Source organism: Mesorhizobium sp. WSM3859, assembly GCF_002295065.1.
Classification (GTDB): Bacteria; Pseudomonadota; Alphaproteobacteria; order Rhizobiales; family Rhizobiaceae; genus Mesorhizobium.
Genome location: NZ_NSGG01000007.1, coordinates 170,912 through 280,730, shown reverse-complemented (window position 1 = coordinate 280,730; position 109,819 = coordinate 170,912). Strand labels below are relative to the sequence as shown.

General features: G+C 63.3%; 122 protein-coding genes and 1 pseudogene (2 of these 123 cut by a window edge). 36 read left to right on the top strand and 87 right to left on the bottom strand.

Annotated elements, in window-relative coordinates:
• The 5 genes in view from ptsP to CK230_RS17670 are tightly spaced (at most 52 nt apart) and all read right to left on the bottom strand, a layout consistent with a single transcriptional unit that may run on beyond the window.
• Window positions 1-1,216, bottom strand: the 5' portion of a protein-coding gene (gene ptsP / locus CK230_RS17690; RefSeq protein WP_095818413.1) for a phosphoenolpyruvate--protein phosphotransferase. The gene continues 770 nt to the left of window position 1, outside the view; only the first 1,216 of its 1,986 coding nucleotides appear in the window; it begins with the start codon at window positions 1,214-1,216; its stop codon lies off the left edge, out of view.
• A 45-nt stretch (window positions 1,217-1,261) separates the two neighbouring features.
• The gene (locus CK230_RS17685; protein ID WP_095818412.1) at window positions 1,262-1,642 is read right to left on the bottom strand and encodes a PTS glucitol/sorbitol transporter subunit IIA; all 381 of its coding nucleotides are present in this window, start codon (window positions 1,640-1,642) and stop codon (window positions 1,262-1,264) included.
• Window positions 1,643-1,669: 27 nt separating this feature from the next.
• The gene (locus CK230_RS17680; RefSeq protein ID WP_095818411.1) at window positions 1,670-2,674 is read right to left on the bottom strand and encodes a PTS glucitol/sorbitol transporter subunit IIB; all 1,005 of its coding nucleotides are present in this window, start codon (window positions 2,672-2,674) and stop codon (window positions 1,670-1,672) included.
• 14 nt (window positions 2,675-2,688) lie between these two features.
• Window positions 2,689-3,456, bottom strand: a complete 768-nt coding sequence (locus tag CK230_RS17675) for a PTS glucitol/sorbitol transporter subunit IIC (RefSeq protein ID WP_095818410.1) — start codon at window positions 3,454-3,456, stop codon at window positions 2,689-2,691.
• 52 nt (window positions 3,457-3,508) lie between these two features.
• The gene (locus tag CK230_RS17670) at window positions 3,509-3,946 is read right to left on the bottom strand and encodes a transcriptional regulator GutM (protein ID WP_095818409.1); all 438 of its coding nucleotides are present in this window, start codon (window positions 3,944-3,946) and stop codon (window positions 3,509-3,511) included.
• Window positions 3,947-4,135: 189 nt separating this feature from the next.
• On the opposite strand from CK230_RS17670, the gene CK230_RS17665 reads away from it, so the two are divergent.
• Together CK230_RS17665 and CK230_RS17660 are read left to right on the top strand one after the other, a co-directional pair.
• Complete coding sequence (locus tag CK230_RS17665; protein WP_095818408.1) at window positions 4,136-4,777, top strand: hypothetical protein; 642 nt, start codon at window positions 4,136-4,138, stop codon at window positions 4,775-4,777.
• An 87-nt stretch (window positions 4,778-4,864) separates the two neighbouring features.
• Window positions 4,865-5,539 (top strand): HAD family phosphatase, encoded by a 675-nt coding sequence (locus CK230_RS17660; protein WP_095818407.1) that lies wholly within the window; start codon window positions 4,865-4,867, stop codon window positions 5,537-5,539.
• 63 nt (window positions 5,540-5,602) lie between these two features.
• Here CK230_RS17660 and CK230_RS17655 read toward each other — a convergent pair whose 3' ends face one another.
• From CK230_RS17655 to CK230_RS17625, 7 genes are all read right to left on the bottom strand, one after another.
• Window positions 5,603-6,721 (bottom strand): DUF930 domain-containing protein, encoded by a 1,119-nt coding sequence (locus tag CK230_RS17655; RefSeq protein ID WP_095818406.1) that lies wholly within the window; start codon window positions 6,719-6,721, stop codon window positions 5,603-5,605.
• A gap of 135 nt (window positions 6,722-6,856) precedes the next feature.
• Window positions 6,857-8,248: a pyruvate dehydrogenase complex dihydrolipoamide acetyltransferase gene (locus CK230_RS17650; RefSeq protein ID WP_095818405.1), complete on the bottom strand. Its 1,392-nt coding sequence runs from the start codon at window positions 8,246-8,248 to the stop codon at window positions 6,857-6,859.
• Window positions 8,249-8,251: 3 nt separating this feature from the next.
• On the bottom strand, window positions 8,252-9,250 hold the full coding sequence (locus tag CK230_RS17645) for an alpha-ketoacid dehydrogenase subunit beta (protein ID WP_095818404.1): 999 nt from the start codon (window positions 9,248-9,250) through the stop codon (window positions 8,252-8,254).
• On the bottom strand, window positions 9,250-10,278 hold the full coding sequence (locus CK230_RS17640) for a thiamine pyrophosphate-dependent dehydrogenase E1 component subunit alpha (RefSeq protein WP_095818403.1): 1,029 nt from the start codon (window positions 10,276-10,278) through the stop codon (window positions 9,250-9,252). The genes CK230_RS17645 and CK230_RS17640 overlap by 1 nt, the downstream gene beginning before the upstream one ends.
• 2 nt (window positions 10,279-10,280) lie before the next feature.
• Entirely contained in the window at window positions 10,281-11,609 is a 1,329-nt protein-coding gene (locus CK230_RS17635; RefSeq protein WP_095818402.1) for an NAD(P)H-dependent oxidoreductase, read from the bottom strand.
• Window positions 11,610-11,855: 246 nt separating this feature from the next.
• Window positions 11,856-12,314: a YbaK/EbsC family protein gene (locus tag CK230_RS17630; protein WP_095818401.1), complete on the bottom strand. Its 459-nt coding sequence runs from the start codon at window positions 12,312-12,314 to the stop codon at window positions 11,856-11,858.
• A gap of 152 nt (window positions 12,315-12,466) precedes the next feature.
• Window positions 12,467-12,733, bottom strand: a complete 267-nt coding sequence (locus tag CK230_RS17625) for a helix-turn-helix transcriptional regulator (protein WP_095818400.1) — start codon at window positions 12,731-12,733, stop codon at window positions 12,467-12,469.
• A gap of 292 nt (window positions 12,734-13,025) precedes the next feature.
• Between CK230_RS17625 and CK230_RS17620 the strand changes: the two genes are divergently transcribed.
• Complete coding sequence (locus tag CK230_RS17620) at window positions 13,026-13,634, top strand: hypothetical protein (protein ID WP_095818399.1); 609 nt, start codon at window positions 13,026-13,028, stop codon at window positions 13,632-13,634.
• A 139-nt stretch (window positions 13,635-13,773) separates the two neighbouring features.
• On the opposite strand, the gene CK230_RS17615 is transcribed toward CK230_RS17620, so the two are convergent.
• The 7 genes from CK230_RS17615 to CK230_RS17585 all read right to left on the bottom strand — a co-directional run bounded on the left by CK230_RS17615 (window position 13,774) and on the right by CK230_RS17585 (window position 18,548).
• Window positions 13,774-14,076, bottom strand: coding sequence for a DUF883 family protein (locus tag CK230_RS17615; RefSeq protein ID WP_095818398.1), 303 nt, complete (start codon window positions 14,074-14,076; stop codon window positions 13,774-13,776).
• An 86-nt stretch (window positions 14,077-14,162) separates the two neighbouring features.
• Window positions 14,163-14,702 carry a MerR family transcriptional regulator gene (locus CK230_RS17610; protein ID WP_042640150.1) on the bottom strand — a complete coding sequence of 180 codons (540 nt, stop codon included), beginning with the start codon at window positions 14,700-14,702 and terminating at the stop codon, window positions 14,163-14,165.
• A gap of 132 nt (window positions 14,703-14,834) precedes the next feature.
• A complete protein-coding gene (locus CK230_RS17605; RefSeq protein WP_040983242.1) occupies window positions 14,835-15,158 on the bottom strand; it encodes an integration host factor subunit alpha in 324 nt (107 codons plus the stop codon).
• 105 nt (window positions 15,159-15,263) lie between these two features.
• Window positions 15,264-16,235, bottom strand: coding sequence for a beta-ketoacyl-ACP synthase III (locus CK230_RS17600; protein ID WP_095818397.1), 972 nt, complete (start codon window positions 16,233-16,235; stop codon window positions 15,264-15,266).
• Between the two features lie 9 nt (window positions 16,236-16,244).
• Window positions 16,245-17,315, bottom strand: coding sequence for a phosphate acyltransferase PlsX (plsX, locus tag CK230_RS17595; protein ID WP_095818396.1), 1,071 nt, complete (start codon window positions 17,313-17,315; stop codon window positions 16,245-16,247).
• A gap of 130 nt (window positions 17,316-17,445) precedes the next feature.
• Entirely contained in the window at window positions 17,446-17,994 is a 549-nt protein-coding gene (locus tag CK230_RS17590) for a DUF177 domain-containing protein (protein ID WP_095818476.1), read from the bottom strand.
• Between the two features lie 11 nt (window positions 17,995-18,005).
• Window positions 18,006-18,548 carry a ubiquinol-cytochrome C chaperone family protein gene (locus tag CK230_RS17585; protein WP_095818395.1) on the bottom strand — a complete coding sequence of 181 codons (543 nt, stop codon included), beginning with the start codon at window positions 18,546-18,548 and terminating at the stop codon, window positions 18,006-18,008.
• 117 nt (window positions 18,549-18,665) lie between these two features.
• Between CK230_RS17585 and CK230_RS17580 the strand changes: the two genes are divergently transcribed.
• Window positions 18,666-19,187 (top strand): outer membrane protein assembly factor BamE, encoded by a 522-nt coding sequence (locus tag CK230_RS17580; RefSeq protein ID WP_095818394.1) that lies wholly within the window; start codon window positions 18,666-18,668, stop codon window positions 19,185-19,187.
• 139 nt (window positions 19,188-19,326) lie between these two features.
• Here CK230_RS17580 and CK230_RS17575 read toward each other — a convergent pair whose 3' ends face one another.
• Entirely contained in the window at window positions 19,327-21,468 is a 2,142-nt protein-coding gene (locus CK230_RS17575) for a sodium-translocating pyrophosphatase (protein ID WP_095818393.1), read from the bottom strand.
• Between the two features lie 331 nt (window positions 21,469-21,799).
• On the opposite strand from CK230_RS17575, the gene CK230_RS17570 reads away from it, so the two are divergent.
• Entirely contained in the window at window positions 21,800-22,003 is a 204-nt protein-coding gene (locus CK230_RS17570) for a type II toxin-antitoxin system HicB family antitoxin (protein WP_095818392.1), read from the top strand.
• Window positions 22,004-22,211: 208 nt separating this feature from the next.
• Here CK230_RS17570 and CK230_RS17560 read toward each other — a convergent pair whose 3' ends face one another.
• The 15 genes and pseudogenes from CK230_RS17560 to CK230_RS17490 form a co-directional block, all read right to left on the bottom strand.
• Entirely contained in the window at window positions 22,212-22,961 is a 750-nt protein-coding gene (locus tag CK230_RS17560) for an ABC transporter permease (protein WP_040983254.1), read from the bottom strand.
• Window positions 22,958-23,896 carry an ABC transporter ATP-binding protein gene (locus CK230_RS17555; protein ID WP_095818391.1) on the bottom strand — a complete coding sequence of 313 codons (939 nt, stop codon included), beginning with the start codon at window positions 23,894-23,896 and terminating at the stop codon, window positions 22,958-22,960. The genes CK230_RS17560 and CK230_RS17555 overlap by 4 nt, the downstream gene beginning before the upstream one ends.
• Window positions 23,893-25,059: an ABC transporter permease gene (locus CK230_RS17550; RefSeq protein WP_095818390.1), complete on the bottom strand. Its 1,167-nt coding sequence runs from the start codon at window positions 25,057-25,059 to the stop codon at window positions 23,893-23,895. The genes CK230_RS17555 and CK230_RS17550 overlap by 4 nt, the downstream gene beginning before the upstream one ends.
• A gap of 52 nt (window positions 25,060-25,111) precedes the next feature.
• Window positions 25,112-25,990 (bottom strand): ABC transporter substrate-binding protein, encoded by an 879-nt coding sequence (locus CK230_RS17545; protein ID WP_348629162.1) that lies wholly within the window; start codon window positions 25,988-25,990, stop codon window positions 25,112-25,114.
• 231 nt (window positions 25,991-26,221) lie between these two features.
• Window positions 26,222-26,866, bottom strand: a pseudogene (locus CK230_RS17540) (MFS transporter); the annotation flags it as partial.
• A 17-nt stretch (window positions 26,867-26,883) separates the two neighbouring features.
• Window positions 26,884-27,378: a transcription antitermination factor NusB gene (gene nusB / locus CK230_RS17535; protein WP_095818388.1), complete on the bottom strand. Its 495-nt coding sequence runs from the start codon at window positions 27,376-27,378 to the stop codon at window positions 26,884-26,886.
• Window positions 27,375-27,869, bottom strand: coding sequence for a 6,7-dimethyl-8-ribityllumazine synthase (gene ribH / locus CK230_RS17530; RefSeq protein WP_095818387.1), 495 nt, complete (start codon window positions 27,867-27,869; stop codon window positions 27,375-27,377). The genes nusB and ribH overlap by 4 nt, the downstream gene beginning before the upstream one ends.
• Before the next feature lie 71 nt (window positions 27,870-27,940).
• Window positions 27,941-28,120: a DUF1778 domain-containing protein gene (locus tag CK230_RS17525; protein ID WP_095818386.1), complete on the bottom strand. Its 180-nt coding sequence runs from the start codon at window positions 28,118-28,120 to the stop codon at window positions 27,941-27,943.
• Window positions 28,120-28,737: a riboflavin synthase gene (locus CK230_RS17520; RefSeq protein WP_095818385.1), complete on the bottom strand. Its 618-nt coding sequence runs from the start codon at window positions 28,735-28,737 to the stop codon at window positions 28,120-28,122. The genes CK230_RS17525 and CK230_RS17520 overlap by 1 nt, the downstream gene beginning before the upstream one ends.
• A 61-nt stretch (window positions 28,738-28,798) precedes the next feature.
• Window positions 28,799-29,926: a bifunctional diaminohydroxyphosphoribosylaminopyrimidine deaminase/5-amino-6-(5-phosphoribosylamino)uracil reductase RibD gene (ribD, locus tag CK230_RS17515; RefSeq protein ID WP_176480128.1), complete on the bottom strand. Its 1,128-nt coding sequence runs from the start codon at window positions 29,924-29,926 to the stop codon at window positions 28,799-28,801.
• A 2-nt stretch (window positions 29,927-29,928) separates the two neighbouring features.
• Window positions 29,929-30,408, bottom strand: coding sequence for a transcriptional regulator NrdR (gene nrdR / locus CK230_RS17510; RefSeq protein WP_095818383.1), 480 nt, complete (start codon window positions 30,406-30,408; stop codon window positions 29,929-29,931).
• A gap of 216 nt (window positions 30,409-30,624) precedes the next feature.
• Entirely contained in the window at window positions 30,625-31,218 is a 594-nt protein-coding gene (locus CK230_RS17505) for a hypothetical protein (protein ID WP_245429962.1), read from the bottom strand.
• Between the two features lie 108 nt (window positions 31,219-31,326).
• Window positions 31,327-32,640 carry a serine hydroxymethyltransferase gene (gene glyA, locus CK230_RS17500; protein WP_095818382.1) on the bottom strand — a complete coding sequence of 438 codons (1,314 nt, stop codon included), beginning with the start codon at window positions 32,638-32,640 and terminating at the stop codon, window positions 31,327-31,329.
• 234 nt (window positions 32,641-32,874) lie between these two features.
• Window positions 32,875-36,264: a DUF4132 domain-containing protein gene (locus tag CK230_RS17495; protein ID WP_095818381.1), complete on the bottom strand. Its 3,390-nt coding sequence runs from the start codon at window positions 36,262-36,264 to the stop codon at window positions 32,875-32,877.
• Window positions 36,265-36,268: 4 nt separating this feature from the next.
• On the bottom strand, window positions 36,269-36,640 hold the full coding sequence (locus CK230_RS17490; RefSeq protein ID WP_095818380.1) for a hypothetical protein: 372 nt from the start codon (window positions 36,638-36,640) through the stop codon (window positions 36,269-36,271).
• A gap of 619 nt (window positions 36,641-37,259) precedes the next feature.
• Here CK230_RS17490 and CK230_RS34020 point away from each other — a divergent pair.
• Window positions 37,260-37,985 (top strand): LuxR C-terminal-related transcriptional regulator, encoded by a 726-nt coding sequence (locus CK230_RS34020; RefSeq protein WP_095818378.1) that lies wholly within the window; start codon window positions 37,260-37,262, stop codon window positions 37,983-37,985.
• 62 nt (window positions 37,986-38,047) lie between these two features.
• Here CK230_RS34020 and CK230_RS17475 read toward each other — a convergent pair whose 3' ends face one another.
• Window positions 38,048-39,301 (bottom strand): L,D-transpeptidase family protein, encoded by a 1,254-nt coding sequence (locus tag CK230_RS17475; RefSeq protein ID WP_095818377.1) that lies wholly within the window; start codon window positions 39,299-39,301, stop codon window positions 38,048-38,050.
• Window positions 39,302-39,736: 435 nt separating this feature from the next.
• Between CK230_RS17475 and CK230_RS17470 the strand changes: the two genes are divergently transcribed.
• The gene (locus tag CK230_RS17470; protein ID WP_095818376.1) at window positions 39,737-40,543 is read left to right on the top strand and encodes a DUF2278 family protein; all 807 of its coding nucleotides are present in this window, start codon (window positions 39,737-39,739) and stop codon (window positions 40,541-40,543) included.
• A gap of 92 nt (window positions 40,544-40,635) precedes the next feature.
• Here the strand turns inward: CK230_RS17470 and CK230_RS17465 are convergent, their stop codons facing one another.
• The 5 genes from CK230_RS17465 to CK230_RS17445 form a co-directional block, all read right to left on the bottom strand.
• Entirely contained in the window at window positions 40,636-41,010 is a 375-nt protein-coding gene (locus CK230_RS17465; protein ID WP_245429961.1) for a hypothetical protein, read from the bottom strand.
• 177 nt (window positions 41,011-41,187) lie between these two features.
• Window positions 41,188-41,703 carry a MarR family winged helix-turn-helix transcriptional regulator gene (locus CK230_RS17460; RefSeq protein ID WP_040983294.1) on the bottom strand — a complete coding sequence of 172 codons (516 nt, stop codon included), beginning with the start codon at window positions 41,701-41,703 and terminating at the stop codon, window positions 41,188-41,190.
• A 301-nt stretch (window positions 41,704-42,004) separates the two neighbouring features.
• Window positions 42,005-42,427, bottom strand: a complete 423-nt coding sequence (locus CK230_RS17455) for a DUF6163 family protein (RefSeq protein WP_095818375.1) — start codon at window positions 42,425-42,427, stop codon at window positions 42,005-42,007.
• Complete coding sequence (locus tag CK230_RS17450) at window positions 42,424-43,467, bottom strand: enoyl-CoA hydratase/isomerase family protein (protein WP_095818374.1); 1,044 nt, start codon at window positions 43,465-43,467, stop codon at window positions 42,424-42,426. Before CK230_RS17450 ends, CK230_RS17455 begins: the two co-directional genes overlap by 4 nt.
• A 110-nt stretch (window positions 43,468-43,577) precedes the next feature.
• Window positions 43,578-44,126 carry an isoprenylcysteine carboxylmethyltransferase family protein gene (locus CK230_RS17445; protein WP_176480127.1) on the bottom strand — a complete coding sequence of 183 codons (549 nt, stop codon included), beginning with the start codon at window positions 44,124-44,126 and terminating at the stop codon, window positions 43,578-43,580.
• 85 nt (window positions 44,127-44,211) lie between these two features.
• Here CK230_RS17445 and CK230_RS17440 point away from each other — a divergent pair, with 85 nt between their 5' ends.
• Window positions 44,212-45,033 (top strand): DUF2066 domain-containing protein, encoded by an 822-nt coding sequence (locus CK230_RS17440; RefSeq protein ID WP_095818372.1) that lies wholly within the window; start codon window positions 44,212-44,214, stop codon window positions 45,031-45,033.
• Window positions 45,034-45,294: 261 nt separating this feature from the next.
• Entirely contained in the window at window positions 45,295-46,326 is a 1,032-nt protein-coding gene (gene hemB / locus CK230_RS17435; RefSeq protein WP_095818371.1) for a porphobilinogen synthase, read from the top strand.
• A 163-nt stretch (window positions 46,327-46,489) separates the two neighbouring features.
• Here the strand turns inward: hemB and CK230_RS17430 are convergent, their stop codons facing one another.
• A complete protein-coding gene (locus tag CK230_RS17430) occupies window positions 46,490-47,188 on the bottom strand; it encodes a glutathione S-transferase (RefSeq protein WP_095818370.1) in 699 nt (232 codons plus the stop codon).
• 109 nt (window positions 47,189-47,297) lie between these two features.
• Between CK230_RS17430 and phaZ the strand changes: the two genes are divergently transcribed.
• Window positions 47,298-48,506, top strand: a complete 1,209-nt coding sequence (gene phaZ / locus CK230_RS17425; protein ID WP_095818369.1) for a polyhydroxyalkanoate depolymerase — start codon at window positions 47,298-47,300, stop codon at window positions 48,504-48,506.
• Window positions 48,507-48,681: 175 nt separating this feature from the next.
• Window positions 48,682-49,326, top strand: a complete 645-nt coding sequence (locus tag CK230_RS17420; RefSeq protein ID WP_095818474.1) for a dihydrofolate reductase family protein — start codon at window positions 48,682-48,684, stop codon at window positions 49,324-49,326.
• Window positions 49,327-49,372: 46 nt separating this feature from the next.
• Here CK230_RS17420 and ppk2 read toward each other — a convergent pair whose 3' ends face one another.
• Window positions 49,373-50,293 (bottom strand): polyphosphate kinase 2, encoded by a 921-nt coding sequence (gene ppk2, locus CK230_RS17415; protein WP_095818368.1) that lies wholly within the window; start codon window positions 50,291-50,293, stop codon window positions 49,373-49,375.
• A 267-nt stretch (window positions 50,294-50,560) separates the two neighbouring features.
• Between ppk2 and CK230_RS17410 the strand changes: the two genes are divergently transcribed.
• Entirely contained in the window at window positions 50,561-51,604 is a 1,044-nt protein-coding gene (locus CK230_RS17410) for an aldo/keto reductase (protein WP_095818367.1), read from the top strand.
• A 14-nt stretch (window positions 51,605-51,618) separates the two neighbouring features.
• On the opposite strand, the gene CK230_RS17405 is transcribed toward CK230_RS17410, so the two are convergent.
• Together CK230_RS17405 and CK230_RS17400 are read right to left on the bottom strand one after the other, a co-directional pair.
• Complete coding sequence (locus CK230_RS17405) at window positions 51,619-52,590, bottom strand: glycosyl transferase family 90 (protein ID WP_095818366.1); 972 nt, start codon at window positions 52,588-52,590, stop codon at window positions 51,619-51,621.
• Window positions 52,591-52,713: 123 nt separating this feature from the next.
• Window positions 52,714-53,379, bottom strand: a complete 666-nt coding sequence (locus CK230_RS17400; protein ID WP_095818473.1) for a GntR family transcriptional regulator — start codon at window positions 53,377-53,379, stop codon at window positions 52,714-52,716.
• Window positions 53,380-53,498: 119 nt separating this feature from the next.
• Between CK230_RS17400 and CK230_RS17395 the strand changes: the two genes are divergently transcribed.
• Together CK230_RS17395 and CK230_RS17390 are read left to right on the top strand one after the other, a co-directional pair.
• Window positions 53,499-54,746, top strand: a complete 1,248-nt coding sequence (locus tag CK230_RS17395; protein WP_095818365.1) for an MFS transporter — start codon at window positions 53,499-53,501, stop codon at window positions 54,744-54,746.
• 35 nt (window positions 54,747-54,781) lie between these two features.
• A complete protein-coding gene (locus tag CK230_RS17390; protein ID WP_095818364.1) occupies window positions 54,782-55,156 on the top strand; it encodes a DUF423 domain-containing protein in 375 nt (124 codons plus the stop codon).
• 13 nt (window positions 55,157-55,169) lie between these two features.
• Here CK230_RS17390 and CK230_RS33145 read toward each other — a convergent pair whose 3' ends face one another.
• Complete coding sequence (locus CK230_RS33145; RefSeq protein WP_095818363.1) at window positions 55,170-55,307, bottom strand: hypothetical protein; 138 nt, start codon at window positions 55,305-55,307, stop codon at window positions 55,170-55,172.
• A 58-nt stretch (window positions 55,308-55,365) separates the two neighbouring features.
• On the bottom strand, window positions 55,366-55,509 hold the full coding sequence (locus CK230_RS33140) for a hypothetical protein (RefSeq protein ID WP_095818362.1): 144 nt from the start codon (window positions 55,507-55,509) through the stop codon (window positions 55,366-55,368).
• A gap of 175 nt (window positions 55,510-55,684) precedes the next feature.
• On the opposite strand from CK230_RS33140, the gene CK230_RS17375 reads away from it, so the two are divergent.
• Window positions 55,685-56,764, top strand: coding sequence for a LacI family DNA-binding transcriptional regulator (locus tag CK230_RS17375; protein WP_095818361.1), 1,080 nt, complete (start codon window positions 55,685-55,687; stop codon window positions 56,762-56,764).
• Between the two features lie 120 nt (window positions 56,765-56,884).
• On the opposite strand, the gene opgC is transcribed toward CK230_RS17375, so the two are convergent.
• Complete coding sequence (gene opgC / locus CK230_RS17370) at window positions 56,885-58,090, bottom strand: OpgC domain-containing protein (RefSeq protein WP_095818360.1); 1,206 nt, start codon at window positions 58,088-58,090, stop codon at window positions 56,885-56,887.
• A gap of 205 nt (window positions 58,091-58,295) precedes the next feature.
• Here opgC and CK230_RS17365 point away from each other — a divergent pair, with 205 nt between their 5' ends.
• From CK230_RS17365 to CK230_RS17345, 5 genes are all read left to right on the top strand, one after another.
• The gene (locus tag CK230_RS17365) at window positions 58,296-58,955 is read left to right on the top strand and encodes an alpha/beta hydrolase (protein WP_245429960.1); all 660 of its coding nucleotides are present in this window, start codon (window positions 58,296-58,298) and stop codon (window positions 58,953-58,955) included.
• Window positions 58,956-59,208: 253 nt separating this feature from the next.
• Window positions 59,209-60,288: a toxic anion resistance protein gene (locus tag CK230_RS17360; RefSeq protein ID WP_095818358.1), complete on the top strand. Its 1,080-nt coding sequence runs from the start codon at window positions 59,209-59,211 to the stop codon at window positions 60,286-60,288.
• Between the two features lie 10 nt (window positions 60,289-60,298).
• Complete coding sequence (locus tag CK230_RS17355) at window positions 60,299-61,870, top strand: substrate-binding domain-containing protein (protein ID WP_095818357.1); 1,572 nt, start codon at window positions 60,299-60,301, stop codon at window positions 61,868-61,870.
• An 8-nt stretch (window positions 61,871-61,878) separates the two neighbouring features.
• On the top strand, window positions 61,879-62,496 hold the full coding sequence (locus tag CK230_RS17350; protein WP_095818356.1) for a 5-bromo-4-chloroindolyl phosphate hydrolysis family protein: 618 nt from the start codon (window positions 61,879-61,881) through the stop codon (window positions 62,494-62,496).
• Window positions 62,496-63,602 (top strand): substrate-binding domain-containing protein, encoded by a 1,107-nt coding sequence (locus tag CK230_RS17345; RefSeq protein ID WP_095818355.1) that lies wholly within the window; start codon window positions 62,496-62,498, stop codon window positions 63,600-63,602. Before CK230_RS17350 ends, CK230_RS17345 begins: the two co-directional genes overlap by 1 nt.
• Here CK230_RS17345 and sthA read toward each other — a convergent pair.
• Window positions 63,599-64,996, bottom strand: coding sequence for a Si-specific NAD(P)(+) transhydrogenase (gene sthA, locus CK230_RS17340; RefSeq protein WP_095818354.1), 1,398 nt, complete (start codon window positions 64,994-64,996; stop codon window positions 63,599-63,601). The two genes, CK230_RS17345 and sthA, sit on opposite strands and share 4 nt — an antisense overlap.
• A gap of 191 nt (window positions 64,997-65,187) precedes the next feature.
• On the opposite strand from sthA, the gene CK230_RS17335 reads away from it, so the two are divergent.
• The 4 genes from CK230_RS17335 (at window position 65,188) to CK230_RS17320 (ending at window position 68,379) form a co-directional block, all read left to right on the top strand.
• A complete protein-coding gene (locus tag CK230_RS17335; protein WP_095818353.1) occupies window positions 65,188-65,865 on the top strand; it encodes an isoprenylcysteine carboxylmethyltransferase family protein in 678 nt (225 codons plus the stop codon).
• A gap of 106 nt (window positions 65,866-65,971) precedes the next feature.
• Complete coding sequence (locus CK230_RS17330; protein ID WP_095818352.1) at window positions 65,972-66,442, top strand: RDD family protein; 471 nt, start codon at window positions 65,972-65,974, stop codon at window positions 66,440-66,442.
• Between the two features lie 148 nt (window positions 66,443-66,590).
• On the top strand, window positions 66,591-67,355 hold the full coding sequence (locus CK230_RS17325; RefSeq protein ID WP_095818351.1) for an arginyltransferase: 765 nt from the start codon (window positions 66,591-66,593) through the stop codon (window positions 67,353-67,355).
• A 127-nt stretch (window positions 67,356-67,482) separates the two neighbouring features.
• The gene (locus tag CK230_RS17320) at window positions 67,483-68,379 is read left to right on the top strand and encodes a DMT family transporter (RefSeq protein ID WP_095818350.1); all 897 of its coding nucleotides are present in this window, start codon (window positions 67,483-67,485) and stop codon (window positions 68,377-68,379) included.
• Here the strand turns inward: CK230_RS17320 and CK230_RS17315 are convergent.
• The gene (locus CK230_RS17315; protein WP_095818349.1) at window positions 68,367-69,566 is read right to left on the bottom strand and encodes an AI-2E family transporter; all 1,200 of its coding nucleotides are present in this window, start codon (window positions 69,564-69,566) and stop codon (window positions 68,367-68,369) included. The two genes, CK230_RS17320 and CK230_RS17315, sit on opposite strands and share 13 nt — an antisense overlap.
• A 243-nt stretch (window positions 69,567-69,809) precedes the next feature.
• Window positions 69,810-72,065: a DNA topoisomerase IV subunit A gene (gene parC / locus CK230_RS17310; RefSeq protein ID WP_095818348.1), complete on the bottom strand. Its 2,256-nt coding sequence runs from the start codon at window positions 72,063-72,065 to the stop codon at window positions 69,810-69,812.
• Window positions 72,066-72,111: 46 nt separating this feature from the next.
• On the opposite strand from parC, the gene CK230_RS32525 reads away from it, so the two are divergent.
• Window positions 72,112-72,426 (top strand): hypothetical protein, encoded by a 315-nt coding sequence (locus CK230_RS32525; RefSeq protein ID WP_141246054.1) that lies wholly within the window; start codon window positions 72,112-72,114, stop codon window positions 72,424-72,426.
• Window positions 72,427-72,479: 53 nt separating this feature from the next.
• On the top strand, window positions 72,480-73,670 hold the full coding sequence (locus CK230_RS17305; protein WP_095818347.1) for a hypothetical protein: 1,191 nt from the start codon (window positions 72,480-72,482) through the stop codon (window positions 73,668-73,670).
• A 234-nt stretch (window positions 73,671-73,904) separates the two neighbouring features.
• Here the strand turns inward: CK230_RS17305 and aspS are convergent, their stop codons facing one another.
• Window positions 73,905-75,698, bottom strand: a complete 1,794-nt coding sequence (gene aspS / locus CK230_RS17300; protein ID WP_095818346.1) for an aspartate--tRNA ligase — start codon at window positions 75,696-75,698, stop codon at window positions 73,905-73,907.
• A gap of 264 nt (window positions 75,699-75,962) precedes the next feature.
• On the opposite strand from aspS, the gene rnd reads away from it, so the two are divergent.
• Window positions 75,963-77,114: a ribonuclease D gene (gene rnd / locus CK230_RS17295; RefSeq protein WP_095818345.1), complete on the top strand. Its 1,152-nt coding sequence runs from the start codon at window positions 75,963-75,965 to the stop codon at window positions 77,112-77,114.
• A gap of 1 nt (window position 77,115) precedes the next feature.
• Here the strand turns inward: rnd and CK230_RS17290 are convergent, their stop codons facing one another.
• From CK230_RS17290 to CK230_RS17270, 5 genes are all read right to left on the bottom strand, one after another.
• Entirely contained in the window at window positions 77,116-77,535 is a 420-nt protein-coding gene (locus CK230_RS17290) for an MAPEG family protein (protein ID WP_095818344.1), read from the bottom strand.
• A 68-nt stretch (window positions 77,536-77,603) separates the two neighbouring features.
• On the bottom strand, window positions 77,604-78,131 hold the full coding sequence (locus CK230_RS17285) for a hypothetical protein (protein WP_095818472.1): 528 nt from the start codon (window positions 78,129-78,131) through the stop codon (window positions 77,604-77,606).
• A gap of 67 nt (window positions 78,132-78,198) precedes the next feature.
• Window positions 78,199-79,701 (bottom strand): IMP dehydrogenase, encoded by a 1,503-nt coding sequence (gene guaB / locus CK230_RS17280; protein ID WP_095818343.1) that lies wholly within the window; start codon window positions 79,699-79,701, stop codon window positions 78,199-78,201.
• A gap of 140 nt (window positions 79,702-79,841) precedes the next feature.
• Window positions 79,842-80,291, bottom strand: a complete 450-nt coding sequence (locus CK230_RS17275; RefSeq protein ID WP_095818342.1) for a PIN domain-containing protein — start codon at window positions 80,289-80,291, stop codon at window positions 79,842-79,844.
• A complete protein-coding gene (locus CK230_RS17270) occupies window positions 80,288-80,533 on the bottom strand; it encodes a type II toxin-antitoxin system prevent-host-death family antitoxin (RefSeq protein ID WP_095818341.1) in 246 nt (81 codons plus the stop codon). Before CK230_RS17270 ends, CK230_RS17275 begins: the two co-directional genes overlap by 4 nt.
• Before the next feature lie 215 nt (window positions 80,534-80,748).
• Here CK230_RS17270 and CK230_RS17265 point away from each other — a divergent pair, with 215 nt between their 5' ends.
• On the top strand, window positions 80,749-82,170 hold the full coding sequence (locus CK230_RS17265; protein WP_095818340.1) for an MFS transporter: 1,422 nt from the start codon (window positions 80,749-80,751) through the stop codon (window positions 82,168-82,170).
• 162 nt (window positions 82,171-82,332) lie between these two features.
• Here the strand turns inward: CK230_RS17265 and CK230_RS17260 are convergent, their stop codons facing one another.
• Window positions 82,333-83,028 carry an RlmE family RNA methyltransferase gene (locus CK230_RS17260; RefSeq protein WP_095818339.1) on the bottom strand — a complete coding sequence of 232 codons (696 nt, stop codon included), beginning with the start codon at window positions 83,026-83,028 and terminating at the stop codon, window positions 82,333-82,335.
• On the bottom strand, window positions 83,025-84,383 hold the full coding sequence (locus CK230_RS17255; RefSeq protein ID WP_095818338.1) for a Ppx/GppA phosphatase family protein: 1,359 nt from the start codon (window positions 84,381-84,383) through the stop codon (window positions 83,025-83,027). The genes CK230_RS17260 and CK230_RS17255 overlap by 4 nt, the downstream gene beginning before the upstream one ends.
• Window positions 84,384-84,632: 249 nt before the next feature.
• Here CK230_RS17255 and CK230_RS17250 point away from each other — a divergent pair, with 249 nt between their 5' ends.
• Window positions 84,633-85,565, top strand: coding sequence for a YbhN family protein (locus tag CK230_RS17250; RefSeq protein ID WP_095818337.1), 933 nt, complete (start codon window positions 84,633-84,635; stop codon window positions 85,563-85,565).
• Between the two features lie 281 nt (window positions 85,566-85,846).
• Here the strand turns inward: CK230_RS17250 and CK230_RS17245 are convergent, their stop codons facing one another.
• Genes CK230_RS17245 through CK230_RS17235 form a run of 3 tightly spaced genes read right to left on the bottom strand, consistent with a single transcriptional unit; the run spans window position 85,847 to window position 86,785 of the window.
• Window positions 85,847-86,086, bottom strand: coding sequence for a hypothetical protein (locus tag CK230_RS17245; protein WP_095818336.1), 240 nt, complete (start codon window positions 86,084-86,086; stop codon window positions 85,847-85,849).
• Window positions 86,079-86,495 (bottom strand): hypothetical protein, encoded by a 417-nt coding sequence (locus CK230_RS17240; protein WP_095818335.1) that lies wholly within the window; start codon window positions 86,493-86,495, stop codon window positions 86,079-86,081. The genes CK230_RS17245 and CK230_RS17240 overlap by 8 nt, the downstream gene beginning before the upstream one ends.
• Window positions 86,492-86,785, bottom strand: coding sequence for a hypothetical protein (locus tag CK230_RS17235; RefSeq protein WP_095818334.1), 294 nt, complete (start codon window positions 86,783-86,785; stop codon window positions 86,492-86,494). Before CK230_RS17235 ends, CK230_RS17240 begins: the two co-directional genes overlap by 4 nt.
• A 59-nt stretch (window positions 86,786-86,844) precedes the next feature.
• Between CK230_RS17235 and CK230_RS32520 the strand changes: the two genes are divergently transcribed.
• Together CK230_RS32520 and CK230_RS17230 are read left to right on the top strand one after the other, a co-directional pair.
• Window positions 86,845-87,024: a hypothetical protein gene (locus tag CK230_RS32520; RefSeq protein WP_141246053.1), complete on the top strand. Its 180-nt coding sequence runs from the start codon at window positions 86,845-86,847 to the stop codon at window positions 87,022-87,024.
• Window positions 87,021-87,272 (top strand): hypothetical protein, encoded by a 252-nt coding sequence (locus CK230_RS17230; protein ID WP_095818333.1) that lies wholly within the window; start codon window positions 87,021-87,023, stop codon window positions 87,270-87,272. Before CK230_RS32520 ends, CK230_RS17230 begins: the two co-directional genes overlap by 4 nt.
• Before the next feature lie 81 nt (window positions 87,273-87,353).
• On the opposite strand, the gene CK230_RS17225 is transcribed toward CK230_RS17230, so the two are convergent.
• From CK230_RS17225 to CK230_RS17215, 3 genes are read right to left on the bottom strand one after another with little or no spacing between them, the layout of a single operon-like run.
• Complete coding sequence (locus CK230_RS17225) at window positions 87,354-87,734, bottom strand: hypothetical protein (RefSeq protein WP_141246052.1); 381 nt, start codon at window positions 87,732-87,734, stop codon at window positions 87,354-87,356.
• Complete coding sequence (locus CK230_RS17220; protein WP_095818331.1) at window positions 87,731-87,976, bottom strand: hypothetical protein; 246 nt, start codon at window positions 87,974-87,976, stop codon at window positions 87,731-87,733. Before CK230_RS17220 ends, CK230_RS17225 begins: the two co-directional genes overlap by 4 nt.
• Entirely contained in the window at window positions 87,963-88,832 is an 870-nt protein-coding gene (locus CK230_RS17215) for an ATP-dependent DNA ligase (protein ID WP_095818330.1), read from the bottom strand. Before CK230_RS17215 ends, CK230_RS17220 begins: the two co-directional genes overlap by 14 nt.
• An 87-nt stretch (window positions 88,833-88,919) precedes the next feature.
• On the opposite strand from CK230_RS17215, the gene CK230_RS17210 reads away from it, so the two are divergent.
• Window positions 88,920-89,144, top strand: coding sequence for a hypothetical protein (locus CK230_RS17210; protein WP_095818329.1), 225 nt, complete (start codon window positions 88,920-88,922; stop codon window positions 89,142-89,144).
• Between the two features lie 679 nt (window positions 89,145-89,823).
• Complete coding sequence (locus CK230_RS17200) at window positions 89,824-90,129, top strand: hypothetical protein (RefSeq protein ID WP_141246051.1); 306 nt, start codon at window positions 89,824-89,826, stop codon at window positions 90,127-90,129.
• Window positions 90,130-91,285: 1,156 nt separating this feature from the next.
• Here the strand turns inward: CK230_RS17200 and CK230_RS17190 are convergent.
• Window positions 91,286-91,552 carry a hypothetical protein gene (locus tag CK230_RS17190; protein WP_095818325.1) on the bottom strand — a complete coding sequence of 89 codons (267 nt, stop codon included), beginning with the start codon at window positions 91,550-91,552 and terminating at the stop codon, window positions 91,286-91,288.
• Window positions 91,553-91,593: 41 nt separating this feature from the next.
• Entirely contained in the window at window positions 91,594-91,977 is a 384-nt protein-coding gene (locus tag CK230_RS33630) for a hypothetical protein (protein WP_245429959.1), read from the bottom strand.
• A gap of 102 nt (window positions 91,978-92,079) precedes the next feature.
• On the opposite strand from CK230_RS33630, the gene CK230_RS32505 reads away from it, so the two are divergent.
• Together CK230_RS32505 and CK230_RS17175 are read left to right on the top strand one after the other, a co-directional pair.
• Window positions 92,080-92,403, top strand: a complete 324-nt coding sequence (locus tag CK230_RS32505) for a hypothetical protein (RefSeq protein WP_141246049.1) — start codon at window positions 92,080-92,082, stop codon at window positions 92,401-92,403.
• An 894-nt stretch (window positions 92,404-93,297) separates the two neighbouring features.
• The gene (locus CK230_RS17175) at window positions 93,298-93,522 is read left to right on the top strand and encodes a hypothetical protein (protein WP_095818470.1); all 225 of its coding nucleotides are present in this window, start codon (window positions 93,298-93,300) and stop codon (window positions 93,520-93,522) included.
• A gap of 90 nt (window positions 93,523-93,612) precedes the next feature.
• On the opposite strand, the gene CK230_RS17170 is transcribed toward CK230_RS17175, so the two are convergent.
• Complete coding sequence (locus tag CK230_RS17170; protein ID WP_095818324.1) at window positions 93,613-93,891, bottom strand: hypothetical protein; 279 nt, start codon at window positions 93,889-93,891, stop codon at window positions 93,613-93,615.
• Window positions 93,892-94,393: 502 nt separating this feature from the next.
• Here CK230_RS17170 and CK230_RS33130 point away from each other — a divergent pair.
• Window positions 94,394-94,564 carry a hypothetical protein gene (locus CK230_RS33130; protein ID WP_176480126.1) on the top strand — a complete coding sequence of 57 codons (171 nt, stop codon included), beginning with the start codon at window positions 94,394-94,396 and terminating at the stop codon, window positions 94,562-94,564.
• Window positions 94,565-95,442: 878 nt separating this feature from the next.
• Here the strand turns inward: CK230_RS33130 and CK230_RS32500 are convergent.
• The 19 genes from CK230_RS32500 to CK230_RS17075 form a co-directional block, all read right to left on the bottom strand.
• Window positions 95,443-95,685 carry a hypothetical protein gene (locus CK230_RS32500; RefSeq protein ID WP_141246048.1) on the bottom strand — a complete coding sequence of 81 codons (243 nt, stop codon included), beginning with the start codon at window positions 95,683-95,685 and terminating at the stop codon, window positions 95,443-95,445.
• 259 nt (window positions 95,686-95,944) lie between these two features.
• On the bottom strand, window positions 95,945-96,292 hold the full coding sequence (locus tag CK230_RS17160) for a hypothetical protein (protein WP_095818322.1): 348 nt from the start codon (window positions 96,290-96,292) through the stop codon (window positions 95,945-95,947).
• 44 nt (window positions 96,293-96,336) lie between these two features.
• A complete protein-coding gene (locus CK230_RS17155) occupies window positions 96,337-96,546 on the bottom strand; it encodes a hypothetical protein (protein WP_095818321.1) in 210 nt (69 codons plus the stop codon).
• Window positions 96,531-96,791, bottom strand: a complete 261-nt coding sequence (locus CK230_RS17150) for a hypothetical protein (protein ID WP_095818320.1) — start codon at window positions 96,789-96,791, stop codon at window positions 96,531-96,533. Before CK230_RS17150 ends, CK230_RS17155 begins: the two co-directional genes overlap by 16 nt.
• Before the next feature lie 109 nt (window positions 96,792-96,900).
• Entirely contained in the window at window positions 96,901-97,104 is a 204-nt protein-coding gene (locus CK230_RS17145) for a hypothetical protein (RefSeq protein WP_095818319.1), read from the bottom strand.
• A 73-nt stretch (window positions 97,105-97,177) separates the two neighbouring features.
• Entirely contained in the window at window positions 97,178-97,852 is a 675-nt protein-coding gene (locus CK230_RS17140; RefSeq protein WP_095818318.1) for a glycosyl hydrolase 108 family protein, read from the bottom strand.
• A gap of 83 nt (window positions 97,853-97,935) precedes the next feature.
• Window positions 97,936-99,009: an acyltransferase gene (locus tag CK230_RS17135; protein WP_095818317.1), complete on the bottom strand. Its 1,074-nt coding sequence runs from the start codon at window positions 99,007-99,009 to the stop codon at window positions 97,936-97,938.
• Between the two features lie 36 nt (window positions 99,010-99,045).
• The gene (locus tag CK230_RS17130) at window positions 99,046-100,524 is read right to left on the bottom strand and encodes a hypothetical protein (protein WP_095818316.1); all 1,479 of its coding nucleotides are present in this window, start codon (window positions 100,522-100,524) and stop codon (window positions 99,046-99,048) included.
• Window positions 100,525-100,535: 11 nt separating this feature from the next.
• Window positions 100,536-101,279 carry a phage tail protein gene (locus tag CK230_RS17125; RefSeq protein ID WP_095818315.1) on the bottom strand — a complete coding sequence of 248 codons (744 nt, stop codon included), beginning with the start codon at window positions 101,277-101,279 and terminating at the stop codon, window positions 100,536-100,538.
• Between the two features lie 17 nt (window positions 101,280-101,296).
• A complete protein-coding gene (locus CK230_RS17120) occupies window positions 101,297-102,025 on the bottom strand; it encodes a putative phage tail protein (RefSeq protein WP_095818314.1) in 729 nt (242 codons plus the stop codon).
• Complete coding sequence (locus CK230_RS17115) at window positions 102,018-103,094, bottom strand: baseplate J/gp47 family protein (RefSeq protein ID WP_095818313.1); 1,077 nt, start codon at window positions 103,092-103,094, stop codon at window positions 102,018-102,020. Before CK230_RS17115 ends, CK230_RS17120 begins: the two co-directional genes overlap by 8 nt.
• Window positions 103,066-103,605 (bottom strand): phage GP46 family protein, encoded by a 540-nt coding sequence (locus tag CK230_RS17110; RefSeq protein ID WP_176480125.1) that lies wholly within the window; start codon window positions 103,603-103,605, stop codon window positions 103,066-103,068. The genes CK230_RS17115 and CK230_RS17110 overlap by 29 nt, the downstream gene beginning before the upstream one ends.
• Window positions 103,605-104,054: a phage baseplate assembly protein gene (locus CK230_RS17105; RefSeq protein WP_176480124.1), complete on the bottom strand. Its 450-nt coding sequence runs from the start codon at window positions 104,052-104,054 to the stop codon at window positions 103,605-103,607. Before CK230_RS17105 ends, CK230_RS17110 begins: the two co-directional genes overlap by 1 nt.
• Window positions 104,051-105,118, bottom strand: a complete 1,068-nt coding sequence (locus CK230_RS17100) for a hypothetical protein (protein WP_095818311.1) — start codon at window positions 105,116-105,118, stop codon at window positions 104,051-104,053. Before CK230_RS17100 ends, CK230_RS17105 begins: the two co-directional genes overlap by 4 nt.
• The gene (locus CK230_RS17095) at window positions 105,115-106,251 is read right to left on the bottom strand and encodes a DNA circularization N-terminal domain-containing protein (protein ID WP_095818310.1); all 1,137 of its coding nucleotides are present in this window, start codon (window positions 106,249-106,251) and stop codon (window positions 105,115-105,117) included. Before CK230_RS17095 ends, CK230_RS17100 begins: the two co-directional genes overlap by 4 nt.
• Window positions 106,251-108,053 carry a phage tail tape measure protein gene (locus tag CK230_RS17090; protein ID WP_095818309.1) on the bottom strand — a complete coding sequence of 601 codons (1,803 nt, stop codon included), beginning with the start codon at window positions 108,051-108,053 and terminating at the stop codon, window positions 106,251-106,253. Before CK230_RS17090 ends, CK230_RS17095 begins: the two co-directional genes overlap by 1 nt.
• Window positions 108,054-108,192: 139 nt before the next feature.
• Complete coding sequence (locus tag CK230_RS17085; RefSeq protein ID WP_095818308.1) at window positions 108,193-108,498, bottom strand: hypothetical protein; 306 nt, start codon at window positions 108,496-108,498, stop codon at window positions 108,193-108,195.
• 54 nt (window positions 108,499-108,552) lie between these two features.
• Window positions 108,553-108,918 carry a phage tail tube protein gene (locus CK230_RS17080; protein ID WP_141246047.1) on the bottom strand — a complete coding sequence of 122 codons (366 nt, stop codon included), beginning with the start codon at window positions 108,916-108,918 and terminating at the stop codon, window positions 108,553-108,555.
• 51 nt (window positions 108,919-108,969) lie between these two features.
• Window positions 108,970-109,819: the 3' portion of a phage tail sheath subtilisin-like domain-containing protein gene (locus tag CK230_RS17075; RefSeq protein ID WP_095818306.1), read on the bottom strand. The gene runs 665 nt beyond the window's last position; 850 of the gene's 1,515 nt are visible here — the last part of the coding sequence; the start codon falls outside the window, past its right edge — the gene reads right to left on this strand; the stop codon is at window positions 108,970-108,972.

The following is a 109,819-nucleotide window of genomic DNA, read 5'->3' as shown; positions in this document are numbered from 1 at the left end:
CGGCTTCCTGCGCCGCCTCGATCTCTTCCAGCGAGCCGATATTGGCCGCGACCTCGATCACCGTGCCATCGGCGCGGGTAGGAGTTACTCCCTTGAATATCTTGAGGCCCGCGCGCTCCTGCGCCGCGGCTTCAACGCGCCGGGTGAAATCTGAGCGCGTCGCCTCATCCGGATCGACGATCACATGCCCGGCATTGCCGTCGATGGCGACCTCCTTGGCCGCACGCAACTGGTTGACCTTATCACCGAGACCAAGCACCGCCGGGATGCCGTGCGAGCGCGCGATGATGGCGATGTGCGAGGTGGCGCCGCCGTGGCCGCAGACCACGCCGCCGATGCGCTTCAGCGGCGCGCGCGCCAGATCCCAGGCGCCGATGTCGTCGGCAATCAGGATCGCGCCCTGGGGAATGGTCTCCAGGCTGACCTCGTCCTGGCCGAGCAGCACCAGGCATATCTGCCGGCCGACGGCATGCACATCGTCGGCTCGGGCATTAAGATAATGGTCGTCGACCGCGCTGAAATCGGCGGCGATGCTGGCTGCGGCCGCGATGACGGCGGAGACCGCATCGTCACCGCCTTTGATCAGTCTTTCCACTTCGCCGGTCAGGCTGTCGTCGGCGGCGATATCGCGTAGCGCCGCGACGATGCCACGGTCGCCGGCCGAGAGATTGTTCTCGGCGAGCGTGCGATCCATGCGGGCCTGGACGCTGGCGACAGCACTGTGGAAGCGCTCGAGTTCGCGGTCGATCTCATCGGCCTGCAGACGCCTGCCCGGTCCTTCGATTTCCGGGGGGAAGTGAGCAAAGGCCGGCCCGATGGCCACGCCCTCGCTGGCGGCGACGCCTTGAAGTTTCGGTGCTCCACCCGCCGGTGCGGCGGCAGTCGGCGCGGCCTCGGGCGCGGGTGCCGCAGCTGCGGTTTCCGAGCCGCCCTCGCCCGCTTCACCCTCGTCATCCAGGCCAGCGCGCGGATTCTCAAGATAGCCGATCAGCGCTTCGATTGCTTCGATGGCGTCGGCACCGTTGGCGCGCACGGTGACTTCCTGGTTTTCCTTGACCGCCAGCAGCATCAGCTTGACCGAGCTCTTGGCGCTGACCGCCTTGCCGTCCTTGACCAGCTCGACATCGGATTCGAAACCCTTGGCGAGTTTTACGAACCGCGTGGCGGGACGGGCGTGCAAACCTTCGTGCACTCTGACGATGGTCGAGCGTTCCATGGCAATACTCTAGGTTTGGGCGCCGTCGACAGACAGCGGATATTATCAGGCGGCGATGGTGATGACAGCGCCCGGCGTCAGAGCCGTCACCAGCGCCCCGGTGTCGATCTCGGACGCGCACAGCTCGCCCGGCCTTTCGGCCTCGGTCGCTCCGTTGAAGGAGATCACGACATGGCCCATTTCGCGGACCTTGCTCCAGGCCGTTTCGCCGACCGCGGTTATAACAGCCGAGACCGGTCCGAGCGTGATTGACGCACCTTTCGCCGGCCCGCTGTCGCTCGGACCTTCCTCCGTCTTGTGCAGAACGGAGACCTCTGCCAGTTCGGGAGGCGAGCCATCCGCGAACAGGATGACCACGCCGCCCTCGGCGAGGTCCGCCACTTCGGGTCCAATTGCCGTGACCCGTGTCTTGAGAAGAACCGACATATGGCGAACCTCGTTTTTACTGATGTTCTAGAACACGATCAGGGACACGACCCATGCGATCAGCACGGAGACCGGGCCCATGATCTGGCGGCTGATGAGCACCGCCGGCACACCGATTTCGATCGTCTTCGGCTTGGCCTCACCGAGCGCCAGACCGACGGGAACGAAATCGCAGCCCACCTGGGTGTTGTAGGCAAACAGCGCCGGCAGCGCCATCGCGGGCGAGATGGTGCCGTTGGCGATCTGCGGGCCGATGATGGCGACGCCGATCACCTGTGCGATGACCGCGCCCGGTCCCAGGATGGGCGACAGGAACGGCAGGCCGCAGATGGCCGAGATGACCAGCAGGCCGACGATGTTGTTGGCCAGCGGACCCATCGGCTGCGCCAGAACGTCACCGATGCCGGTATAGAGGATCAAGCCGATCAGCATGGTCACGAAGGCCATGAACGGCAGCACGTTGCGGACGACCTGGTCGATGGTGCGGCGGCCGGAATTGAAGAAGATGCCGACCACACGCCCCATGACGCGGCCGATCGAGCTGATCAGGCCGATAAGCCCGCCTTCGCTCGGCAGCGGCTCGGCCGCCCTGGCTGTGGTGTTGCTGCTCGAATTCATGGTTGCTGCTCCCCCCGCGGTGGTGACCGCTTCGGATCCGTCCGCCATTGTGACGTTGGCCGGCTTCACGCCCGAAACGTAGATGTCTTCCGTGATGAACTGGGCGAGCGGACCCGCCTGGCCGACCGGCGTCAGATTGACGGTCGGGATGCGCTTGCGCGGGTAGACGCCGCAGCGCGCGGTGCCGCCGCAGTCGACGACGACCACCGCCATCTCGCTTTCAATCGGCGGCGATTTGAAGCCGTCGACGGCCTGGGCGCCGGTCATGTCGGCGATGAGCTGGGCCACCGGATGGATGCCGCCGCCGGTCACCGACACGACCTTGCTGCGCTGCTCGGTCGGCTCGATGACCAGGGGGCCGCCCCAACCGGTGGAGCCTCTCGAGATCTTTACTGCCTTGTATGTATTGGCCATGGTGTCCTCCCGCCTTAGAGCTCGACGCCCTGGCGGCGTGCCATGATGGCCGTGATGCGCTCGGTCAGCATGCCTTTCAGCAGGATGACGACGAGGCCGACGATGGCGTACCAGATGGCCACCTTGACGTGATAGCCATTGGCGATGACGCCCCGCTTCTCGAGGTCGAGCAGCGCGACCAGCATGCCGCCCCAGACGAAATATTCACCGGGGTTGATGTGCGGGAAGAGGCCGAGCGGCGGATGCACATAGGACACTGCCGCGTCATAGAAGGCAGGCTTGTGCTTTTCTTCCAGGAAGGAGCCGAAGGTGTAGGCCATCGGGTTGGTGAGGAAGAACACCGAGAGCACCGGCAGCACCGTGTAGCGGGTCAGCGCGATGCGGCCGGCGCCGCGCGCCAGACCGTGGACGCGCTCCTCGCCGACCAGCTCGGTGACGGCGTAGAAGGCCGTCATCAGCACGACCAGGGTCGGGATGATGCCGGTGACGAAGCCGGCGAACACCTCGCCGCCCTTCTGGAAGATGCCGATAAAGTATTTGCCGATCGCGGTGAGCCAGCCGAGCTGCTCTTCCTGCTGCACGTTCTTCAGCTGCTCCTTCAGCTGATCGGCGGTGACCGGCGCGTTGTCGGTCGTCGCCTGCGCCAAGACCACGAGATGATCGGTGGCATGCTCGACGCCGAGCTTGCCGTGCCAGGCAGCATCCGAGACCATGGTGCCTGCGACATGCAGGTTGTGCACCGCCACGTCGGCATGCTGCGCTAATAACGAAATTACAGACATTTCTCCTCCTTATGACCCCTGCCGGTCATTCCCAGCCGGCTGCCGGCGTCGTTTAAGCCCTTGCTACGTTCAAGCCGGCCAGGCCCGGCTTCTTCCCCGGCTCCGACCGCGCGCGGTCGATCTGCTCGATCGCCCGTTTCACGGCCTCGGCCACACCGGGTTCCCCCTCCCCCATGATCGCAGGGTTGGACCGGAGTCGATCGAGGGGGATGCCCTCGAATTCTTCATGTCGCTTGAACTTGGTCAGCACCGAACGGCCGCTCATGACCATCATGCGGCGCACGATGAGATCCGGCGTCACGACGATGAGCGCGATGGTGCCCTTGGCCAGCCGGCCGCGGAAATTGCCGGCGCCGACGAAGCCGTCCTTGTATTGGCTGGTGACGCCTTTGAAGACGTCCGAATAGTGCCGCATCTGCAGCCAGACGCCGAGCGATTGCAGCGCCCAGACGACAAAAAGCAGAAGCAGCGCCCACTGCCAGATCGCCATTTCGGTTTCCTCCCGAGTCTCTTTCTCCGGCTCATATTGAACGGAGGAGAGATGACCCGAAAGTGAGAACATTTGTTTCCTCGAATGTCAACATGTATTATATTAGCCGCCATAACGCTCCACAGGCGGCAGGCCGATTTCGGCATCGGCGGTGCCTGTGCTAGCCTGTCGTCAAACGGGATATGAGACATGGATCTGCCTTTCAGGCATGAACTCGCGCTTATGCCGGACCTTCGCCACCGGCTACGGCAGCTGCGCTGGTTCCGCGCCACGTTCCGCAGCAGCGCGAAAGTCGTCTCGGAAACCTTCGGTGTGCGCTTCGAGATCGACGAGGCGAAGCTGACGCGCGCCTTTCTCGACTGGATCGAGGTCATGGAAGCGCAGAAGCGATTCGCTGACGTGGACCGCGCGGACTTCATCGTCTTCGCCGCCGGATTGGTGCTGCGCGAGTTGATCCGGCAGGCGCCGGCGCGGGAGATTTCAGGCCTCACCGAAATGATCGAGACGGAGGCCAATGCCGGCTCGGCGGAAATCGTGCGCTTCTGGCCGGAAGGTTTCCTCTATACGAACTACTGCGTGTCGGCGATCCTGGCCGTGCACGAGCAGGAGTTCGGCACGGCGCCCAGCATCGACAAATGCGCCGACGACCTGCGCACCTGGTGGTCCTACCGTGAGAACGCGACGGAAATGCCCGCCTATGCCGTGGCCTTCCTCGACCGTTTTCTCGGCGCGGAGCCCAACTGGATCACGCCCGACCGCGCCCAGTCGCGCCAGGCCATGCAGCGCGCGCTCGGATCCTCGCCGGTCAGCGAGGCGCTGCGCCAGCTTTGAGAGCTGGACACGGAATCACCCACTATTGAACATCTGACTTTTTATCGATAGCGATGTGCGCATTGGCACAGGAGCCGGGAGAGGCGCGTGGCGCAACGTAGACTGATGATTTTCGACTGCGACGGCGTTCTCGTCGACAGCGAACCGCTGGCCGCCAAGGCTTATGAGCGCGTTTACGAGAAGCACGGCATGCCAGGTGTCCATGGCGGCATCATCGCCCAATGCATCGGCATGAAGCAGTCCGACATCATCATCAAAATCAAGGAGCTGACCGGCCATCAGTTTCCACCCGCCGCCGACGGCGACATCTGGGCCGAGACCAGGTTGCTCTTTTCAGAGGAGCTGAAGCCGACGCAGGGGATCGTGCCTTTCCTCGGCGCGCTTGCCGGAGACCGCTGCGTTGCCTCATCGTCCTCGGTCGAGCGCATCAACCACAGCCTGTCCGTGACCGGCCTGTCGCCCTTCTTTGGCGAGGCGATCTTTTCCTCTTCGATGGTGAAGAACGGCAAGCCGGCGCCCGACATCTTCCTCTATGCCGCCGAGAAAATGGGCGCGAAACCGGCCGACTGCATCGTCGTCGAGGATTCGCCTTTCGGCGTTCATGGCGCGGTCGCGGCCGGCATGATCGCGATCGGTTATACCGGCGGCGGTCACACCTATCCCGAGCACGGCGCACGGCTGAAGGCCGCCGGTGCCGATTTTGTCTGCGCTGATTGGCACGAGGTTGCCAAGCAGTTGGCGGGGCTCGGTGTGCCGGCCTGATCTGACTCTTTGTTGGAGCATGATCTTCTCCGAAAACCGGTTCCCACTTTTCGGGATCATGCTCTAGCGAAGACTGGGGAAGCGACGCCGCGTCCAGTCACCGGGCGGGACCAATCCCCCCACGCGGAAGTTGAAAGACAGGACCCGCGTCGCATCGGCGTCCACCTCGCAGCGGAAGCTCAGATCGTACCATTGGGTTGTCGTGCTGAAGGCGGCCTGCGGAGGGTTGAGAACATTGCCCTGTTTCAGTGGAATCGTCGGCAGCCATTTCGGCGCGTAATCGGCACTTTGCAATTCCTGGTTTAGGACGTTGGCGCAAAGATTGGCTATGCGCTGGTCGCGCGGCACGTTCTCCATCGAGCTTGTGGCCAGCGCGTTGCCGGTCGCGCCCGGCGAGTAAAGCTTCCGGACGCCCGGCAGGCCTGAATAGATCGGCGATCCCGCGACCTCGCCGTCGGCGGGGTTTGATCTTCCCGGGTTCGCGCTTGGCGCTCTCAACGCTCTTGCCGATTTGAACTTCATCGTCTTGGAAGGTTTGGGCTTTGCCTTTTCGGCCGGCGCAGACGTTTCGGCGGTTTCCGGAGCTGCCTCCTGCTTGTCCTGCTGCTGTTTGTCAGTGTCCTCGGTCGCCTGCTTCTCCTCGCTTTGCGCGGGTTTTTCCTCCGGCGCGACGGTTGCCGGTTTCTCTTGAGTCTTATTGGTGTCCGCCTGCTGCTCTGACGTTGCAGGCGAAGCGGGCTGGCTGGGCGCGGGCTGCGATGCGACAGGCGGCTTCGCGGGTTGATCCTGAGCCGGCGACGGGGCGTTGGCCGGCGCGCTGCCGCCGTTGAGAGATTTCTGCGGGCCGGTATCCTTGTCGCCATATTGGAAAACGGGCTTCAGAACCGGGATGTCCTGCGGTTTCCGCGGCTGCGGAGGCGGCGGCTTTTGCACCGGCTGCTCGGGCGGCTTTTCAGCCTTCTTTTCAGGCGCCGGCTCCGGCGGCTTTGGAGCGGGCTTCGGCTTGGGCTGATCAGGCGGCGGTACGATCGCGACGTTGACCGGCTGTTCCTGTTGCTCCGGGAGTTGATCGGGTCTCGGCAGGCCAAAGAACAGGAACGCCGCGATCAGAGCATGCAGGAACAGCGATGCGGCCAAGGCCCACCGCCAATTCCGAAACCATTCCCGCATCTTGCCGTTCATTGCGCCCGATGTGGAACGAAATGGCGGCGGCTTCAAGCGCCGGGCGGGATTCCTGCGAGCTGCCGGCCTGACAAGTAGGTGATCGGAGGACCCGCCGTGCAAGAGCAAGCCGGAACAAGGCCCTGCGGGGATGGCTTACACCAGCATGCTCATCGGGTTCTCGACCATGCGCTTGAAGGCGCCCAGCAATTCCGCGCGGAGCGCGCCGTCGACGGCGCGGTGATCGGTCGAGAGCGTCACCGACATGACTGTGGCAATCTTGATCTCGCCCTTCTTCACCACCGCCCGCTCCTCGCCGGCGCCGATCGCCAGGATCGTCGCATGCGGCGGGTTGATGACGGCGGCAAAATCCTTGACGCCGAACATGCCGAGATTGGACACCGCCGTCGTGCCGCCCTGATATTCTTCGGGCTTCAACTTGCGGCTGCGGGCGCGGCTGGCCAGATCCTTCATCTCGTTGGAGATCACCGAAAGCGTCTTTTCATCGGCATGGCGGATGATCGGCGTGATCAGGCCGCCGGGGATCGACACCGCGACACCGACATCGGCATGCTTGTGCTTGACCATGGCGCTGTCGGTCCACGACGCATTGGCATCCGGCACCGCCATCAGCGCCATGGCCATCGCCTTGATCACCATGTCGTTGACCGAAAGCTTGTAGGCGGGAACCTCGCCCTTGTCGGTCTTCCTCATCGGGGCGGCGGCATTCAACTGCGTGCGCAGCGCGAGCAGCGCGTCGAGTTCGCAATCCAGCGTCAGATAGAAATGCGGGATGGTGGACTTCGCCTCGACCAGGCGGCGCGCGATGGTCTTGCGCATATTGTCGTGCGGCACAAGCTCGTAGGAGCCTTCGGCGAACAGCAGCAGAACGTCCCCCTTGAGGGGAGGGTGGCCTGCCGGAGGCAGGTCGGGCGGGGTCGCTTCGGCTGGGCTCGACGCCAAATAGGCGGTGCCTTCTGAGGCGACCCCCTCCGTCCGCTTTGCGGACACCTCCCCCTCAAGAGGGGAGGAAAGTGCGGCCTCAACGTCGGTGCGCACAACACGGCCGTGCGGACCGCTGCCAGACACGACCGAAAGGTCCAAGCCCGCCTCACGGGCCAAGCGCCGAGCTATCGGTGTGGCTCGGGCTTTACCCTCCCTCTTGAGGGGAGGGTGGCCGGCCGAAGGCCGGTCGGGTGGGGTCGCTTCGGCTGGGCTCGACTTATGGGCGGTGCCTTCTGAGGCGACCCCCTCTGTCGGCTTCGCCGACATCTCCCCCTCAAGGGGGGAGATTGGCGCATAAACCTCGTCGTCGGCATAGATCCAGGCGACGGGCTCACCGACCGGAATGTCGACGCGCTCCTTGCCTGTCACGTTGCGCAGCGTGCCGCTGGCCGGCGCGTCGATCTCCATCGCCGCCTTGTCGGTCTCGATCTCGAAGAGCACGTCGCCCTTCTTGACCTTGGCGCCCTCCTCGGCGAACCAGCGCGAGATCTGGCCGGTCGCCATGTCCATGTCGACCTTGGGAAGAATGACTTCGGTCGGCATCGCTCAACGGACCCCTTTCACGAGGTCGCGCGCGGCGGCGATGATGTCGGGAACCTGCGGCACCGTCGCCTTTTCCAGGTCCGGATTGTAGGGGATCGGCGTCTCGGCGCCGCCGAGGCGCACGATCGGCGCATCGAGATAGTCGAATGCCTCGCTTTCGGCGACCAGCGCGCTCACTTCCGCGCCGATGCCGAGCGTCTTCACCGCCTCGTAGACGCAGAGCAGGCGCGAGGTTTTCTTCACGCTGTCGATGATGGTCTGCCGGTCGATCGGGCGGATGGTGCGCAGGTCGACCACCTCGATATCGATGCCCTCGCCTTCCAGCGCCGCAGCGGCGTCGAGCGCCTTCTGCACCATGATCGATGTCGCGACGATGGTGAGGTCGCGGCCCTCGCGGCGGATCTCGGCCTTGCCGATCGGCACGGTGTAGTGGCCTTCCGGCACATGGCCCTTCATCTTGTAGAGCAGCTTGTGCTCGAAGATCATGACCGGATCCGGATCGGCAACGGCGGCAAGCAGCATGCCCTTGGCATCGTGCGGCGTCGCCGGCTGGATGACCTTGAGGCCGGGCACATGGCCGAGCCAGGCTTCCAAGCTCTGGCTGTGCTGCGCGGCGGCACCCGTGCCGGAGCCGGCAGGGAAACGCATCACCACCGGCACCGAAACCTCGCCGCCGAGCATGAAGCGCATCTTGGCCGCCTGGTTGACGATCTGCTCCATGGCGAGCGTGGCGAAATCCGAGAACTGGAACTCGAAGATCGGCCGCATGCCGGTGACGGCCGCGCCCACCGCGACACCCGCGCCGCCCAGTTCGGAGATCGGCGTGTCGATCACCCGATCGGTGCCGTAGCGCTCGACCAGATCGCCGGTCACCTGGAAAGCGCCGCCATAGACGCCGATATCCTCGCCCATCAGGAAGACGCGCTCGTCCATGTCCATGGCGATCGCCATGGCTTCCTGGATCGCCTGGGCGTAGCTCAGTTCACGCACCGCGGCGTCCATCACGCATGCTCCGTGTAAACATAGTTCTCAAGGGTGGCGATCTCGGGCGCCGGGCTCGCCCTGGCGAACTCGATACCGTCGGCGATCTCCTTGGCGACCGCGTCGCGGATCGCCTGGATGCCATGGTCGTCGATGAAGCCGAAATCGCGCAATTCCGTCTCGAACAGCGTGATCGGATCGCGGTTCGCCATCCAATCCTCGATCTCCTCCTTGGTGCGGTAACGGTTGCGGTCGCTCTTGGAATGGCCGCGATGACGGTAGGTCTTGGACTCGATCAGCGTCGGCCCCTCGCCCGCGCGCGCCCGCTCCACGGCCTTGAAGGACGCTTCGGCCACCTCGGAGAAGATGTTGCCGTTGACGATGACGCCAGGCATCGAATAGGCGGCCGCCCGCTCGGCGATGTTCTTCACCGCGGTGGAGCGCGCCGTCGAGGTCGACATGCCGTAGCCGTTGTTCTCGCACACGAAGATCACCGGCAGCTTCCAGATTGCCGCCATGTTCAGCGCCTCGTGGAAGGCGCCCTCATTGTTGGCACCGTCGCCGAAGAAGGAGACCACCACCTTGCCGGTCTTCATCATCTTGGATGAAAGCGCCGCCCCCACGGCGATCGGAATGCCGCCGGCAACGATGCCGTTGGCGCCGAGATTGCCCTTGGCGACATCGGCGATGTGCATGGAGCCGCCCCTGCCCTTGCAGTAGCCGGTGGTCTTGCCGAAGAACTCCGCGAACATGCGGCTGACCTCCGCGCCCTTGGCGATGCAATGGCCGTGGCCGCGATGCGTCGAGGTGATCTGGTCATCCTCGGCGAGCGGCATGCAGATGCCCATGGCGCTCGCTTCCTGCCCGATCGACAGATGCATGGTGCCGTGGATGAGGCCGCGCATGTAGCACTCTTCCGCGCCCTCCTCGAAGCGGCGGATGAGGTACATCTTGTGAAGCACCTGTCTCAGCTGCTCGGGGCTGTACTGACGATAGACGAAAGGCAGGTTGGCCCGGCTATCCGCCACGGCTTTGCTGGCTCCGGCCATGATCACGCCTCCACGGTGCCGTAGACGAGCTTGTCCTGGCGGGCGCGCAGTTCGGCGATCTTCGAGCCCGGCGCGGGCGCCGCATTGGCATAGGTGATGAGCTCGCCCTTCTTGATGGGCGCGGTGACCGAGCCGCCTTGCAGCAGGCCGCAAGGAATGGCGCGGGCCGCATGGGCTTCCGGCGCCGTCATGATCCAGGCGCGGTAGCAATACTCGCCGATGGCATCGAGCTTGTCGCCGGGCTTCAGATCCTTCTTGGCGACCGCGCAGACCTCGGCCACGGGCTTGGCCAGCGGCACCATGTCGGCCTTGCCGTAGAGCACGACGCGGGCGCAGGTGAGCGGCACTTCCAGCGAGGTCAGGTGATAGGGGCGGTGGAAGGTGAAGTACGGGCCCTTGCCCATCTTCAGGTCTTCCATGCGTTCGGAAATACGCGGATGCGACATGTCGGCGACGACGAAGACGCCCGGCGCGACGCCCTTGCCGATCGAATAGTCGACGACGCCGACCTTCGACAGCACGCCGCCGTCCTTCTGAGGCACCAGCACCTTCGACAATTCGCCGAGCGTGGCCGATGGACCGTGCATGCCGGGCTTGTCGGGAACCAGCCCGGTCGCGTTGGCGATCGCCGCCATCTCGACCATGGTCTTCGAACCATCGACGAATTCGACCAGCATGCGCACATTCATATGCCGGCGCTTCGCCTCCTCCTCGTAGTCCGGAGGCGTGGCGTCGATGTTGAGCGGGTTGTTCTTGCCCTTGCCGGCGGCAACGATTGGGTGGCCCATGGCGGAGACGAACTCGATCAGCTCCATGCAGGAAGACGGCTCGTCGCCGGCGCCGAGCGAATAGGTCACGCCGAGCCGGTCGGCTTCGCTCTTGAGATAGGCGCCGATGGTGACGTCCGCCTCGACATTCATCATAACCAGGTGCTTGCCATGCTCCATGGCGCGCAGGCCGATCTCGGCGCCGACGGCCGGAACGCCGGTCGCGTCGATCACGACGTCGATCAGGTCGTTGCCGATTACCAGGCTGGAATCGTCGGTGACGGCGATCTTGCCCGCCTCCATGGCAGTGGTCATTGCCGACGCGTTCGACACTTCCCGCGCGTGTCCGGTCTCCTGGAAAGCGATATCGACGGCCTTGCTGGCCGCCGGCAGGTTCAATTCGGAGATGGCGCCGATCTCTATGCCGGACATATGGGCGACGCGGGTAACGATGTCGGTTCCCATTTCGCCTGAGCCGATCAGGCCGATGCGGATAGGCTTGCCGGACTTGCCGCGTTCCTCAAGATCCCGGGCAAGGCCCGTCAACGAAATATTGGAAGCCATGCCGCTTATTCCTCCCATATCGCATGCTGTTTGATTGCTTGACGGGTATTGAACATCTGTATTTCTGTCAAGACTAATGTCCAACTCTTTGACCGTTAGTCGACGCTTTTCGGATTGGTCGAAGCGCGGCCGCGAAAGGCATGGACAATAAGCGCCGCTATCGATCCGAATGCGAGCAAGCGCTCTCGGCCGAATGCCGGCCAAGGCCGTTCGACGGACCGCAAGGAGATATTTAGGCGGTAATTGTTACTGGCAAACGTCGACCCATATGGCGCCGACCAGATCGGCCATGCGCTGCGGCGTGATGCGCACCGCCGCATTGGTGGCGCCGGCAGCGGGGACGACCTCGTCGAAGGCCTTGAGCGACAGATCGCAATAGACGGGAAGCGGCGCCGGCAAGCCGAACGGACAGACGCCACCCGGCTGATGGCTTGTGGCCGCAAACACCTCCTCTGCGCCAAGCATGCGCGGCTTGCCGCCCATCCTGTCCTTGAATTTGCGGTTGTCGAGCCTGGCGATGCCGCTGGTCACGACCAGCATGGTCTCGTCGCCGACGCGCAGGCAGATCGTCTTGGCGATCTGCGCCGGCGTCACGCCATGCGCCTCCGCCGCCAGCGCCACGGTTGCCGAACTGGCCTCGGTGACAATGACTTCGATGTCGGGCGCATGCCGCGCAAAGAAGGCGCGAACCGATTCCAAGCTCATGGTGGATCCCTCGTCAGGTCTGTCGGATAGCAGCGGTCGGCGATTCGCATGGCGCAACCATTGTTGGCAAGAGCCAGCGCTTCCGTCTTTCAGGCAATAAAAAGCCCGCCGGGCGAAACCTCCGCGGGCTCGAATGGACGCTTTTCGCGCCTCTACTGATGCGTGGGCCGATTCTCGGCAGCCGTCACTGTAATCAATTCCTCTTCCGGCATCTGCAGCGCGGTAGCGATGCGCCGGAGCTTGGCGGGATCAGCGTCCTTGCCGTCCTCGATGTCGACGATCTCGCCCACGGCCAAACCGCAGGTCAAAGAGAGTTCCTCGATCGTGTATCCCCTCGTTTCGCGAGCGGCCTTCAAAGGATTGAGGCCGGGCGCGGCAATGATGTCGTTGGAAACAGCGTTTCGTGCGGTGTTGGGCATGGCAACTCCTTGGGATGAAACAGGGTCTGATGAAATGGTGTTGCCTGAGACGGGCGGGAGAATGCTCGTTAACGAATGATTTGCCAAGAGCTTAGGCCGTCACGCCATCGTGAAGCGGCATTCCGGCCGGTATCGCAAGCCCCCAACATGTAAGATCGCGTGGCGCCAAATCAAGTTCTTTTGAAGCTCCGGCACCGGTTTCGCCGGCATTTTCGACGCTTCGATTCGTTACCTAACCATCACCGGCAGCGGAACCCCCTGCGCCGGACGTTTCTCGGAAGGATCGAATGCCATGAATTTGAAATCATTCGCAATTGTGCTTGGCGCAGTCTTGAGCGTCGTTGGCGCGACGCAGGTGTTGGCGGCGGATGCCGCACGTGTTCGAGGCACTGTCGTCGGCGTTGCTGGATCCACGCTGACGGTGAAGGACCGCGACGGCAAGACCGATGCGATCACGCTTGCCGACGGCTGGAAGATTTCGGGCGTCGCCAAGGCATCGGCCGCCGATATCAAGCAGGGCGATTTCCTCGGCATCGCCTCGGTTTCCAAGGCCGATGGCGGCAGCGGGGCCCTGGAGGTCGTGATCTTTCCCGCGGCGCTGAAGGGCACGGGAGAAGGCGACCGCGACTGGGATCTGCAGCCCAATAGCCGCATGACCAACGGCACCGTCGCCGACGTCACGCAGATCGAAGGCCGCACGGTCACGCTCACCTATGACAATGGCCAGAAGAAACAGATCGCCATCCCGCAGACCACACCGATCGTGACATTCGCCACGGCCACGCCGGCAGATCTGACGCCGGGCGCCGCGGTGTTCGTCAACGCCGAGCGAGGCGGCGACGGCAAGCTCACCGCGAATCGGGTCGTGGTCGGGAATCACGGCATCGCGCCGCCCATGTGAAGCCGGGCGGACTGCGGCCGGCCGGTTCGACTCCTCCTCATCATCTCGGCTTTCAAGCCCATTCGCTGACGGCCACCCACGGCATGGAAATGGCGGCCGCAAAACGCGGCCGCCATTTCTAAGGCCGTTCCAAAAAAGATCAGCGCCGGCTGATGAGAAGGCCAGCAAGCAATCCGACCACGACAAGGCCGACGGCGGCGGCCGTCGCCGGATGGTCGCGCGCCGTTCGTTCGATTGCCCTGCCCCTGCGCCTTATTGCTGGCAACGCCTCGTGCAGGCGATCATATAGCTGAGAATAATAGTCGGACGCCGCCTCGCGGCCATCCTCGTAATAGGCGTCACCACGCCTGGCCAAGACCTTCTTGAGGTCGTTCAATTGCCGCGAAAGCGCCGCGACCTGTTTGTCGATGTCGAGGTCGGAGAGGGTCGAAAACGATGCCATGCCAATTGTCCTTCTCTTCGAGAAGGCCTAACGCACGGACGACGGGCCAGTTCCGGCGGCCCGACCGCGCGGCAAATGATGACCGTTCAACGAACCTGGTCGAGCAGGCGTTTGCATTCCAGCAAGTCGAACAGCGCCTCCTGCAGCAAGGCGCGATTGTCACGCGACAACTTTGAAGCGTCTGGTTGCACCGGACCTTCGTCGTCGCTTTTGCCGAGGCCAAAGAAACGGCGACTGGGCTTCACCTTCGGCTGGCCGACGAGCGCATCCTCGTCGCCGCGTGGCTGCGCGGCCGCCGTCAGCGGCACCTGCTCGGCCTGACGGCGCTGGGCGATCGCCTCCACGGCCGCCATGTCGCCATTGCCGATGGCGACCAGAAAGTGGTTGCCGTTCTCGCGCAGCAGCTTCTGCACGCCTTTGATCGTATAGCCCTGATCGTAGAGCATGTGCCTGATGCCCTTGATCAGCTCGACATCCTGCGGCCGGTAGTAGCGGCGGCCGCCGCCACGCTTCATCGGCTTGATCTGGGTGAAGCGCGTCTCCCAGAAACGCAGCACATGCTGCGGCAGGTCGAGATCTTCCGCGACTTCGCTGATGGTGCGGAAAGCGTCGGGACTCTTGTCCATGGGCCAATCCTCCACACTGGACCAAGATCCGGCTCACGATGCCGAATCGCTCCTTATTTCAGCGATTTATGAAGCGATATTCAAGCCCAGCGTCAAAACGGCCGGCGGTTTTCAACCGCATTCGCCAGCAAACTACTTGCCGCCCTTGCCCTTGCTGTTCTGGTGCGAGCGCAGGATCCGGTTCTTGAGCACGTTCGACGATTTGAACGTCATGACCCGGCGCGGCAGGATCGGCACTTCCTCGCCGGTCTTGGGGTTGCGGCCGATGCGCTCGTTCTTGGAGCGGACGTGGAAGGTGGCAAAGGACGAAAGCTTGACCGTCTCGCCCCGAACGATGGCTTCGCAGATTTCGTCCAGCACGGCTTCGACGAGTTCCGCCGATTCAGTCCGCGACAGGCCAACCTTCCGATAAACGGCTTCAGCAAGGTCGGCACGCGTCAGTGTCTTTCCCCCCATGCGACCGTCCCATCTGCTCGCAGAAAATGTAAATCGATACAGCCAAAGGCAGAGCCTAAGTAATTGATCCGGCAAGGTCAAGGACCGAACCGGCGCGTTCGGCACTTACCAGCGGAGCAATACCGCGCCCCAGGTGAAGCCTCCGCCCATCGCCTCGAGAAGCACCAGATCGCCCTTCTTGATGCGGCCGTCGGCGACGGCCACCGAGAGAGCCAGCGGCACCGAGGCAGCCGAGGTGTTACCGTGTAAATCGACGGTGACCACAACTTTCTCTTCGGCTATCCCGAGCTTCCTGGCGGAAGCGTCAATAATCCGTTTATTGGCCTGATGCGGCACGAACCAGTCGAGCTCCTGCGCCGTTATGCCGGCCTCGCCGAAAGTCGCCTCGATGACATCGGTGATCATGCCGACGGCATGCTTGAACACCTCTCGGCCTTCCATCCTGAGATGGCCGACGGTTCCCGTCGTCGAAGGCCCGCCATCGACGAAGAGCTTGTCCTTATGCGCGCCATCGGAGCGCAGGCTCGCCGCCAGCACGCCGCGGTCGGTGATCGCACCGGCGCCCTCCTGGGCTTCGAGAACGAGCGCCCCGGCGCCGTCGCCAAACAGCACGCAGGTCGAGCGGTCGTTCCAGTCGAGAATGCGCGAGAATGTCTCCGAGCCGATCACCAGGACGCGCCTGGCCAAGCCGCCACGGATATAAAGGTCGGCGGTGGCGACGGCATAGACGAAGCCCGAGCAGACGGCCTGCATGTCGAAGGCAAAGCCGTGATGCATGCCCAGCCTGTTCTGGATCTCGACGGCGGTCGCAGGGAACGTGTTGTTGGGCGTCGAAGTCGCCAGGATGATGAGGTCGATATCGGCGGGCGTGATGCCCGCGCTGTCGAGCGCTGCGCGCGCCGCCGCCTCGCCCAGCGAGGCGGTCGTCTCGTCGTCGGCCGCGACATGGCGCTGGCGGATGCCGGTGCGCTGGACGATCCACTCGTCGGAGGTCTCGACCATGCCTTCGAAGTCGGCATTCTTCATAATGCGGCGGGGCAGCGCGGCACCGTTGCCGCGCACGACTGATCTGATCAAGGTCCGTTCCTATTCCTCGGCGTCGGCGGCGACGCCGGATTTCCTGTTTGCCTGGGCGTTCGGGTTGCGCGCGTGAAACAGATCGAGGTCGGCCTCGATCCGGTCAAGCAGATTGTTGCGCACCATGTCGTAGCCGAGCTCGATCGCCGCAGCGAAGCCATCCGAATCGGCGCCGCCGTGGCTCTTCACCACGATACCGTTCAAGCCCAGAAAGACGCCGCCATTGGAGCGGCCGACATCCATCTTCTCACGCAGCCGGTCGAAGGCACCCTTGGCGAAGACGTAGCCGATCTTGGCCATGAGCGTGCGGCTCATGGCGGCGCGGAGATAGCCGGCGATCTGCCTTGCCGTGCCCTCGGCGGTCTTGAGCGCTATATTGCCGGCAAAGCCCTCGGTGACCACCACGTCGACCGTACCCTTGCCGATGTCGTCGCCTTCGACGAAGCCGCGGTAATTCATCGAGGCCATGTTGGCCTCGCGCAGCATGCGGCCGGCCTCCTTGACCTCTTCCTGGCCCTTGATCTCCTCGACGCCGACATTGAGCAGGCCGACGCTCGGCCGCTCGACGCCGAACACCGAGCGCGCCATGCCGGTGCCCAGAATGGCGAAATCGATCAGCTGATGCGCGTCCGCGCCGATGGTGGCGCCGACATCGAGCACAACGCTTTCGCCGCGCGTCGTCGGCCAGAGCGCCGCGATCGCCGGGCGGTCTATGGTGGCCATGGTGCGCAGGCAGAATTTCGACATCGCCATCAGCGCGCCGGTGTTGCCGGCTGAGATGCAGGCCTGCGCGGCGCCGCTCTTCACCGCCTCGACGGCCTTCCACATCGACGACTTCCAGCGGCCGTGGCGGAGCGCCTGGCTCGGCTTGTCGTCCATGCGCACCGCGATCTCGCAATGGACGAACTCGCTCACTTCGGCGAGCTTCGGGAACTTGGCGAGCTCGGGACGCACCACGTCCTCGCGACCATAGATGACGAAACGGATGTCAGGGCGGCGGATAACAACCGTCATCAGCGCCGGGATGACCACGCTCGGTCCGTGATCGCCGCCCATGGCATCGATGGAAATCCTGATCACTCGGTGTTTTTCTCACGGTTTGCCTGGCTAGCGGCGGACGCCTGCCAAGGTAAGGGGGCTCGCGAAGGTTCGGCGAAAATAGCGGTTTTGCGCCTGCGCACAACCAACTTTTCCAAAATCCGGACCACTCTCAGGACTTTCCAAGCAGCGAACGCAGCTTTTTATGGAATTCGCTTTCCTCGGGCTGATCCTCGTCGCCGACGTCAAGCGAGGCTCCCGGCTTGCGCGGATATGGATCGATCGCGAGGCCGAAGAACTGTTCGGCCAGCGCGCCGACATCGATCGTGTCGCCGGAGAATGTTTCCGGACTGTCCGGTCCATCGGCGTCGAGAATGATCTCGCCGCCGCCCTCGAAGCCCTCGCGTCCAAGCTTCGACTGCTCGGGCAGGAACAGCGCCTCGACCGGCTCGTCTATATGCGCACTCACCGGCTCCAGGGTGACGATGCAGGCTTGCGTGATGTCGGCCTCGACACGACCCGTGACCTTGACGCCGTTGCGCTTCCACGATGCAACAAGCAGTTCGGCGCGGTAGCTTTCGACCGAAAGCAGGTCATGTTCGGCGGCAAGTGCGCCGCGCTGGCGCTGATCCGCCTCGACCAGGACCGGCAGGCCCTTTTGCGGCAGCCGCGCGACATTGGCGACAAAGGATACCGGGCTGCGCAATTCAGCGTCTTTCATGCTGGCCTCCTTCAAGCCGTCCCGGCGGCCGGGAACGCGACCGTGCCGGCGGCGATCGATTCGGTCGGCTGCGCGGCGAGCTTTTGGCTGGCATCGCAGACATAGTCCGCCAGCAGCGACGCCTGCGGCCAGGGGCCAGCGTCCGGCCTGACATTGCGGGCAAGCGCCGCCGCAAGCGCCAGCCGGTCGTTTCCCCGGAGGGCATCATCATAGGCGGCCGTGCGGCCGTAAAACATCCTCGCCAGCTTCTTCATGCGCTTGGGCACGCCGACATCGCTTATTCCAAGTTCGCGCAGCGAATGATCGACGTCGAGGAAGAACTCGTCGATCAGCACTTGCGCGACCTCGGCCGCCACCGCTTGCTCGCCATGCAGCCGGTGCTGGACGAGATAGATATGCAGCGACAGCATCTCGAAGCGGCCGAGCGGCGTATCCGGCACATTCCAGTCCGAATAAAACACCGTTTGCCGCGCCGCCGCCACGATTTGTGCGTAGAGCGCGTCGGTGATAGCACGGTTGGCATTGCGTTCGCGGCCAAAAAGGCGCTGGAACATTGAGGGCGGTCTCCCGGGGACCTGTTGTTTGATTTGGCCTTGTTGCATCGGCATCGAAGCTGGTTTACCGGTTTTGCGGCCCAGCGCAAGTTGCGGGGATGTGATGGAGAATTGTTGTTGGGTGCGCTGAAATTCAAGTCGTTTCTTGCGCCCGCCCCGGTGGGCGTGGCTTCACTGCTGATGATGGTATCAGCACTTTCCGCCTGCAATTCGTCCAAGATGTTCGGCGATCTCCATCCAAGCGAGACGCTGACGAAAGGCTACGTGATCGACCAGCAGGCAATCGATTCGGTGCCGGTCGGATCGAGCCGCGAACAGGTGCTGCTGGCGCTGGGCACCCCGTCGACGACGGCGACCTTCGACAATGAGGCCTTCTACTACATCTCGCAGACACGCAAGCGCTACGTCGCCTTCGACAACCCGCACATCATCGACCAGCATGTGCTGGCGGTCTATTTCGGGGCGGACGGTCGCGTGACCCAGATCGCCAATTACGGTCTGAAGGACGGCAAGATCTTCGACTTCATCTCCAGGACGACACCGACCGGCGGCAAGGACCAGAACTTCCTCAGCCAGGTCATCAACGGCGCCAGCAAGCTGGCACCCGGCATTCCCGGCGGCGGCAGCGGCACGCCCTGAGCCAAGCTTCCGGGAATTCAGACAAACAAGGCCCGCCGAATCGCTCCGGCGGGCCTTTTGTTTTGACGAACCGGCTGGTTCAAAACAGACCCGCGGGATCGATCCCGCGGGTTTCCTGTCTTGAAATAAGCGGCTTGGCTCAGCCGTGCGCGAGCACGGCGAGCAGAAGCAGCGCGACGATGTTGGTGATCTTGATCGCCGGATTGACGGCCGGGCCGGCGGTGTCCTTGTAGGGATCGCCGACGGTGTCGCCGGTGACCGAGGCCTTATGCGCGTCGGAGCCCTTCAGATGCTTGACGCCGTCCTTGTCGGTGAAGCCGTCCTCGAACGACTTCTTGGCGTTGTCCCAGGCACCACCACCGGAGGTCATCGAGATGGCGACGAAGAGGCCGTTGACGATGACGCCGAGCAGCGAGGCGCCGAGCGCCGCGAAGGCCGAGGCCTTCGAGCCCGAGATCAGCAGCACGCCGAAATAGACGACGAGCGGCGCCAGCACCGGCAGCAGCGACGGGATGATCATTTCCCGGATCGCTGCCCTGGTCAGGATGTCGACGGCGCGCGCGTAGTTCGGCTTGGAGGTACCGGCCATGATGCCCTTGTCCTCGCGGAACTGCTTGCGCACTTCCTCGACGATCGAGCCCGCGGCGCGGCCGACGGCGGTCATGGCGATGCCGCCGAACAGATAGGGGATCAGGCCGCCGAAGATCAGGCCGGCGACGACATAGGGGTTGGAGAGGTCGAAGGAGACGTCGCCCATGCCCTGGAAGTAGGGGTACTTGTCGCCATTGGCGGCAAAGAACCTGAGGTCGTTCGAATAGGCGGCGAACAGCACCAGCGCGCCGAGGCCGGCCGAGCCGATGGCATAGCCCTTGGTGACCGCCTTGGTGGTGTTGCCCACAGCGTCGAGCGCGTCGGTCGAGTGGCGCACTTCCTTGGGCAGGCCGGCCATTTCGGCAATGCCGCCGGCGTTGTCGGTGACCGGGCCGAAGGCGTCGAGCGCCACGATCATGCCGGCCAGGCCAAGCATGGTGGTGACGGCGATCGCCGTGCCGAACAGGCCACCGAGCTGGTAGGTGGCGATGATGCCGCCGACGATGACGATGGCCGGCAGCGCGGTCGATTCCAGCGACACCGCGAGGCCCTGGATGACATTGGTGCCGTGGCCGGTCACCGAAGCCTGGGCGATCGAGTTCACCGGGCGCTTGTTGGTGCCGGTGTAGTATTCGGTGATCACCACGATAAGGCCGGTCACCAGCAGACCGATGAGGCCGCAGATGAACAGGTTTTTGCCGGTGATGGCGATGCCGGCAACCGTGCCGACCTCGCCCCAGCCAACCGTAGCGGAGGTCGCGGCGGCAAGACCGACGATCGACAGCAGGCCGGTGACGATCAGGCCCTTATAGAGAGCGCCCATGATCGAGCCGTTGGAACCGAGCTTGACGAAGAAGGTGCCGACGATCGAGGTCAGGATGCAGGCGCCGCAAATGGCCAGCGGATAGAGCATGGCCGCGCCCAACGCGGCCGTGCCGCCGAAGAAGATGGCGGCCAGAACCATGGTGGCGACGACGGTCACCGCGTAGGTCTCGAACAGGTCGGCGGCCATGCCGGCGCAGTCGCCGACATTGTCGCCGACATTGTCGGCGATGGTGGCCGGGTTGCGTGGATCGTCTTCGGGGATACCGGCCTCGACCTTGCCGACGAGGTCGCCGCCGACGTCGGCGCCCTTGGTGAAGATGCCGCCGCCGAGACGAGCGAAGATCGAGATCAGCGAAGCGCCGAAGCCGAGCGATACCAGCGAGTCGATGACGACGCGATCATTCGGCTGCAGGCCCATCGGGCCGGTCAGGATGGCGTAGTAGATCGAGACGCCGAGCAGCGCCAGACCGGCCACCAGCATGCCGGTGATGGCGCCGGACTTGAAGGCGATGTCGAGGCCGGCGGCAAGGCTGTTGGAGGCAGCCTGCGCGGTCCGCACATTGGCGCGCACCGAAACATGCATGCCGATGAAGCCCGCGGCGCCCGAAAGCACGGCGCCGATCAGGAAGCCGATCGCGGCGGTGATCGAAAGCAGCCACCAGGCAAGCAGGAGAACGACGATGCCGACCACGGCGATTGTGGTGTACTGACGCGCCAGATAGGCCTGGGCGCCCTCGCGGATGGCGGCGGAGATTTCCTGCATGCGCTGACTGCCCTGATCGGACGCAAGGACCGAACGTGTCGCCCAGATGGCGTAAAGGACTGACAGCAAGCCGCAGGCGATGACGGCGGTAATGATGGTCATTGCCGGATTTTCCTCGATTGATGGCCCAAAAGAACCCCTCCCTGGGCCGTTGGAATGAGATGGATGCCGCGCACGGATTTCCACCCCTTAGTTGGGGTGTATGCGAAACAGGGCTTGGAACGTCAAGATATTGTTCGGTTTTTGCTCGGCTTTCGCCCAAAAGAAGAAGGGGTGAATTGTTGTGCCAGCGCGAGCTTGGAATTAGATCGATTGAAATGACGCTGCGTCCGGCTGCTCAGGATCGATCCGTGGCGAGGCTGGCCGCTGATGGATCGGCGCTTTGCAAATGCTCAATGCCAAGCATATCTTCCGAAGGAGCAGGAGTTGATCAATGAAGTTCAAAGCTATCGTGCACGAAGCGGAAGAAGGTGGATTCTGGGCCGAGGTTCCCGCCATTCCGGGATGCGCGACCGAAGGAGAAACCCTGGACGAACTCATGGCAAATCTGCGTGAGGCAATTGAAGGCTGCCTTTCGGTGGATTTGCCGTCTTCGGTCACTTCAGTTCCCGGCAAGGTGGTGGAAATCGCCGTTTGAAATCCATTTCAGGTAAGGATCTGGCCAAGGCCATTGAGCGGCGGGGCTGGCAACTTCTGCGAATAGCGGGCAGCCATCATATTTATGGAAAGAGGGAAGCATTGTTCGTCTCTCTATCCCAATACATGGCAACAAGCCTCTCAAGACAGGTCTCTTGCGCCATCTTCTGAAGATGGCGGAAATCAGCGAAACAGATGTCTGAACATCCCTATTCCGCCCCCTGCCCCATGCGCCGCGCGGCGTAGCGCTCGATGGCCGACAGGCCATCATAGATCAGCACCGCAAGCGCGGCGACGATCAGGCCGCCCTGCAGCACGAAGGCAAGGTTGTTCGAGATCAGGCCGGCGATGATCACCTCGCCGAGCGTCTTGGCTGCAACCGTCGAGCCGATCGTCGCGGTGGCGAGGCTGATGACGACCGAGAGCCGGATGCCGCCCAGGATCACCGGAGCGCTGAGCGGCAACTCGACCTTCATAAGCCTTTGCCAGCCGGTCATGCCGGCGCCGCGCGCCGCTTCCATCACGTTGCCCGGCAGCGTGGTCAGCGCGGTCAGCGCATTCTCGAAGATCGGCAGCAGGCCGTAGAGAAAGAGCGCGATCAGCGTCGGCTTCTCGCCGAAACCGACGGCCGGCACGGCAAGCGCCAGCACGGCAACCGGCGGGAAGGTCTGGCCGATATTGACCAGGCTGCGCGACAAGGGCAGGAACTCGGCGCCCGCCGGCCTGGTGACCAGGATGGCTAAAGCCACCGCGACAATGGTTGCCGCGACCGTCGCGACCAAGACGGTCCGCAGATGCTGCAGGGTCAGCGTCAGCAGGCTGCCCTGGTTGTAGATCGCCGGCGCGCCATTCTCGGTCAGGGGTTTCAACAGCGGCTCAAACCAGCCGGGGCTGGTGATGAAAACTACCAGCAGCGCCAGAACGGCCAGCCTCAACAGCGCGGGCAGCCAGGCTTTCATTGCGGCCTCGCCGCGCGTTTCACCAGGCCTTCGATGGTGACGCGGCCACTGAGCTTGCCGTCAGCATCTTTCACCGGCAGCGCGGGGCGGCCGGACCACAGGAGCTCGGCCAGCGCGTCGCGCTGCGTGGCGTCATCGGGGATCGCGTCGCCTTCGGCGCCGCCCGGCTCCACGGCATCGCGCACGGGCCCGAGCGACAGAAGCCGGAACGGCCTTTCGCTGGCGCCCACCAATGTCTCAACGAAATCGCTTGCCGGCTTCGCCAGGATTTCGGCGGGCTTGGCGTATTGCACCAGCTTGCCGGCATCCATGACGGCGATCTTGTCGCCCAGATGCACAGCCTCTTCCATGTCGTGGGTGACGAGGATGATGGTGGTGCCGAAGCGCTTCTGGATCGCCAGCAGATCCTCCTGCGCCTTGGTGCGGATGATCGGGTCCAGCGCGCCGAAGGGCTCGTCCATCAAAAGCACGTTCGGCTCGGCGGCCAGAGCGCGGGCGACGCCGACGCGCTGCTGCTGGCCGCCGGAAAGCTCGTGCGGGTAGCGCGGGCCGTAGGCCTGTGGGTCGAGCTGGTAGAGCGTCATCAACTCATCGACGCGCGCCTTGATGCGGTCTCGGTCCCAACCGAGCAGGAGCGGCACGGTGGCGATGTTCTGCGCCACCGTGCGGTGTGGAAACAGGCCGTGCCCCTGAATGGCGTAGCCGATGCTGCGGCGCAGCTGATAAGCGGGCACCGAGCGGTTGTCGGCGCCGTCGAGCTTGATAACGCCTGAGGTCGGCTCGACCAGCCGGTTGATCATCCTGAGCAGCGTCGTCTTGCCGGATCCCGACGTGCCGACGATGACAGCGATGGTGCGCGGTTCGACGACCATCGAAACATCATCGACCACCGTCGTTTCGGCGTAGCGCTTGGTGATGCCTTCGATCTCGATCATGCCGTTTCAACTACCCTGCGCTTTGTGGCGGTCATCTCGATGACAGCGTCGAGGATGATGGCCGCCGCAAAGGCCAGCGCCACGGTGGGCAGCGCGCCGAGCAGCACCAGATCCATTGCCGTCTGGCCGACGCCCTGGAAAACGAACACGCCGAAGCCGCCGCCGCCGATCAGCGCCGCGATGGTGGCGAGGCCGATATTCTGCACCAGCACGATGCGGATGCCGGTCAGGATCACCGGAAAGGCCAGCGGGAACTCGACATCGAACAGGCGCTGGCGGTCGGTCATGCCCACGCCGCGCGCGGCGTCATTGGCCGCGCGGGGCACGCCAGCCAGCCCAACCACGGTGTTGGCCACCACCGGCAACAGCGAATAGAGGAAGAGCGCGACGAAAGCAGGCGCGGTGCCGATGCCCCTGATGCCGACCGCTGCAGCGCCCGGCACGTGGACGGCGACCCAGCCGAGCGGCGCGATCAGCAGGCCGAACAGCGCGATCGAGGGAATGGTCTGGATGATGTTGAGGACATTCAGCACGCCCGCCCGCAGCTTCTCGACGCGATGGCAAAGGATGCCGAGCGGTATGCCGACAATCACCGCGCCGGCCAGCGAACCAAGCGCCAGGCTAACGTGCTTGGAAGCCTCGGCCCAGAAACTGTCGACGCGGCTGCCATATTCCTTGAGGATGGAGAGGCTGTCCCAGCTTCCCGAGACAAGCAGCACGGCAATGGCGAGCGCGGCAAGCACTAGCACGCCGACGCGCGACCAGGGCGACAGGTTCAGCCTGGTGAGCACATCGGCAAGCAGCAGGGTGAAGGCGAAGATCAGCAGCCAGAACCCCGAGGCCGGCGCGACGCGGGCGAAGGTGTTGCCGGCGGGCGTCAGGAAACCGCCGGCAACGCCAATCAGGACCGCAAGCGCGATCAGCGCGGCCAAGCTGGCCGCCAGCCTGAGAATGAGCGGCGTCCTGAGCAGTGCAACGATGGCGGCGGCGATCACGATCGCCAGCAACAGTATGCCAAGCGTCGGCGGAAGCGCTTCGAGGATCGGGCGCGCTTGACCCGGGACTATGCGGTTGGCGCGGAACGTGGCAAAGGGCGCGGCCAAGGCAGCGTAGGCGACGATCGCGGCGATCACGACGCCGAGCTTGTCGAAGCGGATACTCACGATCGTCCCCAATCGAGCCGGCGCGCCGTAAACACGGCGCGCCGAACTCACCCTACTTCAGAAAGCCGTTCTTCTTCAGGAAATCCTCCGCCACGCCCTTGGCAGGCTCGCCGCCCAGTTGCACGCGGCCATTGAGCTCCTGCAGGGTGACGAGATCGAGCTTGGCGAAGACCGGCTTCAGCAGCGCTTCGATTTCGGGATGCTGCTTCAGGACTTCTTCGCGGATGATCGGCGCCGGCTGGTAGACGGGCTGCACACTGTTGTCGTCCTCGAGCACGACAAGGCCGGAGGGCTGGATGCCGCCATCGGTGCCGTAGACCATGGCGGCGTTGGCGCCGTTGGTCTGGTTGGCGGCGGCAGCGATGGTCGCCGCGGTGTCGCCGCCGGAGAGCGTGATCAACTGGTCCGGCTTCAAGGTGAAGCCGTAAGTCGTCTGGAAGGCCGGAAGCGCCGCCGCCGAATTGACGAACTCGGCGGAAGCCGCCAGCACCACCTTGCCGCCGCCGGCGACATACTTGCCGAAGTCCGTCAGGGTGGCGAGCTTGTTCTCGTCAGCCACTTCCTTGCGCAGCGCGATCGCCCAGGTGTTGTTGGCCGGCGACGGCGACAGCCAGACGATCTTGTTGGCGTCATAGTCGAGCTTCTTGGCGGTCTCGTAAGCCTTGGCGGCGTCCTTCCAGACCGGATCGGCGGCCTTCTGGAAGAAGAAGGCGGCATTGCCCGTATATTCTGGATAGATGTCGATCTCGCCGGCGGTGATCGCCTTGCGCACCACGGGAGTCGCGCCGAGCTGGATACGGTCCGTGGTCTTGACGTTGTTGGCGTTGAGCACGAGCTGGATGATGTTGCCCAGCACGCCGCCTTCGGTATCGATCTTGGAAGACACCACCACCTGGGCATTCGCCGATGCCGTCGCGATGCCAAGCGCCATCGCCGCGAAAGCGAGCTTTCTAACTGAAAACATTGTGAAAATCCCTTGCTATGAGCCGATCGATCGGTGGTCGCATATGAGCACAGCTTCAACGGCCGGTCGGGGCATACGGTTTCATAACCAGGGAGATGCACGCAATAATTTTGTCCGGCGTCAGGGAAGCGCCCAGGCCGTCCCGACAGCGCAATGTCAGCTGGCGGCGCGCAAACCCGTCAGCTTCAACGTGCCGAGTGTGACGATTTCAGCCAGCGGCCGGGCATCGCTTGCAGCGGTTTCGGTGACGGCTTCGGTCCGGTAGCAAACCCGCAGGAACGACAGGACGAGCGCGCCGACCGCCGCAAGCGGCAGGATCGAGGCGAAGGATCCCGCGAACATGACCGGGGCCAGCAGTTCGCGGGTGTAAATGACGATCTGCGGCCCGAGGATGGCGGTGATAATGCCGCCCGCCAGAACGAAGGAGATCGCGCGCGCCTTGAATTGAGGCGGCGCGTTGTCGGCGGCCGCGAAGCGGAACTGCTGCACGAAGGCGCCGCCGACGCCGATGACGCAGAGGCCGAAGGCGAACAGCCAAAAGCTCCCTTGGAAGAGCGCGAGGGTCGCGATCAGGCCGCCGAGCGCGGTGACCACGGTGCCGGTCATGAAGCCGCCGCGATAGCCGAGGCTGCGGATAATGGCGGCGGCCGGCAAGGCTCCGAGCGCCACGCCGAGATTGAAGCCGGTGACCGGCGCCGTCGCCAGCGACTTGTCCGGGCCGAGCAGATATTGACCTGCAAGCGCGCCGAGCGAAATGGCTATCGGAGCGGCCGAACCAACGATCGCCTGCGCGGCGGCTAGCAGGACGGCTGTGCGGCGCCCTTCCCTGCCGGTCCGGCCTATCGCGGCCGTCGCAGTCGTCACGAAGCGTCCTTGCCACGCCCCTCGCCGCGAACCCGGCGCGAGACGCGATCGAGAACGGCATTCACCAGCTTCGGCTCGTCTTCCTCGTAAAAGGCTTTTGCGATGTCGACATATTCGGAGACGATCACGGCCACCGGCACGTCCTCGCGCTTCATCAATTCATAAACGCCGGCGCGCAGGATGGCGCGCAGCGTCGAATCCAGCCGCGACAGCGGCCAGTCCTCGGTCAGCGCCTGGCGGATGACGGGGTCGATGGTCTTCTGGTTCTCGACGACGCCGGTCAGGATGGCGCGGAACCATTGTGCGTCGGCTTCGCGGTAGAGCGCGCCGTCGACTTCCTTGCCGAGGCGGAAGGTCTCGTATTCGGCCGTGATCTCGAAGACGCCGCTGCCGGCCACATCCATCTGGTAAAGCGCCTGGACGGCGGCAAGACGGGCGGCGCCGCGCTTGTTGGCGTGGCGTACCGCTCCGGTCGGGGCAGGCTCGGTCACGATTGGGCTCCGAATTTCTCTTTGAGCGCGATCATGGTCAAAGCGGCGCGCGCGGCGAAGCCGCCCTTGTCGCCTTCCGTCTTTCGCGCGCGCGTCCACGCCTGCGCGTCGTTCTCCGTGGTCAGGATGCCGTTGCCGATCGCGACCGCCTCCTGCACCGAAAGGTCCATCAGCGCGCGGCTCGATTCATTGGCGACGATGTCGAAATGGTAGGTATCGCCGCGGATGATGGTTCCGAGCGCGACGAAGCCGTCATAATGCGTGCCGCCTTCGGATGCGCCATCGAGCGCGAAGCATATCACGGCCGGGATTTCCAGCGAACCGGGAACCGTGACGACATCATAGGTGGCGCTGGCCTCGTCGAGCGCGCCGGTCGCGCCTTCGAGCAGCGCGTCGGCGAGATCGTCGTGGAAACGCGCTTCTACGATAAGCAGATGCGCCTTCGCCTTCGGGCGAATGAACGCTTTGCCGTGTTGGGATGTGCCAGCCATAAAAATCTCCGGGGGGGTCGCCGGTGACTTAGGCCGAAGCCGGTCTGATCGCAAGCGGAAGATTGTTGCAGTCAGACGCCAGTAGCCTGGCGATAGCGACGCACCGTATCCTTCAGACGGTCGTTCACCGGCCGTGGATTGGTCAGCGCTTCAACGAATACCTTGAGATCGTTGACCGACAGATTGAGGTCGGGCGCGTCCTCGACGTGGAGCTTTTCTCGCCGAGCGGAGCCAATTTCGTCTTTGGTCATCACAGCCCCTCTTTCACTGCCTCCGCCAGGCGCGCGGCGTAGCGCGCCATGGTGTCGATCTCGATGTTGACGCGATCGCCGGCCTGGCGCTCGCCCCAGGTGGTGACGCTCAGCGAGTGATGGATGAGCAGCACGTCGAAGCGGGTGCCTTCCACCTTGTTGACGGTGAGCGATGTGCCGTCGAGCGCGACCGAGCCTTTCGGCGCGATGAACTTCGCCAGATGGCGCGGCGCTTCCAGGGTGAAGCGCACGGCATCGCCCTCCTCCTTGCGCTCGATGATCTCGGCCATTCCGTCGACATGGCCGGAGACGATGTGGCCGCCGAGTTCGTCGCCGATCTTCAGCGCCCGTTCGAGATTGATCCGTGTGCCGGATTTCCAGCTCGATGCTGTGGTCAGCCTCAGCGCTTCCTCCCAGGCCTCGACCTCGAACCAGCGCGCGTTGGAGCCATGCTCGGGGAGAGCCGTGACGGTCAGGCAGACGCCGCCGCAGGAAATCGAAGCGCCGATAGCGATGGTCTCGGGATCGTAGGCGGTGTCGATGCGCAAGCCGACGCCCTCAGCGAGCGGCTTCACCGTCGCAACAGTACCCACATCGGTGACAATCCCAGTAAACATCAGAGGCTGTCTTTCGTTTTGACCAAGATCGGATCCAAAAACCGGTTCCCACTTTTTGGGATCATGGTCTTACCCACTCGGCGTAGCTGTCTTCGCCGAAGCGCATGTCGCGCAGTTTGCGAAATCCAGTCGGGATATGGTCGGCGTCGATCGGCGATGCAATACCGTCTTCGCCAATGGCGTCCGGCCCCTGGAACAGGACGATACGGTCGACAAGGTCTTCCTCGAGGAAGGCCTTGGCCACCTGGGCGCCGCCTTCGACCAAAACGCTTGCCATGCCGAGCGCTGCAAGGTCTTCCAGCAATTCCGGCAAAGCGACGACGCCTTCATGGGTTTCGGTGCCGATGAAGCGCACGCCGGCGCGTTCGAGCGCGGCCCGCCGGTGCGGGTCGGCTTCGAGGCACGAGGCGACATAGAGCGGCACGCGGTCGACGCCGGACACCAGCTTGGATGTCTCCGGCAGGCGGATCTGGCGATCCAGGATGATGCGCGCCGGCGAGCGGTTCTCCAGCCCCGGCAGGCGCACGGTCAGCGCTGGGTCGTCCTCAAGCGCGGTGCCGATGCCGACCAGGATGGCGTCGGACTCGGCGCGCATCAGATAGACGTCGCGCCGCGCGATCTCGCCGGTGATGGCAACCTGGCCTGCGCCCTTGCGGCCGATCTTGCCGTCACTCGAAAGCGCAAGCTTCAGAGTTACTTCCGGACGCTTCTTCAGGGAGCGAGTCAGGTAACCGGCCATCTGTTCGGCGGCTTCGGCTGCTAGCACCCTCTCCACCACCTCGACACCGGCGGCGCGCAGGATGGCGTAGCCCTTGCCGGAGACGCGCGGGTCGGGATCGCTGGCAGCACCAACGACGCGCGCGACGCCGGCATTGACCAGCGCGTTGGCGCAAGGCGGCGTGCGGCCGTGATGGGCGCAAGGCTCCAGGGTAACGTAAGCTGTGGCGCCACGCGCGAGCTCGCCGGCTTCGGCCAGCGCCTCGGTCTCGGCATGCGGGCGGCCGCCGATCGCAGTGACGCCAGTGCCGACGATCATCGGGCCGGCGCCGTCGTCGCGCACGATGATGGTGCCGACGGACGGGTTGGTCGAGGTGCGGCCGGCATTGCGGCGCGACAGCCTGATGGCCGCGGCCATGAAGCGGCGATCAAGGGCCGCCTGCACGGCCTCATTCAATGGGGATCCGGCCATGATCAGTCGGCGTCCTCTTCGGCCTTTTCCTCGTCGCCCTTCAATTCGCCCAGCAGTTCGTGGAAATCCTTGGCTTCGCGGAAATTGCGATAGACCGAGGCGAAGCGGACATAAGCGACGTCATCCAGAGACTTCAACGCCTCCATGACCAACCGGCCGACCTCGCCGGAAGCGATCTCGGTTTCACCGGAGCTTTCGAGCTGGCGCACGATACCGGTGACGGCGCGATCGATGCGCTCGGGGTCGACATTGCGCTTGCGCACGGCGATCTCGACCGAGCGCAGCAGCTTGTCGCGGTCGAAAGGCACCTTGCGGCCGGACTTCTTGATGACGACGAGGTCACGCAGCTGGACGCGCTCGAAGGTGGTGAAGCGGCCGCCGCAATCCGGGCACACCCGCCGCCTGCGGATCGCCGCGCCGTCCTCGGCGGGACGCGAATCCTTCACCTGCGTATCTTCAGACTGGCAATAAGGGCAGCGCATGGAAAGCCTTGGGTTTGCGATTCAGGCATGATCCCGAAAAGTTGCAGACTTTTCGGAGAAGATCATGCTTCAAAAACAAAATCTTAGAGTGAGAGGGCGATTCAAGGAAGCGTCATCTCACTCTGGTGGGCGAAAGGCTTAGAGCCTTTTATGCCCCAGAGATAGCGAGGCATGAGCAAGATTGCCAGCGCCCCCGCCCCCGTCCGCCGGCAAGCGTCAGGGTGCGACATCCTTGGTCGAAAACCCGCAGGACGTTCCGAGATTGCGATAAGCCTTGGTGAAGCCGTCCATCGGAATGCTGGTCACCTTCTGTTTGCCGAAGGTCACATCGAGCGAGGTAACCTTGCGCATGGCGCGCAGCAAAGCGAGGCTGGTCTTGGCCTGGTTGTCGACCATCCAACTGGGGCGGCCGCCCGCGGCTGAGTTCGAGCTTACGGTCGCGGCGACCTTCACGCCAGGGTCGCCGAAGGTGGCGGCGATCTTGTCGCCGGTCGGCAGGGTCTTGTTGTCGATGATGAACATGATGGCCGGATAGGCATCCGGCGGCAGCGCGTCGCCGGTCGAGATCGACAGCGTCAGGGAGCCAGCGTTGCCGTCGCCATCGACGAAGGCCGTCGAGGCGGCGCAGGTCTTGTGCGCATCCTGCCCGGTATCGAGCGTGTCGATGATAGTGGTCCACCTGCCGAAGGTATTGGTCGCCGGCATGTCGGAGGCAGACTGCGTCTGCTCCTGCGCAACCGCTCCGGACAGAGCGAAAACGGTCAGCGAGCCCGACAGGGCCAGGGCGGCAAGGTGGAAAGTGCGCATCATCAAGTCTCCAGTAAGCCGCGCCGCCCGATCAAGGAGCGGCGCGAAGCGCGAGGATAAAAGATGACGCGCGGCGCCCGGTCAACCGAGGGCGGCCAGCCAGCAGAAAGATCAACCGAGATAGGGGTAGAGCGGGAAGCGATCGGTCAGCGCCGTGACCTTGGCCTTCACCGCGGCCTCGACCGCCGCATTGCCTTCGTCGGAATTCGCCACCTTCAGACCGTCCAGCACCTCGGCGATCAGCTTGCCGATCTCGCGGAATTCGGCCTGGCCGAAGCCGCGCGTGGTGCCGGCCGGCGTGCCGAGACGCACGCCCGAGGTCACGAACGGCTTTTCCGGATCGAACGGGATGCCGTTCTTGTTGCAGGTGATGTTGGCGCGGCCGAGCGCTGCCTCCGCGCGCTTGCCGGTGGCGTTCTTCGGGCGAAGGTCGACCAACATCAAATGGTTGTCGGTGCCGCCCGAGACGATGTCGAGGCCGGTCTCCTGCAGGCTGGAGGCCAGTGCCTTGGCGTTGGCGACGATACTCTCAGCATAAGCCTTGAAGCTCGGCTTCAGCGCCTCGCCGAGCGCCACCGCCTTGGCGGCGATGACATGCATCAGCGGGCCGCCCTGCAGGCCCGGGAAAACCGCCGAGTTCATCTTCTTGGCGATCTCCTCGTCGTTGCATAGGATCATGCCGCCGCGCGGACCGCGCAGCGACTTGTGCGTCGTCGTGGTCACGACATGGGCATAAGGCAGCGGCGACGGATGCACGCCGCCGGCAACGAGGCCGGCGATATGCGCCATGTCGACCATCAGATAGGCGCCGATCGAATCGGCGATCTCGCGAAAACGCTTCCAGTCCCAGATGCGCGAATAGGCGGTGCCGCCGGCCAGGATAAGCTTCGGCTTCGTCTCATGCGCGGTCTTCTCGATCGCGTCCATGTCGAGCAGATGATCGTCCTTGCGCACGCCGTAGGAGACGACCTTGAACCACTTGCCGCTCATGTTGACCGGCGAGCCGTGGGTGAGGTGGCCGCCCGAATTCAAATCGAGGCCCATGAAGGTGTCGCCGGGCTGGAGCAGCGCCAGGAACACGGCCTGGTTCATCTGGCTGCCCGAATTCGGCTGGACGTTGGCGAAGTTGCAGCCAAACAGTTTCTTCGCGCGCTCGATGGCCAGTTCCTCGGCCACGTCGACGAACTGGCAACCGCCATAGTAGCGCTTGCCCGGATAGCCCTCGGCATATTTGTTGGTCATGATCGAGCCCTGCGCTTCGAGCACGGCGCGCGACACGATGTTTTCCGACGCGATCAGCTCGATCTCATGGCGCTGGCGACCGAGTTCGTTGCGGATGGCGCCGAAGATTTCCGGATCGGCGTCGGCAAGCGTGGTCTCGAAGAAGGATTCGAATTTGCTGGAGGCTGCCGCTGCATTTGACATGGGTTGCTTTCCCTTGGGGCCGGAGGTCTGCGAGGTCGCCGCGCATTAACACAGTTGTTTTGAGGCCGCCACGTTTGCGGCGCGAAATTTGCTGGCCGGTTTGCGCCAAGACGGACCCGCGCGACTCTAATCCCGCGGTTCGCGACCCTTGAGGACCGCTTCGGAGAAGGTGACCGCGTGCCGTCCAGCGCCTGCGTCCGGCTCGCGGACCAGGGTGACGATCCAGCAAGAAAGCTATCGCCCGGCTTCGATCTGGCGCAGGATCGACTTGTCCTCAATGTGCTCGTCGTCGGCGAGCATCATCGCCTTGGAAAGGATCAGCGACAGGATCTCGTCGCCTTCATAGGGGACGTAGCTTTCGGCCTCGGAACGACCGGCCGGCACGATGCACAGATAGCGATCGTTGGGTGCGATCAGGATGTTGCCTGATCCGAGATTGATCCTGTAGGTGGCAAGCTTGCCGTCGACCATCAGGAAATCGCTGCTCAGCGAGCACTGACTGGCGATCGCCAGGCCCGGCAGCAGCTTGGCGAGGAAGTCATGCCTCGACCTGGCCAGCTCGCTTGCCTGGCCGGACGAGTAGCGGCGATGGTAATCGACGAACTCGGGCACCTCCGAAAGCGGATGCGCCGCCCCTGCCCCGCGGTCCTGCCAGTTGCGATCGGCGCCGATCGAGGTGCGGCCGACGATCTGGTCGATATCGTACATCGCCTCGCAGAAGGCTCGCGCCGGCACGCTCTCCAAAGGGATCGGCTCGCCGCCCGGCTTGCCGTTCTTGTCCAGCGCGAAGAAGCTGACGCGGTCGCAGGAGATGAAGGCGAACAGGCGGCCGCCATGCTCGGCCGCGACACCTTGCTGGATGCGGCTGCCGATGCCGGCGATCCAGTATTCGGCGGCGACGCCGAAATGCGGCAGCGTCAAGCGCACGCGCTCATGCTCGGCGCTGTTGCCGTCCATGGTGCGGTTATAGGCCTGCCAACCGCGCTTCTTCAAAATACCCATCGCCGGCGCCTGCTCGAGAATGTGGCCGGCGAAGCGGTTCGAATAGGTGTTCGTCACGCGTTCGGCATCGGTGAGCAGATAGATCGGCCGCCAGGCCTGGATAAAGGGCTGACGGATGCGGTTTTCGGTGAGGAAATTGCGCCAGGCGGCAACAGTCTCGGCCGGACTTTCCTGGGGATGCCAGAGGTGGACGCGCGAAGCTTCGCCGGGCGACGGCAGCTCACTGCCATCGGGGCCGATAAAGACGCCATTGCGGATCATGGCGACCATGTCCGGGCCATCACCGGAGAAGCGCCAGATCAGCCGTTCGGTCAATGTCCGCAAGAGGCCGTTGTCGACCAGGCGGTCCTGCCAGCCGGCAAGATTCCAGCTGCGCCCGTCGCGCCAGGCGCCTTCGATGCGGCGCCGCGCCTCCGGCAGGATGATCTCGATATCGGCCGCGGCCTCCTGCAGTTCCTCGGCGATCTCCTTGCCGCCTTCCAGCGCCAGGAACGCCTTGGCGATGCCGCGCTTGCGCTTGCCGTTGGGTTCGATCGTGAACAGGCCGGCCTTGGTCGATGAGGAGACGACCAGCTCCACCGTCATGCCGCCGAGCTCGATCGCGCGAACGCCGCCGGCGCCGATGCCGTGATCGGCCATGGCGATTTCCTGCATGTCGTCCGGAGCAAGACCGAGCTGCTTGCCGGCTTCCGCCAGCGCCCTGTCGATCGTCTTCAGCATCTTCTTGTCGGCGGTCTGCCGGCGGATGCGGCCGAGCGCGAAGGCCGCCTCGCGCGCGCCGATCTGCCCGAGCGACCAGACGATGCCGGCCATGGCCTTCGGCGAGCGGCAGATACGTCTGTCGTAGTGCGTGACGAGAAGACCCGCCGCGAACTTTTCCAGCATCGGCACTGCCTGTTCGGCCGGAAGGCAGGCCAGGCCGAGCGCGATGCCGCGTCCGACGATCTGGTTGTTTTCGGAATAGGAGGCCGTCAGCTTTGGAATGTCGTAGCGGCTGACCTCGGCGGACACGCTGCGGCGCCACCGCGTTATGCCGGGCGCGCGCACTATGACTTTGAGCGCGGAACGGCGCACGTCGCGCGCATAGCCGGCCGTGCCGGCCTCGGGCATCGTCTCCGGGTAAAGCGACACATGGTACTTGTTGAATGCCGCGGCATAGACGGCGATGTTGTTCTTCGCCCTCATGTCGATCCCGGAGATGCGCTGTCCGATGCCGAGCGCCATCCAACGGTTGAAGCAATCGAGCACCGTATCGGCGCCGAATGCCTCGATCAGGCGGGTGCACTCCTTGAGCCAGGTCTTGCCCGGCGCGCTATCGCCGGGATCGACAAGATGATTGAGCAGGCTGCCGGAAGGATCCTTTCCTTCGAGCGCGAACATCTCGATGCCCGGAATGCCGAAGGAGGAAAAGTCGAACGGCCAGTCGCTGTCGATCGTCTTGGCGCGCTCGCGCAGCTCCTTCGTCACCTCCGGCGTCAGCGGAGGCAGCTTGAGGAAGCTGTCGTCGGCGATATCTCCATGCAGGATCGTGCGCAGCGCATTGTCGGCATATTCGGAAAAACCCTTCTCGCCCTTGGTGTTGCGGTTCCACCAGCCGAAGGTGAAGAGCGGATCCTCGCCGCCGCCGAACAGTTCAGTGAATTGCGCGGGGTCGGCGAGCCAGCTCTTCAGCGCGCCGTTTTCGGCGCGGAAACGCGCAGCATGGTCGAGCAGCGCCGCGACCTCGACCAGCACCGCGTCCCAAAAGGCGATGCGTTCTGGCGACGGCTCGGTATAGCCCAGGTCCGGGACGCGCGGCGCCTTGCAGTCGCGCATGCGGGCGAAGAAACCGTCCTGCTGGTCGAGCCCGGCGATCGCTTTCAAGGAGACGATCAGCGGCAGGTCAGTCTTTTCGGGTCCGGTGGGCCTGCGATGTTCCGGCACGTCGCAGATCAGCGCGATGATACGCGCCGCGTTCTCACGGTCCTTCCCCGTCAAGGCGAGCCCGTTGCGCGCCGCCCGCTCGATCTCGCGCACGATGCCGAGCTTGGGCATCCCCTTCGGATAGGAGATGCTTCCCTTCAATCTCAGGCCAGGAATCTCCTGTCCGAGCAGCGCCAGCACAGGCGCGGCCCTAGCCGCGTCGACCTCGAAGCCGACCTGCAGCAGGTCACGCCACAGGAAATTGCAGGCGCGGCCAAAATTGCTGGCGAGCTCGCTGCCGGGCAGATGAACGAAGACGCCATAATTGTTCATCTCCACCACCCAGCCGATGCGCTGCTGCAGCAGGCCGAGATAGTCGAACAAGTCGGATCGCTCGGATGCCGAGAATTTGCGCAAGGCTGGGCGGATCGCGTCGATCATGGCTTGATCGCGCTTGGTCAGGGCGTCGTTGCAGGATTGGATGGAAGCGAGGAACCGATCGACCAGCGGCCCGCCGCCAAACCGGCGGACGGCCTCGAGATCCTCGGCGAATGCCTGCGCTTCGCGCCGGCGCCTTTCCTCGTAGCTGTTCAGGGTTGCCTTGGCATGCCTTTCGATCTGCCGCATCAAGCGCTCGCCGGTCACCACTTCGGGCGCCGGCGGTGTTGCGCCGCCTCCCAGTGCCCCGGCAAGTGCCCGCAGATTGGAAAGCCAGCTCATGCGGTCAGCCCCCTTTGAGCGGAACAAGCCTGATGAAGGTCACGTCGGTGCGCGGCATGATCGTGATCGTTTCGTCGAGATCGCTGAGTTGCCTGCCATCGGCGAACAGCATGAAGCCGTTCCTCTCGAACGACGCCAGCGCCTTCTCGATCGCCTTCTCGGCGCTGGTCTTGTCGAACAGGAAGAGGTTGGGCAGGTTGACGATCTCGTTGGCGCTGAGCCCGCTCTTCGGCGCATGGACCTTCTCATGCTCGTAGCGGACGCGCTCGGCGATCAGCTCGCGTACCGTGCAGGGCACGCCGTCGTTCCATTCCATGACGAAATTGCGCACCGGCTTGCGCGCGCCGATCTGATCGTGGACGACGATATGGCTCATGATCTTCCCCCGCCTCGGCGCAATCTGGCCAAATAGACATTACCGGCAGATGAAGGAGAAATCATCAACCTACCCATGGTGGATGAATGCCTAATGCAACCGGTGCAATGCTGAGCGGTCGTTCCGCAGCCGGTTCCTGGCCGCTTTGTCGTCGATGCTTTGGCCGACCACTCGCTCGCGAAATGAAAGGACGACGACAAGCCGAAGATGCGCCCCGACGGCCCCACGCCCGCTCTCTCGCCGCAGCCGCGGCGTTTGGTCGAGAGCGTCCCCGATGTCGGGGCGCATCCGGCGGCTCGCGATATCCGGAGCGCCAGCCAAATTCGAAAAAACCGGCCGGCACCCGGCGTCAGCGCAAGGCTGCTAAGGGGCGCCGGGTAGCCGGCCGCCACGCCAAGGCCCTGGAATCGGCGTGGCAAATGCAGAAGAGGGCGCCGGGTCCGCGCTGTTCCGCCGGAAGCGCGCGGGTGGCTGGCACCGCGTCTCTCGTGATACGCGAGGGGCCAACTCCATCAACCCCTCGAAAGCGCCGGGTTGACAGGCAAAGCGCCCCGGCCCTTGCGACAGGGAACGGCCCGTGCAACCCTGCGTTTCGGGTGGGTTGAAACTGGGGCGAGCGATGCTGTCTCGATTGATGACGCATGTGGAGGCGGCGTATGCGGCGCCTACGGCCGAAGACGCCAGCGTGGCCTTCTTCGCGGCAATGGAAGATTTCGGCGCCTCCTATCTGCAGACAAGGCTCTACCGGCGGCCGTCGGCGATCCTGACGTCGGCCAGCCACTGGGCGGCCGGCGGCTTCATCACCAGGCTGGCGCCAAGCGGCTGGCCCGGCAGCCCGGCCTTCGACTATGTCTGCTTCGAATGCAATCCGTTGCTGGGGGCGATCCGCGAGAGCCGCACGAGCTACCGCTTCAGCGATTTCGCGCCGCACGACGATGCGCAATACGGCGCCTATTGGGAGGCGCTGAGCGAGGCGAATATCGACGACGCGCTCTGCGCCACTTCCTACGGGGCGGATGGCGTAATTGCCTCCCTGCATCTCGGCTTTCGCGGGCGGGACTTCGCGCCGGACGAGCGCTTTGCCATCCACATGGCGGGCCTTGCGCTGACGGAAAGGCTGATGAGCCTGACCTCGCCGCCGCCGGCCACTGTCGTCAGGCTAACGCGGCGCGAACGCGACAGCCTGGCGCTGGTCGCCGAAGGCAAGACCGACTGGGAAATCTCGGTGATCCTTGGCATCGCCGAAGCCACGGTGCGTTTCCATGTCGACAATGCCAGGCGCAAGCTCGGCGCCGTCAACCGCGCGCAAGCGGTGGCGCGGGTGGTGAACCAGCGCCTTATCTAAACCAGCATTTCCCAACAAAAAGGCCGCTACGAGAGCGGCCTTTTTTGTTCAAGATCAGATGCTTACTGAGCCGAGCTGATCTGCAGCTCCTGGGCGCCGTCGAGGCCGTAGATGTCGTCGCGGAACTGCACGACGCCAGGAGCCGTCGACCATGCCGACAGATAGAGGAAGTGGACCGGCACCGGATTGACGACATTGATCGGCGTGTTCTCGCCGGTCTTGATCGCCGCCTCGAAATGCTGGCGGTCCCAGCCGGGCGTATCGCGCAGGATCCAAGTGACGAGGTCGCGCACATTCTGGACGCGCACGCAACCGGAGGAATCGAAGCGCATCAGCTTGCCGAACAGGCTCTGCTGCGGCGTGTCGTGCATGTAGACGCCGTCCGGGCTCGGGAAGTTGATCTTGACCGAGGCCATCGCGTTGTTGCTGCCCGGATCCTGGCGGAAGCGGTATTTCTCGGCATCGTCCGTCGACCAGTCGATGCTCATCGGATCGACCTCGCTGCCGTCCGGCGCGAACAGGCGGATATGGCTGTCCTTGAGGTAGTTCGGGTCCTTCCGCATCAGCGGAATGATGTCCTTGCGCACGATCGAGACCGGCGCGTTCCAGTACGGGTTGACGATGATCTCGTTGATCTTGGAGTTCACGATCGGCGTCTGGCGATCGATCTTGCCGACGATTGCCGTGTGGCGAAGCACCACACGGTCGTTCTCGACCGCTTCGATCTGCGCGCCCGGAATGTCGACCAGCACGTAACGGCTGCCGAGCGTTCCGGCCTTTTCCTTCAGCCGCTGCAGGTTGGTCTGCAACTGGCCGAGGCGGATCTGCGCCGAGACGTTCATTGCGGTATAGGTGTATTTGCCCATGGCGCCGTCGGCCGGCAGGCCATGACGGAGCTGGAAGCGCTTGACCGCAGAATCGACATAGGAATCGAAGGCCGTCGAGATGCCGGCGCTCTGCGGCAGGTCACCCGAGACCATCAGGCGCTTGCGCAACGGCACGACATCCGGGTCGTCGACGCCGAGCTGTAATTTCTTGGTCGCCGGAACCTGTTCCCAGCCACCCTGGGAGACGATGTTCTGGTATTGCGCGACAGCCTGCTCGGTGAAGGCCACCGTCTGCTGGCTGAAGATCGGCAGCGTCGAGGCGACCTTGTTGGTGTCGTTGCCGCGGGCGTCGAACTGGTCGTCCCAGTTGCCGCGCGTCGAAGATTTCAGGATGTCCCCGACCACATCCTGCGCGCTGGCCTGGCCGGCGACCACGGCGGCGGCGAGCACGGAGGCTCCGGTAAGGAAGAAACGGCGGCTGGTTCTCATGGCAGACATTCTTTGTTTGATCGCTCTCGCTCAATCGCTTGCCGGGCGGCTTTGTCCGCACTCTAGGGTTGGCAAACTTAACAATTCGCCAACCATGACCCCGCTTAACCGGCCGCCAGAAACGCGCTGCCGCCACGCAGGTTCCAAGGAGCGCGGGGCATAGGCCCGCAGCATCACCCACATTTCGCATTGCCCGCGATTATGGCGGCAACGTGGCCTTGGTCTGCGATTTGCACGTGGCGGGAAAGTGAAAGAAATCACAGCGATGCTTTTTTGCATCGGCTAGCGGTAAGTGGGGCGCCGTGGGGCACTAAGCGCAGACAGCAGCCCGCCGACGCCCGTTTCAACGGACTGCCCGTGCTACGGCGCCAGATCGCATGATAGCATCGGAAATATAAAATCTTGAGGCAATCAAGTCATTGAGGAGGCGGTGCTTTGGGTCTCGCACATGGTTATGGTTTTGTCATAGGAACGAAAAGCGACTATTGGCGCGATCCGGTCGATAATTTTGGCCGGTACATGCATGGCAACATGAAGGTGCATACGCCGAATGGTGAGTACAGATGCGCCATCGACGTGGACAGCCAAGTGTCCCCGGTTCACTGGCGCATCCAACCCTTGCGGGTCAACGAATGGACTCCCCTGCTATCGCTGCAGGATGGATGGCATTCGCTTCAAAGCGAAGCAGGATCCGGAGCCGTCGACTACATTCGCGACACCAGGTTGAGGGACGTATTCGTGATCCCGCAGATCGTGGACCTCGAGCCGCGTTGGCCGCCTATTCCGCCCGAAGAACTGGTCGGCCGGGACCTGCTCCACCAAGTTGCCCTGGAAGGCCGCCAACCGGTGATCGCGAAGGCAAAGCTGCGCGGCGCCAAGAGCCTGAAAAAGCTGCGGCCGGTCAAACGCATCACGTTGCAATCCCGAAAGCTCGAGTTATGGATGAACATTGCGCCGTGGAACAGTGGAACCAGCCTTCAAGCGCTTGTTGATCTGGAAGCGGTGCTGGCAGGAGCGCAGCGCGTCATGGTCTTTGGCGAGCCGTTTCACGACGGAACGCTCGGCGTTCACAACATCCATCAGAACCAGGGAGACCCTCCCGGCCCGCATGCCGGGGAGAACGCGACCTGGCAGGACGGCATCACGATTGCCTTCAAGCAAGATGGTACGGCGTCAGCCTTCATGAACAAATTCGGAACGCAGTCCGACCGGACAGACGATCAGGGCAAACCGCTACCCTAGCCCTGGTCGTGCCGCCGCTGCGGCTGACCCCTTTTTTTGATTTCAGCGTATCAACATGGTCTGTCAGCAATCCATCAGCGCGACGTTCCAAGTCAGGGCCGCCCATCCGCCTTCAACTCCGAACACCGTTGCAGGATCTCATTTTGAGGATAGCGTAGGATCTTGTTGTCCTCCAGCTTGAGCAGGAGCTCGCGCTTCTTGCTCGAGGTCTCACCGTCGGTGCAGGTCATGTCCAGGATGACGGCGTCAAGGCGATTGATCTTCTGAACCTTGTCCAGCGCGCAACCAACTTCCCACATGTCCACCGTCCTGTCGGTGAATGTCACGATCGAGTCATTGTTGTCGCATGGCGAACTGCCTACAGCGGCGAATGAATCCTTCCACCACTCTTCGGCAAAAGACGAGTGCGACACCAGTACAAGCATCGCGGTACCGAGGCACGTCTTCGAGCATTTTCCCAAGCCCATTGCGCACTCCCTGCGAGCCCCGACATTTGGCGGTGCCAGGCGAACGGAAACAAAGCAGAGACCCGCCACCCGAGCGCCGGCAGAGCAGAAAAGGACCGGCGCCTTCCAGCACCGGTCCTGCATTCTTCGTCTGGCCGCGCTTCTTCGGCGCGGCCTTTCTGTCCCAATTCGTAGCGCTTACATCCGATACGCGATCGTGTCGTTCCAGAAGCGGTCCAAGCGCTGCAGGGCGCGGTTCATCTGCTTGAACTCGTCGGTGTTGATGCCGCCGACCGCCTCGATCGAGCCAACATGACGCTCGTAGAGGCCAGCCACGACATCGGCCACCTCGTTGCCCTTCGGCGTCAGCGAGACGCGGACCGAGCGGCGGTCGATGCGCGAGCGCTGGTGGTTGATGAAGCCGAGGTCGACCAGCTTCTTCAGATTGTAGGAGACGTTCGAGCCGAGATAGTAGCCGCGCGAGCGCAACTCGCCGGCGGTCAGCTCGGAATTGCCGATGTTGAAGAGCAGCAGCGCCTGGATGGCGTTGATGTCGGAACGGCCGTTGCGGTCGAACTCGTCCTTGATCACGTCAAGCAGACGGCGGTGCAGACGCTCCACCAGCTGCAGCGATTCCATGTACAGTGAGCGGATAGCCTCGCGGCGATCGTCGGATACGTTTGCGGTCTTCGCCGCCGGACGCGAATTGATCATTGTCTTTGCCTCTCGTTTGTCGCCTTGGTGATTTTTTGTTTTTCACCTTGATCGCGACACTATCGAATACTCATAAAATTCGACTTAAACGCCAGGGCTAACAAGAGCTTACCGGTAAGAGGTTTCGGAAGACGCTTAACGATCGGTCACCCGAGCAAGAACAATTAACCTAAAGATTTAGCCAATGGATTTTGCGGGCAAGCGGGCTCGGAAATCGGCCCTGGGAGGCCGGTCTACGGCCGGCTCTATGAGTGGAGCATGATGTCGTCCGAAAACCGCTTCACACTTTTCGGCATCATGCTCATTGGCGCAGCTGGCGCTTCTGCAGCCAGATGGTGACGCGAAAGACGATGTAGAGCAAGGCCACGCAGCCATGCGAGATCACGATCAGCATCCGGTGGCCGAAGAGATTGGGGAAGCCGGCATACATCACCGTCTCGGTCACCGCGCAGATGAACCAGATCACCGGCCCCCAGGACGCCAGCATCCAAAGGCCCGCCGCGGCGAAGGGGAAAAAGACGGCAAGCGTGGCCGCCGCCACCTGCCAATGCACCGGCATCAGGTCGAAGCGCCACAATTCTCCGGGATAAATGCCGATCAGGCGGATCCAGTAGAGAATTCCGAACAAGAGGCAGTAGCCGGCGATCACACGCTGGAACCAGGCGAAGATGACCTCGGTGGTCGAGGGCTGCAGCACCACGCGCCTGGAGGTGACCTCGCTCACAGGATGAGCTCCTTGTCTCCGAGCGGCGCGAAATAGGTGTCGATGTCGGCCGCGCTGACCTCCTCCAGGCCGGCCGGGCGCCATTCCGGCTTTGAGCGCTTGTCGATGATGGCGGCGCGGATGCCTTCATAGAAATCGTGGCCGGCAAGCATGCGGTTGAGGATGCGGAACTCCATCTTCATGCATTCGTCCATCGACAGCGTCGATCCCGCGCTGATCTGGCGCCAGGCGACGTTGAGGCTGGTCGGCGAGCGGGTCTTAAGCGTCGCCAGCGTCTTTGCGGCAAAAGCATCGTCGGCCCCTGCCCGCTCCAGACTGTCGATGATGCCGGCGAGCGAAGGTTGCGAAAAGTGGCTTGCGATCGCCTCCAGGTCCTGCCGCTCGGTCTCGCGTTTGGCCGGTACGAAGAAATCGCGCAGCTCCGCATTGGCGTCGCCGCTCGTCGCCAGCTCGTCGAGCAGGCCGGCTTGGTCCTCGGCCTTGATGGTGTGGGTGGCGAGCCCCGACCACAGCGCATCGCCATAGCGGATGCGGCTTCCGGTCAGCCCGAGATACATGCCGAACGAACCGCCGAGATCCGGCAGCAAATGGCTGCCGCCGACATCGGGGAAGAAGCCGATGCCGACCTCGGGCATGGCGAACTGCGCGTTCTCGGTCAGCACGCGATGCGAGCCGTGAAAGGAGATGCCGACGCCGCCGCCCATGACGATGCCGTCGATCAGCGCGACATAGGGTTTCTTGAAGCGGGCGATGCGGGCGTTCAACCGGTACTCGTCGGCGAAGAAGTCGACAGGCGGTTTGCCGGCGCGGCCGGCCTCATAGATATGCAGGATATCGCCGCCGGCGGAAAATGCCCTGCCCTCGGCCTTGACGACGACGACGCCGACGCGCGGATCCTGTTCCCAGGCGTCGAGCGCCTTGGCAAGCGCCTTGACCATGTTGTGCGTGACGGCGTTGAGCGCCTTCGGCCGTGTCAATGTGACCACGCCCGCTCTGCCCAGCCGCTCGAAGCGGATCTCGTCGCCTCCGCCAAAATCCATCGTCAGAGAATCCTCCCCCGCGCCTGCGGGAGGTGAAGTGCTAAGCGGCGACCGGGCCAACGTCAATTGTTGAGTACCGGCGACAGGCCGTGCCTCTTGCGGCGGGCAGACTACCAGACGAACGGGATAAGCGCGTTCGTGCGGCGTGCATAATCGGGGAACTCGTCGGGGAATTGCCGCGCCAGAAGCCGATCCTCGGCGCCGACCCTCCAGATGAAAATCGCCCCGAGCAGGATCAACAGAAAGACGAAGGGGCCGCCGACCACGATCGCCGAGCCGATACAGGCGAGCAGGCCGCCGGTGTACATGGGATGACGCAGGCGACTGTATGGACCGGACCTTACCAGCTCATGCTCCTGCTTGGCCGAAACGGTTTGACTCCAGTTGCGTCCGAGAGCCTGCCGCGCCCAGACCAGCAGCGCCATGCCCGCGACGGTGATCGCGGCGCCGATGCCGCCCAGGACCGTGCTGACGGGCGCGAAATTGACGAAGCCGAAAATCGGCAGTCGCGGCAGCAGGAAGGCAGCGATGATGGCAAACATCAAGCCGAAGCTCTGCAAAAGATGCGGTTCGGTGTCCCGCTTCACGCCAATAGCCTGAACGGTCAGGAAGATGGTCAGCATGAGCCAGGCGGCATAGATGAACCAGATGAAGGCCATGCCTCGCTCCTTCATTTAGCCTCCGCCTTGGCCACCGCGCGCGCCCGGTGCTAGAAAATGGGCATCTTGAACCGGACGGCAAGCCATGCCCGGATTTTCTCGCCTCGCGGCCATGGTGATCGGCATGATCGCCATCTGTTTCGGCTGTCGCCCCGTCATCGCCGCGACGGCCGCCGAGCTTTACCAGGCGCAAACGATCGTCACCGGCACCGGAGACGTGAACCGGCAGATCGGCTTCAAGGATTGTCTCGACAAGGTGCTGGTCAAGGTCTCGGGCGATCAGCGGCTGACGCAGAAGACGGAGATGCTGGCGCTGCGCGAGAAAGCGGCCGATTTCGTCCAGTCCTTCCGCTACCGCGACCGGCTCGAGGGAATTCCGATCCATGACGAGCAAGGCACGCATGACCGGCCGCACGATCTGACCTGCCTCTACAAGCCGGCCGTCGTCGACAAGCTGCTCGCGCAGCTTGGCAGCAGGCCCTGGCCCGGCGAGCGGCCGCCGATCGCCGTCTTCATGACCGCCGAGCAGGGCGCGCGGCATTTCGCGCTGACGCAAGACGAGCAGCGCGGCAACGCGATGCGCGAATCCTTCGCCAATGCCGCCGGTCCGCTGCTGATGCGCGTCACCTTTCCAAAGGCCGGGCAGCTCGGCGGGCTCGATGACAAGGCGCTTTCCGAGGCGGACATCGCAAGGCTCGACAGACTGGCGAAGAAAGCAGGAGCGGCCCGGGCGCTCGCCGGCAGCATCGTGTGGAGCGACAAGGAACTCGGCTGGATCGCCGACTGGCGGCTTGCCGATCATGGCAAGACCTATCGCTGGCAGGTGCGCGGCGTCAGCTTCGACGAGGCGTTCCGGGTGGCGATGAGGGGCGCGGCGCAGATCCTGTCGGGGCACGGACAGCCCTGACATTCCTCGCCCCACGAAGTGGGGAGAGGTGGCTCGGCGAAGCCGAGACGGAGAGGGGAAGCGCCTTTTCCGTCGGCAAAAGCGCCTCGTATTGGAACGCTTGCCCCCCTACGACGGCCCCCTCTCCGTCCGCTTCGCGGACACCTCTCCCCCGCCTGTGGCGGGGCGAGGAACCTCGCGCTTCGTCCCTGGCACAATCGTGTCGCATTGGTCAGCGGCTAAGACGCGTGGTAAAAGCCGGCGCAAAAGAGAGTTTCGGCGATGAACAAATTCACCCCCGCAAAGCCTGCCGGCGCGCGCAGCGTCGACGAGATCACCGGCAGCCGGCGGCTCAGGCGCATGCGCAAGGCCGACTGGTCGCGCCGCCTGGTGCAGGAGAACCAGCTTTCGGTGAACGACCTGATCTGGCCGATCTTCGTCATCGACGGCAAGAACACGCGCGAGCCGATCGCCGCCATGCCCGACGTCTATCGCCTGACCATCGATCTCGCGGTCAAGGAAGCGGAGCGCGCGGCCAAGCTCGGCATCCCGGCGATCGCCACCTTCCCCAATGTCGAGCTTGCGCTGCGCGACCAGACCGGCTCGCATATCCTCGACCCCGACAATGTCATCAACCGCGCGACGCGCGCCATCAAGGACGCGGTGCCGGAGATCGGCATCATTACCGATGCCGCGCTCGACCCCTTCACCAGCCACGGCCATGACGGCATTTTGCGCGACGGCATCATCGTCAATGACGAAACGGTCGAGCAGGTCGCGGCCGCGGCCGTCATCCAGGCCGCCGCCGGCGCCGACATCATCGCGCCTTCCGACATGATGGACGGCCGCATCGGCGCCATCCGCGACGCGCTCGACGCCAACGGTTTCCAGGACGTGGCGATCATGTCCTACGCGACGAAGTTCGCTTCCGCCTTCTACGGCCCCTATCGCGAGGCGGTCGGCACCGCCGGCCTGCTCAAGGGCGACAAGAAGACCTATTACATCGACCACGCCAATTCCGACGAGGCGGTGCGCGAAGCCGAGCAGGACCTCGCCGAGGGCGCGGATATGCTGATGGTGAAGCCCGGCCTGCCCTATCTCGACATCATCCGCCGGCTGAAGGACGAGCTGGGGATGCCCACTTTCGCCTATCAGGTGTCGGGCGAATATTCGATGATCAAGGCAGCCGCCGCCAATGGCTGGATCGACGGCGAGAAGGCGATGCTTGAATCGCTGCTTTCGCTGAAGCGCGCCGGCTGCGACGGCGTGCTGACCTATTTCGCGCCGACCGTGGCGAAGTTGCTGAAGGGCTAACGCAAATTCCAGGAAAGAGTGTGAGCGGTTAGGCTCGGCGACTTCGTCACAGCCTTCCGTCCGGAATTACATCAAGCAGAGAGACAGAGCGGTTCGCCGTTTCCGTGAAACGGTGAAACGCTCCAGGCTGCCGAACCGGCAAGCGGCGCCACTGCCCGGGCCGTCAGAATTCCACCTCCAGCTCGACGATCTCCTCTGGCTCGGCGAGCGCTCCTTGCGTCCATTCCCGCATCAGCGGCCAGGCGAAAACCGTCTCGCAGAAGGCGGCGAGCGGCGCCTCGAGGTCAACCGCGTAGGTGCGGAAGCGGGTGCTGACCGGAGCATACATGGCATCGGCCATTGTGGGCCATGCCCCGAACAGCCACGGTCCACCATAGGTCGCCAGGCATTCCGACCAGATCGCCTTGATCCGCTCCACATCGGGCCGCGCGCCGGAAAAGATCTTGAAGCTCTTGTGCCTGGCCTTGAGGTTCATCGGCAGTGCCGAGCGCAGATTGTGGAAACCCGAATGCATTTCGCCCGACACCGCGCGGCAATGGGCGCGCGCCACGCGCTCGGCTGGCAGCAGGCCGGCGCGCGGCATCGTCTCGGCAAGGTATTCGGCGATGGCCAATGTATCCCATACGGTGACGCCGTCATGCGTCAGGCGCGGCACCAACACCGATGGCGACAGGAGCAGCAATTCCTGCCGCTGCTCCGGATCATCGATGTCGACGCGCTTCTCCTCGAACTCCAAACCAGCCATGCGGCACAGCAGCCAGCCGCGCAGAGACCAGGACGAGTAGTTCTTCGACGAGATCGTCAACGTCGCCTTCGCCGCGCTTTCCGGCTTCGCCGCAACCACCTTCGCCGCCTTGGCCATGTCGTGAAACCCTCCAAGCCTTTCGCCGGCAACAATCCTCTCGCAATGCAAAATAAATTGCACTAGCTTTTTTGCACTGCACGATGGGCTGTCAGCGGAACGAGGCGCAATGCTTTACCAGGCCTACCAGCTCCAGGACGACCTCATAGCTCCGGCGCGCATGCTTGCCGAACTGATGGGCTCGGCGACGGGCGCGATGGCGCTCGGCGACGCCGCCAAACGGCGCATCGCGGCCGGGCTGGAGATGATCGCCCGTTTCAGGCTCACCCATACGCGCCCGGATTTCGGCATCGGGATTGTCCGGGTCGGCAACCGCGAGGTGCCGGTCGCCGTCGAAACGGTGCTCGCCCTGCCCTTCGGCAAGCTGCTGCGTTTTGCCAAGGACATCGACGTCCGCCAGCCGAAGGTCATGGTGGTCGCGCCCCTGTCGGGACATTTCTCGACGCTGCTGCGCGGCACGGTGGAGACGCTGCTCGCCGACCACGAGGTCTATGTCACCGACTGGGCCAATGCCCGCGACGTGCCGCTTTCGGACGGCAGCTTCGGCGTGGACGACTATGTCGACTACCTCATCCGTTTCCTGGAGGCGATCGGCCCTGGAGCGCATATCCTGGCGGTCTGCCAGCCCTGCGTCCAGGCGCTCGCCGCCGTCGCCATCATGTCCGAGGACAGGCATCCGGCGACGCCGCGCTCGATGACGCTGATGGCGGGGCCGATCGACCCGCGCGAAAGCCCGACCGAAGTCAACGAATTCGCCGTCAGCAAGTCGCTGGCCTGGTTCCAGAGCTACGTCATCTCCCATGTGCCCTTCCGCCACCCCGGCGGCGGGCGGCGGGTGTATCCGGGCTTCCTGCAGCTCGCCGCCTTCATGGCCATGAACAGCGACCGCCACGTCACGGCTCATCGCAAGCTCCATGAGCATCTGGCGGCCGGCGAGACCGCCGAAGCCGAGAAGATCAAGACTTTCTACGACGAGTATTTCGCGGTGCTCGACCTCACCGAGGAATTCTATCTCGAGACCATCGACCGGGTGTTCCAGAAGGCGGAGCTTGCCACAGGCGCGTTCACCTTCCGCGGCAGCAAGGTCGACCCCGGCGCGATCCGCAACACGGCGCTGCTCACCGTCGAGGGCGGACGCGACGACATATGCGCGCTGGGGCAGACCTCGGCGGCGCATGATCTGTGCCGCTCGCTGCGTCCACATCTGAAGCGGCATCACCTGCAGGCCAATGTTGGCCATTACGGCGTCTTCAACGGCAAGCGCTGGGAACGCGAAATCTATCCTGTGGTGCGCAACCTCATCCTGGCGATGGAATAGCGAGAGGCGCGCGGACGAGCGAACCGGCGCCGTGGCCGCCCGCCTCCTCAAGTCAAATCCATAAACCTGGATCGTGCCGCCGAGCGCGATGCTGCCACCCAACCGCTTGCAATTCGCAACTGGTTGAGCTATCGGTTGACCGATTGCAAATTACAACTGGATCAGGAGGCCAATGATGTCCAGGCTGCGTGTCAACGCTTTCACCCTGTCGCTCGACGGTTACGGCGCCGGTCCCGATCAGAGCCTCGACAACCCGCTCGGTGTAGGCGGCGAAGATCTACACAAGTGGATGATCAAGACCCGCTCGTTTTACCAGATGATTGGCAAGGAAGGCGGGACAACGGATACCGATGACGATTTCGCCGTGCGCAGCTTCGAGAATGTCGGCGCCTGGATCCTCGGCCGCAACATGTTCGCGCCGAGCCGCGGCGCATGGCCGGACGACAACTGGAAGGGCTGGTGGGGTCCCAACCCGCCCTATCACGTGCCGACCTTTATTTTGACGCATCACAAGCGCGCGCCGATCGAGATGGAAGGCGGGACGACCTTCTACTTCGTCACCGATGGCATCCGCTCAGCGCTCGAACAGGCGAAGGCGGCGGCGGGCGGCAAGGATGTGCGTGTCGGCGGCGGCGTCTCGACCGTCCGGCAATATCTCGAGGAGAAGCTCATCGACGAGATGCATCTCGCGATCTCGCCTATCCTGCTCGGATCCGGCGAGCACCTCTTTGCAGGCCTCGACATGCTGAAGCTGGGATACCGCTGCACCGGCCAGGTGGCGACGGCCGATGCCACGCATGTGATGATCGGGCGGGTGTAACGAGCGTAATCTCCCCCCTCGTGGGGGAGATCGCAGCTTCACCGTCTCAATACTTCTCCGGCACGTAGAGCTCGCGCGGCAGCACCTGGCGCTCGTATTGCGGGTTGAAGACGCGCTCCGGCAGTGTGATCTCCTCGTGCGGAACCTCCTCATATGGCAATTGCTGCAAGAGATGATCGATGCAGTTCAGCCGCGCGCGCTTCTTGTCGTTGCCCTCGACGATGAACCAGGGCGCTTCCGGGATGTTCGTGCGGGCAAAGGTCTCTTCCTTGGCCTTGGTGTACTGCTCCCAGCGCACGCGCGACTGCAGGTCCATCGGCGAGAGCTTCCACTGCTTCATCGGATCGTGGATGCGCATCAGGAAGCGCATCTGCTGTTCCTCGTCGGTGATCGAGAACCAGTATTTGACCAGCGTGATGCCGGACCGGACCAGCATGCGCTCGAATTCCGGCACGTCGTGGAAGAACTCCTCGACCTGATTCTGGTCGGCGAAACCCATGACCCGCTCGACGCCGGAGCGGTTGTACCAGGAGCGGTCGAACAGCACGATCTCGCCACCCGCCGGGAGATGCGGCACGTAGCGCTGGAAGTACCATTGCGACTTCTCGCGTTCGGTCGGCGCCGGCAGCGCCACGACACGGGCGATGCGCGGATTGAGCCGCTGCGTGATGCGCTTGATGACGCCGCCCTTGCCGGCGGAGTCGCGGCCCTCGAAGATCACCACCAGCTTCTTCTTGTGGTAGGCGACCCAGGACTGCAGCTTGATCAGTTCGGACTGGAGCCTCAGCAGTTCGCGAAAGTAGGTCATCCGCTCGATGGAAGGCGGATGCGACTTCTTGTAGATCTTGGCGATCTCGAGCGAGAGCGCCGGTTCGGAAATCTCCAGCTCGTAGTCCTCGTCGAGCGTGTCCTCGAGCTCGGCTTCCAGCCAGTCCTTCGCCCCGGAATTCGGTTTCACTTCATTCATCGCGCAGCTCCGTCGCCTGTCAGCCCATCATCGCTTCGGAATGCGCCGCGGCTCCGGCCGGGCACGCCACTCCGTAAGCCGACTGAGATACAGAGGCGCAATGACGGTTTTATTGCAAGGCGACCTCAGCCGAGCATCGATAGAAGATATGTGATCGGCCCGTATCGATAGCGGGGCGACAAGCGGCCGGAATTGTCCTACAAATCCCCTCGCCTCTTTCCCGCGCCCACCACGGCGCCTCCCCAAAACAAATCGCGAGGACCCGATATGGAATACCGCACCCTTGGCCGTTCCGGACTGAAGGTTTCGACATTGACCCTCGGCACCATGACCTTCGGCGGAACGGGTCCGTTCGCCGCCGTCGGCAACTCCGATCTTTCGGAAGCCAGGCGCATCATCGATACCTGCATCGATGCCGGCATCAACCTCATCGACACCGCCAATGTCTATTCGAACGGCCTGTCGGAGGAGATCATCGGCGAGGCGCTCGGCGGCAAGCGCAAGAACGATGTGCTGATCGCGTCCAAGGCGCGCATGCGCATCGGCACGGGCCCGAATGACGAGGGCCTGTCGCGGCACCATCTGATCCGCGAGTGCGAAAAGAGCCTGAAGCGGCTGAAGACCGATACCATCGACATTTATTTCGTCCATCAGTGGGACGGGCTCACCCCGGTCGAGGAGACGATCGCGGCGCTCGACACTTTGGTCAACCAGGGCAAGATCCGCTATATCGGCTGCTCCAACTGGTCAGGCTGGCAGGTGATGAAGGCTCTTGCCGTGAGCGACAGCCGCCATCAGGCCCGTTTCGTCACCCAGCAGATCCACTACACGCTGGAAGCGCGCGAGGCCGAATATGAATTGCTGCCGATCTCAGTCGACCAGGGCCTTGGCGTGCTGGTCTGGAGCCCGCTGGCCGGCGGCCTGCTCTCCGGCAAATATCATCGCGACAGCCCTACCGCGCGCCAGCTTGGCGGCTGGAAGGAACCACCGATCCGCGACGAGGACCGCCTGTGGCGCATCGTCGACGTGCTCAACGAGATCGGCAAGGCGCGCGACGTCTCGGGCGCGCAGGTGGCGCTTGCCTGGCTGCTCGGCCGTCCTGCCGTAAGCTCGCTGGTGATCGGCGCCCGCAACGAGACGCAGCTCAAGGACAATCTGGCCGCGGCAAGCCTTTCCCTCACCGAAGACGAGCTGCAACGCCTCGACGCCGTCAGCCGGCCGCCGGTGCTTTATCCCTACTGGCACCAGCAGTTCACCGCCAGGGACCGGTTCGGACCGGCCGACAAGGTGCTCGAGCGCTCGCATGTTTAGAGTGCTATGAGCGCCTAGCCGGCGATAAAGCGCCAGACTTCCGCGTCTCTCTTGATCTGCCCGCTCAGCACGAAATACTTGTAGAGGACGAGCAGCGAGATCGCCTGCTCGTCCTGCTCATTATCGAATTTGCGACAATAGGCATTGGCCGCAGCGGTTATCCGTTCCGCCTCGGCCGGGTGTTTCTCGAAGTAAGCCACCTTGTCGACAAGGTCGGAGAAATCCGGCTGCAGCGGCACATAATGGACGTTGGGCTCGACCCTGGCTTCCGCAAACCAGGTTTCGTAGGTCGGTTGCGGCATCAGGCAGAGCGAATTGGAGCTCATGATCCATTTCAGGTTCGTCGCGACGTCATTGCCTTCGAGCGAGACGATGTAGCGATACTGTCGCTGCTGCTCGATGTTCAGGAACGGCTTGCGGTATCCGTCCGGCGCGTCGGGCTTGTGGGAACCCGCGTCGCAAAACGGCAGGTCGGCGGCCTTTTCCACGAAGCGGGTGCGAAGCGGATTATTGAGATGCCCTCGCCAGACCACCATCGGGCGCTTGGCCGAGAAAGGCTGACTGTCGGGCGGCATGTAGAAGTGGCGGAACTTGTTCAGCTTCATCAGCACGCCATTGGCGTTGTCCTCGCCGATGGGCCGGTCCTTGACGATCCTCGGAATCTCCGGGACCCCTACGACATCGCCGAATTCGAAATCGATCAGCAGGCCGGGATCGAAGTAGCGAGCGAACTCCTTGAGGTCGTAATAATACATGCTGGGATCGGTCGGCAGCTTGCCGACGGCCACCGCGTCCGGACTGGGCGCGAACGGCTGTTCCAGCTTGTTATAGTAGTTCAGCCGCTCGCGAACCGACTTGCCTGAAAGCCTGGCCTGCTCGAGCCGGCCGGCCAGGCGATCGCGAAACAGCGATTGCGGTGCGCGGTTACGCGCGAAATTGCGCGCGTAGTAGAACAGCTTCGAGGCGGTTCGAGAGAGTGTGGCCATGCGTCCGAGAATTCAGCGAGGTGGTCAGTGGTAGTCGGCCTTCATCCCCCTGACCTCCTACAGCATTCTCCCGGCCATGTTGCAAGCCCGCCAGTGCTGCTGGCGCAGCATGTATGTTCAGCCTCAAGCCGCGACCACCGCAAATCCGCGTGCGCGCAAACCGCGCCGGTCGTCATGCAAGGAGGCGACCAGCCGGTCGCGACTGCCGGCAATGTGATCGGAAAGCAGCCGCGCCGCTTCTTCGGCATCGCCGCTCCTGACAGCGGCGAGGATGGCGTGATGTTCGGCCCAGGCGCGGCCGAGCGCCTTCTCGTCCCGCACTTCCAGCCAGCGTGCCCGCGACAGCCTCGTCATCGCATCGCGCACGGCCCTCAATAGGAACTCGTTGCCGGAAAGCCTTGCCAGCTCGATGTGGAAATCCATTCCGACGCGATGCCACTCTTCGCGCGGCGTCTCCGCATCGCAGGAATCAAGCATAGCGGCGATCACATCGATACCGCTGCGGTCTTCAAGCGCCGCCGTCAGGCGGACCGCCGCGACTTCGACCGCCTCGCGGTAGACAGCGATCTGGCCGAGTTCGGCCAGGTTGATCGGCGCCACCGTCCAGCCACGGCCATCGCGACCGATCAACCCTTCGGTTTCGAGGCGCAGCAGCGCGGCGCGCACCGGCGTGCGCGAAGCGCCGAAACGGCTCTCGATCCAGCGTTCGGTCAGCCTTTCGCCCGGGCCGATCTCCAGGCCGAGGATCATTTCGCGAAGCTGCCTTTCGACATTTTGCATCTGCGACATTTGTCGTCCCACCTTTTTCAAAGCCGCATTGACAGCGGCAAGCTTGGGGTTCATGACGGATACCAATTTGGTATACCAAAATGGTATCCACGACAACCCGGACCACCGGTAGGCAGGACATGGACGAGAAATCTTCCGAGCAGGGCGGCTACAACATCCACTGGCGGCGCAACCTTGCCGTCTGCTTCGCCGGCTCATTCAGCACGCTGATCGCCATGACGCTGCTTCTCCCGTTCCTGCCGCTTTACGTCGAGCAGCTTGGCGCCGAAGGCCACGCGGCGATCGTGCAGTGGTCGGGCATCGCCTATGGCGCCACCTTCTTCGCGGCGGCGCTGGTCGCGCCCTTGTGGGGCCGGCTGGGCGACCGCTACGGCCGCAAGCTGATGCTGGTGCGCGCGTCTTTCGGCATGGCGATCTGCATGTCGCTGACCGGCATGGTGCAGAGCGTGTGGCAACTGGTGTTGCTTCGGCTGCTGATCGGCTTTGCCGGCGGCTATTCGTCGGGTTCCACGATCCTGGTGGCGATGCAGACGCCGAAGGAGCGTTCGGGCTGGGCGCTGGGCGTGCTGGCGGCGGGCATCACCGCCGGCTCGCTGGTCGGACCGCTGCTCGGCGGCCTGCTGCCGCCGCTGATCGGCATCCGCGCGACTTTCCTGCTGTCCGGCGCCGTCATCTTCCTGGCGTTCCTGGCAACGACTTTCCTGATCAAGGAGAACCCGCCGGTGCCCAAGCCGGTCTCGGCGGCGAAACCGAAAAGCGGCTGGTCGCAGATCCCCGACAAGCGGCCGATCGTCGCCATGCTGGCCACGGGCATGCTGCTCGCCTTCGCCACCATGTCGATCGAGCCGATCATCACCGTCTACGTGCAGCAACTCGTCGAGGACCAGAGCAAGGTGACCATGGTCGCCGGCGTCGTCATGTCGGCGGCCGCGCTCGGTACAATCCTGTCCTCCTCTTGGCTTGGCAAGCTTGCCGACCGCGTCGGCCATTGGAACGTCGTGGTCGGCGCCCTTGCCGTCTCGGCCTTGCTGCTCATTCCGCAAGCCTTCGTCACCAATGGCTGGCAACTGATCGGGCTGCGCTTCCTGATGGGCCTGGCGCTGGGCGGTCTCTTGCCCTGCATCACCAGCGTCATCCGCCACAACATCCCGGATGGCGTCGGCGGCAACGTGCTTGGCCTGGCGATCTCGGCGCAATATGTCGGCCAGGTCGCAGGGCCGCTGTTGGGCGGCTTTGTCGGCGGCCATTTCGGCATGCGGTCGGTGTTTCTGGGCACAGCGGTGCTGATGGCGCTTGGTGCTGCCTACAACTGGATTGTCCAATCGAGGCGCGCGCGGCATATGCTGCTGGAGGCCGGCGAGTCCTGATCGGCCTTCCGCACAACCGCCATGGAGCATCCAGGATGAGCCTCACCGGGCAAGCATCGGACGGCGGGAGCCGCGTTCTCGTGCTGGCAGCAGGCCTCGTCGGCGCGGCGGGCGTGGCGCTTTCGGCCGCCGCCGCGCATCGCGGCGGCGCCTTTACCGGCATTGCCGCCAACTTCCTGCTGATGCATGCGCCGGCTTTTCTTGCCATCGGCCTTGCCGGCGGCAACCGTTGCCTCAGGATCGCCAGCCTTGCGCTGCTTGCCGGCCTGCTGCTGTTCTGCGGCGATCTGCTCGCCCGCGACTTTCTCGGTTCGCGGCTGTTCCCGATGTCGGCGCCGATCGGCGGCACCCTTTTGATCGCCGGCTGGGTGGCGATCGCCGCCTCGGCGCTGTGGCCCTCGCGGCCGTAGATTATTCCGGCCACTATTTTCCGCCAGCACGCCGCTTGCGCTTGCGCGCAGGCAGGCCGTCGGCGCGGCGACGTTCGGGCTCCTCGGCTCCGGGCGTAATGCCCCAGTAGTTGCGATAGATGTCCTGAAACAGGTGACCAATCGGATGCATGGCTGTTTCTCCTTAGCTTGAATCGATCCAATACTTGGACGCGAAAAATGGTTGCCGCTCAGCCGCGTTTACGCTCCACAAGGAAGCCCGGCTCGCGGCGCCAGGGACCCATCCTGCCGCGCCGCTTCTCGCTGGCGGCGGCCGAGGCGATGCCCCAATCGTTGCGGTAGATGTCTTCGAACAAGTAGCTCACCGGATGCATGGCATCCTCCTACTAAAAAGCCGCTTCACACGAAACGGACTTGGATCGATTCAAATCATAGACCTCAGTCACGTGTCGTCAAGCGAAAATTTGAATCGATCCAACAAAAATGTTAGATGACCGGCGACAATTCAGCGGTCATGGTCGTCCCTGTGACCGGATTCGGAGGAACGACATGGCTTCACTCCTCGAAGGCCAGGCAAGGCCGATCAGGCTGGCGGACATCGCCAGGGCCGCCGGCGTCTCGCATGGCACAGCCTCCAATGTTTTCAGCCGTCCCGAGATCGTGCGCGCCGAAGTGCGCGAGCGGGTCAAGGCGGTGGCGGAGCAGATGGGCTATGCCGGCCCGGATCCGAAAGGCCGGCTGCTGCGCGCCGGCAAAGTCAACGCCATCGGCGTCGCCACCACCGAGCCCCTCTCCTACTTCTTCGACGATCCGTTCGCGCGCGTCATGATGGCCGGCATTTCCGAAGCCTGCGACGCCACCGGCGCCGGCATCGCGCTGGTGTCGGCCGCCAACCAGGAGAAGCTTGCCTGGAACATCCAGAGCGCGCTTGTCGACGGCTTCATCCTGTTCTGCATCGAAGGCGGCTCGCGCCTTGTCGACCTCACGCGCGAACGAAAGCTGCCCTTCGTCGCGTTGGAGCTCGGTTTCCAGGATGAGACCGTCTCGGCCATCGGCGTCGACAACGTCGCGGGCGCAAGGCTCGCCGCCCGTCACCTCGCCGAGCTCGGCCATCGCCGGTTCGCGGTGCTGTCGCTGGCCTTCGCCGACAACCGCACAGGCTTCGCCACGCCGGAAATCGTGCGCGGCGCGCTGTACACCGGAACACGTGATCGCCTTGCCGGCTATTTCGAGGAGCTTGCCCGCTTCGGCGTCGATACGACGAAAATCCCGGTCTACGAGACCGAGAATGAGGAAAAAAGCACCAGAGCCGGCCTCGAGGCGATCTTCGCCAGGGACGAACCGCCGACCGCCATCCTGGCGATGTCGGACCGCATGGCCCTGATCGCGATCGACTGGCTGAAAGCGCGGGGCCTCAAGGTACCGCAGGATGTCTCGATCGTCGGTTTCGACGGCGTGCCGGACGGCGCGCTGTGCTCGCCCGCGCTGACCACGATTGCCCAGCCGATCACCGAGATCGGCCGCCGCGCCGCACGCATGATCCTCGACCATGACGGCGCAGTGCGGCGCGAGACGATGGGTGTCGAGCTGATCGTCAGAGCCTCGACCGGCCCGGCCCGCAAAGGTTAGAGCGTTTCACCGTTTCACGGAAACGGCGAAACGCTCTAACTCCTTGTTTTAAGCGATTCCGGACAGAAGGCTACGGCGAAGTCGCCGAGCCTAACCGCACACACTTTTCCTGGAATTGCCTCAGTATCCACCCGCCCTCGCCGGCACCGGGTGCGCGCCGAACGGCCTGGGCGGAGCTTCCTCGCGCACCGACTTGGCGCGGGACGGGCCAAGCCCGGCAAGCCATTCCAGATAAAGCGCAAGCGCGAACTGCATGGCGATGCCGGCCGCGATCAGCAGCGTATCGTAAGCCGGGCCACCCGGATTGATCAGCTTCAGCACCTGCGCCGCCATGGCAAGCAGCGTGCCGGCGATGAACACCGGCAGCGAGCGCTTGCCCAGGATGGCCAGCGGATTGTCGGGCCGGACGCGGAAGAGATTCGACACAGCCGGAAGCGCAACGATCAGATAGCTGACCGACAGGATGTGCAACAGCCTTGGCAGCGACAGGAACGTCTTGTCGAAGCCGCCGATCACCACCGGCAGGTTGAACCAGGTGATCTGGCCCCAGAGCGGGCTGTGCACCCAGATCGCCGCAGCGACCACATAGATGCTGGCAGCACCCAGCAGCCACGGATTGACCGGGATCCGCCCGCCCCGTTTCACATGAAGCATGGCGGCTAGGCCGATGTTGAACAGGAACTGCCACGAAAGCGGGTTGAGGAACCAGAGGCCAGGCTCGGGGTAGTTCAACGGCGCGATCTGCCAGATGCCGGCGACGAGCCAGAGCAGGCCGGACACGATCAGCGCCGGCACCGGCCGATAGCTGACGAATAGCACGAAAGCCGGGGCCGCCAGAAGCAGCGCCGCATAGACGGGCAGGATGTTGTTGTAGCCGAGCTGATGGCCGAGCGTGACGATGCCGAGCAGCACCTGCGGCGTGTTCTTCATCAAGGGCTCGATGTTGATCATGGTCAGCATCTCCGGCCGGTGCGCGAACACCGCGGCAGCGCAAAATAGCGCGATCACCGCCATCGTGACGACGATGTGGGAGATGTAGAGCACGCCGGCGCGCCGCCACATCTTCAAGGTCGCGAGCAGTCGACTGCCCGGCTTGAACTTAGTGCCGTAGGCCAGCGCCACCGAGATGCCGGAGATCAGCACAAAAGCTTCGGCCGCGTCGGAAAAGCCGAAATTCTTGTAGGTCCAGTTCTCGAAGACCGTGCCCGGCACATGGTCGACAAAGATGGTGAGCAACGCCAGCGCGCGCAGCACGTCGATACGTGTGTCACGGATACGTGTGTCCCCGCCTCGCTTGTCACGTTCGTTGGAAACAAGGGTGGTCATCGACAAAAGGCCTCAAAGCTGGTTGTTCATTGCCAGCAATGCGACCCCCGGGGCGCACCGCTTCGATTCCTCCCACGAGGAGGTGTATCGGCGCTGAAACGGACTGAAATGCGCCTAGTTCAATCAACTTTCGCGGAGCGCGAAAATATTCCGTTTTGAAGCCGGCAAATCACCAAATCTCTTATGGAATCAAATGGATGTGAGCGTGTCCGAATATAGCGACGAAAACAATATCCTGCACGACGATCTTGGCTTTCGCTACCGGGTGGTGACGCCGGCAAAGTCGACCGGCAAATGCCTTTTTGTGCTGCATGGATCGGGTGTGGACGAAACGACGCTCATCCCGCTTGCAAGCAAGGTCGCGCCTGACGCAACGCTGGTTGCCGCGCGCGGGCGCATCCCCCAGGACGATGGCTTCCGCTGGTTCGAACGAATCACGCCGACAAGTTTCGAACAGACCAGCATCCGCGAGGAGACCGCCGCCTATGCTGAATTCGCCGTGGAGGTATCGGAGTGCCATGGCCTCGACTTGCGGCGCGCGACCTTCCTTGGTTATTCGAACGGCGCCAACGTTGTCTCCAGCCTGATGCTGCTCCATCCCGGCCTGGTCCGGCAGGCGGCGCTTCTACGAGCGATGCCGGTGCTCGACACTTCGCCAATGACAGATCTCGGCGGAACGCGTGTGCTGGTCATCGCCGGCGCCGCCGACCAGACCTATGGCCCGTTCGCGCCTGCCCTGGTGACGCTGTTCAGCGAGCGCCGCGCCGAAGTCGACGCGCGCATCGTTGCCTCGGGCCATGAATTCGGCGATGCGGACGCGGCGATCGTGCGGCAATGGCTGGCAGCGTCTATCGCGATGGCCTGACCGTGCCCGCCAGCCGGGCTTCGATGCCGGCAATCAACAGGTCAAGGCCGTTTTCAAAAAGCGACGCATGGCTGCCTGCCCGGTAGCAGGCGAGCTCTTCGCAGCGCGGGATGAAGCGGAGCAGCCCGGCTGAGTGGTTGAAAAGTAACCTGTTTCACGGTTGCCGGCGCTGAATCCTTTCATTGTCCACAGCGCCGACATATGTCTGTTACAGACTGTCTATCGAGATACTGTTCACTGAGGGGAGGTCTGCATGGCCGGTGAGAACAGCATCACTTTGCTCGACGACACTTCGAAATTGCCTGTCATCGCCGCCAGTCCGGGCGAAGTCGCCAGGATAGAAGGCGGCATCGATATTCGCGACCGTGCGGCGATTTCGATCTTCGGCGACCGCGCCCAGCAGGCAGTCAGCGACTATGCCGACAAGATCCTTTCACAGATCCGCAACCGCGATCTCGGCGACACCGGCACGCTGCTCACCGACATCATCATGAAGGCCAAGAATCTGGACCCGGCTTCGCTGAAGGACGAAGGATTCCTGAGCAACCTGTTCTCCTCGTTCAGGGCCAGGCTCGAACGCTTCAAGCAGAAATACGAGGATGTCGCCGGGCAGATCGACCGCATCGGCCTCGAGCTCGACCGTCATAAGGATACGCTTCGCCGCGACATCGCCGTGCTCGACGACCTGCATGAGCAGACAAAGGAGTCCATCCTCAACCTCGACGCCTATGTGCAGGCCGGCAAGAAATTCGTCGACGATTACCGCGCCAACGAGCTGCCGAAGCTGAAGGCCGCGGCCGAGGCCAAGAGCGCCGACGCCGCCGGCTCACTGGAGGCGCAGACCTATCAGGACGCCGTGCAGGCGCTCGACCGGCTGGAAAAGCGTATCTTCTATCTGGTGCAGGCGCGCCAACTCGGCATCCAGCAATTGCCGCAGATCCGCATCGTGCAGTCGGGCGACGAGACGCTGATCGAGAACCTTCAGGCGACCTCGGCGCTGACCGTGCCGGCCTGGAAGCAGAAGATGGTCATCCTGCTTGGGCTGACCAACCAGAAATCGGCGCTGGAGTTGCAAAAGACGGTGACCGACGCCACCAACGAGATGATCCGCCAGACATCGAAAATGATGAAGGATCAGGCCATCTCGATCGAAGAGCAGGCGCAGCGCGGCATCGTCGATGTCGAGACGCTGGCGCAGGCCAACCGCGACCTGATCGATACCGTGCAAGGCGTGCTCAAGGTCCAGGAGCAAGGCCGGCAGAAGCGGGCCGAGGCTGAAAAGCAGATGGATCAGATGACCGCCGACCTCAAGAAAGCACTGACGCAGGGCTGACGGGGCTTCGATGCGAATGAAGCCTTCGTTCGTTCTAGCGCTCGCGGCCGCGCTGCTGCTGGCAGCTTGCAATTCGAGCAATGTCAAATTCTCGATCGTCTCCGGTTCCGAGAACACGGTGCTGGAGCCGATCGTGCAGGAATTCTGCGCCAAGCAGGGTGCGACCTGCACCATCTCCTACCAGGGGTCGCTCGATATCGGCCTCGGCCTGCAGAAGCCCGACGGCCTCGACCAGGATGCCGTCTGGCCGGCGTCCAGCGTCTGGGTCGATCTGTTCGATTCCGGCCGCAAGGTGCGCAACCTCACCTCGATCGCGCAGATGCCGGTCATCCTCGGCGTGCGAAAATCCAAGGCCGCCGAGCTCGGCTGGATCGGCAAGGATGTTTACATGAAGGACATCCTCGCCGCGGTGAAGGACGGCAAGCTCAAATTCCTGATGACTTCGGCGACACAATCCAATTCCGGCGCCAGCGCCTATCTGGCGATGCTTTCCAGCGCACTCGGCGGCAAGCAGGTGATCGAGCCCGGCGACCTCGACAATCCGTCCGTGCATGACACGGTCGGCGCACTGTTGCAAGGCGTCGAGCGGTCGTCCGGGTCGTCCGGCTGGCTGGCCGACCTCTATGTTGAGTCCGCGCGCAAGGGCACGCTTTATGACGCGATGTGGAATTATGAGGCGACGCTGAAGGAGACCAACGACAAGCTGAAACAGATGGGCGACGAGCCGCTTTATGCGGTCTATCCGGCCGATGGTGTGGCGGTCGGCGATTCCCCGCTCGGCTTCATCGATCATGGGCGCGGCGCCGACGTCGAGAAATTCTTCAGCGACCTGCTCGCCTATCTGCAGTCGGATGCGGTGCGCAAGCGCATCGCCGATACCGGCCGGCGGTTGCCGCTCGGCGGCGCCGCCGTCCAGGCGACGGCGGAGCCTGACTGGAATTTCGATCCCGGCAAGCTGGTGACCTCGATCCGCATGCCCGAGCCCGCTGTCATCCGCACCGCGTTGAACCTCTATCAGGAGGCCTTGCGCAAACCGTCGCTGACGGCGCTTTGCTTCGACTTCTCCGGGTCGATGGAGAACGAAGGCGAGAAGCAGTTGCAGGCGGCCGCGCAATTCCTCTTCACACCGGAAAAGTCGAGCGAGGTGCTGGTGCAGTGGACGCCGTCCGACCACATCTTCGTGCTGCCCTTCGACAGCACGGTGCGCGACGTTTTCAACGCGGCCGGCGACCCGGCGGGCCAGAACGAGCTGCTCGGCGATGTGGCGCATCAGCGCGCCGGCGGCGGCACCGACATGTATGCATGCGCCTCGCAGGCGCTGCGGAAGATCCTGGCCACACCCGACCTGTCGAAATACCTGCCGGCGATCGTCATCATGACGGACGGCCGCACCGACGGCAGCGCCGAGCCGTTCCTGGCCGAGTGGCGCCAGGCGCCGGTGCGGGTGCCGGTGTTCGGCATCACCTTCGGCGATGCCGACAAGAGCCAACTCGACAGTCTGGCCAAGGCGACCTCGGCGCGCGTCTTCGACGGCGGCGGCGACCTTGCCGGTGCCTTCCGCGCCGCGCGCGGCTATAATTAAGGCCAAAGATGCGCGGCTTGTTCGGCAATGACGGGAACTGGATCGCGGCGGGGCTGGTGTCGGCTGCGCTGCTGATTGGCCTCAGCACCCTCACCCACTTCCCCTTCCTGGTCTCGGCGGTGATCTCGGTGCTGGTCTTCGCCGGGCTGATCTTCGTATTGGCGCCGCGCCAGCTTTTCGAAGGACTCGACCTGCGCTCGATCGGCGGCGGCCAGGTGGCGTTCGCGCGCGAGTTGCTGGCGCAGGCGCAGCCGGCGGCCGACCGGCTGGCGGCAGCGGCTGGCTCGATCGCCGACAAGGATATGAAGGCCAAGGTGAAGAACCTCTCCGACATCGCCGCCGACGTGATCTCCAAGGTCGAGGCGAAGCCGGCGAGTGCCGCGTCCGTGCGGCGCTTCCTGACCTATTACGTGCCGCAGGCGGCGGAAGTCGCGGAAGGCTATGCGACGCTGGCCGACCGCCGCGCGCCGAGCAAGCAGCGACTTGCCACGGTCGGCGCCGTGATCACCAAATTGCAGGACGCTTTCGTGCATTATGCCGACAGCCAGGCGGACTCCGAGCTTGGCACCCTCGACGTTGACCTTCGACTCATCCAGGAGTCGCTGAAAGAGGATATCGGTCGCTGATGGCCCTTTCTCGCCGCGCTTTCGGACTGGGTCTGCTTGGTGCCGCCGCGGCCGGGACGGGCGGCTATCTGACGCTCAAGGATCGGCCGGAGTTCCGCGGCTATCTCGGCAACCGCGCCCATCTGTTCGGCTTCATCGGCGGCGAGAAGCAGGCTTTTCTGGTCGATCCCGATGTGATCAGCGCGCTCGGCGGTTACGGGCTCGAGCTCGACGCGCGCGTCGCTGGCTCGGTCGAGATGGTGCGCGAGCCGGCGCTGCTGACGCAGAAGCCGCAATTCCTGTGGCCGTCATCGTCTATCATGGTCGACCTCGCCCGCAAGAGCGGCGTCTCCGTCCGCAACGACCAGGTGGTGCTCAACTCGCCGATCGTCGTCTACACCTGGGAACCGGTTGTCGAGGGGCTGAAGAAGAGCGGGCTGGTCACCGTCGCCGCCAAGGGCGGCTACAACCAGCTCGACCTCAAGGCGCTGCTTGACGCCATCCTCGCCGGCAAGAACTGGTCGGATCTCGGCATTCCCGAACTCTACGGCCGGACGCGCATCGTCTCCACCGATCCCAACCGCTCCAATTCAGGCTTCATGTTCGCTGGGCTCGTGCTCAGCCTGATGAGCGGCGACGTGGCGACGCAGGAGCTGCTTGCCCAGCATGGCGAGCAGGCGAAGGCGATCTTCCGCAGCATGGGGTTGAAATCGTCCTCGTCGGGCAAGTTGTTCGACCAATATATCGCCGGCGGACTCGGCGCCGAGCCGATGGTTGTGGGCTATGAGAACCAACTGGTCGAATGGGCGCTCGCCGACCCGGCGCGCTGGCAGCGCGTGCAGGCAGGCGCCGGCGCCAAGCCGGAGATCCTCTATCCGCACCCGACGGTCTATTCGGCGCACCCGCTGATCGTCATCGATCCGTCGGTCGACCCGCTGCTCGAGGCGCTGACCAGCCCGAAGCTGCAGCAACTCGCCTGGTCGAAGCACGGGTTCCGCGGGCCGCTCGGCACCGTGGCTGGCGACGCCGACGCCATCGCCGGCGTGCGGCCGGCGGAAATCGAGGCGGTGCTGCCGATGCCTTCGGCCGATGTGATGCTTTCGCTGCTGTCGCAGATGGAAGCCTAGTCGAGCTTGCCCTGCCCCATCCTGTTCCAGGCGTCCAGGCCCGCGATCTTGTAGGCTTCGGCCAGCGTCGGGTAGTTGAAGGTGTTGTTGACGAAGAAGTCGACCGTGCCGCCGAGGTTGATCACCGCCTGGCCGATATGGATGAGCTCGGTGGCGCCCTCGCCGACGATATGGGCGCCGAGCAGCCGGCGCGTCTCGACCGAGAACAACAGCTTCAGGAAACCGCTTGAGACGCCCATGATGTGGCCGCGCGACGTCTCGCGAAAACGCGCCAGGCCGACTTCGTAGGCGGCGCCGCTTTCGCGCACTTGCTCTTCCGACAGGCCGACCGTCGAGATCTCCGGCACCGCGTAGATACCATAGGGAAAGCTCTCGGGCGGCGGCGGCAGGTTGACGCCGAAGGCGTGGCAAGCCGCCACCCGGCCCTGCTCCATCGAGGTCGAGGCAAGGCTCGGGAAGCCAATGACGTCGCCGGAGGCGTAGATGTTCGGCACGCTGGTCTGGAAGGTTTGAGGATCGACCTTGATGCGGCCGCGGGCGTCGGCCTCGATGCCGACCGCGTCGAGGCCGAGGCTGGCAACGTTACCGGTGCGGCCGGCGGCATAGAGCACCATCTCGGAGCGGATGGTGCGTCCGTCCGCCAGCGTCACCTCGGCATGATCGGGTTTCGAGGCGATCTCCTTCACCGTGCTGCCGAGCCGGATCGTCATGCCGCGATCGCGCATCTGGTGGATGAAGTCGTCGACGATCTCGCGGTCGATGAAGTCGAGAATGGTGTTGCGCGGCTCTACCAGCGTCACCGGCACGTCGAGCGCCGAAAAGATGGTGGCGTATTCGACGCCGATGACGCCGGCGCCGATCACCGTCAGCGTGCGCGGCAGATGGTGGAGCTCCAGCATCTCGTCGCTGTCGAAGACGCGCTTCCTGTCGAAGGGCACGTCGGCCGGCCGGTGCGGCCTGGTGCCGACTGCGATCAGCGCGTTAGCAAAGCCAACCTCACTGTAGTCGCCATTGTCGGCGGTCAGACTGACCTTGTTCGGCGTGAGGAATTTGACCGCGGCGCGCGCGCTCCTTACGGTGTTGCGCATGAACTGGTGCTGCAGCACCTCGACCTCATGGTCGAGGGTCTTGTGCAGCCGGTCGACCAGGTCGCTGATGGAAATGTCCTGCTTGACCCGGTAGCCGCGCCCGTAAAAGCCACGCTCGCGCCAGCCAGAGAGATTGAGCACGGTCTCGCGCAACGTCTTCGACGGGATGGTGCCGGTATGCACCGAAACGCCGCCCAGACGCCTGCCCCGATCGACCACCAGGACCGACTTGCCGAGCTTGGCAGATTGCACGGCGGCGCGGCGTCCCGAAGGGCCGCTACCGATGACCAGCATATCGTAGTCCATGAACCCCGTCCCCGCATCTTGTGCGCCGCAGCAAGCTAAACTGGCAGCGGCGTCATGTTCAACTGCCTATCGCGCCCGCCTGTCGCGGAAATTTCGAGGACTCAACGATGTGCACCGTGAAACTTAACCCGACAGCAATGCTTGCGTGCAATGGTCATGATCGAGGGGAACCATGGGGTGGCTGAGTGTTCATGTCCAAAAGCGATACCTTGCCTGGCATAGCGACTGGATTCCTGTCCGACCTGCAATCCCACCCGGTCTTCGTGGACCTGCGTGAAGGCCTGTTCCGTTTCATCGCGCTGCTCGTCGCGGCGATCTTCGTCTATCGGGGCGTGAACAATGTCATCGTCGATCCGGGCCGCCTCAACGTTCTGCTGCTGACGATCTCCGAGACGCTGACCTTCGTCTGGCTGCTTTTGGCGCGGCGGCCGCTGGTGCGCGACTGGAGCCCTTTCACGGTCTTTATCGCGGTGACCGCCGGTTTCGGCTCGGGCTTCGTCTCGCTTCAGGAGGGCACCGCCCTCATTCCGCTCTTTATAGCAGCGCCACTGCAGTTCCTGGCCCTGTGGCTGGTCATCTGGGGCAAGATGTCGCTCGGCCGCTCCTTCGCCATCCTGCCCGCCAATCGCGGCGTCGTCACCGGAGGGGCTTACCGGTTCGTGCGGCATCCGATCTATGCGGGCTACCTAGCGGGGCACATCCTGTTCCTGCTGTCGAGCTTTTCCGTCTACAATTTCACCGTCTACGCGATCATCACCCTGTTCCAGGTCCATCGCATCCTGCGCGAGGAACGCATCCTGGCGCTGACGGAGGAATATCGCGACTATCTCGGGCGCGTTCGCTACAGGCTCTGTCCCGGCATTTTCTGAGATCACGCCGGCCGCCGGCGGGCACGTTGCTTGAATTCCGGGCCGCTCTCACCATTTGAGAGGATGGCAGGCATCCTTATGCGGATGCGGCGATCGAGGAACGGACATGAACGCACGCGTGCTGCATGGTGAGATCATTACGACCAGGTTCGAGGACACCCGCGCCTATCGCGGAGTGCGGACAAGGCGCATCTTTGCCTTCCTGCTCGACTATTTCTTCGTCGCGCTGCTGACCGTTCCCTTCGCCATCCTGGTCGCCATTCTCGGGCTGCTGACCTTCGGCCTCGGCTGGGCGCTGTTTTCGGTGCTGGTGCCGATGGTTGCCATCCTCTACATTTGGAACACGCTGGGCAGCCGCGACCAGGCGACGACGGGCATGAAGATCATGGGCATCCGCCTGGAGAAGCTCGACGGCAGCCGCATCGACGGCATGACGGCGGTGGTGCATTCCGTTCTGTTCTGGGCCGGCAACGTCATTCTGACGCCGCTGGTGCTGCTGGTCACACTGTTCTCCGACCGCAAGCGCACGCTGCACGATCTGCTACTCGGCACCGTGGTCACCCGCACCGACATCTGACGGTGTCGACAGCCGCATCCATCGAACGAGCAAGCCGCCTGTCCCAAAATATGAACAGGCCGCAGATGCCGCGGCAGCACAATCCTGTTGAATTTTTCGCCGGCCGGGCCAAAGGTAGGGCGATTCGCAGGAGCGTTTCCAAGATTAGATGACGCAGCATCCGACCCAGTCGCCGCAGTTCTTCCTGACCGCGCCGTCGCCGTGTCCCTATCTGGAGGGACAATTCGAGCGCAAGGTTTTCACGCACCTTGTCGGCGACAAGGCGCCGGAAATGAACGACCTGCTCACGCAAGGCGGCTTCCGACGCTCACAGAACATCGCCTACCGCCCGGCTTGCGAGTCCTGCCGCGCCTGCGTGTCGGTGCGCATCCTGGCGCAGGAATTCGACCCTAGCCGCAACATGCGCCGCGTCATCCAGCACAATGCCGATCTTGTCGGCGCCATGCATGACGCGCAGCCCTCGACCGAGCAATACTCGCTCTTCCGCAGCTATCTCGACGCCCGCCATCGCCGTGGCGGCATGTCTGACATGACCGTGCTCGACTATGCGATGATGGTTGAAGACACGCATGTCGACACCAAGATCATCGAATACCGGCGTCGTGGCCCCGACACCTTCATAACCGGCAAAGGCCATGGCGAGCTGATCGCTGTGGCGCTGACCGACAAGATGGCAGACGGCCTGTCGATGGTCTATTCCTACTTCAATCCCGACCTCGAGGACCGCTCGCTCGGCACGTTCATGATCCTCGACCACATCGCCCGCGCCAAGGCGATGGGCCTGCCCCACGTCTATCTCGGCTACTGGGTCAACGGCTCGCGCAAGATGAACTATAAGATGCGTTTCATGCCGCAGGAGCATCTCGGCCCGAAAGGCTGGGAACGCTACGATCACGAAGCGGTCAGTCGCTGAGCCGTCCTACGCTTCACCCTTAAGCTGTTTCAAGGAGGAGGACGCTGGTCTTTCGGCCCTCAGGCTGAAAGGACCGCGGCATGGCCGCTGGTGCGCCTCTTCAAGACTGCTTTGCGAGATTGCCCACGTGTCCACCCATACCGACCCCCAAAAAGGTCTCCTGATCACCGCCATCGGCGGCCTGACACTGACCATAGACATACCGCTGATCCGGCTTGCCGACGGCACACCCTGGACGATCATGCTGCTGCGCACCGGCACCACGTTGCTGGCGGGGCTGGTGATATGGGCGATCTGGAGGTCGCTGGACAGGAAGGCGCCGAAGCTCATTCCGGGCTGGTCGGGGCTTGCCGTGGCTTTCTGCTACGGTTTGACCGGCATAAGCTTCGTCACGGCCGTTTATCATACTTCGACCGCCGACCTTGTCTTCATCCTGGCCTTCAACACCGTTTTCGCGGCGCTGCTGTCGTGGCTCTTCCTCAAGGAAAGACCCCGGCTCGCGACCGTGATCGCCATGCTGGCGATGATCCTCGGCGTTCTGATCATCGTCGGCGGCTCGGTCGGCACCGGGCATCTGTTCGGCGATTTCATGGCGCTTTGCTCGGCCTTCTTCGTTGCTCTCGCCATCACCATCTCGCGCGCCAGCGGCAAGGACATGGGCTTCACCGGGCTGGTCGGCGTCATCCTGCCGCTGGCGCTCGCCGTCTTCATGGTTTCGGGCGAAGGTTTTCACGTGAACGCGCCGTGGTGGATCATCCTCAACGGCGCCGTGATCATGCCGATCTCGTTCTTCTGCCTTGCAAATGGACCGAAATACATTTCAGGGCCGGAAGTGGCGATGTTCTACCTGCTGGAAACCGTGTTCGCCCCAGTCTGGGTGTGGGTGATCTTCTCCGAGACGCCGACACGCAACAGCCTGATCGGCGGCACGATCCTGATCGTGACGCTGGTGGCGCATTCGCTCTGGCAACTGCATGAGGGCCGCAAGCGCCGGGCGGCGCTTGCCGTGGTTCACCCGGCCTGAATCTTCCTCGGCTCGGCGGCCGCCTCGATCTGGGGCGGCGCGCCGGCCTCGTCGGGCACCGGTGGTATCTCGTCCATCAAGTCGACCTCGCGCAGCCATTCGCGCCAGATGGCGACGAGCAGCGCCATCAATACCGGGCCGATGAACAGGCCGAGGAAGCCCATGGTCTTGACGCCGCCGATCAGGCCGAAAAAGGTCGGCAGGAAAGGCAGCTTGATCGGCCCGCCGACGAGCTTGGGCCGCAGTGTCTTGTCGACGACGAAGAGCTCGACCGCGCCCCAGGTGAACAGTGCGGCGCCAGCGAACAGCTTGCCGCTGGCGGCGAGGTAGATCGAGACCAGGGTGAAGGAGAGCGGCGCGCCGCCCGGGATCAGCGCCATGATGCCGGTGAGCGCGCCGAGCGTAACCGGCGACGGCACGCCGGCGAGCCAATAGGCGATGCCCAGCACCAGGCCTTCGCCGATGGCGATGATGGTCATGCCCGTCACGGTCGAGGAGATGGTCGCCGGCACGACGCGCGAGATGCGCTCCCAGCGTGTCGGCAGGATGCGCTCGCCCAAGCGATCGACCTGGGCCGCGAATGACTCGCCGTCGCGATAGGCGAAAAACAGCGCGATCATCATGAACAGAAGCGTCAGCAGCAGGCTGAAGGCACTGCCGCCAGCAGCCAAAGCTCCGCGATAGATATTTCCGATATTGGAGCCGCTGACCGCTTGAATCAGTTCACCGATGCCGCCGGGATGGCCAAGATAGGATGTCCACTGCTCGTTCAGCCACTCGCCGATGACCGGCATGGTGGCAATCCAGCCCGGTGTCACCGCGCCGTGCCGGTTGGTCTCGATCGCCCAGGTGACCCACTCGCGCAGCTCGTTGATGGCATAGGTGCCGGCCAGCGCGATCGGCACCACCAGGAAGGTGAGGATGAAGAGGATCGCGAGCGTCGCGCCGACGGTGCGATTGCCGCCGACGGCGACAAGCAGCCGGCGGTAAAGCGGCCAGCTGGCAAAGGCGATGACGAGCGCGGCCAGCACCGGGAACAGGAAACCGTGGAAGAAATAGACTCCGGCAGCGACGATCAGAACCAGGAGCCAGCGCGCCGCCGACAGCGGCGGAATGACGGCAGCCCTGAGCGGCGTCGACAGGCCGAACAGGCGTTGCCCCGGCTTCTGGATCTCAGCCCGCTTCAACCCGGCGTTTCTCCCTGCCCGATATTCGATGGATGCTTATGCACCATCATAGTGCAGCAATCGTGACGATAGTCCAAATGGCGACTTTCCTTCTCCCCTTGTGGGAGAAGGTGGATCGGCGCGATAGCGCCGAGACGGATGAGGGGTGTTCCAGCGGAGTGAGACGTGGGCGTTCCCTGGACCACCCCTCATCCGTCGCCTTCGGCGACACCTTCTCCCACAAGGGGAGAAGGGAAGTCGGCACTACCCGAATTTCCCCGTCCTCGGGAAACCCTTGGGCACCATGCGGCCGGCGGCGGCGCGGGCGCCGATCCACTCGGCCAGTTCCTCGCGCGACTTGGTGAAGGTGCGGTCGGCCGAATCCTGCCAGGAGAGCCCGGTTTCCAGCGTGAAGGTCTTGAGATCCAGCACGCCGCCGTCCTTGTATTTCTGCAGGCGCACGCCCTTGCCGCGGGCCATTTCCGGGATTTCGGCCAGCGGGAAGACCAGCATCTTGCGGTTCTCGCCAACAATGGCGAGGTGGTCGCCCGACACCGGAATGCAGCGCTTGGCTTCGTCCGGCGCCTTGACGTTCATCACCTGCTTGCCCTTGCGGGTGTTGGCGACGACCTCTTCCTCCGAAACGACGAAGCCGTTGGCATCGTAGGAGACGAGCAGCAGCTTGCGCTTCGGATCATGGACAAAAGCGGTGACGATGTCCTGGTCGTTCTCCATGTCGACGATGATGCGGATCGGCTCGCCATGGCCGCGCCCGCCCGGCAGCCGGTCGGCGCCGATAGTGTAGAACTTGCCGCCGGTGGTGAAGACCAGGATCTTGTCCGTGGTCTGGGCATGGAAGGCAAGCTTCAGGCTGTCGCCTTCCTTGAAGGCCAGCTGCGAATAATCGGTCAGGTGGCCCTTCATGGCGCGCAGCCAGCCCTTTTCCGATACGACAACCGTGACCGGCTCGCGTTCGATCATCGCATGCGCGATGTCGGTCAGGTCATGTTCGGGCGCGTCGGCGAACTGGGTTCGGCGCTTGCCGAGTTCGGTCTCGGGGCCGAACTTGTCGCGAAGCTGCGTGACTTCCCACTTGATCGTCGCCCATTGCTTGGCGTCGGACGCGAGCAGCGCCTCGATCTGCTTCTTCTCCGCCGTGAGCCCATCGAACTCCTTGCGGATCTCGATTTCCTCGAGTTTGCGCAAGGCGCGCAGGCGCATGTTGAGGATGGCTTCGGCCTGGTTGTCGGTGAGCGACCAGCGGGCCATCATCACCTGCTTGGGCTCATCCTCCTCGCGGATGATCCTGATGACCTCGTCGATGTTGAGATAGGCGATCAGGTAGCCGGCGAGGATTTCCAGCCGCTTCTCGATCTCGCCCAGCCGATATTTCGAGCGGCGGATCAGAACCTCGCGGCGGTGGTCGAGCCACTCCTTCAGCACGCCTTTCAGCGAGAGTACGTTCGGCACCTTGCCGCGCGACAAGACGTTCATATTGAGCGGGAAGCGGCTTTCGAGCTCGGTGAGCTTGAACAGCGATTCCATCAGGATGCCGGGATCCACGGTGCGGCTCTTCGGCACCAGTACGATGCGGATGTCTTCGGCGCTCTCGTCGCGGATGTCTTCGAGCAGCGGCAGCTTGCGCGCCATCAGAAGCTCGGCGATTTTCTCGATCAGCCTGGCCTTCTGCACGCCGTAAGGGATCTCGGTAACGACGATGCTCCAGGTGCCCCTGCCCTGATCCTCCTGGCTCCACTTGGAGCGCACGCGAAAACCGCCGCGGCCCGTCTCATAGGCCTCGAGGATCGAGGCGCGGCTGTCGACGATGATGCCGCCGGTCGGGAAATCCGGTCCCTGGACGAAATCCATCAGCTTCGCCACCGGGGCTTCCGGATGCTCGATCAGATGGAGAGCGGCGTCGCAAAGCTCGGCCGCGTTGTGCGGCGGGATCGAGGTTGCCATGCCGACGGCGATGCCGGAGGAGCCGTTGGCGAGCAGGTTCGGGAAGGCGCCCGGCAGAACGGACGGCTCCTCGTCCTCCTCATTGTAGGTCGGGCGGAAATCGACCGCGTCCTCGTTGATGCCGGCAAGCAGCTCGCTCGCCACCTCCGTCATGCGCGCCTCGGTGTAGCGCATGGCGGCGGCGTTATCGCCGTCGATGTTGCCGAAATTGCCCTGCCCGTCGACCAGCGGGTAGCGCATCGAGAAATCCTGCGCCAAGCGCACCAGCGCATCGTAGATCGACTGGTCGCCATGCGGATGGAACTTGCCCATCACGTCGCCGACGATGCGGGCGCATTTGGCAAAACCCTGATCGGGGTTGAGCCTGAGCAGCCGCATGGCATGCATGATGCGGCGATGGACCGGCTTCAGTCCGTCGCGCACATCCGGCAGTGCCCGGTGCATGATGGTCGACAGCGCGTAAGCGAGATAGCGCCGCTCGAGCGCTTCCTTCAGATCGACCGGTTCGATTTTGTCGCCGCCGCCGTTGTCATCGGGCGGCAAAAGCCTCTTTCCCATGGATTTGGACTAGCCGAGCGGGTGATTCGCGGCAAGCGCCGCGTGAATGTCGGCGCATTTCGCCGCGGCCGGCAAGCGCGGCCGGCGATGTGAAGGATTTCACGGAAGCGCCCGGAAGGGGGCGGCAATTTGCGGTCGATCTGCAACAGGCCACGGCGGCACCATGACGCCGGCCAACATCAACTCGTTACAAGCGGCCTCTATCTGGCATGCAACGCGCTGGCGGAGGAAAGCCGCGATCTTCATGACAAATTCACCGCACCAAGCAATGGCTGCCCGCCCGCGTTTGCTTTTCGTCGCCATTTTCGACAAATGTGCCAGAAAATGCCTTCTTCCCGTCGCGTTCGTCTCGGAATGGTGATGGAGCAGGTTTCAAAACAATTTTCATAGCCAAATCAGGACAGGGAACTCGCCATGACAATCCAACGCTCAACACTCAAGAAACTGGCCTTTTCGACCTTTCTGCTGACGCTGCCGCTCAATGCGGCTTTCGCCGCCGATCCGGCGGTGGCCGAACGCTTCAAGGCCGCCCTTGCCGCCCAGGGCGTAGAAATTTCCTGGACCGGCGTCTCCGGCGACGATTCGAACGCCGTGCTGCAGGGCGTGTCCATCAAGCCGGCGGCCGAGAAGGAAGCGCTGCCGATCGGAGACGTCAAGCTGGAAGGGGTCACCGAAGCCAATGGCGGCTTTGAGATCGCCACCGTCTCGAGTTCGCCTTTCGAACACAGCAAGGACGGCGTGACGCTCAACCTCAGCCCGGTTGTCATCCACGACATGAAGGTCCCGGCCGAAGGCAGCACCGACCCGCTCGGCTCGCTGATGATGTACAAGTCGGCGGAGCTGTCCAACATGACGGTCAAGGTCGGCGACAAGACGGCGTTCGCGATGGATGGGCTCGCGGTCCAGATCACCCCACCGGCCGACGGCAAGGCGATGGACTTCACCGCCAACACCGAAAAATTCACCGCCGACCTGTCGCTGGTCGACGACCCCAAGTCGAAGGAAGCCATCGAGGCGCTGGGCTACCAGAACATCTCGGGCAACATTGCCATGGCCGGCACATGGCAGCCGAGCGACGGCAAGATGGAGCTGTCCAAATATGACATCTCGGTCGAGAATGCCGGCACGCTCGGCATGACCTTCAACCTCGGCGGCTACACGGTCGATTTCATCAAGTCGATGCAGGCGATGCAGAAACAGCTCGCCTCGCAGCCGGAAGGCGCCGACAATTCCGCGCAGGGCATGGCCATGCTCGGCCTGATGCAGCAGCTTTCCTTCAACGGCGCATCGGTGCGCTTCGAGGACGATTCGCTGACCGGCAAGGTGCTCGATTATGTCGGCAAGCAGCAGGGCATGTCGGGCAAGGACGTCGCCAACCAGGCCAAGGCAATCGTGCCGTTCGGCATGGCGCAGCTCAACAATCCCGAGCTGACGGCGGAAGTCTCGGCGGCGGTCAACACCTTCCTCGACGATCCCAAGAGCCTGGAAATCTCGGCCGAACCGCCGTCGTCGGTGCCGTTCGCGCTGATCATGGCCGGCGCCATGTCCAACCCGCTCGACCTGCCGAAGACGCTGGGCGTCAAGGTCAAAGCGAACCAGGACTGATCGAATTGGCTGCCTTCTCCCCGTCTCTATACGGGGAGAAGGTGCCGGCAGGCGGATGAGGGGCAGCGCCGACGCTTGCGGATATCAAATTCGATGCTGAACCGAGTGCCTTTCAGAAGGCCTCAGCTGCTACCGCCACTTGGAAATAGCCAGCACCTGCGCCGCCCCTGATTGTCCTGCCGGACATTTCTCCCCGTATAGTGACGGGGAGAAAGGGCAGTCGCTACGCTGCCGTCAGTCCTTCTTCGTCACCGCGACGCGCAGCGACAGCTCGCGCAGCTGCTGCGGGGTCGCCTCGGACGGCGCGTTCATCAGCAGGTCATAGGCCTGCTGGTTCATCGGGAACATGGTGATCTCGCGCAGGTTCTTTGCCCCAACGAGCAGCATGACGATGCGGTCGACGCCCGCCGCCATGCCGCCATGCGGCGGCGCGCCATACTGGAAGGCGCGATAGAGGCCGCCGAAGCGCTCTTCCACTGTCGCGCGGTCCAGACCAACCATCTCGAACGCCTTGACCATGGTTTCCGGCAGGTGGTTGCGGATACCGCCCGACGCGATCTCGAAGCCGTTGCAGACCATGTCGTACTGGAACGCCTTGATGCCGAGCGGCTCCTGGCCGTTCAGTGCGTCGATGCCGCCCTGCGGCATGGAGAACGGGTTGTGGGCGAAGTCGATCTTCTTCTCGTCCTCGTTCCATTCGAAGAACGGGAAATCGACGATCCAGCACAGCTCGAAGCGCTCGCGGTCGACGAGGTTCAGCTCCTCGCCGGCGCGTGTGCGGGCGGCGCCCGCGAAAGTGACGAACTTCTTCGGGTCGCCGGCGACAAAGAAAGCGGCGTCGCCATCGGCAAGGCCGAGCTGCTGGCGGATCGCCTCGGTGCGTTCCTCGCCGATGTTCTTGGCCAGCGGGCCGGCGCCTTCGAGTTTTTCGCCTTCCTTGCGCCAGAAGATGTAGCCGAGACCTGGCTGGCCCTCGCCTTGCGCCCAGGAGTTCATGCGATCGCAGAAGGCGCGGCTGCCGCCGGTCTTTGCCGGAATGGCCCAGACCTCGGCCTTCGGATCGTTGGCGAGGATGTTGGCGAACACCTTGAAGCCGGAATCGCGGAAATGTTCCGAGACTGCCTGCATCTCGATCGGGTTGCGCAGGTCCGGCTTATCGGAGCCGTAGGTGCGCATTGCCTCGTCATAAGGAATGCGGCGGAATTTCTGGGTTACCGGCTTGCCGTTGGCAAAAGTCTCGAAAACACCGCGGAGTACAGGTTCCATTGTGCTGAGCACGTCGTCCTGCTCGACGAAGCTCATCTCGAGGTCGAGCTGGTAGAATTCACCGGGCAGGCGATCGGCGCGCGGGTCCTCGTCGCGGAAGCAGGGCGCGATCTGGAAATAGCGGTCGAAGCCCGAAACCATGATCAGCTGCTTATATTGCTGCGGCGCCTGAGGCAGCGCGTAGAAGGTGCCGGGATGGATGCGCGATGGCACCAGGAAGTCGCGCGCACCCTCCGGCGAGGAGGCAGTCAGGATCGGCGTCGAGAACTCGGTGAAGCCAACCTCGCCCATGCGCTGGCGCATCTCGGCGATGATTTTTGTCCGCGCCACGATATTCCGGTGCAGCGTCTCGCGGCGCAGGTCGAGGAAGCGGTATTTCAGGCGGATGTCTTCCGGGTATTCCGGCTCGCCGAAAACCGGCAGGGGCAGTTCCTTGGCGGCGGACAGCACCTCGATCTCGCGCGCGAAAATCTCGATCTCGCCGGTCGGCAGGTTGGCATTCACCGTCTCCGGCAGCCGCGCCTTGACCTCGCCGTCGACGCGGATCACCCATTCGCCGCGCACGGTCTCGGCCACTTTGAAGGCCGGAGAATCCGGATCGGCGACGATCTGGGTCAGGCCGTAATGGTCGCGCAAATCGATGAAGAGCAGCCCGCCATGGTCGCGCACGCGGTGCACCCAGCCCGACAGGCGGACGGAATTGCCGACGTCGCTCTTTCTCAACTGGGCACAGGTGTGGCTGCGGTAACGATGCGTGGTCATGGGTAAAGTCCGGAAATTGCGGGCACCAGCCCGGCTCGAAAATTGGCGCGAAAAGCGCATGAGAGGCCGGCTTTGTCAAGGCAAGCGGTCACACAGGCGCGCTTCGGCTGTTCTGGCGAGTTGGAGAGGCCCGAACCGCCCTGCCCGGGCCACCGGGAATGGCGCTTTCGCGAAAGTTAGCGGTGCGCGGCGGCGTTGCGGCGCTTGACGAAAGCGTCCGCGGCTGAAATTGAAAGAGGCCTAATATTGTGCCAAAGCGATTTGATGCGCGTCATCACCACACAAGAAGAACTCGAGAGCGTTATCGCGGCGTTCGAAAAGTCGGAATTCGTTACCGTCGATACCGAATTCATCCGCGAGACGACCTTCTGGCCGATCCTTTGCCTGATCCAGATCGCCGCGCCTGGGATCGAGGCGCTTATCGACCCGTTGGCGCCGGGCATCGACCTAAAACCGTTTTTCCGGCTGATGGCCAACGAAGCGGTGCTGAAGGTCTTCCACGCGGCGCGCCAGGACATCGAAATCATCGTCCATCTCGGCAATCTCGTGCCGCATCCGGTGTTCGACACACAGGTGGCGGCCATGGTCTGCGGCTTCGGCGACAGCGTTTCCTATGACCAGCTCGTCCAGAAGGTCACCGGGGCGCGGCTCGACAAATCCTCGCGCTTCACCGACTGGCGCCACCGGCCACTTTCCGACAAGCAGCTCGAATACGCGCTTGCCGACGTCACCCATCTGATCAAAGTCTACCAGCATCTCAGCGCCGAGCTGAAGCGTGAGGACCGCGGCCATTGGCTCAACGAGGAAATGGATGTCCTCACCTCGCGCGAGACCTATGATCCGCATCCCGAGGATGCCTGGAAACGGCTGAAGATGCGGCTGCGCAAGCCGCAGGAGCTGGCGATCGTCCAGGCGGTGGCCGCCTGGCGCGAGCGCGAGGCGCGCGAGCGCGACGTACCGCGCGGCCGCGTCCTCAAGGACGATGCCATCTACGAGATCGCGCAACAGGCGCCGCGCGATGCGGCAGCCCTCGGCAAGCTGCGGACCATCCCGAAAGGTTGGGAACGCTCCGCCACGGCCACCGCGCTGCTCGGCGCGGTCAACGCCGCCCTTGCCCTGCCCAAGGACGCGATGCCGAAACTGCCGAAGAGCGTGCAGCCGCCGGAAGGATCGAACGCGGCAGCGGAACTGCTCAAGGTGCTGCTCAGGATCGTCGCCGAAAAGGAAGGCGTCGCCACCAAGGTGCTCGCCTCCAGCGACGATATCGACCGCATAGCGGCCGAGGGCGACGAAGCCGACGTGCCGGCGCTGCAGGGCTGGCGGCGCGCCGTTTTCGGCGAGCAGGCGCTGAGGCTGGTGCGCGGCGAGATCGGCATCAAATTCGACAGGCGCAGGATCGCGGTATTCGATCTTTAGATCAAACCGCTCCAAGCAGGTGGAGCGCGAACCAGATCCAGGCGATGAGAAGTATGCCCGCGCCGAGGAAGAAGACGCCGGTGCGGTGCGGCACGTGGTTTCCGTTGAGATGCACCCAGGCGTGGACATAGCGCGTGACGATGAACATCCACATCAGCGCCAGCGTGAGATAGTTCACGCCGTTGGTGACGAACAGCGCCAGGCAGAGCGCGTGGAAGAGCACCGGCAGCTCGAACTGATTGATCAGATTGTAGGCGACGGTGACACTCGAGGCCGGCTCGGTCGAGCGGAGCTTATACTGGTTTAGCCTGGCTTCGCCCGACTTCACGGCCCCATAGCGCCGCTTCAGCATCACCAGGTAGACGATATAGACCAGGAGCACATGCGCCAGCATCGGCCAGAAGATGGCGGTCTGGCGCATCCTTCCCTCCTCTTTTTTCTAACGCAATTCCGGACGGAAAACCGCTTTACACTTTTCCTGGAATTGCTTTAGCGCCGCCGCTGTCCGGCCAGCGCGAAGACGGCGATGACGAAGACCGGAATGGCCAGCAGCGCGAATTTGGTGACGGTCAGCAACGAGGCGAACGCCAGCGAATCGGGATTGGCCGACTGGAAATCGGACAGCAACCGCGCCACGGCAAAGTTCTGGGCGTAGTCGGCGACCGCGTAGGGAAGCACCAGCACCAGTGCGAACAGTGCCTGCAACTGCGCCGACATGGCGCGGAAAGTGCTGAGCCGCCGTCCGAAAACGAGGATGAGGCTGACCAGCGTCAGCGACAGCAGCGCCGGGAACAAGAGATCGAAGGTCAGATAGTGCCAGACGATGATGATTTCGCCGCCGCGCTGGCCGAGCGCCGTGAGCCAGGCCATGCCCTCGTCGGGGGTGAAGCCGGCGACGCGGATGTCGAGCGAGGCCAGGCCGCCGCTCAAGCGCTGGAAATAGAGGAACTCCAGCGCGGTCATGGCGAGGAAGAGCGCAATCGAGGCGATGGAGAGCGCCGCCGCGTGCCGCGACAGCCGCAGCACGGCCACACTTAAATCACGCCGCAGTCCGCCCTGGCGGTCGGACTGGTCGGCCTCCCGATCAAATTCCGCCCGGGTAATTGGGGCTTTCGCGGGTGATCGTGACGTCATGGGCGTGGCTTTCACGAAGTCCGGCGTTGGATATGCGCACAAAGGTGGCGCGCTCGCGGAAATCTGCAAGGTCACGTCCACCCACATAACCCATAGCGGCTTTCAGGCCGCCCGCAAGCTGGTGCAGCACGCCAGCCACAGGTCCTTTGTAGGGAACCTGCCCTTCAATGCCCTCCGGAACCAGTTTCAGCGTGTCGCGGACCTCGGCCTGGAAGTAGCGATCAGCAGAGCCGCGCGCCATGGCGCCGACCGAGCCCATGCCGCGGTAAGCCTTGAAGGAGCGGCCCTGGTGCAGATAGACCTCGCCCGGGCTCTCGTCGGTGCCGGCAAGCAGCGAGCCGATCATGGCCGCACTTGCGCCCGCTGCGAGCGCCTTGGCGAGATCGCCCGAGTATTTGATGCCGCCGTCGGCAATGACGCTGACGCCGGCTTTGCTGGCCATCTCGACCGCCGACATGATCGCCGACAATTGCGGGACGCCGACACCGGCAACGATTCGCGTGGTGCAGATCGAACCCGGGCCAATGCCGACCTTGACCGCGTCGGCGCCGGCATCAATCAGCGCCTGCGTGCCGTCGGCGGTGGCGACATTGCCGGCCAGAATGCGCACCGAATTCGACAGCTTCTTCGCCCGCGCCACCGCATCCAGCACGCGCTGCGAATGACCGTGCGCGGTGTCGATGACAAGCAGGTCGACGCCGGCGTCGATCAGGCGCTCGGCGCGCTCGAAACCATCGTCGCCGACGCTGGTGGCGGCGGCGGCGCGCAGCCTCCCTTGGGCGTCCTTGGTGGCATGCGGGTTGAGCTGCGACTTTTCAATGTCCTTGACGGTGATCAGGCCGACGCAATTGCCGTTCCTGTCGACCACCACCAGCTTCTCGATGCGGTGCTTGTGCAGCAGGCGCTTGGCCTCGTCCTGATCGACATTTTCCTTGACCGTGATCAGGTTCTCACGGGTCATCAGTTCATAGACCTTCTGCGCCGGATCGGAGGCGAAGCGCACGTCGCGGTTGGTGAGGATGCCAACCAGGCGGCCGACCGTGTGGCCGCCCGTGCCGCCATTCTCGACCACCGGAATGCCGGAAATGCCGTTGGAGCGCATCAGCGCCAGCGCGTCGGCAAGCGTGGCGTCCGGACCGATGGTGACCGGATTCACCACCATGCCGGATTCGAATTTCTTGACCTGCCGGACCTGCTCGGCCTGCTCGGCCGGGGTCAGATTGCGGTGGATGACGCCGATGCCGCCGGCCTGCGCCATGGCGATCGCCAGCCGCGCTTCGGTGACGGTGTCCATCGCCGCCGACAGGATCGGCACGTTGAGGTCGATATCGCCGGCGATGCGGGTGCGGATGTCGGTTTCGCCCGGCATGACCTCTGAATGGCCGGGCTGCAAGAGCACGTCGTCGAAGGTCAGCGCCAGGGCGCCGGTGGACGTTTCGATGATTTTTCCCATGGCCAGTCCTTTTGAATGCGGAAAAGGCGCTGGGCCGATTGGCCAGCGCCGACTCTCATCTTCCCTTTCAGGATTGGCGCTGGCTGGTAACACGTCCCGGGACGGAAGGAAAGCGCGTCGTTGCGCGAGGCGTCGAGTTCCTATTCGGAGCCAAGAAGCGCATCGAGCAATGCATGGCGCGGCGACGCAAAAGGATTGACGACGGTCACGCCGCCCCAGGTAAAGCCGTCTTGAAGGTCCTCTGACAGAAGAAGCCGGCAACTCGCCTGCGAGGTGGCGGAAAGAATGACCGCGTCCCAGATGCCAAAACGATGGTCGGCGGCCAGATCGGCTGCCATCGTCATCACTTCGGGCGTCGTTGCGGTAACCGGAAATGCGTCTCGCCAACTCAACAGAGCGTCACGAGCTGTTTGCGGCGATCGCCCGGCCTTGCGAACAAGCACATTGTACAGTTCACCCAACACCTGGACGGGAACGATGGCAGTCTCTTGTGGAACGTTGCGCAACAGTTCGAGAACGACATCGCGTTTTTCAACGCTGTTGATTCCTTCCGCATAGGCGAGGATGTTGGTGTCGAGTGCGACCTTCACCGGTCGTTCTCATAAAGCTCGTCACGGGTCCAATGTCCCGCTTGCACGACCGGCTGCCGTTCAAGTCGTGATAACAATGCCCCCCGTGCGCGCGCAGGCACGCCTTCGTGCTTATCGGCAGGCACGATCCGAGCCACTGGACGTCCATGGCTGGTCACGACGTAGCTCTGCCCCTCACGTACCTCACGAAGGATATGAGAAAATCTGCGGTTGGCATCGGCAGCCGATACGGCTTCATCCACGATTGCACCTATTTGTAGTTATTTTCACTACAATAGCGACAGTGGCCCTATCTATCAAGCATATTGGCAATGACTTGCGCCACCAGCCGTGCGTTCGCGCAAAAGTGACAGCAATTTAATGCGACATGCGGGCCAAGGCGTGATACCCGCCCGTCGTAGCCGGTTCGCCCCCAAGCCGGACCTAGAATCGCGAAGACAAATCAGGGCGTTTCCCCTTGAACCGCATCATCCCGCTCATCCTGGCGGTCGCTCTTTTCATGGAGAACATGGATTCGACCGTCATCGCGACGTCGCTGCCGGCGATCGCCGTCGACATCCACACCAGCCCGATCGCGCTGAAGTTGGCTTTGACGGCCTATCTGGTGTCGCTGGCGATCTTCATTCCGATCAGCGGCTGGATGGCGGACCGGTTCGGGGCCAAGACCGTTTTTCGCGCCGCGATCGGCGTCTTCATCGCCGGCTCGGTCGCCTGCGCTCTTTCCAATTCGCTGCCGGCTTTCGTGGTGTCGCGCTTCCTGCAGGGCATAGGCGGCGCGATGATGACGCCGGTCGGCCGCCTGGTGCTGGTGCGCGCCACGCCGAAAAGCGAGCTGGTCGCGGCAATGTCCTGGCTGACCGTGCCGGCGCTGGTCGGACCGCTGGTCGGCCCACCGATCGGCGGCTTCATCACCACCTATCTAACCTGGCACTGGATCTTTCTGATCAACGTGCCGATCGGACTGCTGGGCATCTGGCTTGCCACGCGCTATCTGCCGGAAACCGCGCCGGCCGAGACGCCCCCGCTCGACTTCCCTGGATTTGTGCTCAGCGGTCTCGCAGCGTCCGGCGTCGTTTTCGGCCTTTCCGTCGTCAGCCTGCCGGCGCTGCCGCCGATGGCCGGCTTCATCACGGTGGCGGTCGGAGTGATCTCCGGCGTGCTTTATCTGATGCACGCCCGCCGCGCCAAGAACCCGCTGCTGGCGCTGGAGCTGTTCCGCAACCAGGTCTTCCGATCCTCCGTGCTCGGCGGCTCGCTGTTTCGCATCGGCATCGGCGCCGTACCGTTCCTTTTGCCGCTGATGTTCCAGATCGGCTTCGGGCTGACACCGTTCCAGTCGGGCATGATCACCTTCGTTTCGGCCATCGGCGCCATCGGCATGAAGTTCGTGACCGCGCTGCTCTTTCGCATTGCCGGCTTCCGGCGGGTGCTGATCTGGGGCTCGCTGGTGGCGGCCGCCTCGATCGCCATCTACGGCCTGTTCACGCCGCAGACGCCCTATGCGCTGATGCTGGCGATCCTTTTGGTCGGCGGCTTCATCCGCTCGATGTTCTTCACCGGCGTCAACGCGCTCTCCTATGCCGAGATCACGCCCGCCGACACCAGCAAGGCGACGCCGATCACCGCGGTTTTCCAGCAATTATCGATCGCGCTCGGCGTGGCGCTGGCCGGCGGCATCCTCGAAGTCTCGACCTCGATCCATGGCGGGCCGCTTACGCTCAGCGACTTCCACCTCGCCTTCTTCATCGTGGCGGCCGTCTCGGCGGCCGCCTCGATCACCTTCATGCGGCTTGCGCCGGAGGCCGGCAGTGCCGTCTCCGGCCATGGCCGGCTGGCCACGCCGAAGACACTGGAATCGGTGGGCACGGCGGGGAGGTAAGCGCGGCTTCGCCTTCTCCCCTTGGGGAGAAGGTGTCGCCGAAGGCGACGGATGAGGGGTGCTCCAGGGAATGCCGACGTCTCACTCCGCTGGAACACCCCTCATCCGTCTCGGCGCTGCGCGCCGATCCACCTTCTCCCACAAGGGGAGAAGGAGAAGGCGCTACCCCTTAAACTCCTTCGCCAGCAAATACAGCTCCACCGACTCATCCCTTGAAGCCGGCGGCTTCACATGATGGACCGAGCGGAAGTTCTGCTTCAGCAGCGAAAGCAGCTCGTTTTCGGCGCCGCCCTGAAAGGTCTTGGCGAGGAAATGCCCGCCAGGCCTCAGGACGTGCAACGCGAAATCGGCCGCGACCTCGCACAGATGCATGGTGCGCAGATGATCCGTGCGGCGGTGGCCGGTGGTGGGTGCTGCCATATCGGACAGCACCACGTCCGGCTGGCCGCCCAGCGCCTCGGCAAGTTTTTGCGGCGCATCGGGGTCGAGGAAATCCATCTGCAGGATGACGGCGCCCGGAACGGCATCCATTTCGAGATAGTCGATGCCGACGACATGCGGATTTTCCGCCGTCGACTTCGTCCGCGCAGCCGCCACCTGGCACCAACCGCCAGGCGCGGCGCCCAGGTCGATCACCTTCATGCCGGGCTTCAGCAGATGGTGCTTGTCATCGATCTCGATCAGCTTATAGGCCGCGCGGGAACGATAGCCATCGGCCTTGGAGCGTTGCACATAGGGATCATTCATGTGCCGTTCGAGCCAGCGGCGCGACGATTCCTTCAAGCCGCTCTTCTTCTTGATGCGGGTCTTGAGCACGCGCAGGCTGGCTGAGCCCGGCTTTTCCGGTTTCTTCGTCATCGGCGCCCGCCGTCGCGCCAGACGCCGTCATCGGCCATTAGCTCGCTCAGGATCCCCTCGCGCAGGCCGCGGTCGGCGACACGCAACCGCTCGGACGGCCACACACCGCGGATCGCTTCCAGGATGGCGCAGCCAGCGAGCACGAGGTCGGCGCGGTCGGCGCCAATGCAGGGATTGGCGCAGCGCTGCTGGAAATCCCAGCCGATCAGCCGCTCGATCATGCGATCGACGCTGTCGCGGTCCATCCACAGCCCATCGACGCGGCGGCGGTCGTAGCGCTCGAGATCGAGATGCACGCCGGCGAGCGTCGTCACCGTGCCGGACGTGCCAAGCAGATGGAAGTTGGGGCTGGCCAGCACATGGGCGAGCCGGTCGCGGCCGTCGAAGGCCTTCAGCCGCGCAGCCACATCGTCGACCATGGCGGCAAAGGTCTCGCGCGTGACCGTGCGGCCGCCGAAGCGCTCGGCGAGCGAGACGACGCCGACGGGCAGCGACGTCCAGGAGACGATGTGGTTGGCCAGACGTGGCGAACGCCGTCCGGTCAGGTCGATCAGGGCGATTTCCGACGAGCCGCCGCCGATGTCGAACAGCACCACGCCCTGCGTGTCGCGCTCGACCAGCGAGCCACAGCCGGAAACGGCAAGGCGGGCCTCGGTCTGGCGGTCGATGATCTCGAGCTTCAGCCCGGCCTCGCGCTCGACGCGATCCAGGAACGCGACGCCGTTGGCGGCCGAGCGGCAGGCCTCGGTGGCGATCAGCCTGGCTTTCCTGATCTTGCGGTTGCGCAGCTTCTCGCCGCACACCTTCAACGCCTCGACAGCACGGTCCATCGCGGCCTGGCCGAGCCGGCCGCTGGCCGTCAGCCCCTCGCCCAGCCTGACGATGCGCGAGAAAGCGTCGATGACGCGGAATTGGCCGTGACGTCCAGGCACCGCGACCAGCAGCCGGCAATTGTTGGTACCGAGGTCGAGCGCGGCGAAGACAGGCAATTCCTGCTGGGGCGGACGTGGCGGAGACTGGAGCGGCGGCCTTCGCTCAGCCTGCAAGGGCGGGCTTTGAGGCTGGCTTGCAATCGTGCCGGCGGGCGGCACGGCGCCGTTCTCGTCGCGCGCGAACACCTTGCGACCGCGCTTGCGCTTGCGGCGCTTGCGCGTCTTGCCTTTCGGCTGATCGCCATGCTGATCGGCCTGACTGGCGCCAGTTTGTCTCGGCCCATCATGTTTGGGGCCAGCATGTCTTTGGTGCGCACCCGCGTGGCGGCTGAATCGCGCCTGTTGCGGGCTCGCCGGCTGCGTCGGCGATGCCCCGGACATGCCCACTGCCGACGCGCCCGCGCCGGTATCGTGGTCTTCCACTTCAGTTCCTTCCGGCGCCGCGCGAACCGGGAACGGACGCAGCAGGCACCTCGATTTGTTTCAAGTTGGCAACAGAGTAGCAGTGCCGTTCGCAATCACCAAGAGCGCGGGGCTCGAATTTTGGCAGGGTCACGTCGGGGCAATGTCTTGCCGGTTGAATAGCCGGCTTCAATCAGGCATGTCTCAAATGCGGGTTCGAAGAGGTTGGGCACCATCAAACAATGAGCTGCAGCGCATGATGACGACGCCATGAATTGGAGGCGCTATTTCTGGCCGGTCATAGGCATCGCGGCCGTCGCGTTCTCGCTGTGGCTGCTCATCCACGAACTGCGCGGAGTATCGCTCGACGATGTCTGGGCTGGCATCGCCGCTATCCCACCGCGCGGCTGGGTGCTGGCGGCGCTAAGCTCGGTCGTCGCCTATGCCTCGCTCGCCGGCTACGACCACATTGCGCTCTTGCATATCGGCAAAAAAGTATCGTGGCTGTTCGTCACGCTGTGCTCCTTCACCACTTACGCGGTGTCGCACAATATCGGGGGCTCAGTGTTTTCCGGCGCGGTGATCCGCTATCGCGCCTATGGCACAAGGGGGCTGACCGGCCAGGAGATCGGCGTGCTGGTGGCGATCTGCTGGTTCACCTTCATCCTGTCCAGCGTCTTCCTCGGCGGCCTGGTGCTCTTGCTGGAGCCTCAGGTCATCGATCGCTTCACCGGCGCGCCGCACCATGGCGCCGCCTTCGCCGCGGGGCTCGCTATGCTCATCCTCGTCGGCGCCTATGCCTTCGGCAGCTGGCTGAGGCTAAGACCGCTGAAGATCGGCTCCTTCCAGCTGCACTATCCGGCGCTGCCGATCGTCGCGCGGCAATTGCTGATAGGACCGATCGAGCTGCTGGCAGCCGCCGCGATCATCTATTTCGCCCTGCCGGAGGCCGGCAATCCCGGCTATTTCGTCGTGCTGGGCGTGTTCATGGTGTCTTTCTCGATCGGGCTCCTGTCGCATGCGCCGGGCGCGCTTGGCGTGTTCGAGGTCGTCTTCCTCACCGGCCTTTCCGACATGGACCCTGTGGGCGTGCTTGCAGCACTTCTGGTGTTCCGCCTGTTCTATCTCATCATTCCGCTGCTGATCGGCCTTTGCGTGGTGCTCTATTTCGAGCATTCGCAGTACAGCAAAGGCGGCAGTTGAACCCTCCTGCCCGCCTTCGCGGGGAGCATCCGCAAAAAGGCTGCGGTTGATCTCAGTTGCGGGCTTGACTATTTTCCGATGGCGGCTACAAGGCAGCGCTCGCGGCACATGAGCCGCTTGGCTAGCGCGATGCCAGACGCGCCTGCTGGGGAATAGGTTAACGGTAGACCCACGGACTCTGACTCCTGTTCTATCGCTTAAATTTCAAGCACTTAACCCCACCTCTCCTGTCTAACAGCTCGTCGGCCATCAATTAGTTAACGGCTGAATTGTCTAACTTTTCAGAGCGCTTGAGGAGTGTCTTTGGCCCTCGACTTTGGGCTGTTAGGCTCGCCGTGGTCTGCCCCGCGATCGAACCTGATCGCCCTGCCCCTTTCGGCCGCGAACGTCCCAATCGTTGCCTGCAAATCTCCGTCCGGTTCATCTACGCCAATGGCGCGCAACACAGCTATGCCGGCCACTATCGAGACGGGGCCGGGCATGGCCAGCAGCTTTTCGAGTTCAGTGGTGATCTTAACCATGTAGCTTTGCTGGCCCGTATTTGTCGGCACCGGCGATGAATTCGGTATAGACGGCTTCGAGTTGCGCAACGGCTTGATCCTTGGTTTCTTCGCGTCCCGAAAAACTTCCACCGCGGCCGGTATCGGGATCATTCCCATTCACGAACCAGGCCCAGCTTCCGCGCTGATCCCCGCTGATCACGGTCATGATGCGGCCGGCCCTAGAACCGCCATGCGTTGCGGAAAAATCGCGCGACAAAGTTTGGTTGACGATCACTGTCCCCGCCCATTGGAGTTGGACGCGGCCGCCGCGATCGCGGACGAACTCGAACGCCTGCGGCCTTCGCTCGACGATCGCGAGCACCTTTCCAGCCTGGTCGAGCACCCGGTAGCCGCTCTCGGTGGCCTCAACCTGGAACCGCTCCTTCATGGTCGGAACCGCTCGGTGTGCCATACAATCTTGCCGTCGACCTTCATCGGCTTGTGGATGACGAGCTTCCTCGGCAGGTGGTCGGGGTGCAGCTCGAGCAACGTCAGCTTGATGTCGGGCTTGCAGCGGCTGCAGTCGAACTTCAACTTGAACGGATCCGCGCCGCCGCCATAGACCATCATCAAGTCAGCCGATCGGCAGTAGCGCACGTTCCCGCACGCGCACTCAATCTTCAGCAGCATATTGTGCCGGGTCGCTTTGCCCAGTGTATCGACCTTCTCGTGCGTCATGAGAACGAAATGAGAACAAATTCCTTGCCCGTCAAGCCGGTCTGTGGAATCTTTTCGTCATGAGTGACGAGCCGACACGCGTTGGAGAGATGATCACGCAGCGCCCTCGAGGCCCGCTCGGGCATGTCTGCGAACACGAAGGCTGCGGCAAGGATGCCGGCTGGGGATTTGCCAAGCCGAAGAGATCGTCGCACTGGTTCTGCTACGAGCACCGCGGCGACGGGGAGGCCTACCTTTGATCAGAAAGCCGCGCCGCACCGGCGTTTATCCCGACCGCGAGGTTGATTGCCAGGAGGCCATGGAGCCGGGTTTTCAGGCGATCATTGATTGCATGATCGAGGCCGGCTGGACGCGCGAGGAGGCCAAGCGCGCGCTGCGCCGGCTGATTGCGGCTGACAACATGGCGCAGAAGGAAAACGCCAAGGTTGAAACGGAGTTCGCGATCGCGCGCGCCAAGATCCGAGCGGGCAGGCCGCGCCATTGGTGAGATATGTAGCGCGCAGGACAGCCGCTGGACCTCGGCCTTTCATGACGTCGAGGAAATCGAGCCAATCGAGCGGTATACGATTCAGCTAAGGGATCCGCTATCCGTCTCTCGCTGACCGTCCGGATCGTCGGCAGCAGCATGCTTGATCAGAGCTTGTGCCAATGTCTTGGGATCGCGAATGACGAAGTTAAGTGTTACTTCTCCGCATTCGATTGCGAGGATTGTAGGTGTTTCGGGACGGTCGATACGTTCGACGTGCACCCGTGTCGGCTTAACAGCCAACCAGTTCATTCGCTCTACGGGGCTGAATTTTTGCTCCATTGCAGACCCGAGCAAAGTCATAACGAAGTCAGAGATTTCGTTGGGATCGAGTTTCACGCTGTACACGGGTTTAGGATTTTTACCGTCTCTGCCTAACACGCGAACTTTGCCTTCGTTCGTTGAACTGGAGGAGAGCCTCATTGGATTCCGATCATCGTCGAGCGCTGGTTAGCTAATTCACTTTCGTCGAGCCCGGCTTCCAGATCCTCGCCCACCGGCTTCGGCTCGCTGCCCAGCGGCACATCGTCGAAGCCCTGGAGCCAGGCGTCGGCATGCTCGGTCCAGTATTCAGGCACCGCCCGCGCCTTACCGTCCTTGCGCGCCTGCTGGCCATACATCCAGGCATAGGTGACGCGCTCCTGATCCTTCTTAGCCACGGCCATCATCGTCCTCCCAGAAGTCTTTCAACATCGCGTGGCGAAGCTGCTCTTCGCCCTTCAGAAACCGCACTCTGCCCGAAAGGCCGGGCTTCAGCCACTCCGCCTTTTGCTTTTTGAGACCCTTTGGCGGCGGCGCGCCGACCTTGCCTTGTACCCTGTCCCATAGCGCTTGGCGCTTGTCCGCCTTGAAGGTCACGAAGGCGCCGCCCATGTAGCGGCCCTTGTCGGCCATCAATACCATGGCCGGCTTGCCGCGCTCGCGCTGCACGCCGATGATGTCCATTTCCATCTCGATGTAGCACTTGATCTTCCGCCAGTTCATGGTCGAGCCGGAGCGGTAGACGCTATCCAGCCGCTTCGAGACGATGCCCTCAAGGTTCGCTTCGCAAGCAAGGTGGTAGACGGCGTCGCCAGTGCCTGGCAGGGCCTCGCTGAACTGGATATGACCGCCGGCCGGGATAAGCGCTTGTAAGACTTCCCTGCGGTCGCTGAGCGGCATATCGCGAAGATCGTGGCCATTGAGGTGGAGAAGATCGAAAGCTACCAGATAGAGGTCTTGCGGGCGCCTGGTGATGGCCGAACGCAAGGCATGGAAGTCGGACAGGCCGGCATCATTGGTGACGATCATCTCGCCTTCGATGATGAAGCTTTCGGCCTTCAGCTTTGCCGCTTCCACCGTGGTCGGCCGATACTTGTTCGTCCAGTCGATGCCGGTCTTCGTATAGAGCCGGATGCCATCCTCGTCCTTGATAAGCTGGGTTCGGTAGCCGTCGAATTTCACCTCATGGGACCAGCCATCGCCCTTCGGTGGCTGCTCGACCAGTTCGGGCTCCATCGGCTTGATGAAAGTGAGATGCAACGCACAACCCCAACACAACGCGATTCAAGGCGGGGACCGCTACCTTAGTTCCGGAACATTTTAGCAAAATTGAATGTTTATTTGTTTATGGAAAACGACCCTGCTTGCCGCGCCGCACTGCGCATGATCCGCGCGACGATCGAGGAGCATTGCCCGCCAGGCGTGCTGATGAGCGAGGAGCAGGTGAACGGGCACTATGGCCCTACGCTGCTCGATGAAGCCGAGGCACTGTCGGTGGCGATTGTTGCCACGGTGGAGCGGTTGTCGTTCGACGGCTCGCCGAAGCCGCCCGCGCCGAGCATCAAGGCGTAGATCGGGAACCAGCCCTCGTCCTCACAGTTGTTTCGGTAAGAAACATGGAGGCGGGACTTGAAGCGCTATGTGGTCGAGGTCATGTCGGTGACTTCGTGAAATCGGAACAGCTCGTGAGTGCAAGTTCGCCGCTTGAAGCAGCCAGGATCGGGCCCGGCCGCGAGGTCCACGAAAGGCGCGACGAAATGGAATGGCCTCGGGTGGCCGATGAGTTGAATTCCGCCGTGTCATGGTATGCTTTTAAGTGACGTTGCGAAAAAAGGGCGCAGATCGTCTCGTTCAATGGCACTCGCCGACGACATTCGAATGGTGCAGCGGCACGTGGAACTAGGAAAGCGTCATCTGAGCCGGCAGCACCACATTGTCCAGCAGTTTAGCAGCGACGGATTGCCGACGGACGACGCCATCGACTTGCTCCACCTCTTCGAGGACATGCAGGCACTCCATCGGGTGCACCTCTCCCGGCTGCTCCGGAAGGCTGTGGATAGTAACTAACCATTCACCATGACAGGGCATCCTAATTGAAGGCGCAGACGGCGCGCCTAAGCTGGCCTTGCGTCGATTGAGACGCGCCCCCCGCCCAATACTGGCGGCCGACGCTTTCATGTACCGGACCCAAAATCCTCGTATGCGTCGGCCGCTGGATTTTCAGGCGGGGAATTTCGCGGGGGCGAAGATCATGCAGTGGCTTGACCGCATAGCGGAACGCATGGCGACCGGCTTGGCAGCGAGGCAGTTCCTCATCGTTCCACCGAGGGAACCACGGTACGAAAGCATCACCTACAGGTCGCGCATGGAAGCCGCATTGTCGGCCGCCATGCCTGGCTATGTCTTCACGGTGACGATCGAGCATCCTGGCCGACAGGACAGTGTTGACATCTTCATCGAACCCGACGGCATCATTCCCGACTATGAGGATTTCCTGCAGCGGATTGCCAATGCCCTGGCCCCGTTTGTGGCAGACCGAGCGCCGAGGCTGAATTAGCGGCCCGGCTCTAGATCAAGGTGACACAGGATTTCGGGCCGGGCCTACTGCAGCAATTGGGGCGGGAGCACAAAACTGTGCGCCGGTAAAGAAGTTCAGGCAACAGAAAAGCCCGCCGACTGGAGCCGACGGGCTTTCTTCAACATCTGAGCGTTCAGGGAACAGGCGGCGGAGCCGGCGGGATCGACGGGCCGCCACCTGCCGCGATGCTGGTCAGCCGCTCACGCTTCGTCAAGACTGGCTTCTGATAAGTCTTCTTCATGGTATCCCCCGGTTGATCCCTCAAACGCGGCGAAACTGGCCTGTGCTACTGCCGGTTGTCAAGCACAGAAAAAGCCCGCCGGCCGAGCCAGCGGGTGAAGTGGGGTGCGCTCACAGTCGGGCGGGCGCGCGTACAAATGTTAAGACCACGCAGGCTGCGGTCGCGCCGCCGTCTACACCGCCTAGAATTCGGCAGCCCGCCGATAAATCGTTCTACACAATCCTCAATCGGTGGACTCGCACGACATATCGGCAGCTAGTGTGTTCCCCCGTCAGGCCAGAAGGAGGGCAATGCCTGCGGAATCCGGGAGGAAACGATGTCTGCAAAAAAGGAAGACTACCGCACGAACAGAGCTGACTATCTGGTTGCCGCGAAGAAAGGTCGAGCGACCGCTGATGATGATCGCAATGAATTGGCGAGGGAGATGTGCCAAAGAGACTGGCGCTTAGCCGCATTGGCCGCAAATCCGTGTAACAGCTTGCCGGAACCGCGGAAGCCAAACCGCCCGGTTCTGTAAGAAAGCGGAAATCGCCTCATGGGCAAGGCTTCAAGCCTTTGCGTTGTTCAGGCGCCTTCGCAGCGTCCTCTGTTCACACGACGGAAGCTTTAGCCACAGCTGATACAATCTTCACCAGCCGGTGCAGTGTATCTAGTGCCCGCCGGTCAGGCCCGGCTCGTGGAGCCTACCCCGCTTCGCGCCGGGCCGCCCGGCGGCACGGGACCCGGACAGAGAATCAGTGGAACGTAACCAACCGTGATATTCATGCACCCTTGCTAATGTAACCTCTGCATCAGCCGACTCCCGCGACGCCACCCCGAGTCGGCTAGGCCCGGCGGTTCAACCCAACGCCCCAACAGAGCGCAGGACTGCCGGGCCGCTTATGGATAGGGCGTTCAGCCCTTCCGCTTCTCAGGCGTCACCGCGTGGTTTGTGAACTGCAGGTTCCGGTCGTCGCGGCCAGCGGCGCGGCACTCGTGGCAGTAGATGATTTTCAGCAGATCCCAATGAAGGCATGGCTGGTCCGGCCCGAACCGCCTGGCCAGTGCAGCGACGTCGAGAACCGCTCGGCGCTCGCATGTGAGGCAGTAGACGGATAGCCCACCGCCGCCCGCAAGCTTGCTGCCGAGCGTGGCTTCTGAAAACGGAAATTCCTTGCCCATGGCGATCCTCGTTGTGGGGGGTCGCCGCACCACTGAGGGATTTATTCCTGCCCCAGCCGGCCTTCAAGCTCTTTCAGGAAGTGAGCTTCATTAAGCAATGAATCCCAGTCGGTGCCGAGCCGCTCGATCAGTTCGCCGGCCTGCTTTTCGGTGATGCTTGCTTCCCGAGCGAGCCGGGCCGCCAGGAGATCAAGAACCATCTCGTCGGCAGGGCTGGCTTCGCGGTGCTGCATCGCCTCAGCAATCACCTCGAAGACGCTGCCGACCTGCTCATAGATTTCTGCTACCTCGATGCCCTCCAGGTGTGCCGCTTCCATTGCTTGGTCGGTCAGATCGCTTATCGCGGCAGGGTCATCCGTCACCACTTCAGGCAGATGCTCTGCCATCCAACGCTCGAGGAAATTGGCGCCGCGCGTGCTCATCATTTTCCATAAGCATGAGCCGCATATTAGGTTCCGCTGATCTTAGTTGTGACCCTTGAACCTTCTCTTTCGGAGGGCGTTGCTATTGGATTCGGGAGGGTTCCGATGGCGCGTTTTCAAATCGAAGAGTTCTATGGCGAACGCTTGCTTGCCACGACATCCGCGGAGGCACCTGATGCGCTCAGCGCCGCAGAGACCCTAACGGGTAAGGCGATCTCCACCAAGGCTTTACAAGAACACTGGATTCGCGTTGTCGACGAACGGGGAAGGCACCGTCCACGAATTCGGCATTGCGGAGGAGCAGCCCAAGGATTTTGCCAAATGACGAGTTGGCTAGGCGCAAAGCCCGGCTCGCAGATCGAGGTGACACAGGATTATGCGAGCCGGGCCTGGCCGCCGACACCGGAAGTGGTTTCAACTCGGCGGTAAGGTAAAAATCTTCGATAACCTCTCGTACCGCAAGAGGACTGAGGTCCCATCACGCAACCTGCGATGGTCTATTGTAATTGTGAAAGAGCCCGCCTGCCATGGGTGCCAAGCGGGCTCTTTATCGGGCCTCCCTGCGGATTCGCATTTCCAGTGTGGGCCTGGTTGCGATGAACCCCACCCGACGCGACGCCGGGTGGAAAGCAGCCAAACCCGTGCGCCGTCTGATTGATCAACTTCACCTGGGGGCCTGATGTTCCATTAGCAGCCGCCTTGACTAGGCCACAGCCCGCGCCAGACTCATTGCATGGCGAAGGGCAGCATCAAGGTCGGCGATAAGGTTGCGATCACCGCGACGATCCGCAAGCGCGTCACTGAGGATCGAGTGAGCGTGCTGACTCCCTCATATCACCAGCCCCCACTCGATCGTAGACACAACGCCTCACATCAGCGGTCAGAAGATCGAGCTAACCGGCGAGGTCACACGCGTCGATGAGGACACCGTGACGGTCGACGACAAGGATCTTGGCATCACGGTCAAGGCGAGCGCTGTCGGGTGGTGACGAGCCACGTTCCGCCGAAGCGCAAGACGTGAGAAGAAAAAGCCCGTCGCCAACTACCAAGCGACGGGCTGTAAATGGGGGTCTACCAAGGGCGAGCGGTCCGGAGGGGGCCGCTCATCGTGGAAACTCGACCCCTTGAAAATTGTTCCTGGCTGCAACAACAGGAAGGCGAAGGGCTGCCCAGAGCCACGGAGCCATTCATCATTCATTCATAATATCAGAAGATTCTCATGAGCGGGCATGCTGATGCTCCTCAAAGCAACACCAGGGTATGGGCAGGCTGCGAATAGGCGGCTGCGAAACAGACTCGGGTGGGGAGAGGAGGACTGACCAAATGTCGAATAGAGAAGTCGGAACATCCCTTTCGCTCGGGATGCGTGTCGCCGATCTTAAAAGCAGGATGCAGAACGCTAGGATCACCGAGCACGAGATTAAGACCTTCTGGAAGGTCGCAGCCATCATGGGACGCGGCGAAGGCTCCTTACGCATCGACGCGGACGATCTGATCGCCGCGTCCTTTCTCACCGAGTTGATGGGTGGCGAATCGACGCTGAATTGAAGCTTCTCGCTACGGCAGCTTGGCGCGGTAGGTGGCAACAGAAAGGCGGGCCATGGTCCGCCTTTCCTCAAGGATGACCGTCAGAACAAGCTAGCCGCCCATCTTCTTGGCCATAGCGCAGAAATCGGCATGGGCCTTGTTGAGGGTCGCATCGCCGCAGTCTTTCAGCACCGCAGCTCGTTCGTCAGGTTTCATCGCCATCCAGGCCGTTTTGAAATCGGCTTCCGATCTCAGGGTCTTCATCCCGGCATCGGTGAAGAACGGCGACATCTTGGCCGGATCATCGAGGGCAGACGTGGATCCAGCCATTGCTGCACTACTCATCATCGCGAGCGCAAGGGCGCCCATTGTGAACATCTTGATATTCATCGGACCTACCTCCTGAGATAATAATCCTAGAAGGAAAACGTGCGCTTACCGAAAGAGGTTCCAAACGCCGCTTCAGGGTAACGGCGGTTCCTGCGCTAGCGTGATCGGCCGTTCGGCTGTGCCTCCCGGAGATTCTGGAGCGAGGCAAGCCTTAGCTATGCTCGCCTCGCAGAATTTCACCTGGCCGGTATGCCGGGCTCACCCCTTCGACATCCGCGCCAGCGACAGCCGTCGGTACCGGTTTGGGGTGGGCCCACCCGTCTTGCCCTGCTGCATGCGCTGCCATAGCCGTTCGCGAATTTCGGTCGGCAGAGTGACGGCAATAGCGACCATTGCGCGCCATGATCGCCGCAACCGGGTGTCTCGGGCTTAGGGCGGACCCTCTAAAACGGCCGGACTTTTTTCGTCTGAGCGGCGTTTGTCCGTCATGGCGAGATATTTCTTTGAACTCTCCCATAGCGGGGATGTCTATCACGACGCCCGAGGGAAGGAACTGAGGGGGATGAAGGAGGCCAAGGAACGAGCCTTCGAAATCGCCCGCCGAATGCTGCTAAGCGCCAAGACCCGCGATGTCGTCTGCACGATCCGCGACATTACCGGCAGGGAACTTATGCACATCAGGATTGAATGCGTGGTTTCAGCTGAGGCAGATATCCCAGAGGGGACGACCTAAAGGTTGGAACATATCAGGGCGGCTTGGGGTTTTCGGCTCATGGCCAAGCATATCGTCCAACGACAACGGCCCCTATTTCGAATTCGACGTGATGCGCGGGGCGTTCCAGCGCTGGGTCGACGAGGACAAGGTTCCCGAAGACCAATGGCGGCCACGCGCAACGAGGCTGGTTCGCGTCGTGACCGGGGACAGTTATGTTGACCCTAACATTGTCGAGTGGATCATCCGCAAGCTTCCTTTGCGACGCGGCGGACCGTGACGCCGATCGTATGAACAAAACAAAAAACCCGTCGACCGAAGCCGACGGGCAGGTGCTGGAGTAGCCTGGTATGCGCAAAGTGGCAACGTGCACTGCAGGCCGATATGGAAACAACGGGGGTGCCTGGGCTGTTCCGGATTTCCGAGTGTCTCGTTCCTCAGTCGGAGCGCTGGATCGACGAACGTCTTAGCCCTGAACTCATAGGTCCCACCCACGAAACATCATCGTGAGAAGTCTGTTTGTAAGGGCTGGCAAGAATAGTCCCTTCATCGCCAGTGCGCGGCTGCTCACCGTCACCTGCGATGGCGGTGGGCATCCGCGAAGCCAGGTGGGGTTGCCAAATTGCCGATTCCTGATTGCCTCAATGACAAGTCTCTCGAATTCGAGTGCCCCAAATGTCGGCACGCCATCGTTCGTAAAGGCTCATGGTTCAAGGTCATCGCTACTTTCAGGTGCCCGAGTTGCAACGAGGCGCTACGGCTCGGATATCCTGAGAAAGTACGCCTTTTCGAGAAGCACATGCGCCTGAGCGGGAACGCAGAAGACGGGGGGCCGTCCCGCGTGGTCCGCCGGCCATCACAGGCTCCGGCCTTTCACCGGAGCCTGGATGAAGTCCGCATTAGCCACCGCTAGCCGGTGCCGGCGCGGGTTTCGCCGGAGCAGCGGGTTGGGAAACGGACGGTGCGGCCGGCGTCTCAACCTTTGGGGTATTGACGCTGACGTTGACATCCTTTCCCCCGGTGCCGTTGATGTTTATCACCCCGGTGAAGAACAGCAAAACAACAATTGCGATGATACCAAGGATAACCGCAACGACCGTTGCGCCACCACCAGAGTTTACGACTGTGGGTCCGTCAGACATGACTTTGTCTCCTTCCAGAGTTGTCACTCGAAGAAAAGAGAACTTTGTGGTATTTTGTTCCATCGCCGGCCAACAGTCCCAAATACCTGCGACTGAAGTCCCTTGATTAGAAATGCTCAAACGGGTCGCTGCCGCACTGTAACAGAATTAAACCTGCCGGCCGAAGCCAGCGGCTGAAGTTCAAGGTTGGTCTCGGCCCACCAGGAAGCATCTATAAGGGCAAATGGCGTGTCGGGCGCTCGCTCGAATGTTAATGCTGTTATGGGCGCCGGTCGAGTTCGCGCTGCTGAGCCTCAAGCTTGGCTGAAAGGCCGGCGATCTGCGACTGCATGTCGGTCTGCTTGGCAAGGATCGACTGAAGCATTTGTGTCGTCTGGTCCTGAAATTTCTGTCGGTCTTCCCGACCATTCTTGCCGATGCTTTCAAGTACCGTGACGCGCTCTTTCAGCGTGTTGACATCCGCGCTGGTGGCGGTTGCCCAACTGATGGCCGACGTCACCAAGGGCAACATCAGGATACCGATCACCGCCATTGAGGCGCGACCGACAAGCTTCAGCCACGCATTTTCAGCGACAGCTTCAACCTTCTTCTCGCCTGGTAGCGTCATGTCATCACCCCTGGTCATTCGCCTCGAAGCCCTTCAATGCACTGCTAAGGATGCCAGTTGCACCACTTCACGCCCTTGGCGTTGTGGGCGTTCATGTCGTCCAGTTCAGGCCGTGTCATCACGGCGAATACCGCCGCACTCGGGCGCATCGGCTTGTTGTTGTCGCACCAGACCTTGCGCGGGTTGTCGACCGGCGCCGAGGTCACGCAGCCTGCGAGCGCCAGGCAGAGCACCAAGGCTATTTTCGCACCCATGGCTCGGCCTCCTTGCGCGCCTGCTCGTCGGTCATGCCGGCGTTTTGGCGTTCGACGTCGGTGGCCTCACGGTGCATCTCGAGGCGGTCCTCGGCGGCCGCCAGCTTGCCGGCCGCTTGCTTGTTTCGCTCAGCCTTGGCACCAGCGAGCCGCTGATGAAAACCCCAGCCGAGCGCGCCGATCAGGCCGGCGCTGATCGCCAGGATCGTCGGATTGGTGAGAAGCCATGCCAGCAGCGCGCTCATAGCAGTGCCCCGATGAGGAAGCCCGCGATGAAGCAGGCGGCGCCCACAATCACAAATGGCCTGACGGCTTCAATGCAGGCGGCGAGCAGACCTTGCAGATTTTCCATGGTCAGTGCTCCCAGCCGAACCACCGCGCGAGCAGATGCCAGCACTCGGCCGCGCCGGCGATGGCAAGACCGAGACCGGTCTCCAGCGCCATCTGGATATCGGGATCGGCGGAGAACGCCGAGGCATCGTCGGCGCCCAGAAGGCCCCTGGCGACAAGCACGCCCGCGCCGTAGCGCAGGGCGATGCGGATGAAGATAGCGATCATTGGCAGAACACTCCGAAGAGATTGCAAGGAAGATGCACGACCCAGGCGGCGAGCGAGCCGAGCGCCAGCGCGATCAAGGCGACGATGCCGGCCGCCTTGGCGGGCGATGCGGATTTGGGCGGCGCGGCGGGCGCCTCAGTGCCGGCATGCTGCCCTGCGTTGCCGGTGGCGTGGTCGGCGCCGTATCGTCGGCGGATGCTGGCGCCAGCGGCACGGATACCGTCGTCGTCAGCGGCGCGGCCGATATCAGCAGCGCCTGGCGGCGCACGGAGGCGACACGGGCGCTCCAGCCTCGGCCGAAACTCGGCCAGGTCGGCAGTTTTTCGAGGAAGGCGAGCCGCGCGTCGCAGAGCGCGTCAATGACGACGCCGGCGGGTTTTGCACCCGCAGCGGCGAGCGTGGCCGGGCCGATGCGGCCGTCCTGGACAACGCCGAGTACAGACTGAAGATATTTCGCCGCCCTGCCCGGCCCGCTGTTCACGGCGAAGTCGAAGACGGCGTAGTCCACGCCATCGGGCAACTCGGCGCCGACCACCGCATCCCAGTAGAAGCGCCGGTACACCACAGCGACCTGGGCATCGCTGATGGAGCGAAGCTCGGCCTTTGTGGCATCCGCCTTCACGTAGCGGCGGAAATTGGCAAGCGTAACACCTTTCATGGTGGCGCCGCCCGGATCGGCGGGGTTGTCCGACCAGCCCCCTTCCGACTTCAGGACGAGCGAAAGGGCACGCGCAAAATTGCGGTCCATGGAACACCTCTTGTTGTGCTGACGCGCGAACGCTGCGCAGCCTCAAAGCCGGGCGTTCCACGCTGGAAAGTTACAGAATTGCCTTACGTCGCGGCCTGCAGACGCCAACGGGTCAACATTGGCTGTACGAGGTTCTTTGCAAACGCAATACTTGGCGCCTCGATAAGCCAGTAGCTCAGCGCCGCGAGCACAATACTCAAGGGAATGATGGCTGCAGCAATGGTAAGCCCGGCAGCAACCGGGTCCGCAGGCAATAGCCCTTTCGGCACCAGATATAGCAGGTAGAAGAACGGCACGTTCCAGAGGTAAAGGCCGAAGCTGACCTTCCCAAGGAATTGCGGTACCCGCGACACGAGAACGGGTGAAGTAGCAGCCTTTTCATCGTGATAGAGGAGCGCCAATAGGACAAAGCCGAGGGCTGCCGTTTCAAGATCCATTCCAGCGAAAAATTGCCGAAGGAAGATGAACGTCACCAGCACCGGCATCCAGCCTAATGGCCTCGCCAGCGACGCCGCAACACTCCCTGCCCGGCTCGGGACTAGAGCCCCCAAGGCGAACAGGTAGCCGTATTGGCTCAGCAGCGGTGCCACGAATAGCTCAGGATTCTTCCTCGCGACAAGGGCCACGACGAGCACGGCGAGAATGCCCCAAGCGCTCCATTTCCGATATAGCGGCCCCACGATGAGCATGAGCGGAATGGCGAGTATCTCGACCTGCAACGTCCAGCTTGGGCCCACCACATTGGAATTCCACAGTGCCATGTTGCCGACAATGTCGGTCCAAGAGAGGACGGCCGGAGCAACTGCGGCTGTCGCCGCAACGCAAGGGATCAGGCCCGGATAGATGCGCAGCGCACGCTTGATCGCGAAAGAAGCTGCGACCGAGGGCCAATAGCCTTTGGCAGCTTCTAGCGATCGTATAAGAACACAGCCGCTTAGCAGAAAAAATAATTCGACGGCCGCCCCACCGTTGAAGGTCGAGAGCCATGCTTTGGCCCATATATCGCCGGTATCAATTTGCCAAAACGTCTTCGGCAAAATGCGCTGAATGAGCTCCGGATTAAAGGACAAGATGGCATGATAGACGATGACCGCCAACGCCGCGTAAGCGCGCAGTCCATCGAGAGCCAGCAACCTTTGTCTTTCGCCGGTCTTCATCCGCCGTCGCGCCCCCTAACCCGTGCGCTGGTCATATTACGCCCAAGCTCTCACAACAAGCCGCCAGTTGCCGGCTGTAATATTGGAAACGTTACCGCCGTCCTTCGATAGTACACGTACGCCGCTTGCCCCGATCTGCGCGTACATGTTGACAGAACCCGGCACCAACACGATGCCTCTGGTACTACTGCTATCAGTGCTATTTGGTATGGCGATTTCATCGCCAACCGCATAGTTGGTCGTTCCATCCGTAGCAATACATTGGATGACAGCTGCGTAGAGTTTTGGCGCAGCGCCCAACCCATGCGGCAGAATGATCTGGCTGCCGTTGTTGAAGGCCTGCGGCGCGCTTTCGAACGATTTCGTAAAAGGCAGCGTGGCCCATTGCGGGGCAGTCGCACCCGGGTTCATCAACAGCGCCTGTGAAGCTGTACCCTTGGCTAGGCGGCCCCATACTCCAGCCCCTGTAGCATAGATGACATCGCCCGCGACGGCGGCACCGATGCCCGCAAGCGCAGAGAGGACCGTTGAGGCTGCCTGATAGCCAGATGTTACCGCACTGATCGCCGCGGTAACGAAGGCCGTAGACGCGGCCTGAGTAGTGTTGGTGCCGGCAGTCGCTGTAGGAACCGCCGGTGTGCCAGTGAACGTTGGGTTGGCTTTCGGTGCCAAGCTGGAGACAGCAACACCGCTATCCTTGCCGATCTTGCCGCTCGTTCCGTTGAAGGTGACGATGTTATCGGCAACCGACGCGGCGGGGCCGTTGAAGTCGCCGGTGCCCTTGTCGCCGGTGCGGCTGAAAACCAGCCAGCATCCGTCGCCGTCGGCCAGCGCGCCTGAGCCGGCAACATAGGCAAGCGTGAGCTTGCGATAGCCGGTGCCATCGACGACCGTTCCGGTGACGTTGTAGGTGTAGCGGACAGCTGCATTGGCTCGCGAGATGACGGTGAGCATGCCACGGATCGTGCTGGTGCTGTCATCCCATCCGTCGAGAACAGCGGTGATGCTGGCGCCCAAGGCGTCGAGATTATCTACATAGGCCGCAGTGGCCGAAGCAGGAACGGCGTTGCTGAGACGGAATTTGCCGGCGCCGGGGTCGGCGTCGGCGGTGGCCGCGGCGAAGGTCAGCGTCAGCGCGCCGAGCGCTGATGCGACTATGCCGGAGAAGGCCGGATTGGCAAGGATCGCGTCGGCCACATCGCCGGCGTTGTCCTCGATGTAGTCCGGCAACACCTCTCCTAGCTTGGTGAGGATATAGGCGACCATGACGTCGCGTAGCAGGTTGGGCGAAGCCGGATCGAGCGTCGAGAGGTCGACGCCGGAGCCGATCAGGACACCGCGCAGGTTGCCGATGATGCGGTTCCAATCATCGGCTGTCAGTTTGGTCGACGCGCCATAGCTCTGCCCGTTTCGTGCCCAGGAGAAGCCGTCAATATGTACACCCTCAAGTCCTGACGGGGCAGTGAGGCGCCTGACGGCGTCGAGGATGCCGAAGAGGTCCGGAACTGCGGTCATGGTCGAACCAATCAGGTCTTGATGATGTAGAGGACGGCCCGGTTGCGCGGCCGGGTTTCGGGGTCGCCCGTCGCCGTGTTCCAGCTGTCGGGCTCGATGCCAGCGTCGAGCGAATCCCGATCGCGGACCGAGCCCGCCTCGCCTGTCTTGCCGGCACGGGCGAAGCCGACAAAAGACGGGTTTGACGCGTTCTTCAGCGCGCTGGTGCTGCCGTCGCCATTGAGACGCTGCGGATTGTTGTTCTTCGGCGCGCCGGTCGCCCAGTCCTGGAAACTGCCAAGCGTGCGTCCAGCGTCGACGCCGCGACCCTGGTCGAGGCCGCGCAGGAACTCGCCGCGGAAGTCGGGAACGTTAAAGGTGGACACCGCGTCGCCAGCGCCCCATGTGGTGCCGATCGCGGCGAAAAGCGTTGCATAGGTGGTCCGGCTGACTGCCTGGCCATTGCAGTTCAGCCAGCCGCCCGGCACCGTGGCGCCGGCAAAGGGCGTGACGATGCCAGGCGCAACCGTAATGGGCGGAGAGACGCCGGCGACGACGTTGGCCAGCAGCTGCGAGAGCGCCTGCCAGAGCTGCGTCGGGTCTGCCGGGTCGGGTGTCAGACCGGCCATGGTGATGACCTTCAGGATCTCATCCTGCAGATCGTTGACGAGCTTGGCAGGGGGAATCGCGCCGACCAGCCCCGCCGTGCGGTTGGCGTCCCAATAGGCGACGCGCTCGGTGCTTTCCGGCGCGTTGCGCGGATTGACGAATTTCATAATGTCCTCTCTTGAGGTCAGACAGAAAAAATGACGGTGGTCCAAGCGGGCTTCATCGCCTTGAACAGGCAGATGAGATCGGCCGGCAGGCCGAGATCGCCGAAGGGGGTGATGCCCATCTCGGCGTCGCCCATATGGAACTCATACAGCGGCACGTTGGGAACGCTCACGATCCAGATATATTCGACTGGATCGCCGCCCGAGAGCTCGTCGTCGCCGCCCATTTCCGAGCCACCCATGCAGAACGGCTCCGGCTCCTCGATCGAGATCGTGTAGCCGGCGCTCGCGGCAAGCTCGATGAAATCGGCCGGGGTAATGGTGCCCGCCGAACGCACCTTCATCAGCAGCGAGCGCATGCGCGCGTCGATTGTCGCCTCCGGCCCAAGGCAGGGATCGGGCAGGCCATATTCGATCTCCCAGTCCTCAAGCGAAGTGATCAGCGTGATCGCAGTCGATTCCAGCGCCACCCCGAAGAATGCGCGATAGACGTCGGCAAGGCCGGAACCGATCGCTCGCCAGAAGCGCGCCAGCACCGACAGCGGATCGAGCGCCTGGTTGTCCGGCGTGCCCCATGCGGCACCCTTTGGAAGCAAGGCCGTCAGGAAGCCTTCCGCCGTCTCGTCGTCTGGATCGGACAGGATGTCGACCTGATCGGGGACGGGATTGGGCGGATCGTCGGGCGGCACATGGTATAAAGCCGCCTCGTCCTCGCCGAGATAGCGCGGCCAGCGAAGCGCGTCAGACATAGTTCACCGCGCCGAGGACCGGCATCTTGCCGTCGATGTAGACCATGTCACCCGAGGGATTGACCAGGAAGTGGCGGTCCTCGCCGACCGCGAGGCTGATCGCCTCCGAAATCCACGAGCGCGAGAAGGTGAAAGGTTGGCCGGCAACGCCCGGCCGCGCCCGTTGCGCGAACATGGATTTCAACGACGCGGTGACGGCGGCTCGCGTGACCACGGTGTCGTTGGCAAGACCCGAGATGGTGATGTCGAGCAGCGACGGGACCGGGGCGGAAACGGCAAGGCCGGCCCGGATCAATCGTTTCGATACCAGGAAGTCCTCAACGGTCGCGATGTCGCCGGCTTCCGGAATGCCGTTCACTCTGCCTTCGAAGAGAAACCAGACGCCGACCGTGCCCGGCGCATCGTCGAAGGGGTAGGCCCAGGCGTTGGTCACGCCGGGGACGGCGCGCGCGAACTGCTCGTAATCCAAGTATGCGCCGCCCTGGGGCGGCCTCCGCTTACGGTCGAGAATGCGGGCGCGCAGGCTCGCGTCCGTTTCGATATCCGCGCCGCCGCCGATGCCGCCGGCAGCGACTGTGGCCTCCAGCGCGAGATTGGGAAACAGCGTTGGGTCAGCGCGCGAAAGCGTTTCCCCGGCCGCAATGTTGGTCACCGCGCCGTAGTCGGCAGAGAGCACCAACAGGGTCAGGTAGCCGAGCAGGTCGGACCTGGCGTCCGAGGCAGACGCATAGAGGCGGCTGCCATAGACGAAGCTGATGCCAGCTGGATAGATCGTGTAGGCGTAGCCGGTGAGGCTGACATAGCCTTCGGCGCGCGACATCGGCCGCCGATAGATGCCAAGCTCGGCGCCGTGCCGCTCGAGGTGCTGGACACTCGCGGTGGAGGCGAAGATCTGATCGTAGAGCCAGGCGGCGCGCAGATGCAGGTCATGCAGGCCGGCGGCGAAGGTCTTGACGATCGCGGTCAGGTTGTTCGGCCAGATCAAGGCATCGGTGCCCGGCAGATAGCGCCTGAGCGCGCCGCGCAGCCGGGTCGATATCTCATTCGGCGAGAGGACGGTCCAGGCCACGCAATTGCTCCCATAGCACGCCGAAGCGGCGGTCGTAGACGACCGCGCCGTCGCGGTCTTTCAAGGTGATGGCGAGGTCGATGCGGCGCTGCGCCGGGTCAGCGGTGGCTACGACATCGGCCGATGACACCGCGCGCTGGTCGATCAGCGGCTGCAGCGCCGCGCGCGCATAGTCCTCGGCCTTCACCGCTGTGGCATCGCTCGCGGTCGAGCGACGGAGCAGCCAGAGCTTCGATCCGATCGGCCTCTCGCCGAGGTCTGTGCGCAAATCGAAACTGTCGCCGGGCCAGCCACGGTTCTGCTCTTCCGGCGGCAGCTCATCGGGCTCGACGCGGGCGTCGGTCATCAGGCAGAGCAGCACCGCCGTAGCAAGCTCGGCTTTCGTCCTTAGCCCGCCCGGATTGGCCCTGTCGTCGCCGGCCAAGGCCCAATCGCCTTGCATGCCGTCCCACATGGTGTCGGGCGATAGCAGCGGCTCGCCAGCGCCGGAAAGGGGAACGATGCGGATCATCAGTGCGAATGGTGGTTCGTGTTGCCGGTGGTGTCGATGATCGAGCCGGTGGCGAAGATATTGCCGTCGACGTTCAGGTTGCCCTTCAGGTTCCAGGTGCCGCCGGTCATGGTGATGGTGCGCGAGCCGAAGTCCATCGTCACGCCTCCGGCGAAAAGCTTGATGATGTTGCCGTCCGCATCGTAGAGCGCCGCGGCGCCCTGCGGCAGATCTGGCCTTTTGCCGGCATGCTCGATGCCCATCAGCAACGCCTGCGTGCGGCGCCCGGTCATGATCATGGCGACGCCGATGGCGCCGGTCGGCGGACGACTGGCGGCGCCATGCGGCTGAATGAAGAGCTGATCCTTGAATTCCTCGCCAGCCAGGCCTTTGCCGGAGATCAGCAACTCGCCGTTATCGAAGCGGGAGCCAGTGATCTCGAAACGGGTAAGGTGCGCCGACGATCTCATTGTGCCTGATAATCCGCTTTCGGTTCCGGTGCCGACCATCCTTTGCCGGACTTCGATCCCGACGAGCTGCCGCCCAATGCGCGCGGATCGGTAAGCGTCAACGTCGCGCGCGTGCCCTCGCCATCCCCCGCGGTGTCCTGAGACAGCTCGACCGATTTGATGACCATCATCTGGTCGAGATAGATGCGCGGATGCCGGACATAAACCTGCCAGTTCGGCGTCCAGGTTTTGCCGCCGGCGTCGCGCCAACCGACAACGACAATGGTTGCGTTCACCGCCAGACCGGCGGCTGCACGGGCTTCCCACTCGGCTGCGTTCTTCATGTGCGAGGCGGTGGCCTCTCCGTCGAGGACGACGATCTTCGGCCGGTTGCGTCCGACGCTCGGATCGTTGGCTTTGCTCTCCGGCCGCAACGCCTGCGGCGTGGTGCCTCGAGACTGCTGGCCGCGAATGATCGTGGGGTTGAATTTGCCCTGCCCGGAAAACTCCGCGCTGGCGCTAACGATGTTGACGCCCGCCGCCAGGCCGCCGGAATGCGTGCCCCCCGGTTTTTTGGCAATGAACAGCTTGCCTTCAGCCGTGTCGTGGATGATCGCCGCCTCGGCGCGCGCCAGCGGCTCCAGCGTCGAGTAGAGCGATTCGCCGGGTTCGATCTGATGCTTGGCAATGGTCTCGAATGAACCTTGCGCCTCAATGCCTATGCCGAGATTGTCGAAGGCCTCGCCGATCCCCTTGATGTCCTTGTTCTCGACCCGGCCGGTCTTGTGCAGGATCGATGTCTCCACGGCATCCACCGTGCGCGAGACCAGCGTGATGGTGGCCTGCCAATCGTCCGGCCCCTGATCGGGCCGCAGGTCGCGGACATAACCGGTCAGGAGCAGCGTGCCGCTCGCCGTCAGGGTAACCTTGTCGTCGGGCCATGGCGGCGACATGCCTGGCGGCACATGTCCGGTGACGACGGCCGTTCGTACGGCCTCCTCAGCCGAGATCGATATGCGCACATGCTGCCAGGGCAGGAAGATCCCGGCCGCGTTGATGGAGATCGTCTCCAGCGCGCCGGTCACGGGGCGATAGCCTCGAAGCTGACCGGCATGGCGGCCGGCGTGGACACGGCGTTGCGGCGGACGAGCTCGGCGGCGCGCCCGGCGTCAGCGTAGAGCGCATAGGCGAGCGCGGTGGCCGGCAACGATATCTCGGTCTGCACCATGACCAGCGGCGCGCGGTTGGCTGCCGTGGCGCTGAGATCGGCCGCAGCTGCATCGGCGATGCCGCCCAGCCATTCGTTGACCGATACGTCCAGACCGCCCGACAGCGCCTCGAGGACGGGATCGATGACCGGCGTGATGCGATCGCGAGCTCGACGCGCATCCTGGCGCGAGAAGTAGTCGCCCGCCGCAAGGGTTTGGCAGAAGCCTGCAGCGAAGGCGGCGGCGGCGCAAAGATCGAAGACATCGGCGCCGGTCGGCACCGCCGCGGCAGCGAAGGCTTCGACCGCAGCGGCCGGACTGGCCACGTCGGCGATGGCGCCACAGGTCGAGACGATGGCTGCGGCTATCGTCGCGGCCTGGGCGACGGGTTCGGCAGAGAGCCGCACGATCGAGGCGATGGCGTCGGCCACGGCCGGGCGCTTGTCCTCCGGCATCCCGGCGGCGGCTGCCACGGACGTCAACCGGCTGGCGGCTGCGACGACGGCGTCGGCGGAAGGCGCGGCTTGGCCGGTCGCGACATCACGCATGCGGGAGGCGGCGGCGGAGGCGACCAGGTCGATGCCTGACGCGATCAGCGCGGCGATGGCGAGCGCGCCCGGTACCGCCGCGAAAGGCGCACTGGCCAGCCCGGCCGCGATGAACTCGATATCGAAGCCGACATAGCCTGCGCGGCCGCGCTCGCGCGAATGGCTCCAGCGCGGCGCGCGTACCAGCACCGGGCCGCCCATCGGCAGCACCAAAGTTGCCGGCCCAGGCGCATTGAGCGCGGCGACGAAGCCGAGCGCGGCGGCATCGGCGAGATCGCCGGCGACATAGGCCGACAGGCTGAAGCGCCTGACATCGCCGCCCATGTCTTCGGTGACATGCAGGTCGGAATAGGCGATCGGCGAGACGGCCACGCGGCGGCCACCCTCGGCGCTCTCGACCTCGACGAAGAACGGCACGCCCCGGAACGATGCCGGGCGAAACGCTTTCAGCCAGTTCCGCATCAGCGCGGCCCCATCATCTGCCCGGCGTTGGACTTGCCCGTGTCGGCGCGAACCGGTTGCTTGAGCGAACCGATCGGCCTCGAAAGATCGGCGGCGGCGCGACTGGCGGCGGAAGACAAGGCGGCGGCGCCGCTGACCAGCGCGTCCTTCAACTGACCAGCAACAGACGCAAGGTTGTCGGCGCCGGCCTTGATGCTGTCGCCTGCCTGCTTGCCGCCGTCGGAAACCGAGGATGCGGTCTCGATGCCGGCGCGCTGCAGATCGGCGGCGGCCGCGCTGGTTGCGCGCTCCATGGCTTCCGGCGAATCGAAAGCTTCCATCATGCCGACATGCTTCTGCTCGAAAGCGCCGGCACGCACGGCCGCGGCGTGGCCGCGACCATACAACCGGTATTGTTCGGCTATGGTCGGCGCGACCGGCCGCGGCGACGGCGCCGGGATGGCGCCATTCTGGTCCTGACGACGCGAAGGCAATTCCGGGCTGACAGCCATCGGCCCCTTCGCGGCCAGAAGCCCTTCCGGGGAGCGCCAGCCGGCCTTGAAGGCCATCATGCCCTGGTCCTGATTATCAAAGCCGTTGCGAAGCCACCACATGCGCTTCTGCCAGAAGGTCATGCCTTTCTGGTCGAGCTGCGCGTTGATGAACTGCGCCTTGTCCAAGTTGGAGCTGATGAAGTCCATCGCTCCCGTCGCGGCCGGCGCGATACCCTCGCCGATCGAGCGCTTCATACGCTCCCAGGACGCGCCCATGCGGTCAATCTTCGACTGGTTGTCGTCGAGGATCTTACCCAGGTCACGCAAGGTCGAGCCGTCGACATTGTCGAGATCGGCTACGAACTGATGAAACGCGTCCTTGCCCTGCACCAGGGCGCGCATGCCCTTCTGTACCTGCAGGTCCGTAAACAGCTGAGGTATCTTCGAGAGGTCGCCCTTGGTCGCCTTCTCCGTCAGCTCGATCATTACGTCGAGAAGATCCTTGCCCGACTTGCGGGCGGCATCCAGTTCCTTCGGCAGGTCGATATGATACTTGGCGAAGTTCTTGACCGTCTCACTCGACTGCATCTTCTGGAGAACGTTCTGCAGGTCAGTAGCCGCTTCCTCGGCACTACCCTCACGGAGGCGGATCGTCTGCAGGGCGGAGGCCAGCCGCTTCAATCCGGCCTCGCCCTTGTAGCCGACAGCGGCGAAGGCGGGCGCGAGGCTCGGCACATAGCGCGCCATGTCCTTCAGCTCGAATTTGCCCTGCTTGCCGGACGTGACCAGAATGTCGAAAGCGCGCTGCATCTTGTCGCCGGCGAAGTCGAAATTGGTGGCGACGGAATCGGCCGTAGTGGCGATGTCCGCTATCTCGGCGCCGGCCGCCTGCGCGGTGGCGGTGACGGCCGGCAGGAAGGACAGCGCATCGTCGAGGCTGCGCCCAGAGGCGACCAGCGTTTCGAGGCCATCGGTGACGCTGTCTTGGGTCGTCGCATAGTCGAGCGCCGACCGGTTCACCGTGCGGAACATCTCGTCCAGCTTGTCCTTGCCGGCGTCGGCATTGATGACGATGCGGTTGAGGCGACGCTCGGCGCCGGCGAAATTGGTGACCAGTTCGCTGGTGCCACGCACAACCCCATACGCAACCATGCCCCGCAGGGCGGTGCTGGCAAGCAGACTGTTGCGGGCTAATAGGCTCTGCGTCTTGTTGAACGCCAGTGCCTTCTGGTTGACCTGGTTGAGCTTGCCAGACAGCTGGCCGAACGCTCCCATGGGGCCAAGCTTGGCCGACAGGCGCAACACCGCCTCGATGACACGGTTGCTCATTTCTTCGGCCTGCGCTTGAGGTACTCGATGCCGCGCTTGTGCAGCATGGCGATTTCGGAAAAGGTCATCGCCAAAACCACGGCCGGGGACCAGTTGAAGAAGAACATCAGGTCGTCAGCCTGAAGGCCGACGATTTCTTCTAGCTGACGGCGGGCGGCGACGAATGGCGAAAAAAATCGATGACGGTGTCCCGCACCTTGCGCGAATCCAACACGCCCAATTCGCCGAGTTTTTCAGTTCCGGGCGTGACGATGCACCGCTTGACGTAAGCTGCGATGGTCGCGGTGTTCTCGATTACCACTTCCTGGCCACCAGCGCGCTGGATTTCATACGGTTCGCCGAGCGCGAGGTAATCCTCCCACCCAGGCTCGCGCACGGTGACGCTCTTGAAAACCTCGCCATGCGCTTCGTACTGCCGCGAAAGCGGGACCACTATCTCGGCCATCAGTGCCTATCCTCTTCTCACAGCGCGCAAAGGCCGCTATCGCGGCCCTCCCGGTCAGATCTTCTTGTAAGCGCGGCTGATCAGGGCCACACCGGTAACTTCGCCAGTGGCGCGATTGATGGTCGGCGTGCCGGTAAAGCCGGCTTCCGTCCAAAGATGCTGGGCTCCGGTGAAACTCTCGTTGAGCGTCACGTTGAAACCGGATGCGCGCATCAGGCGGTTCCAATCGTCCGTCTTCATGTCCTCGAAGGTGAGGTTGGCCTTGTAGCCAGTCGGCTCGACCGTACGATAGATCGACCCGTCCTGGTTGGCGGCCCCCGTCACCTCGATGTTTGACGGCAGGATCTCCGCCGCGCCGCGCACCACTATGCGGTCGCCTGTCGAAAGGCCGAACGTCATTTCACCACCGAAATTCTGCATCCGTCATTCCCTTCGTGATTTGAAACGAGACAGCTCTTGCCGCCGCAGGGATCAGGCCGCGTCTCGATACTGGCTGTAGAGCTTGGCGTTGGCGGCGATCACGTCGAGCGCGTTGACGCGATCGATCGGCGCCAGGATGTCGACGCGGTTGGCGTTTTCGCCATTGCGCTGAACGATCAGCCGATCGGCGAAGCCGCGCGCATTTTCGAGCACGCCCTGATTTTCCATCGTCTCGGCGGCATGCACGAGCGTCGCCTTGATCGACTTCGGCGTTGACAGCGAACCGAGGCCGGCGGGGTTCTCGTCGGCAAGCGCCTTCTGGCCGTGCTCGTAGGAGAGCTGCGCACGGAAGAAGCGCAGGATGGCGACGAGCTGGCCGATCGCCTGGATGTCGCGGAAGGTCTCGTCCGGCTGGGCGTTAGCATCTTGTCTGTAGGTCGTGACGATCTTGTCGATGGCGACGCGACCGTCCGACGTGACGATGAAGGACGAGATGCCGGAGCGCAGCAGCGTGTTGCGGCCGGCATGGGTCGGCATAGTGGAACGGGTGCGCTGCGCCTTGACGCCCTCGACGACAAGTCCGGTCTGGTTGCGCGAGACGTTGCCGGTGACGCCGTCCGACAGCCAAGGGACGATGCGGGCAGCGATGGCGGCGGCGTATAGCCAGGCGGGTGTTGCGTTGCCGGCATTGGCGATGCGCGGCAGGATGGTCAGGTGCCGGTCGTTGAGGCTGAGGCCGAGCGTCGTGAGCGCCGAGGTAGTGCCCGTCGAGGGCGCGAAGACGTGGCCATAGACCTGGCGGTTGTACGCCCAGCGGCCTGACGTGTCGTTGAGCATGGTGCCGTAACGGCCGATGTTAGTGGCGTCGCTGAAGGGCGAGACGACCCAATCGAAGGGATCG

Excerpts from the sequence above, each read along its gene's own strand:
- CK230_RS17685 (WP_095818412.1), bottom strand. The coding sequence starts at position 1,642 with ATGTCGGTTCTTCTCAAGACACGGGTCACGGCAATTGGACCCGAAGTG.
- CK230_RS17680 (WP_095818411.1), bottom strand. The coding sequence starts at position 2,674 with ATGGCCAATACATACAAGGCAGTAAAGATCTCGAGAGGCTCCACCGGT.
- CK230_RS17675 (WP_095818410.1), bottom strand. The coding sequence starts at position 3,456 with ATGTCTGTAATTTCGTTATTAGCGCAGCATGCCGACGTGGCGGTGCAC.
- CK230_RS17670 (WP_095818409.1), bottom strand. The coding sequence starts at position 3,946 with ATGGCGATCTGGCAGTGGGCGCTGCTTCTGCTTTTTGTCGTCTGGGCG.
- CK230_RS17665 (WP_095818408.1), top strand. The coding sequence starts at position 4,136 with ATGGATCTGCCTTTCAGGCATGAACTCGCGCTTATGCCGGACCTTCGC.
- CK230_RS17655 (WP_095818406.1), bottom strand. The coding sequence starts at position 6,721 with ATGAACGGCAAGATGCGGGAATGGTTTCGGAATTGGCGGTGGGCCTTG.
- CK230_RS17650 (WP_095818405.1), bottom strand. The coding sequence starts at position 8,248 with ATGCCGACCGAAGTCATTCTTCCCAAGGTCGACATGGACATGGCGACC.
- CK230_RS17645 (WP_095818404.1), bottom strand. The coding sequence starts at position 9,250 with ATGGACGCCGCGGTGCGTGAACTGAGCTACGCCCAGGCGATCCAGGAA.
- CK230_RS17640 (WP_095818403.1), bottom strand. The coding sequence starts at position 10,278 with ATGGCCGGAGCCAGCAAAGCCGTGGCGGATAGCCGGGCCAACCTGCCT.
- CK230_RS17635 (WP_095818402.1), bottom strand. The coding sequence starts at position 11,609 with ATGGCTTCCAATATTTCGTTGACGGGCCTTGCCCGGGATCTTGAGGAA.
- CK230_RS17630 (WP_095818401.1), bottom strand. The coding sequence starts at position 12,314 with ATGAGCTTGGAATCGGTTCGCGCCTTCTTTGCGCGGCATGCGCCCGAC.
- CK230_RS17625 (WP_095818400.1), bottom strand. The coding sequence starts at position 12,733 with ATGCCCAACACCGCACGAAACGCTGTTTCCAACGACATCATTGCCGCG.
- CK230_RS17620 (WP_095818399.1), top strand. The coding sequence starts at position 13,026 with ATGAATTTGAAATCATTCGCAATTGTGCTTGGCGCAGTCTTGAGCGTC.
- CK230_RS17615 (WP_095818398.1), bottom strand. The coding sequence starts at position 14,076 with ATGGCATCGTTTTCGACCCTCTCCGACCTCGACATCGACAAACAGGTC.
- CK230_RS17610 (WP_042640150.1), bottom strand. The coding sequence starts at position 14,702 with ATGGACAAGAGTCCCGACGCTTTCCGCACCATCAGCGAAGTCGCGGAA.
- CK230_RS17605 (WP_040983242.1), bottom strand. The coding sequence starts at position 15,158 with ATGGGGGGAAAGACACTGACGCGTGCCGACCTTGCTGAAGCCGTTTAT.
- CK230_RS17590 (WP_095818476.1), bottom strand. The coding sequence starts at position 17,994 with ATGAAAGACGCTGAATTGCGCAGCCCGGTATCCTTTGTCGCCAATGTC.
- CK230_RS17585 (WP_095818395.1), bottom strand. The coding sequence starts at position 18,548 with ATGTTCCAGCGCCTTTTTGGCCGCGAACGCAATGCCAACCGTGCTATC.
- CK230_RS17575 (WP_095818393.1), bottom strand. The coding sequence starts at position 21,468 with ATGACCATCATTACCGCCGTCATCGCCTGCGGCTTGCTGTCAGTCCTT.
- CK230_RS17570 (WP_095818392.1), top strand. The coding sequence starts at position 21,800 with ATGAAGTTCAAAGCTATCGTGCACGAAGCGGAAGAAGGTGGATTCTGG.
- CK230_RS17560 (WP_040983254.1), bottom strand. The coding sequence starts at position 22,961 with ATGAAAGCCTGGCTGCCCGCGCTGTTGAGGCTGGCCGTTCTGGCGCTG.
- CK230_RS17555 (WP_095818391.1), bottom strand. The coding sequence starts at position 23,896 with ATGATCGAGATCGAAGGCATCACCAAGCGCTACGCCGAAACGACGGTG.
- CK230_RS17545 (WP_348629162.1), bottom strand. The coding sequence starts at position 25,990 with ATGGCGCTTGGCATCGCGACGGCATCGGCGAATGCCCAGGTGGTGGTG.
- ribH (WP_095818387.1), bottom strand. The coding sequence starts at position 27,869 with ATGGCTGGCACATCCCAACACGGCAAAGCGTTCATTCGCCCGAAGGCG.
- CK230_RS17525 (WP_095818386.1), bottom strand. The coding sequence starts at position 28,120 with ATGACCAAAGACGAAATTGGCTCCGCTCGGCGAGAAAAGCTCCACGTC.
- CK230_RS17520 (WP_095818385.1), bottom strand. The coding sequence starts at position 28,737 with ATGTTTACTGGGATTGTCACCGATGTGGGTACTGTTGCGACGGTGAAG.
- ribD (WP_176480128.1), bottom strand. The coding sequence starts at position 29,926 with ATGGCCGGATCCCCATTGAATGAGGCCGTGCAGGCGGCCCTTGATCGC.
- nrdR (WP_095818383.1), bottom strand. The coding sequence starts at position 30,408 with ATGCGCTGCCCTTATTGCCAGTCTGAAGATACGCAGGTGAAGGATTCG.
- CK230_RS17505 (WP_245429962.1), bottom strand. The coding sequence starts at position 31,218 with ATGATGCGCACTTTCCACCTTGCCGCCCTGGCCCTGTCGGGCTCGCTG.
- glyA (WP_095818382.1), bottom strand. The coding sequence starts at position 32,640 with ATGTCAAATGCAGCGGCAGCCTCCAGCAAATTCGAATCCTTCTTCGAG.
- CK230_RS17495 (WP_095818381.1), bottom strand. The coding sequence starts at position 36,264 with ATGAGCTGGCTTTCCAATCTGCGGGCACTTGCCGGGGCACTGGGAGGC.
- CK230_RS17490 (WP_095818380.1), bottom strand. The coding sequence starts at position 36,640 with ATGAGCCATATCGTCGTCCACGATCAGATCGGCGCGCGCAAGCCGGTG.
- CK230_RS34020 (WP_095818378.1), top strand. The coding sequence starts at position 37,260 with ATGCTGTCTCGATTGATGACGCATGTGGAGGCGGCGTATGCGGCGCCT.
- CK230_RS17475 (WP_095818377.1), bottom strand. The coding sequence starts at position 39,301 with ATGAGAACCAGCCGCCGTTTCTTCCTTACCGGAGCCTCCGTGCTCGCC.
- CK230_RS17465 (WP_245429961.1), bottom strand. The coding sequence starts at position 41,010 with ATGGGCTTGGGAAAATGCTCGAAGACGTGCCTCGGTACCGCGATGCTT.
- CK230_RS17460 (WP_040983294.1), bottom strand. The coding sequence starts at position 41,703 with ATGATCAATTCGCGTCCGGCGGCGAAGACCGCAAACGTATCCGACGAT.
- CK230_RS17450 (WP_095818374.1), bottom strand. The coding sequence starts at position 43,467 with ATGGATTTTGGCGGAGGCGACGAGATCCGCTTCGAGCGGCTGGGCAGA.
- CK230_RS17445 (WP_176480127.1), bottom strand. The coding sequence starts at position 44,126 with ATGGCCTTCATCTGGTTCATCTATGCCGCCTGGCTCATGCTGACCATC.
- CK230_RS17440 (WP_095818372.1), top strand. The coding sequence starts at position 44,212 with ATGCCCGGATTTTCTCGCCTCGCGGCCATGGTGATCGGCATGATCGCC.
- hemB (WP_095818371.1), top strand. The coding sequence starts at position 45,295 with ATGAACAAATTCACCCCCGCAAAGCCTGCCGGCGCGCGCAGCGTCGAC.
- CK230_RS17430 (WP_095818370.1), bottom strand. The coding sequence starts at position 47,188 with ATGGCCAAGGCGGCGAAGGTGGTTGCGGCGAAGCCGGAAAGCGCGGCG.
- phaZ (WP_095818369.1), top strand. The coding sequence starts at position 47,298 with ATGCTTTACCAGGCCTACCAGCTCCAGGACGACCTCATAGCTCCGGCG.
- CK230_RS17420 (WP_095818474.1), top strand. The coding sequence starts at position 48,682 with ATGTCCAGGCTGCGTGTCAACGCTTTCACCCTGTCGCTCGACGGTTAC.
- ppk2 (WP_095818368.1), bottom strand. The coding sequence starts at position 50,293 with ATGAATGAAGTGAAACCGAATTCCGGGGCGAAGGACTGGCTGGAAGCC.
- CK230_RS17410 (WP_095818367.1), top strand. The coding sequence starts at position 50,561 with ATGGAATACCGCACCCTTGGCCGTTCCGGACTGAAGGTTTCGACATTG.
- CK230_RS17405 (WP_095818366.1), bottom strand. The coding sequence starts at position 52,590 with ATGGCCACACTCTCTCGAACCGCCTCGAAGCTGTTCTACTACGCGCGC.
- CK230_RS17400 (WP_095818473.1), bottom strand. The coding sequence starts at position 53,379 with ATGTCGCAGATGCAAAATGTCGAAAGGCAGCTTCGCGAAATGATCCTC.
- CK230_RS17395 (WP_095818365.1), top strand. The coding sequence starts at position 53,499 with ATGGACGAGAAATCTTCCGAGCAGGGCGGCTACAACATCCACTGGCGG.
- CK230_RS17390 (WP_095818364.1), top strand. The coding sequence starts at position 54,782 with ATGAGCCTCACCGGGCAAGCATCGGACGGCGGGAGCCGCGTTCTCGTG.
- CK230_RS33145 (WP_095818363.1), bottom strand. The coding sequence starts at position 55,307 with ATGCATCCGATTGGTCACCTGTTTCAGGACATCTATCGCAACTACTGG.
- CK230_RS33140 (WP_095818362.1), bottom strand. The coding sequence starts at position 55,509 with ATGCATCCGGTGAGCTACTTGTTCGAAGACATCTACCGCAACGATTGG.
- CK230_RS17375 (WP_095818361.1), top strand. The coding sequence starts at position 55,685 with ATGGCTTCACTCCTCGAAGGCCAGGCAAGGCCGATCAGGCTGGCGGAC.
- opgC (WP_095818360.1), bottom strand. The coding sequence starts at position 58,090 with ATGACCACCCTTGTTTCCAACGAACGTGACAAGCGAGGCGGGGACACA.
- CK230_RS17360 (WP_095818358.1), top strand. The coding sequence starts at position 59,209 with ATGGCCGGTGAGAACAGCATCACTTTGCTCGACGACACTTCGAAATTG.
- CK230_RS17355 (WP_095818357.1), top strand. The coding sequence starts at position 60,299 with ATGCGAATGAAGCCTTCGTTCGTTCTAGCGCTCGCGGCCGCGCTGCTG.
- CK230_RS17350 (WP_095818356.1), top strand. The coding sequence starts at position 61,879 with ATGCGCGGCTTGTTCGGCAATGACGGGAACTGGATCGCGGCGGGGCTG.
- CK230_RS17345 (WP_095818355.1), top strand. The coding sequence starts at position 62,496 with ATGGCCCTTTCTCGCCGCGCTTTCGGACTGGGTCTGCTTGGTGCCGCC.
- sthA (WP_095818354.1), bottom strand. The coding sequence starts at position 64,996 with ATGGACTACGATATGCTGGTCATCGGTAGCGGCCCTTCGGGACGCCGC.
- CK230_RS17335 (WP_095818353.1), top strand. The coding sequence starts at position 65,188 with ATGTCCAAAAGCGATACCTTGCCTGGCATAGCGACTGGATTCCTGTCC.
- CK230_RS17330 (WP_095818352.1), top strand. The coding sequence starts at position 65,972 with ATGAACGCACGCGTGCTGCATGGTGAGATCATTACGACCAGGTTCGAG.
- CK230_RS17325 (WP_095818351.1), top strand. The coding sequence starts at position 66,591 with ATGACGCAGCATCCGACCCAGTCGCCGCAGTTCTTCCTGACCGCGCCG.
- parC (WP_095818348.1), bottom strand. The coding sequence starts at position 72,065 with ATGGGAAAGAGGCTTTTGCCGCCCGATGACAACGGCGGCGGCGACAAA.
- CK230_RS32525 (WP_141246054.1), top strand. The coding sequence starts at position 72,112 with ATGTCGGCGCATTTCGCCGCGGCCGGCAAGCGCGGCCGGCGATGTGAA.
- CK230_RS17305 (WP_095818347.1), top strand. The coding sequence starts at position 72,480 with ATGACAATCCAACGCTCAACACTCAAGAAACTGGCCTTTTCGACCTTT.
- aspS (WP_095818346.1), bottom strand. The coding sequence starts at position 75,698 with ATGACCACGCATCGTTACCGCAGCCACACCTGTGCCCAGTTGAGAAAG.
- rnd (WP_095818345.1), top strand. The coding sequence starts at position 75,963 with ATGCGCGTCATCACCACACAAGAAGAACTCGAGAGCGTTATCGCGGCG.
- CK230_RS17290 (WP_095818344.1), bottom strand. The coding sequence starts at position 77,535 with ATGCGCCAGACCGCCATCTTCTGGCCGATGCTGGCGCATGTGCTCCTG.
- guaB (WP_095818343.1), bottom strand. The coding sequence starts at position 79,701 with ATGGGAAAAATCATCGAAACGTCCACCGGCGCCCTGGCGCTGACCTTC.
- CK230_RS17260 (WP_095818339.1), bottom strand. The coding sequence starts at position 83,028 with ATGACGAAGAAACCGGAAAAGCCGGGCTCAGCCAGCCTGCGCGTGCTC.
- CK230_RS17250 (WP_095818337.1), top strand. The coding sequence starts at position 84,633 with ATGAATTGGAGGCGCTATTTCTGGCCGGTCATAGGCATCGCGGCCGTC.
- CK230_RS17245 (WP_095818336.1), bottom strand. The coding sequence starts at position 86,086 with ATGGTTAAGATCACCACTGAACTCGAAAAGCTGCTGGCCATGCCCGGC.
- CK230_RS17240 (WP_095818335.1), bottom strand. The coding sequence starts at position 86,495 with ATGAAGGAGCGGTTCCAGGTTGAGGCCACCGAGAGCGGCTACCGGGTG.
- CK230_RS17235 (WP_095818334.1), bottom strand. The coding sequence starts at position 86,785 with ATGACGCACGAGAAGGTCGATACACTGGGCAAAGCGACCCGGCACAAT.
- CK230_RS32520 (WP_141246053.1), top strand. The coding sequence starts at position 86,845 with ATGAGTGACGAGCCGACACGCGTTGGAGAGATGATCACGCAGCGCCCT.
- CK230_RS17225 (WP_141246052.1), bottom strand. The coding sequence starts at position 87,734 with ATGAGGCTCTCCTCCAGTTCAACGAACGAAGGCAAAGTTCGCGTGTTA.
- CK230_RS17220 (WP_095818331.1), bottom strand. The coding sequence starts at position 87,976 with ATGGCCGTGGCTAAGAAGGATCAGGAGCGCGTCACCTATGCCTGGATG.
- CK230_RS17210 (WP_095818329.1), top strand. The coding sequence starts at position 88,920 with ATGGAAAACGACCCTGCTTGCCGCGCCGCACTGCGCATGATCCGCGCG.
- CK230_RS17200 (WP_141246051.1), top strand. The coding sequence starts at position 89,824 with ATGCAGTGGCTTGACCGCATAGCGGAACGCATGGCGACCGGCTTGGCA.
- CK230_RS17190 (WP_095818325.1), bottom strand. The coding sequence starts at position 91,552 with ATGGGCAAGGAATTTCCGTTTTCAGAAGCCACGCTCGGCAGCAAGCTT.
- CK230_RS33630 (WP_245429959.1), bottom strand. The coding sequence starts at position 91,977 with ATGATGAGCACGCGCGGCGCCAATTTCCTCGAGCGTTGGATGGCAGAG.
- CK230_RS32505 (WP_141246049.1), top strand. The coding sequence starts at position 92,080 with ATGGCGCGTTTTCAAATCGAAGAGTTCTATGGCGAACGCTTGCTTGCC.
- CK230_RS17175 (WP_095818470.1), top strand. The coding sequence starts at position 93,298 with ATGTCGAATAGAGAAGTCGGAACATCCCTTTCGCTCGGGATGCGTGTC.
- CK230_RS17170 (WP_095818324.1), bottom strand. The coding sequence starts at position 93,891 with ATGAATATCAAGATGTTCACAATGGGCGCCCTTGCGCTCGCGATGATG.
- CK230_RS33130 (WP_176480126.1), top strand. The coding sequence starts at position 94,394 with ATGAAGGAGGCCAAGGAACGAGCCTTCGAAATCGCCCGCCGAATGCTG.
- CK230_RS32500 (WP_141246048.1), bottom strand. The coding sequence starts at position 95,685 with ATGTCTGACGGACCCACAGTCGTAAACTCTGGTGGTGGCGCAACGGTC.
- CK230_RS17160 (WP_095818322.1), bottom strand. The coding sequence starts at position 96,292 with ATGACGCTACCAGGCGAGAAGAAGGTTGAAGCTGTCGCTGAAAATGCG.
- CK230_RS17155 (WP_095818321.1), bottom strand. The coding sequence starts at position 96,546 with ATGGGTGCGAAAATAGCCTTGGTGCTCTGCCTGGCGCTCGCAGGCTGC.
- CK230_RS17150 (WP_095818320.1), bottom strand. The coding sequence starts at position 96,791 with ATGAGCGCGCTGCTGGCATGGCTTCTCACCAATCCGACGATCCTGGCG.
- CK230_RS17145 (WP_095818319.1), bottom strand. The coding sequence starts at position 97,104 with ATGATCGCTATCTTCATCCGCATCGCCCTGCGCTACGGCGCGGGCGTG.
- CK230_RS17140 (WP_095818318.1), bottom strand. The coding sequence starts at position 97,852 with ATGGACCGCAATTTTGCGCGTGCCCTTTCGCTCGTCCTGAAGTCGGAA.
- CK230_RS17135 (WP_095818317.1), bottom strand. The coding sequence starts at position 99,009 with ATGAAGACCGGCGAAAGACAAAGGTTGCTGGCTCTCGATGGACTGCGC.
- CK230_RS17130 (WP_095818316.1), bottom strand. The coding sequence starts at position 100,524 with ATGACCGCAGTTCCGGACCTCTTCGGCATCCTCGACGCCGTCAGGCGC.
- CK230_RS17125 (WP_095818315.1), bottom strand. The coding sequence starts at position 101,279 with ATGAAATTCGTCAATCCGCGCAACGCGCCGGAAAGCACCGAGCGCGTC.
- CK230_RS17120 (WP_095818314.1), bottom strand. The coding sequence starts at position 102,025 with ATGTCTGACGCGCTTCGCTGGCCGCGCTATCTCGGCGAGGACGAGGCG.
- CK230_RS17110 (WP_176480125.1), bottom strand. The coding sequence starts at position 103,605 with ATGATCCGCATCGTTCCCCTTTCCGGCGCTGGCGAGCCGCTGCTATCG.
- CK230_RS17105 (WP_176480124.1), bottom strand. The coding sequence starts at position 104,054 with ATGAGATCGTCGGCGCACCTTACCCGTTTCGAGATCACTGGCTCCCGC.
- CK230_RS17095 (WP_095818310.1), bottom strand. The coding sequence starts at position 106,251 with ATGCGGAACTGGCTGAAAGCGTTTCGCCCGGCATCGTTCCGGGGCGTG.
- CK230_RS17090 (WP_095818309.1), bottom strand. The coding sequence starts at position 108,053 with ATGAGCAACCGTGTCATCGAGGCGGTGTTGCGCCTGTCGGCCAAGCTT.
- CK230_RS17085 (WP_095818308.1), bottom strand. The coding sequence starts at position 108,498 with ATGGCCGAGATAGTGGTCCCGCTTTCGCGGCAGTACGAAGCGCATGGC.
- CK230_RS17080 (WP_141246047.1), bottom strand. The coding sequence starts at position 108,918 with ATGCAGAATTTCGGTGGTGAAATGACGTTCGGCCTTTCGACAGGCGAC.